The 115,343-nt window shown below is 67.4% G+C and carries 106 protein-coding genes and 2 pseudogenes (1 of these 108 running past the window's edge); 56 read left to right on the top strand and 52 right to left on the bottom strand.

The window, feature by feature from the left end:
* From ITJ56_RS13405 to ITJ56_RS13360, 10 genes are all read right to left on the bottom strand, one after another.
* Window positions 1-451, bottom strand: the 5' portion of a protein-coding gene (locus ITJ56_RS13405) for an amidohydrolase family protein (protein WP_323749813.1). Its footprint begins 827 nt before the window's first position; 451 of the gene's 1,278 nt are visible here — the first part of the coding sequence; the start codon lies at window positions 449-451; its stop codon lies beyond the left edge, outside the window.
* 20 nt (window positions 452-471) lie between these two features.
* Entirely contained in the window at window positions 472-1,296 is an 825-nt protein-coding gene (locus ITJ56_RS13400) for an ABC transporter ATP-binding protein (protein ID WP_228517825.1), read from the bottom strand.
* Window positions 1,293-3,035, bottom strand: a complete 1,743-nt coding sequence (locus ITJ56_RS13395) for a dipeptide/oligopeptide/nickel ABC transporter permease/ATP-binding protein (RefSeq protein WP_323749812.1) — start codon at window positions 3,033-3,035, stop codon at window positions 1,293-1,295. The genes ITJ56_RS13400 and ITJ56_RS13395 overlap by 4 nt, the downstream gene beginning before the upstream one ends.
* Window positions 3,028-4,089: an ABC transporter permease gene (locus tag ITJ56_RS13390; protein ID WP_194631107.1), complete on the bottom strand. Its 1,062-nt coding sequence runs from the start codon at window positions 4,087-4,089 to the stop codon at window positions 3,028-3,030. The genes ITJ56_RS13395 and ITJ56_RS13390 overlap by 8 nt, the downstream gene beginning before the upstream one ends.
* Before the next feature lie 106 nt (window positions 4,090-4,195).
* Complete coding sequence (locus tag ITJ56_RS13385) at window positions 4,196-5,776, bottom strand: ABC transporter substrate-binding protein (protein WP_194631106.1); 1,581 nt, start codon at window positions 5,774-5,776, stop codon at window positions 4,196-4,198.
* 110 nt (window positions 5,777-5,886) lie between these two features.
* Window positions 5,887-7,272 (bottom strand): amidohydrolase, encoded by a 1,386-nt coding sequence (locus ITJ56_RS13380; protein ID WP_194631105.1) that lies wholly within the window; start codon window positions 7,270-7,272, stop codon window positions 5,887-5,889.
* A complete protein-coding gene (locus ITJ56_RS13375) occupies window positions 7,265-7,870 on the bottom strand; it encodes a cysteine hydrolase family protein (protein WP_194631104.1) in 606 nt (201 codons plus the stop codon). Before ITJ56_RS13375 ends, ITJ56_RS13380 begins: the two co-directional genes overlap by 8 nt.
* A gap of 113 nt (window positions 7,871-7,983) precedes the next feature.
* A complete protein-coding gene (locus ITJ56_RS13370; protein ID WP_194631103.1) occupies window positions 7,984-8,508 on the bottom strand; it encodes a cytidine deaminase in 525 nt (174 codons plus the stop codon).
* Window positions 8,505-9,266, bottom strand: coding sequence for an amidohydrolase family protein (locus tag ITJ56_RS13365; protein WP_194631102.1), 762 nt, complete (start codon window positions 9,264-9,266; stop codon window positions 8,505-8,507). The genes ITJ56_RS13370 and ITJ56_RS13365 overlap by 4 nt, the downstream gene beginning before the upstream one ends.
* Before the next feature lie 198 nt (window positions 9,267-9,464).
* Window positions 9,465-9,959, bottom strand: a complete 495-nt coding sequence (locus tag ITJ56_RS13360) for a hypothetical protein (protein ID WP_194631101.1) — start codon at window positions 9,957-9,959, stop codon at window positions 9,465-9,467.
* A 110-nt stretch (window positions 9,960-10,069) separates the two neighbouring features.
* Here ITJ56_RS13360 and ITJ56_RS13355 point away from each other — a divergent pair, with 110 nt between their 5' ends.
* Window positions 10,070-10,765 (top strand): GntR family transcriptional regulator, encoded by a 696-nt coding sequence (locus ITJ56_RS13355; RefSeq protein WP_323749811.1) that lies wholly within the window; start codon window positions 10,070-10,072, stop codon window positions 10,763-10,765.
* Window positions 10,766-10,946: 181 nt separating this feature from the next.
* Here ITJ56_RS13355 and ITJ56_RS13350 read toward each other — a convergent pair whose 3' ends face one another.
* From ITJ56_RS13350 to ITJ56_RS13330, 5 genes are read right to left on the bottom strand one after another with little or no spacing between them, the layout of a single operon-like run.
* Window positions 10,947-12,407, bottom strand: a complete 1,461-nt coding sequence (locus tag ITJ56_RS13350; protein ID WP_194631100.1) for an amidase — start codon at window positions 12,405-12,407, stop codon at window positions 10,947-10,949.
* Complete coding sequence (locus tag ITJ56_RS13345) at window positions 12,407-14,401, bottom strand: primary-amine oxidase (protein ID WP_194631099.1); 1,995 nt, start codon at window positions 14,399-14,401, stop codon at window positions 12,407-12,409. The genes ITJ56_RS13350 and ITJ56_RS13345 overlap by 1 nt, the downstream gene beginning before the upstream one ends.
* Before the next feature lie 28 nt (window positions 14,402-14,429).
* On the bottom strand, window positions 14,430-15,959 hold the full coding sequence (locus ITJ56_RS13340; RefSeq protein WP_194631098.1) for a gamma-glutamyltransferase: 1,530 nt from the start codon (window positions 15,957-15,959) through the stop codon (window positions 14,430-14,432).
* On the bottom strand, window positions 15,956-17,050 hold the full coding sequence (locus ITJ56_RS13335; protein ID WP_194631097.1) for an FAD-dependent oxidoreductase: 1,095 nt from the start codon (window positions 17,048-17,050) through the stop codon (window positions 15,956-15,958). Before ITJ56_RS13335 ends, ITJ56_RS13340 begins: the two co-directional genes overlap by 4 nt.
* Complete coding sequence (locus ITJ56_RS13330) at window positions 17,047-18,288, bottom strand: aminotransferase class V-fold PLP-dependent enzyme (protein ID WP_194631096.1); 1,242 nt, start codon at window positions 18,286-18,288, stop codon at window positions 17,047-17,049. The genes ITJ56_RS13335 and ITJ56_RS13330 overlap by 4 nt, the downstream gene beginning before the upstream one ends.
* A 100-nt stretch (window positions 18,289-18,388) precedes the next feature.
* Here ITJ56_RS13330 and ITJ56_RS13325 point away from each other — a divergent pair, with 100 nt between their 5' ends.
* Window positions 18,389-18,883 carry a RidA family protein gene (locus ITJ56_RS13325; protein WP_194631095.1) on the top strand — a complete coding sequence of 165 codons (495 nt, stop codon included), beginning with the start codon at window positions 18,389-18,391 and terminating at the stop codon, window positions 18,881-18,883.
* 7 nt (window positions 18,884-18,890) lie between these two features.
* Here ITJ56_RS13325 and ITJ56_RS13320 read toward each other — a convergent pair whose 3' ends face one another.
* Window positions 18,891-20,345: an aldehyde dehydrogenase family protein gene (locus ITJ56_RS13320; protein ID WP_194631094.1), complete on the bottom strand. Its 1,455-nt coding sequence runs from the start codon at window positions 20,343-20,345 to the stop codon at window positions 18,891-18,893.
* A 68-nt stretch (window positions 20,346-20,413) separates the two neighbouring features.
* Window positions 20,414-21,433, bottom strand: coding sequence for a phosphotriesterase (locus tag ITJ56_RS13315; protein WP_194631093.1), 1,020 nt, complete (start codon window positions 21,431-21,433; stop codon window positions 20,414-20,416).
* Window positions 21,434-21,656: 223 nt separating this feature from the next.
* Between ITJ56_RS13315 and ITJ56_RS13310 the strand changes: the two genes are divergently transcribed.
* The 8 genes from ITJ56_RS13310 (at window position 21,657) to ITJ56_RS13275 (ending at window position 32,094) form a co-directional block, all read left to right on the top strand.
* Entirely contained in the window at window positions 21,657-23,249 is a 1,593-nt protein-coding gene (locus ITJ56_RS13310; RefSeq protein WP_194631092.1) for an APC family permease, read from the top strand.
* A 16-nt stretch (window positions 23,250-23,265) separates the two neighbouring features.
* A complete protein-coding gene (locus ITJ56_RS13305) occupies window positions 23,266-24,105 on the top strand; it encodes an urea amidolyase associated protein UAAP1 (RefSeq protein ID WP_194631091.1) in 840 nt (279 codons plus the stop codon).
* Window positions 24,105-24,809 carry an urea amidolyase associated protein UAAP2 gene (locus ITJ56_RS13300; RefSeq protein ID WP_194631090.1) on the top strand — a complete coding sequence of 235 codons (705 nt, stop codon included), beginning with the start codon at window positions 24,105-24,107 and terminating at the stop codon, window positions 24,807-24,809. The genes ITJ56_RS13305 and ITJ56_RS13300 overlap by 1 nt, the downstream gene beginning before the upstream one ends.
* Before the next feature lie 47 nt (window positions 24,810-24,856).
* On the top strand, window positions 24,857-28,528 hold the full coding sequence (gene uca / locus ITJ56_RS13295) for an urea carboxylase (protein ID WP_194631121.1): 3,672 nt from the start codon (window positions 24,857-24,859) through the stop codon (window positions 28,526-28,528).
* Complete coding sequence (gene atzF / locus ITJ56_RS13290) at window positions 28,525-30,267, top strand: allophanate hydrolase (RefSeq protein ID WP_194631089.1); 1,743 nt, start codon at window positions 28,525-28,527, stop codon at window positions 30,265-30,267. Before uca ends, atzF begins: the two co-directional genes overlap by 4 nt.
* Window positions 30,268-30,293: 26 nt before the next feature.
* Entirely contained in the window at window positions 30,294-30,986 is a 693-nt protein-coding gene (locus ITJ56_RS13285) for a TetR/AcrR family transcriptional regulator (protein ID WP_194631088.1), read from the top strand.
* A 42-nt stretch (window positions 30,987-31,028) separates the two neighbouring features.
* Window positions 31,029-31,622, top strand: a complete 594-nt coding sequence (locus ITJ56_RS13280; RefSeq protein WP_194631087.1) for a biotin transporter BioY — start codon at window positions 31,029-31,031, stop codon at window positions 31,620-31,622.
* Window positions 31,623-31,752: 130 nt separating this feature from the next.
* Window positions 31,753-32,094, top strand: coding sequence for a hypothetical protein (locus ITJ56_RS13275; protein ID WP_194631086.1), 342 nt, complete (start codon window positions 31,753-31,755; stop codon window positions 32,092-32,094).
* A gap of 70 nt (window positions 32,095-32,164) precedes the next feature.
* Here the strand turns inward: ITJ56_RS13275 and ITJ56_RS13270 are convergent, their stop codons facing one another.
* From ITJ56_RS13270 to ITJ56_RS13260, 3 genes are all read right to left on the bottom strand, one after another.
* A complete protein-coding gene (locus tag ITJ56_RS13270) occupies window positions 32,165-32,419 on the bottom strand; it encodes a CDGSH iron-sulfur domain-containing protein (protein WP_194631085.1) in 255 nt (84 codons plus the stop codon).
* Window positions 32,416-33,474 carry an iron-containing redox enzyme family protein gene (locus ITJ56_RS13265; protein WP_228517821.1) on the bottom strand — a complete coding sequence of 353 codons (1,059 nt, stop codon included), beginning with the start codon at window positions 33,472-33,474 and terminating at the stop codon, window positions 32,416-32,418. The genes ITJ56_RS13270 and ITJ56_RS13265 overlap by 4 nt, the downstream gene beginning before the upstream one ends.
* Window positions 33,475-33,651: 177 nt before the next feature.
* Entirely contained in the window at window positions 33,652-34,329 is a 678-nt protein-coding gene (locus ITJ56_RS13260) for a TetR/AcrR family transcriptional regulator (RefSeq protein ID WP_323749809.1), read from the bottom strand.
* 69 nt (window positions 34,330-34,398) lie between these two features.
* On the opposite strand from ITJ56_RS13260, the gene ITJ56_RS13255 reads away from it, so the two are divergent.
* Both ITJ56_RS13255 and ITJ56_RS13250 read left to right on the top strand, forming a co-directional pair.
* Window positions 34,399-35,256, top strand: a complete 858-nt coding sequence (locus ITJ56_RS13255; protein ID WP_194631084.1) for an alpha/beta fold hydrolase — start codon at window positions 34,399-34,401, stop codon at window positions 35,254-35,256.
* Window positions 35,257-35,382: 126 nt separating this feature from the next.
* Window positions 35,383-35,688, top strand: coding sequence for an EthD family reductase (locus tag ITJ56_RS13250; RefSeq protein ID WP_194631083.1), 306 nt, complete (start codon window positions 35,383-35,385; stop codon window positions 35,686-35,688).
* Window positions 35,689-35,927: 239 nt separating this feature from the next.
* Here the strand turns inward: ITJ56_RS13250 and ITJ56_RS13245 are convergent, their stop codons facing one another.
* The gene (locus tag ITJ56_RS13245; RefSeq protein WP_194631118.1) at window positions 35,928-36,725 is read right to left on the bottom strand and encodes an SDR family NAD(P)-dependent oxidoreductase; all 798 of its coding nucleotides are present in this window, start codon (window positions 36,723-36,725) and stop codon (window positions 35,928-35,930) included.
* A 288-nt stretch (window positions 36,726-37,013) separates the two neighbouring features.
* Here ITJ56_RS13245 and ITJ56_RS13240 point away from each other — a divergent pair, with 288 nt between their 5' ends.
* The 5 genes from ITJ56_RS13240 (at window position 37,014) to ITJ56_RS13220 (ending at window position 40,605) form a co-directional block, all read left to right on the top strand.
* Entirely contained in the window at window positions 37,014-37,574 is a 561-nt protein-coding gene (locus ITJ56_RS13240) for a hypothetical protein (RefSeq protein WP_194631082.1), read from the top strand.
* Window positions 37,571-39,010 carry a dihydrolipoyl dehydrogenase family protein gene (locus ITJ56_RS13235; protein WP_194631081.1) on the top strand — a complete coding sequence of 480 codons (1,440 nt, stop codon included), beginning with the start codon at window positions 37,571-37,573 and terminating at the stop codon, window positions 39,008-39,010. The genes ITJ56_RS13240 and ITJ56_RS13235 overlap by 4 nt, the downstream gene beginning before the upstream one ends.
* Window positions 39,011-39,053: 43 nt before the next feature.
* Window positions 39,054-39,359 (top strand): EthD family reductase, encoded by a 306-nt coding sequence (locus ITJ56_RS13230; RefSeq protein WP_194631080.1) that lies wholly within the window; start codon window positions 39,054-39,056, stop codon window positions 39,357-39,359.
* Between the two features lie 304 nt (window positions 39,360-39,663).
* A complete protein-coding gene (locus ITJ56_RS13225) occupies window positions 39,664-40,023 on the top strand; it encodes a YybH family protein (RefSeq protein WP_194631079.1) in 360 nt (119 codons plus the stop codon).
* A gap of 195 nt (window positions 40,024-40,218) precedes the next feature.
* Window positions 40,219-40,605, top strand: coding sequence for a nuclear transport factor 2 family protein (locus ITJ56_RS13220; RefSeq protein ID WP_194631078.1), 387 nt, complete (start codon window positions 40,219-40,221; stop codon window positions 40,603-40,605).
* Between the two features lie 94 nt (window positions 40,606-40,699).
* On the opposite strand, the pseudogene ITJ56_RS13215 reads toward ITJ56_RS13220, so the two are convergent.
* Window positions 40,700-41,323: pseudogene (locus ITJ56_RS13215) on the bottom strand (LysE family translocator).
* A 73-nt stretch (window positions 41,324-41,396) separates the two neighbouring features.
* Window positions 41,397-42,509: a DNA alkylation repair protein gene (locus tag ITJ56_RS13210; RefSeq protein ID WP_194631077.1), complete on the bottom strand. Its 1,113-nt coding sequence runs from the start codon at window positions 42,507-42,509 to the stop codon at window positions 41,397-41,399.
* A 165-nt stretch (window positions 42,510-42,674) separates the two neighbouring features.
* On the opposite strand from ITJ56_RS13210, the gene ITJ56_RS13205 reads away from it, so the two are divergent.
* Together ITJ56_RS13205 and ITJ56_RS13200 are read left to right on the top strand one after the other, a co-directional pair.
* Window positions 42,675-43,523: an enoyl-CoA hydratase/isomerase family protein gene (locus tag ITJ56_RS13205; protein ID WP_194631076.1), complete on the top strand. Its 849-nt coding sequence runs from the start codon at window positions 42,675-42,677 to the stop codon at window positions 43,521-43,523.
* Between the two features lie 67 nt (window positions 43,524-43,590).
* Entirely contained in the window at window positions 43,591-44,055 is a 465-nt protein-coding gene (locus ITJ56_RS13200; protein WP_194631075.1) for a winged helix-turn-helix transcriptional regulator, read from the top strand.
* An 82-nt stretch (window positions 44,056-44,137) separates the two neighbouring features.
* Here ITJ56_RS13200 and ITJ56_RS13195 read toward each other — a convergent pair whose 3' ends face one another.
* Together ITJ56_RS13195 and ITJ56_RS13190 are read right to left on the bottom strand one after the other, a co-directional pair.
* On the bottom strand, window positions 44,138-44,965 hold the full coding sequence (locus tag ITJ56_RS13195) for a helix-turn-helix transcriptional regulator (protein WP_194631074.1): 828 nt from the start codon (window positions 44,963-44,965) through the stop codon (window positions 44,138-44,140).
* A 242-nt stretch (window positions 44,966-45,207) separates the two neighbouring features.
* Window positions 45,208-46,266 (bottom strand): aldo/keto reductase, encoded by a 1,059-nt coding sequence (locus ITJ56_RS13190; protein ID WP_194631073.1) that lies wholly within the window; start codon window positions 46,264-46,266, stop codon window positions 45,208-45,210.
* A gap of 191 nt (window positions 46,267-46,457) precedes the next feature.
* On the opposite strand from ITJ56_RS13190, the gene ITJ56_RS13185 reads away from it, so the two are divergent.
* The 10 genes from ITJ56_RS13185 (at window position 46,458) to ITJ56_RS13140 (ending at window position 56,539) form a co-directional block, all read left to right on the top strand.
* On the top strand, window positions 46,458-47,099 hold the full coding sequence (locus ITJ56_RS13185) for a TetR/AcrR family transcriptional regulator (RefSeq protein WP_194631072.1): 642 nt from the start codon (window positions 46,458-46,460) through the stop codon (window positions 47,097-47,099).
* The gene (locus ITJ56_RS13180) at window positions 47,096-47,458 is read left to right on the top strand and encodes a hypothetical protein (protein ID WP_194631071.1); all 363 of its coding nucleotides are present in this window, start codon (window positions 47,096-47,098) and stop codon (window positions 47,456-47,458) included. The genes ITJ56_RS13185 and ITJ56_RS13180 overlap by 4 nt, the downstream gene beginning before the upstream one ends.
* A 20-nt stretch (window positions 47,459-47,478) precedes the next feature.
* A complete protein-coding gene (locus tag ITJ56_RS13175) occupies window positions 47,479-48,276 on the top strand; it encodes an SDR family NAD(P)-dependent oxidoreductase (RefSeq protein WP_194631070.1) in 798 nt (265 codons plus the stop codon).
* Window positions 48,277-48,306: 30 nt separating this feature from the next.
* A complete protein-coding gene (locus tag ITJ56_RS13170; protein WP_194631069.1) occupies window positions 48,307-49,284 on the top strand; it encodes a saccharopine dehydrogenase family protein in 978 nt (325 codons plus the stop codon).
* A 25-nt stretch (window positions 49,285-49,309) separates the two neighbouring features.
* Window positions 49,310-49,897 carry a GyrI-like domain-containing protein gene (locus ITJ56_RS13165; protein ID WP_194631068.1) on the top strand — a complete coding sequence of 196 codons (588 nt, stop codon included), beginning with the start codon at window positions 49,310-49,312 and terminating at the stop codon, window positions 49,895-49,897.
* A gap of 73 nt (window positions 49,898-49,970) precedes the next feature.
* Window positions 49,971-51,389, top strand: coding sequence for an MFS transporter (locus ITJ56_RS13160; RefSeq protein ID WP_194631067.1), 1,419 nt, complete (start codon window positions 49,971-49,973; stop codon window positions 51,387-51,389).
* A 325-nt stretch (window positions 51,390-51,714) separates the two neighbouring features.
* Window positions 51,715-52,131, top strand: coding sequence for a nuclear transport factor 2 family protein (locus ITJ56_RS13155; RefSeq protein ID WP_194631066.1), 417 nt, complete (start codon window positions 51,715-51,717; stop codon window positions 52,129-52,131).
* Between the two features lie 5 nt (window positions 52,132-52,136).
* On the top strand, window positions 52,137-53,048 hold the full coding sequence (locus ITJ56_RS13150) for an alcohol dehydrogenase catalytic domain-containing protein (RefSeq protein WP_194631065.1): 912 nt from the start codon (window positions 52,137-52,139) through the stop codon (window positions 53,046-53,048).
* A gap of 993 nt (window positions 53,049-54,041) precedes the next feature.
* The gene (locus ITJ56_RS13145) at window positions 54,042-55,277 is read left to right on the top strand and encodes an ATP-grasp domain-containing protein (RefSeq protein WP_194631064.1); all 1,236 of its coding nucleotides are present in this window, start codon (window positions 54,042-54,044) and stop codon (window positions 55,275-55,277) included.
* A gap of 29 nt (window positions 55,278-55,306) precedes the next feature.
* A complete protein-coding gene (locus ITJ56_RS13140) occupies window positions 55,307-56,539 on the top strand; it encodes an MFS transporter (RefSeq protein ID WP_194631063.1) in 1,233 nt (410 codons plus the stop codon).
* A gap of 20 nt (window positions 56,540-56,559) precedes the next feature.
* Here the strand turns inward: ITJ56_RS13140 and ITJ56_RS13135 are convergent, their stop codons facing one another.
* From ITJ56_RS13135 to ITJ56_RS13095, 9 genes are read right to left on the bottom strand one after another with little or no spacing between them, the layout of a single operon-like run.
* Window positions 56,560-57,330, bottom strand: coding sequence for a metallophosphoesterase family protein (locus ITJ56_RS13135; RefSeq protein WP_194631062.1), 771 nt, complete (start codon window positions 57,328-57,330; stop codon window positions 56,560-56,562).
* Window positions 57,320-58,540, bottom strand: a complete 1,221-nt coding sequence (locus tag ITJ56_RS13130; RefSeq protein ID WP_194631061.1) for an ATP-grasp domain-containing protein — start codon at window positions 58,538-58,540, stop codon at window positions 57,320-57,322. The genes ITJ56_RS13135 and ITJ56_RS13130 overlap by 11 nt, the downstream gene beginning before the upstream one ends.
* Window positions 58,537-59,070 (bottom strand): dCTP deaminase domain-containing protein, encoded by a 534-nt coding sequence (locus ITJ56_RS13125; RefSeq protein WP_194631060.1) that lies wholly within the window; start codon window positions 59,068-59,070, stop codon window positions 58,537-58,539. Before ITJ56_RS13125 ends, ITJ56_RS13130 begins: the two co-directional genes overlap by 4 nt.
* Window positions 59,067-59,603, bottom strand: a complete 537-nt coding sequence (locus ITJ56_RS13120; protein ID WP_194631059.1) for an AAA family ATPase — start codon at window positions 59,601-59,603, stop codon at window positions 59,067-59,069. Before ITJ56_RS13120 ends, ITJ56_RS13125 begins: the two co-directional genes overlap by 4 nt.
* The gene (locus ITJ56_RS13115) at window positions 59,588-61,216 is read right to left on the bottom strand and encodes an alkaline phosphatase family protein (protein WP_194631058.1); all 1,629 of its coding nucleotides are present in this window, start codon (window positions 61,214-61,216) and stop codon (window positions 59,588-59,590) included. The genes ITJ56_RS13120 and ITJ56_RS13115 overlap by 16 nt, the downstream gene beginning before the upstream one ends.
* Window positions 61,213-61,998, bottom strand: coding sequence for an HAD-IIA family hydrolase (locus ITJ56_RS13110; protein ID WP_194631057.1), 786 nt, complete (start codon window positions 61,996-61,998; stop codon window positions 61,213-61,215). The genes ITJ56_RS13115 and ITJ56_RS13110 overlap by 4 nt, the downstream gene beginning before the upstream one ends.
* On the bottom strand, window positions 61,991-63,199 hold the full coding sequence (locus tag ITJ56_RS13105) for a hypothetical protein (protein WP_194631056.1): 1,209 nt from the start codon (window positions 63,197-63,199) through the stop codon (window positions 61,991-61,993). Before ITJ56_RS13105 ends, ITJ56_RS13110 begins: the two co-directional genes overlap by 8 nt.
* Window positions 63,196-65,634 (bottom strand): dCTP deaminase domain-containing protein, encoded by a 2,439-nt coding sequence (locus ITJ56_RS13100; RefSeq protein ID WP_194631055.1) that lies wholly within the window; start codon window positions 65,632-65,634, stop codon window positions 63,196-63,198. Before ITJ56_RS13100 ends, ITJ56_RS13105 begins: the two co-directional genes overlap by 4 nt.
* Before the next feature lie 50 nt (window positions 65,635-65,684).
* The gene (locus ITJ56_RS13095) at window positions 65,685-67,076 is read right to left on the bottom strand and encodes a glutathionylspermidine synthase family protein (protein ID WP_194631054.1); all 1,392 of its coding nucleotides are present in this window, start codon (window positions 67,074-67,076) and stop codon (window positions 65,685-65,687) included.
* 168 nt (window positions 67,077-67,244) lie between these two features.
* Between ITJ56_RS13095 and ITJ56_RS13090 the strand changes: the two genes are divergently transcribed.
* The 4 genes and pseudogenes from ITJ56_RS13090 (at window position 67,245) to ITJ56_RS18740 (ending at window position 69,214) form a co-directional block, all read left to right on the top strand.
* Entirely contained in the window at window positions 67,245-67,463 is a 219-nt protein-coding gene (locus tag ITJ56_RS13090) for a hypothetical protein (RefSeq protein WP_194631053.1), read from the top strand.
* A gap of 397 nt (window positions 67,464-67,860) precedes the next feature.
* Window positions 67,861-68,259: a hypothetical protein gene (locus tag ITJ56_RS13085; RefSeq protein WP_194631052.1), complete on the top strand. Its 399-nt coding sequence runs from the start codon at window positions 67,861-67,863 to the stop codon at window positions 68,257-68,259.
* 130 nt (window positions 68,260-68,389) lie between these two features.
* Window positions 68,390-68,677, top strand: a pseudogene (locus tag ITJ56_RS19130) (FRG domain-containing protein); the annotation flags it as partial.
* 3 nt (window positions 68,678-68,680) lie between these two features.
* A complete protein-coding gene (locus ITJ56_RS18740) occupies window positions 68,681-69,214 on the top strand; it encodes a hypothetical protein (RefSeq protein ID WP_267239045.1) in 534 nt (177 codons plus the stop codon).
* An 834-nt stretch (window positions 69,215-70,048) separates the two neighbouring features.
* On the opposite strand, the gene ITJ56_RS13075 is transcribed toward ITJ56_RS18740, so the two are convergent.
* Window positions 70,049-70,309, bottom strand: coding sequence for a helix-turn-helix transcriptional regulator (locus tag ITJ56_RS13075; protein ID WP_323749808.1), 261 nt, complete (start codon window positions 70,307-70,309; stop codon window positions 70,049-70,051).
* On the bottom strand, window positions 70,306-71,118 hold the full coding sequence (locus ITJ56_RS13070) for a peptidoglycan-binding domain-containing protein (protein WP_194631050.1): 813 nt from the start codon (window positions 71,116-71,118) through the stop codon (window positions 70,306-70,308). The genes ITJ56_RS13075 and ITJ56_RS13070 overlap by 4 nt, the downstream gene beginning before the upstream one ends.
* A 699-nt stretch (window positions 71,119-71,817) precedes the next feature.
* Here ITJ56_RS13070 and ITJ56_RS13065 point away from each other — a divergent pair.
* Window positions 71,818-74,157 (top strand): glycoside hydrolase domain-containing protein, encoded by a 2,340-nt coding sequence (locus ITJ56_RS13065; protein ID WP_194631049.1) that lies wholly within the window; start codon window positions 71,818-71,820, stop codon window positions 74,155-74,157.
* Window positions 74,158-74,467: 310 nt separating this feature from the next.
* Here ITJ56_RS13065 and ITJ56_RS13060 read toward each other — a convergent pair whose 3' ends face one another.
* The 4 genes from ITJ56_RS13060 to ITJ56_RS13045 all read right to left on the bottom strand — a co-directional run bounded on the left by ITJ56_RS13060 (window position 74,468) and on the right by ITJ56_RS13045 (window position 77,974).
* Complete coding sequence (locus ITJ56_RS13060; RefSeq protein WP_194631048.1) at window positions 74,468-74,992, bottom strand: hypothetical protein; 525 nt, start codon at window positions 74,990-74,992, stop codon at window positions 74,468-74,470.
* A 361-nt stretch (window positions 74,993-75,353) separates the two neighbouring features.
* Window positions 75,354-75,671, bottom strand: coding sequence for a hypothetical protein (locus ITJ56_RS13055; protein WP_194631047.1), 318 nt, complete (start codon window positions 75,669-75,671; stop codon window positions 75,354-75,356).
* Between the two features lie 221 nt (window positions 75,672-75,892).
* Window positions 75,893-76,954 carry a PIN domain-containing protein gene (locus ITJ56_RS13050; protein ID WP_194631046.1) on the bottom strand — a complete coding sequence of 354 codons (1,062 nt, stop codon included), beginning with the start codon at window positions 76,952-76,954 and terminating at the stop codon, window positions 75,893-75,895.
* Window positions 76,955-77,092: 138 nt separating this feature from the next.
* The gene (locus ITJ56_RS13045; RefSeq protein ID WP_228517815.1) at window positions 77,093-77,974 is read right to left on the bottom strand and encodes an NYN domain-containing protein; all 882 of its coding nucleotides are present in this window, start codon (window positions 77,972-77,974) and stop codon (window positions 77,093-77,095) included.
* 580 nt (window positions 77,975-78,554) lie between these two features.
* On the opposite strand from ITJ56_RS13045, the gene ITJ56_RS13040 reads away from it, so the two are divergent.
* The 3 genes from ITJ56_RS13040 (at window position 78,555) to ITJ56_RS13030 (ending at window position 81,861) form a co-directional block, all read left to right on the top strand.
* A complete protein-coding gene (locus tag ITJ56_RS13040; protein WP_194631045.1) occupies window positions 78,555-78,971 on the top strand; it encodes a hypothetical protein in 417 nt (138 codons plus the stop codon).
* A 26-nt stretch (window positions 78,972-78,997) separates the two neighbouring features.
* A complete protein-coding gene (locus ITJ56_RS13035; RefSeq protein WP_194631044.1) occupies window positions 78,998-79,672 on the top strand; it encodes a hypothetical protein in 675 nt (224 codons plus the stop codon).
* A gap of 95 nt (window positions 79,673-79,767) precedes the next feature.
* Entirely contained in the window at window positions 79,768-81,861 is a 2,094-nt protein-coding gene (locus ITJ56_RS13030) for an ATP-binding protein (RefSeq protein WP_194631043.1), read from the top strand.
* Between the two features lie 108 nt (window positions 81,862-81,969).
* Here ITJ56_RS13030 and ITJ56_RS13025 read toward each other — a convergent pair whose 3' ends face one another.
* Complete coding sequence (locus tag ITJ56_RS13025) at window positions 81,970-83,262, bottom strand: glycosyltransferase 87 family protein (RefSeq protein ID WP_194631042.1); 1,293 nt, start codon at window positions 83,260-83,262, stop codon at window positions 81,970-81,972.
* A gap of 37 nt (window positions 83,263-83,299) precedes the next feature.
* Window positions 83,300-84,481 carry an MFS transporter gene (locus tag ITJ56_RS13020; protein ID WP_194631041.1) on the bottom strand — a complete coding sequence of 394 codons (1,182 nt, stop codon included), beginning with the start codon at window positions 84,479-84,481 and terminating at the stop codon, window positions 83,300-83,302.
* A gap of 222 nt (window positions 84,482-84,703) precedes the next feature.
* On the opposite strand from ITJ56_RS13020, the gene ITJ56_RS13015 reads away from it, so the two are divergent.
* From ITJ56_RS13015 to ITJ56_RS12990, 6 genes are all read left to right on the top strand, one after another.
* Window positions 84,704-86,047 carry a hypothetical protein gene (locus tag ITJ56_RS13015; RefSeq protein WP_194631040.1) on the top strand — a complete coding sequence of 448 codons (1,344 nt, stop codon included), beginning with the start codon at window positions 84,704-84,706 and terminating at the stop codon, window positions 86,045-86,047.
* Window positions 86,044-87,243 carry an acyl-CoA dehydrogenase family protein gene (locus tag ITJ56_RS13010; RefSeq protein ID WP_228517811.1) on the top strand — a complete coding sequence of 400 codons (1,200 nt, stop codon included), beginning with the start codon at window positions 86,044-86,046 and terminating at the stop codon, window positions 87,241-87,243. The genes ITJ56_RS13015 and ITJ56_RS13010 overlap by 4 nt, the downstream gene beginning before the upstream one ends.
* Complete coding sequence (locus ITJ56_RS13005) at window positions 87,240-88,481, top strand: ATP-grasp domain-containing protein (RefSeq protein WP_194631038.1); 1,242 nt, start codon at window positions 87,240-87,242, stop codon at window positions 88,479-88,481. Before ITJ56_RS13010 ends, ITJ56_RS13005 begins: the two co-directional genes overlap by 4 nt.
* Window positions 88,478-89,749, top strand: coding sequence for an aspartate aminotransferase family protein (locus ITJ56_RS13000; protein ID WP_194631037.1), 1,272 nt, complete (start codon window positions 88,478-88,480; stop codon window positions 89,747-89,749). Before ITJ56_RS13005 ends, ITJ56_RS13000 begins: the two co-directional genes overlap by 4 nt.
* 364 nt (window positions 89,750-90,113) lie before the next feature.
* Window positions 90,114-91,862 (top strand): GMC family oxidoreductase, encoded by a 1,749-nt coding sequence (locus tag ITJ56_RS12995; RefSeq protein WP_194631036.1) that lies wholly within the window; start codon window positions 90,114-90,116, stop codon window positions 91,860-91,862.
* A 36-nt stretch (window positions 91,863-91,898) separates the two neighbouring features.
* Window positions 91,899-93,068, top strand: a complete 1,170-nt coding sequence (locus ITJ56_RS12990; protein WP_194631035.1) for a glycine amidinotransferase — start codon at window positions 91,899-91,901, stop codon at window positions 93,066-93,068.
* A 39-nt stretch (window positions 93,069-93,107) separates the two neighbouring features.
* Here ITJ56_RS12990 and ITJ56_RS12985 read toward each other — a convergent pair whose 3' ends face one another.
* A complete protein-coding gene (locus ITJ56_RS12985) occupies window positions 93,108-94,301 on the bottom strand; it encodes an MFS transporter (protein WP_194631034.1) in 1,194 nt (397 codons plus the stop codon).
* A gap of 229 nt (window positions 94,302-94,530) precedes the next feature.
* Here ITJ56_RS12985 and ITJ56_RS12980 point away from each other — a divergent pair, with 229 nt between their 5' ends.
* A complete protein-coding gene (locus ITJ56_RS12980; RefSeq protein ID WP_194631033.1) occupies window positions 94,531-95,088 on the top strand; it encodes a TIGR00730 family Rossman fold protein in 558 nt (185 codons plus the stop codon).
* Window positions 95,085-96,320: a hypothetical protein gene (locus ITJ56_RS12975; protein ID WP_194631032.1), complete on the top strand. Its 1,236-nt coding sequence runs from the start codon at window positions 95,085-95,087 to the stop codon at window positions 96,318-96,320. Before ITJ56_RS12980 ends, ITJ56_RS12975 begins: the two co-directional genes overlap by 4 nt.
* Before the next feature lie 95 nt (window positions 96,321-96,415).
* Here ITJ56_RS12975 and ITJ56_RS12970 read toward each other — a convergent pair whose 3' ends face one another.
* The 5 genes from ITJ56_RS12970 to dcm form a co-directional block, all read right to left on the bottom strand.
* The gene (locus ITJ56_RS12970) at window positions 96,416-97,162 is read right to left on the bottom strand and encodes a hypothetical protein (RefSeq protein WP_194631031.1); all 747 of its coding nucleotides are present in this window, start codon (window positions 97,160-97,162) and stop codon (window positions 96,416-96,418) included.
* Window positions 97,162-98,361: a hypothetical protein gene (locus ITJ56_RS12965; RefSeq protein WP_194631030.1), complete on the bottom strand. Its 1,200-nt coding sequence runs from the start codon at window positions 98,359-98,361 to the stop codon at window positions 97,162-97,164. The genes ITJ56_RS12970 and ITJ56_RS12965 overlap by 1 nt, the downstream gene beginning before the upstream one ends.
* On the bottom strand, window positions 98,358-100,646 hold the full coding sequence (locus ITJ56_RS12960) for an ATP-binding protein (protein ID WP_194631029.1): 2,289 nt from the start codon (window positions 100,644-100,646) through the stop codon (window positions 98,358-98,360). The genes ITJ56_RS12965 and ITJ56_RS12960 overlap by 4 nt, the downstream gene beginning before the upstream one ends.
* 91 nt (window positions 100,647-100,737) lie before the next feature.
* A complete protein-coding gene (locus ITJ56_RS12955) occupies window positions 100,738-102,351 on the bottom strand; it encodes an Eco57I restriction-modification methylase domain-containing protein (protein ID WP_194631028.1) in 1,614 nt (537 codons plus the stop codon).
* A complete protein-coding gene (gene dcm, locus ITJ56_RS12950) occupies window positions 102,348-104,090 on the bottom strand; it encodes a DNA (cytosine-5-)-methyltransferase (protein WP_194631027.1) in 1,743 nt (580 codons plus the stop codon). Before dcm ends, ITJ56_RS12955 begins: the two co-directional genes overlap by 4 nt.
* A gap of 284 nt (window positions 104,091-104,374) precedes the next feature.
* On the opposite strand from dcm, the gene ITJ56_RS12945 reads away from it, so the two are divergent.
* Window positions 104,375-104,713: a histone-like nucleoid-structuring protein Lsr2 gene (locus ITJ56_RS12945; RefSeq protein WP_194631026.1), complete on the top strand. Its 339-nt coding sequence runs from the start codon at window positions 104,375-104,377 to the stop codon at window positions 104,711-104,713.
* 136 nt (window positions 104,714-104,849) lie between these two features.
* Here ITJ56_RS12945 and ITJ56_RS12940 read toward each other — a convergent pair whose 3' ends face one another.
* The gene (locus ITJ56_RS12940) at window positions 104,850-105,413 is read right to left on the bottom strand and encodes a hypothetical protein (RefSeq protein ID WP_228517807.1); all 564 of its coding nucleotides are present in this window, start codon (window positions 105,411-105,413) and stop codon (window positions 104,850-104,852) included.
* 28 nt (window positions 105,414-105,441) lie between these two features.
* Window positions 105,442-105,699 (bottom strand): hypothetical protein, encoded by a 258-nt coding sequence (locus ITJ56_RS12935; protein WP_194631024.1) that lies wholly within the window; start codon window positions 105,697-105,699, stop codon window positions 105,442-105,444.
* Between the two features lie 608 nt (window positions 105,700-106,307).
* On the opposite strand from ITJ56_RS12935, the gene ITJ56_RS12930 reads away from it, so the two are divergent.
* The 7 genes from ITJ56_RS12930 (at window position 106,308) to ITJ56_RS12900 (ending at window position 110,720) form a co-directional block, all read left to right on the top strand.
* Entirely contained in the window at window positions 106,308-106,523 is a 216-nt protein-coding gene (locus ITJ56_RS12930; protein ID WP_194631023.1) for a hypothetical protein, read from the top strand.
* Window positions 106,520-107,140, top strand: a complete 621-nt coding sequence (locus ITJ56_RS12925; protein ID WP_228517805.1) for a hypothetical protein — start codon at window positions 106,520-106,522, stop codon at window positions 107,138-107,140. The genes ITJ56_RS12930 and ITJ56_RS12925 overlap by 4 nt, the downstream gene beginning before the upstream one ends.
* A gap of 189 nt (window positions 107,141-107,329) precedes the next feature.
* Window positions 107,330-108,220, top strand: a complete 891-nt coding sequence (locus ITJ56_RS12920; protein WP_194631021.1) for a hypothetical protein — start codon at window positions 107,330-107,332, stop codon at window positions 108,218-108,220.
* Entirely contained in the window at window positions 108,217-108,525 is a 309-nt protein-coding gene (locus ITJ56_RS12915) for a hypothetical protein (RefSeq protein WP_194631020.1), read from the top strand. Before ITJ56_RS12920 ends, ITJ56_RS12915 begins: the two co-directional genes overlap by 4 nt.
* Before the next feature lie 49 nt (window positions 108,526-108,574).
* A complete protein-coding gene (locus ITJ56_RS12910) occupies window positions 108,575-109,438 on the top strand; it encodes a hypothetical protein (protein ID WP_194631019.1) in 864 nt (287 codons plus the stop codon).
* Entirely contained in the window at window positions 109,435-109,686 is a 252-nt protein-coding gene (locus ITJ56_RS12905; protein ID WP_194631018.1) for a hypothetical protein, read from the top strand. Before ITJ56_RS12910 ends, ITJ56_RS12905 begins: the two co-directional genes overlap by 4 nt.
* Window positions 109,686-110,720: a hypothetical protein gene (locus ITJ56_RS12900; protein ID WP_194631017.1), complete on the top strand. Its 1,035-nt coding sequence runs from the start codon at window positions 109,686-109,688 to the stop codon at window positions 110,718-110,720. Before ITJ56_RS12905 ends, ITJ56_RS12900 begins: the two co-directional genes overlap by 1 nt.
* A 486-nt stretch (window positions 110,721-111,206) precedes the next feature.
* Here the strand turns inward: ITJ56_RS12900 and ITJ56_RS12895 are convergent, their stop codons facing one another.
* A complete protein-coding gene (locus ITJ56_RS12895; protein ID WP_323749807.1) occupies window positions 111,207-111,734 on the bottom strand; it encodes a MarR family winged helix-turn-helix transcriptional regulator in 528 nt (175 codons plus the stop codon).
* Window position 111,735: 1 nt separating this feature from the next.
* Between ITJ56_RS12895 and ITJ56_RS12890 the strand changes: the two genes are divergently transcribed.
* Entirely contained in the window at window positions 111,736-112,638 is a 903-nt protein-coding gene (locus ITJ56_RS12890) for an alpha/beta hydrolase (RefSeq protein WP_194631015.1), read from the top strand.
* Between the two features lie 90 nt (window positions 112,639-112,728).
* Window positions 112,729-113,130: an NUDIX domain-containing protein gene (locus ITJ56_RS12885; RefSeq protein ID WP_194631014.1), complete on the top strand. Its 402-nt coding sequence runs from the start codon at window positions 112,729-112,731 to the stop codon at window positions 113,128-113,130.
* A gap of 8 nt (window positions 113,131-113,138) precedes the next feature.
* On the opposite strand, the gene ITJ56_RS12880 is transcribed toward ITJ56_RS12885, so the two are convergent.
* A complete protein-coding gene (locus tag ITJ56_RS12880) occupies window positions 113,139-114,308 on the bottom strand; it encodes an MFS transporter (RefSeq protein WP_194631013.1) in 1,170 nt (389 codons plus the stop codon).
* 243 nt (window positions 114,309-114,551) lie between these two features.
* On the opposite strand from ITJ56_RS12880, the gene ITJ56_RS12875 reads away from it, so the two are divergent.
* On the top strand, window positions 114,552-115,175 hold the full coding sequence (locus ITJ56_RS12875; RefSeq protein ID WP_194631012.1) for a flavin reductase family protein: 624 nt from the start codon (window positions 114,552-114,554) through the stop codon (window positions 115,173-115,175).
* The last annotated feature ends 168 nt before the right edge of the window (window positions 115,176-115,343 follow it).

Below are 115,343 nucleotides of genomic sequence, written 5' to 3'. Positions count from 1 at the left end.
GCCCACCCGTCGGCGAGAGCATGGCGATCGCCAGGTGCAGACGCGGGCCGATCACGGTGCCGCGGGCGATCGCGTTGCGGTAGCCGGGTGTCAGCCCGTCCAGGTCACGCGCGGTCGTGACGCCGGCGTGCAGGGTGGCGCGGAGCACCTGCGCGACCTCGAGCACGTCCTCTTCCGGGAACCGTGCGCGCTGCTCCTCGGGCGTCGTCGGCACCATGCTGAGGTGCACGTGCGCGTCGACGAAGCCGGGCAGCAACCACCGGCCGGTCAGGTCGAGGGTCGTGACGTCCGCGACCGGGGTACGTCGCGGACCGACGTAGGTGATGTCGCCGTCACACAGCTCGACCTCGGCGTCGGCGCGCGGTGGAGCCCCGGTCCCGTCCACCAGGGTCGCGCCGACCAGTCGGAGCATGCCGTCGGCGTGCGGGGTCGTTGGGAGTCGTTCCGCCACGGCGGGCCTTCCTGGATCGGTCAGCCGGCCAGGCTGAAGCGTGCGGAACCGGGGTCCGCGTCGAGCAGGCGACGCGTGTACCAGTGCCGGGGGTCGGCGTAGATCTGCTCGACCGGTCCGGACTCGACGACCTCGCCCTGGTAGAGCACCACGACCTCGTCGCTCACGCGCTGGACGACCGCCAGGTTGTGCGAGATGAACATCATCGTGAGCCCGAGGGACTCCTTGATGTCCGCGAGCAGCTCGAGGATCTGCGCCTGCACCGAGACGTCCAGGGCTGAGGTGATCTCGTCGGCGATCACCAGGTGGGGGTCGATGACCAGCCCGCGCGCGATGGCGATGCGCTGCCGCTGGCCGCCGGAGAACTCGTGGGGGTAGCGGTGCATCATGTCCCGCGACAGCCCGACGCGTTCGAGCCAGCCGCCGATGCGGTCCTCGTGGGTGGACACGCGGGGACGGACCGGGTCGATCGCCTCGGCCAGGGTCTGCGCGACGGTGCGCCGGGGTGAGAGCGACGAGTACGGGTCCTGCGGGATCATCTGGATCCGGCGTCGGTAGGTGCGCAGGGCGGCGCGGTCGGCCGTTGCCAGGTCGACGCCGTCCACGGTCGCGCTGCCCGAGGCGGGCTTCACGGTGCCGACCAGGACCTTGGCGAGCGTCGACTTGCCCGAGCCCGACTCCCCGACGACGCCGACCGTGCGACCCCGGGCCAGGGAGAGGTCGACGCCGTGCAGCACCGTCGTCGAGCCGAACGCGACGTCGAGGGATCGGACGTCGATCATCGGGGCGGTGTCGGTGTCGGTGTCGGTTGCGCGGCGTTCGCGCGTCGCCGTGGTGTCGGTCATGCGTGGGCCTCCGCCTGCTCGGTGCGCGTGGACTCGGTGGGCACCGTCACGACCGGTGTGGCCGCCAGGAGCTGCTTCGTGTACGGGTGCTCGACGGTGTCCGGTGACAGGCCGGCGACGTCGTCGATGCGCTCGACGATCTCGCCGTTCCGCATCACGAGGACCCGGTCGCACAGGGCACGGACGACGCCGAGGTCGTGTGAGATGAACAGCACGGCGGTGCCGGAGTCCTCGTTCATCCGCTTCAGCACGGTCAGGACCTCGCGCTGGACGGTGACGTCGAGGGCGGTGGTCGGCTCGTCCGCGATGAGCAGGTCGGGCTTCGTGCTCATCGCCGAGGCGATCATCGCGCGCTGCTTCATACCACCGGAGAGCTGGTGCGGGTACTGCCGCAGGCGGCCCTCGGGGTCGGTGAGCATCACGGCACGGAAACCCTGCGTCAGCAGGCGCATCGCGTCGCGTCGGCTGTGGCGGAGGCGCATGCGGAGCACGTCGGACAGCTGCGTCCCGAGCACCATGGCGGGGTTCAGCGCGGTGCCCGGGTCCTGGTAGACGAGGCCGACCCGGGATGCCAGGACCCGGTCCGGCACACGTCCGAGCAGGTCGACGCCCCCGAGTTCGAGCCGTCGCGCGGACCCCTCGAGCCCCTCGCCCAGGAGCTTCGCGACCAGCGAGGCCGTCAGGGACTTGCCGGACCCGGACTCCCCGACGATCCCGAGGACCTCGCCCCGCCGGATGGTGAACGAGACGTCCTGCACCAGCGGGCGTCCGCTCGCCGCGTGCTGCACCGAGATGCCGTCCGCGACGAGCACCGCGTCGTCCTCGACCGTGAGCGTCGAGACCCCGGTCGCGCGGGTGGTCCGGGACCGCGTGCTGTTCGAACGCGGGTTCGCGGCCGCGGCCAGCCCGTCGCCGACCAGCAGGGCGGCGAGCGATGCGAAGGTGAGCGCGACCGCCGGGCCGACGATGACGATCGGGTTCACGACGATGCGGTCGAGGCCGTCGTTGAGCAGGGTGCCCCAGTCGAACGCGGGGGTCTGGGCGCCGAGCCCGATGAACGACAGGCCGGAGATCTCGACGAGGGCGCCCGAGAAGGCGCCCGCGATCAGGATGAGCGTCGGCTCGGCCATGTTCGGCAGGACGTGCCGCAGGGCCACGCGGTGTGCGGGGACGCCCATCAGCCGTGCGGTGGTGACGTACTCGCTGGTGGAGATCTTGGCCGCCAGGTTCGCGGTCAGACGGGCGAACCCGGCGATGTTCGCGACCGCGATGGCGACGACGACCTGCACCATGCCCTGTCCGAGGATCGCGGCGACGATGATCGCGACCAGCATGGTGGGGTAGCTGACCGCGAACTCGATCCCGCGCAGCCCGAGCTCGCGCACCCGCCGGGGCGCGAGCCAGACGCCGATGCCGAGGGCGATGCCGACCACCGCGGACAGTGCCGTCGCGGCGAGGGCCATCAGGACCGTGGCCCGGGTGGCGACCAGGGTACGCGCGAGCATGTCGCGACCGAGGGTGTCGGTGCCGAGCGGGTGTGCCGCGGTGGAGCCGAGTCCGGCGGTGCCGCCGATGCCCGTGGCCTGCGCGCCGAACACGAACGGGGCGACGATCGCCACGACGAGGATCAGGCCGAACATCGCGAGCCCGACGATCAGTCCGCCGTTCCAGGCGAAGGTGCGGGGACGCGATGCCGGATTCGTGGTGGCGGCCCGGACGGCGGTGATGGTGTCAGCCACGCTTCTCCCCGAGGGTGCGCGGGTCGATGAGACCCAGGATGATGTCGATGACCAGGGTGATCACGAGCGAGATGAGCCCGATCACGAAGACCGCGGCGCGGATCACGGGGTAGTCCTTGTCCACCGCGATCGCCTGCACGATCACACCGCCGAGGCCGGGCCAGGCGAAGACGGCCTCGGTGATGAGCGCCGATCCGAGCAGCGCCGTCAGGATGATCCCGGACAGCGTCAGCGCGGTGGTGAGCAGGTTCGGCAGCATGTGCTTCGCGTAGATCGACAGCGCCGGCAGCCGCCACCCGCGGGCGGTGCGCATGTAGTCCTGCTCGAGGATGACGGCGGTCTCGCGGCGGACGATGCGGGCGACCGAACAGGTACCGCCGACGGTGAGCGAGGCGATCGGCAGGACCGCCGCTGCGCCGAAGTCGTAGGCCGGTGAGTACGCGGGCGGCAGGACGTGCAACAGGACCGCGAAGACGACCACGAACCCGGTGGCGAGCACGTAGGTCGGGATCGAGGAGATCAGGCCGGTGACCGCCGAGAACGAGACGTCGAGCCACCGGTGCCGGTCGCCCCGGGTGAGGACCCCGACCGTCATGCCGAGTGCGAGCCCGAGGACGAGCAGCAGCAGGACCGCCGCGATCGTGATGGTCAGCGTGTACGGGACCGCCGTCATGACGATGTCCATCGCCGGAGCCCGGTACTTGTACGAGTCCCCGAAGTCGCCCTGCACGACCCCGGCCACGTAGTGCCAGAGCTGGACGGGGATCGGCTGGTCCAGACCGAGCTGGTGACGGACGAGCTCGACCTGGGCGAGGGTCGCGGTGTCACCGGCGATGGCAGTCGCGGGGTCGCCGGGGATGAGCTGCACGATCAGGAAGGTCACGAGGACGAGCAGCGCCAGGTTGATGACGAGGCCGACGGCGCGGCGCAGCAGGAAGCGGCGCCAGGCGCCACCGAGGCCGGCCGCCCGGGGTGCGGCGGCGTCCAGGGGCCCGGGGCTGCCGGGGGTGCCCGGACCGGGCACGGGGGGATGGTCGACGGTGGTGGTGCTCATCGCGGGTCCTCCTGGTGCTCCGGTCCGGGCTGGGGTGGTGCTCGTTGCTTGGTGCTTGTTGCTTGGTGCTTGTTGCTTGGTGCTTGTTGCTTGTTCGATCAGGCGATCAGGAGACGATCCGCATCGCGGAGACGTCCCAGTAGCCCGAGAACACATGGGTCTCGAAGCCCTTGCGGGCGACGTACCGGTGCGTGTCCGTGATGAGCGGGGTCATGTCGACCCGCTCGAGGATCGACTTCTGCGCGGTGGCGAAGTCCTCGCACTGCTGGTCGGCGTCCGACGTGGCCATCGCCGCCTGGTAGGCCGCCAGCCCCTCGGGGTTGTCGCTCGAGGACACGTTCGTGCCGCCCTCGGAGTACGTCGGACCGAGGTAGCGCGCGATCGAGGTGTTGATCAGACCTGTCTGTGCGTCCTCGGCTGCGACGGCGACGTCCCAGGTCTCGGGCTCGGTGCGCATCTGCTTGGTCCAGTCGGCGGGGTCCGGCGCCGAGACCTTCACCGTCGCGCCGGCGCTCCGCAGCGACTCCGCCAGGAAGTCAGCAGCAGGGTCCCAGTTCGACATGATGAGCAGGCGGATGGTCTTGCCCTTGAGCTCCTTCGCCGCGGCCTTCGCGTCGTAGGACTGCACGACCGACGTGCCGTCGACCGCGCACCGGTAGCTGGCGGCGTTGACGGTGGTCTGCTTGACTCCGAGTCCGTCGAGACCGGCGTTGTTGAACCCCTTCGTGTCGATGGCCTGGGCGACCGCGGTGCGGAGCGGCTGGTCGCCGGCGAACACCGAACCGGAACCCTCGGCCTCGTTGAACACGAGGTTGTAGGCCGAGCTGGCGAACTTCACGGTGGAGTAGTCGTCGCCGCTGAAGCGCTCGGCGTTCGAGTCGTAGAAGCGTGCGACGTCGACACCGCCGGACTGCAGCAGGTTGGCGCTCGTGTTCGAGTCGCCCTGCACGGTCAGGTTGATGGTCTTCGCCGGCTCACCGGTGACGGTCTTCCACTCCGGCCACGCGTCGTAGTCGGACCGCAGCGCGTACGAGACGCTCTTGCCGGCCGACGACTTCGCGAGGGTGTACGGGCCGGACCAGGCGCCGTCGACGGTCCCTGCAGCGAGGCCCTTCGTGTCGGCGAGACCGGCCGGGCAGATGATGCCGGTACCGGGTCGGGTCAGGCCGCCGAGCAGCTGCGAGTATGGCTCACTGAGCGAGATCGTGAGGGTCCCCGCGGAGTCGTCGGCGGTGAACTTCGGGTCACCGGAGCCGAAGGCCTGGTTCTTCCAGGTCTGCGCGCCCGAGTCGTCGAGCCCGACCAGGTACTGGAAGGACTTCTCGACGACCGTCGGTGTGATCTCGGTGCCGTCCGAGCACGTCGCACCGTCGCGGATCGTGAACTCGTACTTCGACGCCGACTCGGCGTCCCACTTCGTCGCGAGACCGCCGATGTAGCCGCCGTCGTCACCCTCGCCCTGCCGGAGCAGGGTGTCGAAGCCGAGTCGTGCGACCTCGACGTCCGAGCTGGCCGACGCCTTCGCGGGGTCGAAGGTCGCCGGGGCGTACCAGAGCTCCGCGTTGATCGTGTCGGTGGTCGACGTGCTACCGCCACCGTCGGCGGAGCCGGACGCGGTGCACGCGCTCAGGGAGAGTCCGACGGCGGTCGCCAACGCGACGCCGACGAGGATGCGCTTCCTCACCATGGTGCTGTCCTCCATTGGGATTCGGGGTGATGCCAGGGAGTCAGTCCCAGAGCCGGGTCCAACTTGGATCCAATGTAAGACAATCCGCATCCAACTGTGTTTCGAGTGGATTACATCTGCCGAGGTTGCACGCCGACGCGGAAGACGGTCTCGCCACCGACCTCGGTGCGCAGGACACGTGCCGCGGCGAACTCGTCGACCGTGCACGCAGCCGGGTCCACGTCCAGCAGCACCCAGTCCGCCAGCGCACCGACCCGCAGCACCCCGCGCCGACCCTCGGCGAAGCAGGCGTGCGCGGCGCCGAGCGTGTAGGCCTCGACTGCTTCGAACACCGAGAGCGCCTGCGCCGCGCCGATCGGCTCGTCGAGACCGCGCATCCGACGGGCCGCGGCGACGGGGACCACCTCGCGCGGATCGAAGGGGAAGTACGGCGCGTCCGAGCCCATGGCGACCGTGACGCCGGCGTCGACCCAGGTCCGCATCGGGTTGACCTCGTCGAAACGGCTGCCGAGGCGACGCTGTAGGCCGACGGCGTTCTTCCACGCGATCGAGGGCTGCAGCGAGGCGACGACGCCGAGGCGTGCCGCACGGTCCGCGCTCGCGCCGCTCGGTTCGAGGTACGCGTGGATGAGCTGGCAGCGGAGCCCGGCGACCGATCGACCGGTGTCCCGTTCCGCCGCCTCGAGGCCGTCGAGCACCTCGGCGACCGCACGGCTGCCGACCGCGTGGACGCCGAGCCCCCACCCCGCAGCCACGCACGATGACGCCAGGCGCGCGAAGTCCGCCGCCGAGATCCGCTGCACCCCGTGGTCGTCGCCGGTCCAGGCGCGTTCGAGCAGTGCCTGCCCCTTCATGCCCTCGCCGTCGTAGTAGACCTTGATCGGGCCGAGCCGGAGCTGGTCGTCACCGTCGCCGGTCACGCCGTCGATCGAGTCGAGCACCGCCAGGGCCGCGTCGACGTCGGGGACCGCGGGGGTGCCCAGCTCGGGGTACGGCATCGCGACCACGCGCAGGGTCAGGAGCCCCTGCCGGTGCGCTTCGCGGTACCCCTCGAGCTCGGGCAGCGTGACGGCCGGGTCGACGACGCCGGTGAACCCCATCGCGTGCAGCAGGGGCTGGATGCGGCGGATCGCGGCGAGCCGGTCGTCGAGCGTCGGCGGTGCGTCACCGATCCAGTCCGGGGCGTCCGGGTCGGCGTCGCCGTCGGCGAGCATCGCCGCGGAGAAGGTCCGGGCGTCCGCGTCGGCGTCCACGAGCTGCAACGCCTTCAGGCCGGCGCGCTGCGCATGGGCGTGCGCGTCGATGAACCCCGGCAGGACGGTGCCGGCGACGCGCTCCTCGATCGTGCCCTCCGGACCGGCGGCCCGGACCTCGTCGAGCGACCCGACGGCGACGATCCGGTCCCCGACGACGAGCAACGCCTCGGCGGTCGGCACCTCCGGGTCCATCGTGCGGACGCGCCCCACGACGATCCGGGGGGCCACGGCCTCAGACACCCGCGGGCTCCCGCTCGTCGAGCCAGGTGCGCACGTCCGCCGCGGTCACCAGGGCATCCCGCTGCAGGTACCCGATGGCCTCGAGCGCCGCGTCGTGCGCTCGTTCGCTGGAGCCGGCGACGCAGTCGGTGAGGACCCGGACGGCGTAGTCGTGCTGGTGGGCATCGGCCGCCGTGTAGTGGATGCAGACGTCCGTGAGTCCGCCGACGAGCAGGACGGTGCCGGCCTTGTACGCCTTGAGCACGATCTCGAGCTCGGTGCCGAAGAACGCCGAGTAGCGGCGCTTCCGGATGACGAACTCCTCGGGCCGCGGGTCGATCCACGAGGCGAGCTCGGTCTGCTCCTCGCCCTCGATGCAGTGCGGCCCCTCGGCGCCGTCCAGCTCGCGACCGATGTCGACGAGATCCGGCTTGTGCACCTCCTGGATGAAGACGACCGGTACGCCCGACGCGCGGCAGTGCTCGATGAGGTCGCGGACGCGGGGAGCACGGTCCGCTCGCCCGGTCATCACGGGGATGCCGGGCGTCGGCATCGTCGAGGCGGCTCCGCCCTGGATGTCGACGACGATCAGGACCGGATTGCCGGAGACGGCGAGCATGCGGTGGTTCCTTCCATGACGGAGCGTGCACTCGAGTGGGGACCGGTGCGCGCCGTCGCCGTCATTCTGTGACGGGATCCGACACCGCACGGGTCGGGGGTGTTTCGGTGGCGTTAAACCTCAGGTGTCGCCGCACCGGACGGCACCGCCGCACCGGACGGCACCGCCGGACCGGACGCAGCCCGTGCACTCCGCCGTCGCCGGAACGGCAGCAGGTCCGCGACACCCACGGCGCTGAAGCCGTCCGCGACCGCGACCCACACCCGCGCGTGCGGGGCGTGGTCACCGAGCAGCTCGGCGCACACGCCGCACGGCTCGATCAGGTGCATGGTCCCGCCGGGACGCCGGAGCACTCCCACAACGGACACCACGGGCGACCCGGAGATGACGGCCGCACTCAGGGCCGCGGACTCAGCACAGACGGACGCCCGGCCGGCAGACGCCTCGACGTGCAGTCCGGTGACGACACTGCCGTCCGCGAGCCGGAGCGCCGCGGCGACCTCGTGCACGCCCGTGCGGTACCGCCGGTCGAGTACGTCCGTTGCCGCCAGGAGCAGCTCCCGGTCCCCGGCGTCCATGCCGGACGGCGAACCGTCGAGCACCGGCCGGTCGGACGGGTGCGAACCGCCGTCGCTCACGACCAGCCCAGGATGCGAGCCATGTTGCCGCCCTCGACCAGGGCGCGGTCGCCCTCGTCCGGGATCGCCTTCGCGATCTTCATCCGCTCGAGGTCGAAGTCGCTGCCCGGCCACTCCGACCCGAGCAGGATCTTCTCCGCACCGAGGCGCGCGTACGCCCGCTTGACGTCGGACATCAGGGTGGCGGAGGTCTCGAGGTACACGTGCGGGTTCCGCTCGGCGACGATGATCGCCTCCGGCACGTTCCACACCGCGCCCATGTGGGCGATGATCGTCGGCACCGTCGGGAAGTTCTTCGCGATCTCCTCGATGGCGAACGGCGCGCAGAACGCGTCGTCGAGCGCGTTGATGAGCACCGGCAGGCCGAGTTCCGCGCAGACCTCGAACAGCGGGTCGAGCAGACCGTGGTCCGCAACGTGGTACCCGTGCAGGCTGGGGTGCAGCTTCAGCCCGACCAGTCCGCCCTCGGCGAAACGGCGGATCTCGTCGGTCGCGTTCTCCCACTGCGGCATGACCTGGCCGAAGCCGAACAACCGGTCCGGGTGTGCCGCGACCAGGTCCATCAGGAAGTCGTTCTCGATCCCCTGCGCGAGCGAGCAGACCATCGCCCGGTCGACCCCGGCGGCGTCCATGCGGTCCAGGATCCGGTTCGCGTCGAACGGCGTGTACGCGGGCGGCTGCTCGCCGGGGCGCACGCCGCTCAGGTAGTCACTGCGGCCGCGCCGGTCCTGCGTGGTGTTGTAGGCGTCGATGATCATCGTGGGCGTCTCCTCGTCGGCGGCTCGTGGGCGGTGCTCCCCCACATGTGATCCGATACTGCCAGAATTGGATCCAATTTGGTAGCGCTGGGTTGCGTGACACCCGGCCTGGAGGCGCGGCGCACCCCCGCCACGCAGCAGGCGCCCGGCGAGACGCGCCTCCGCGGACACCACTCGCGTCGCGAGGGCGATGCCGGCTCAGTGCACGACGACCATCGCGCCCATGGCGAGCACGCTCGCCAGCGAGGCCGCCCGTCGCAGGGACTCCCACTTCGGCAGCCGACCACCGACGACCGTCGACAGCACAACGCCGGCGTGCACCGCGACCGCCACCCCGACCGGCAGCAGCACCGCGCTGTGGGAGTGCCCCGTGCCGGCACCGGCATGACCGCCCCCGAACAGCACGAACACCGCGCCGAGCAACATCCCGAGGGCGTGCAGGTGGTCACCACCGGGGCGCGTGTGACGCCGGAGCCGGTCCACCACGGCCGTGCCCATCGCACACCCGCCCAACAGCAGCGCCCAGAACGGTGCGGGCACCACCCCGAGCGCCGGAACGTGGACGTCGAGCATCGCGACGAGCATCACCACCTCGGCGACGAGCGCCACCGGCCCGACCCGGCGCCCACCCGCGACCCCGAGCACCAGGGCAACGAGGGACGCGGCCAGCATCACGATCAGCAGGAAGAGCATGATTGGATCCAATCATGCGCGGGTCGGATACGGCAACGGGATACAACGTCTGTCAGGATTGGATCCGCAGCGGGGGTTCGCTGTGACGACGTACCGAGGGAGACCACGACGTGACCACCAGCGACGGCAACGCACTCGTCGACGACCTCGCCGCCCGGATCCGCGCGAAGATCATGTCCGGCGAGATCCCGATCGGCGCACCGCTCCGCCAGGCCGACCTCGCCGCGCAGTTCGGCATCAGCCGCACCCCGGTCCGCGAAGCACTCCGACAGCTGCAGACCGGCGGGCTCATCGAGGTCGTGCCCAACCGCGGTGCCGTGGTGCGGGTGCCGGTCCCGTGGGAGGTCCGCGAGGCCTACGAGGTCCGCGCCGAACTCGAGTCGCTGGCCGCCCGCCGCGCCGTCGAGCGGCTCGACGACGCCACCATCGCCCAGCTCCGCTCGGTGAACCAGGCGATGTACGAGCGTTCCCAGGCCGCGGCCGAGGGCGAGCAGCCGAAGCAGCGCGAGGGCAGTGACAACGACCAGTTCCACGGGCTGATCTACCAGACCTCGGGCAACACCCGCTTGACCCGGATGCTCGTCGAGATCAACGACGCCTTCCCGCGCAACGTCTCGGCGCTGGTGCTCCGCGAGAACTCCCGGCACCGCGAGGAGAACTTCCGGGAGCACGAGGAGCTCCTCGAGGCGTTCGTCGCCGGGGACCGCGAGCGTGCCGCCGAGCTCATGCGCGACCACGTCCTGCGCGCCGGCGAGCACCTCGCGCACTGGTACGAGCGCCGCTCGTCCACCGTCTTCACCGGCTGACCCGGCTGGCCTGGGTCGCAAGACGCCGGCGTCATCGCGAGACGCCGCTTGCACGACGAGACGCAGCCGAATTCGGCGGCGTCTCGTGCACATGGAGGCGTCTCGCCAACACGACGGCGTCTCGCGAACCCGACCCGCGCCTCCAGGCCGACCGGCCCACCGACCCGACAGCTTCAGCCGTCTACAGCACCGGCGCCCGTCGGATCCAGCCGGTGGCCTCCTCGATCGCCCGCGTCACCGCGAGCAGCTGCGCCTCGTGCCCGTACCGCCCGACGACCTGGACGCCGACCGGCAACCCCTCCGGCGTGAACCCGGCCGAGGTCACCACGACCGGGTGTGCCGTGAGCGTGAGCCGGTTCGCGAGCATCTGCCACGTGAAGTAGCGGTCGAAGTGGTGACCGTCGACCTCGTCGACCCACTCGACCTCGGCCGGCGGTGCGACGACCGGCGTCGCCGGCAGCACGAGCACGTCGTGCCGCTCGAGCACGGCTGCGGTGTCCCGGTACATCCGGGTGCGGCGCTCGTACGCGTCGGCGAGCTGCGCTGCCGTGGTGGCACGCCCCTGCTCGACGTTGCGGACGTAGTCCGGGCGGAATCCGGTGGCGCCGGCGTCGACGGCGTGCCGGCCGCCCAGGAAGAACTCGAACGTCTCGATGGTCTCCCACGCCTCGTCGGCACCCGCGAAGTCGGGCTCGTCCGCCTCGACGACCGCACCGAGGCCGGCGAGCTGCTCGGCGAACGCCCGGTGCACGGCACGCACGGCCGGGTCGATCGGCAGGCCGCCGGCGTCGTCGCTCCACGCGACGCGCAGGCCGGCGAGCTCGACCGGGCGGACCGGGTGCTGCGTCATGGCGGACATCGGCCAGACGGACTTCTCGACGGCGAGCGCCGCCATGAAGCGTGCGGCGTCGGCGGAGTCGCGTGCCATCGGTCCGGTGACGCCGTGCGGTGTCCAGGCGTTGCCGGTCCGGCCGCTCGGCACGCGACCGGGGCTGGGCCGGACGCCGACCACGTTGCAGAACGCCGCCGGGTAGCGCAGGCTCCCGCCGCTGTCGGAGCCGTCGGCGATCGGCAGCATCCGCCCGGCCAGGGCCGCCGCGGCACCGCCGCTGGAGCCGCCCGCGTGCCGCGAGGTGTCCCACGGGTTGACGGTCGTGCCGAACACCGGGTTGAAGGTCAGGACGCCCTGACCCATCTCCGGGGTGTTCGTCTTGCCGATGATGATCGCACCGGCGTCGCGCAGCAGCGTCGCCAGGACGCTGTCGTGCTCGGCGGGGCGCGCGTCGGCGAACGCTGCCGACCCGTTCGTGGTCGGCAGCCCGGCGACGTCCATCAGGTCCTTCACCGCGGTGGGCAGGCCGTGCAGGGGCGGCAGCGGCTCGCCGGCGGTGCGGGCCGCGGCGGTGCGGCGGTCGGCTGCCTCTGCCGCGGCGAGCGAGACCGAGTCCGGTTGCTGGGAGACGACGGCCTGGAGGCGCGGGTTGCGTTCCTCGATCCGGTCCAGGTGGGCGCCCATCACCTCCACCGCCGACACCTCGCGGTTCGCGACGGCGTCGGCCAGGCGGACGGCCGACCAGTCGGCGAGGTGCTCGGGGGTGTGCTCGGTCGCGTGGTCGGCGGCGTGGTCGGCGGCGTGGGTCATCAGCGGCCGCCCTCGTGGTCGTGCTGCTGCTCGGCGTGGACGTGCCCGTCGTGCGCGGCGTGGGTGTCGTGGTCGTGCGCCGCGTGGTCGTGGCCGGCGCCCGGTGCGCAGTGGTCGGTCACGGACGGGGGGACGTCGAGCGAGGGGTTCCGGTCGAAGAAGCCGTCCGGCTCGAGCCGGAGACCGATGGTGTCGACGGGCATGATCGGCCACTGCTCGGGCCGCGGGAAGTGGTGCACGCCGAGGACCGGCCACAGCACGAGCCGCTCGTTCTCGAGGGACCGGTCCGCCCGCTGCCAGACGTGCACCCCGTCGTCGCCGAGCTCGCCCTGGTTCGGGTACTCGCCGGCGATGAAGCGCTCCTCGGGATCGAAGGCGCTCGCCCACAGGTGCTTGGCGACGAAGGGTGCCTTGCGCTCGACGATGCTGCCGGGGCGGACGTGCAGCTGCGCGGTGTTCTGCACCGCCAGGCGGTACGCGGTGCTCTCGCCGTACCGGTTCTGCTCGGACTCGCTCTCGATGCGCCAGTGCAGCGCGCGGGCGGGGTCGGTCATCCGGGCGCCGTCGGCCTCGGACGCGATCGGTGTCTCGACCGCGATGCAGGCGTTGCCGTACGGGTTCAGGGCCTCGTCGGGCTCGGGCTCGGCGTGCACCTCGACCAGCCGGTTCAGCGGCCCGTCGACGGCGGTGTCGAGCCGGACGGCGAAGTAGTGCTGGTGGGTGGGGGCCTGCACGTTCGGCGCCACCATGCGGCCGTACCGCGGGGTCTCGCCGTCGGCGATGCCGGAAACCGACATCAGACCGGTGAGCTTGACCTCGAGTTCGACGGAGCCGTCCTGGTACAGCGACCAGTAGAAGCCGTAGTCGTAGTTCGCCACGGTCGCGAAGCTGGAGATCACGAGTCGGCGGCTGCGACGGACCTCGGCGCTGCCGGTCCGGGTGTTGACGTGCTTCCAGAGGATCGAGTCGTCCTCTTCGTGCAGGCAGATGCCGTTCACGATGGTCTGCGGTTCGCCGTGGCCGTCCAGGTAGTCGACGTCGAAGTACCGGATCTCCCCCAGGCAGTCGCAGCCGAGCTCGAGGCTCGCGGTCAGGGGGCCGGCGCCGTACTCGCCCCAGTCGAAGAAGTTCTTGCGGTACGCGGTCGGGTCGCTGTCCAGGTACGGCACGTACATCTCGTTGACCGCGGCGCGGTGCAGCACCGGGCGCACGACGTCGCCGTCGCGGTAGGCCAAGTCGTGCAGTACCAGGCCCTCACGGTGCGAGAACCCGACGCGGAACGTCCAGTTCTGCCAGCGGACCTCGTGCCCGTCGATCTCGAATCCGGGGCCGTTCGGCTGCACGATGTCGAGCGCGGAGACCTCGCGGTCAGGACCCCAGGTACCGGACGTGTACACGCCGGTCTCGCTCGCCATCGGGATGACGCCGTGGTCCTCGATCCGGATCACCTCGAGGGTGTCCAGGTCGAGGATCGGGACGAGTCCGGCGACCGGTCGGGCGTAGCCGTTGTCCTCGGGGAACTCGCGGTACCAGACCGTGCCCCAGCTCAGGCGGCGGTCGGCGAGGTCCTCGGGCACGAAGCCGGTGATCGACTCCGGGTCGACCCAGACGAGCGAGGTGTCGGTGATGCCGCGCTTCGCGAGCGCCTCGATGATGAGCGGTGACTTCCGCGCGGCCTGCGCGATGAGCCGCGCCTCGTCGCTCGAGACGCCGGGGCGGCGGTGGTCCACGTCGGTCCACAGCTCGACGATCGCGGGTGAGTCCGGGCCGGCGGTCCAGCCGCGCACCTCCCACGCGGCGTGGGCGTCCGGGTCCATCACGACGAGCCGCACCGGCCGGGCACCGCCGGCGGTCGTGCCCCTGGCCTTCTCCTCGTCGAGCGCGATCCCCCAGAAGCGCGGCCGGGCACCGATGCGCCCGGAGGACCGGACGGCGGCGACGAAGGAGGCGATCTCGGCGGAGGTCAGCGGATCGAGGACGTGGGTGCTGCTCATGGGCTTCCTTCTCGGGTGGATCGTGCGGTCAGTGGGCGTCGAGGACGACGGCGCGGCCGTCCGCCCGGGGGTCGCTCGCGGCGTCGAGGTGCCCGTCGGCGTGCAGCCGGACCGCCTGCACGTGACCGGCCTCGTCGACGGGTCCGGTGGTGCGGGCCACCGGCAGCCCGAGGTCCTCGGCCGCGGCGATCGCGCCCTCGGAGCCGGGCTCGGCGACGAGCGTCATCACCTCGTGCCCGAGGTCACGGGCGCCGATCACGAACCGCGGTCGGCCGAGGACCTCGTCGGGGTCGCTGTCCGCGGCGATCAGGTCGCGGGCGAGCTGCGCGAGGATCCACGGCTGGGCGCTGCCGCCCTGGCAGCCGAGGCCGAGCACCAGGTCCTCCGTCTCGGCGATCACCGGCAACAGGGTGTGCGGCGGCCGCAGACCCGGTCCGACGTGGGCGGGGTGCGCGGGGTCGGTGCTGAACGCGGAGCCGCGGTTGTGCAGCACCACTCCCGTCCCCGGGTCGAGGATCCCGGAGCCGAAGAGCTGGTAGACGCTCTGGATGAGCGTGACGACGGTCCCGTCGGTGCCCGCCGCGGTCACCGCGACGGTGTCGCCGAGGGCGCGACCGGCCCGGGGCAGCTCGCCGACCCGACCGGTGTCGCGCGGGTCGAGCATCGCGGCCACGTCGATCGCGCCGCCGCGGGGGTCGCCGAGCTCCGCCTGGCGGACCAGCGCGGCGCGGTGCACTGCGTCGACGAGGTCCGGGGTGGCGTCGGCGAGCGCCTCCGGCAGGATCCCGAGCAGCACGACGCCCTGCGTGGGTGGCGGCGCGACCCACCAGCGGGCACCGCCGATCGTCGTGCCACAGGGCTCCACCAGCTCGGCCTGGTGGACGGCGAAGTCAGCCTCGGTGTGTGCACCGCCGAGCGCCCGCAGACGAGCCGTGATCGAGGCGGCGATCCGGCCCCGGTACATCGCGGCCGGGTCGGCGGCCAGCTCGGTCAGGGTCTCGGCGAGCGCCGGTTGCACGAGCGGACCCCCCTCGGCGAGCAGCGCCCCGGTGCCGTCCGTGAAGACCCCGCGCATCCCGGGGTCGGCGTGGAGCTCGTCGGTCCGGACGGCGATCGCGCGGGCGAGGCCGGCGGAGACGGGGATCCCGTCGGCCGCGAGTCGTGCCGCGCGGGTCAGCGGGTCGCCGAGCCCGAGCCGGCCGCCGAGCGCGGCGATCGCCTGCCACCCGGCGACCACGCCGGGGACGGTGACGGTCTGCGCGCCCTGCCGCGGCATCCGTTCCTGCTGCGCGAGCGCGGCGGCGTCGATGCCGGCGGGTGCGGCACCCGCGGACACCACGGCGACGACGGGGTGACCGGGGCGCCGGACGAGGGCGACGAGGTCCCCGCCGATGCTGCACTGGTGCGGGTAGACGACGGTCAGTGCTGTGGCTGCTGCGAGGGCGGCGTCGATCGCGTCCCCGCCAGCCGCCACGGCCTCGGCTGCGGCGTCCAGGGCGGCGGGGTGCGGAGCGGCGACGGCGACCCGGCGGGTGGGCGGTGCTGCTGTGGCGGTCATGCGGTGGTCACCATCCGTGCGGGGCTCAGGAAGTCGAGGTCGGGGCGGTCGATGCCCTGCACCAGGTCGGCGACGGCCTCGCCGATCGCCGGCCCGAACTTGAAGCCGTGGCCGGAGCAGGCCGCGGCGACGAGCACCTCCGGCTGGTCCGGCAGGGCGCCGACGACGAACCGCTTGTCCGGCGTCATCGTGTACAGGCACGCGACGGCCTCACCGCCGGTGGTGACGATGCCGGGCACGAACCGTTCGAGGAGCTCGGCCAGGTACGCGACCTCGGCGTCGTTCGGCGGGGCGACGGGCACGTCGGGGTCCCACACCGGGCCGGCGTCGATCCCGATCTTCGCGCCGGATCCCGCGGCCTCGGGCAGGCCGAAGACGAGTCCCTCCGGCAGGTCGACCGAGAAGCAGCCGAGTGCCGGCGGCTGCGCCACGACCTGCCCGGTCGGGGCGGTGAGGGTGACGATGCGCCAGACCTCGAAGAACGCGGCGGCCTCGGGCACCAGCTGCGACGCCCAGGCGCCTCCGGCCAGGACGAGCCGACGGGCGCGGATGCTGCCGGCGTCGGTCCGGACGGTGACGACGCCGTCGTCGCCCTGCCAGTCGAGCACGGTCTCGCCGTACCGCAGGTCGGCGCCGGCCGCCGCGGCGGCGGACTGCGCGAACCCGAGCGCACGCGCGGCCTCGAGCACACCGGCGTCGGGGTCGTGGACCGCGCCGTACGTCTCGGGCGGACGCAACGAGGGCGCGAGCGTCGGCCAGGCTGCGCGGTCGGCCGGGAGGCTCGCCCCGCCCTGCATCGTCGGCTCGCCCCGGTGCGCGTACAGTCCGCCCGTCCGGTGCAGGAAGTGCGCGCCGGCCGCGGTCCCCCAGCGGTCCCACCCACGGTAGGCACGGTCGACGAGGTCGTTCCAGACCGGGTGCGGGTAGGCGCGGCGGATCATCCGGGTGGCCCCGTGCGACGAGCCGCGCTCGTGCCCCGGGGCGAAGCGCTCGACCGCGACGACGTCCAGGCCGCGGCGCGCGAGCTCGTACGTGGTCGCGGAACCGTGGATGCCGAGTCCGAGGACGACGACGTCGTGCACGGCCGTCACGCGCGGACCTCGGCGACGACGTCCGCGACGCCGTCGAGCAGGACCCGGACGTCCTCGTCGTCGTTGTAGACGTGCGGCGAGACCCGGACGACGCTCGGCAGGCCACGGGCACCGAGGTCCCACTGCGCGTGGCTCGCGGGGACCGAGATCGAGTCGATGCTGCGCTGGCGGAGCCGGGCCGATACCTCCTTGCCGGCGACCCCCTCGACCGTGAACGTGACGATCGCGGACGGCGATGCGGGCGGGTCCGCCACGGTGACGCCGTCCATGGCGGCGAGCGCGGTGCGCAGGCGGGCACCGAGGCCGACCAGGTGCGTCTCGGTCGCCGCCGGACCGCGCTCGAGCGCCTCGCGCAGGGCCACCCCGAGGCCGAGCCGCGCGGCGACGGAGCACTCCCACGTCTCGAGCTGTCGCGCGGTGCCGTCCATCGTCCACTCATCTTCGCCGGTCCAGACGGCTCCGCGGACATCCGGGGCCCACGCGCCGACGCCGTCGAGCACCCCGCGGCGCAGGTAGGCGAGGCCGGTGCCGCGCGGTCCGCGCAGGAACTTCCGACCGGTGGTGACGAGGGCGTCGCAGTCGACGGCCCGCACGTCGACGTCGATCTGGCCGACGGACTGGGTGGCGTCGACGACCGTCAGGGCGCCGTGGCGTCGGGCGATCGCGCTGATCGCCGTGATCGGCTCGACGAGACCCGATGAGGTCGGCACGTGCACCGCGCTCACGACGACCCGCCCGGTGGCGCCGGAGACGGCGTCGTCGAGGGCGTCGAGGTCCATCGCGCCGGTGGGGTCGCTCGGCACGACGACGAGTCGTACGTCGTCGTGGCGTCGCATGGCGAGCAGCCGGAGTGCCTGGCTGACGTAGCTCGAACGGGGAGCGACGACGGTGTCCCCCGCTCCGAGCCGCAGCGCGTCGAAGACGCCGCGCAGGCCGCTGGTCGCACTGTCGAACAGCGCGATCTCGTCGGCCTCGGACCGGAGCAGGGCGGCAGCCGCGGCGTAGACGTCAGCGACCTGCTCGGTGACCTGGTTGGCGGCTTCGTACCCACCCACCCGCTGTTCCCGGCGCAGGTGGGTGACCACCGCCTCCAGGACGCCGTCGCTGACCAGGCCCGCGCCGGCCGCGTTGAAGTAGTGGCGTCCCGCGGTGCCGGCGGTGCGGGCGCGCTCGGCGGCCACGTCGATCACCGTCCCTGCCGCGACGGCCATCGTGCCGTCATCGAGACCGATCGTCATGTGGCGGGTCCTTCCTCGTGCGCGTCACCCCCGGACGCTGAATGGATCCCATCATAATCAGGTTGTATCCATTCACGCCAGCGCCGGATACTGTTGCCCCATGGACCACTCCGCTGAAGCCCGCGCGCAGGAACTCGGACTCGTCATCCCCGACTACGCGAACCCGCCGTACGGCGGCCGCTACGGCAGCTCGCTCCGAGCGTTCCACCGCACGGGAGACCTGCTGGAACTGAGCGGCATGACGCCGGAGTCGCGCGACGGCACGATGCTGCACCCCGGATCGGTCGGGATCGACGTCACGCTCGAGCAGGCGCAGGAGGCCGCCCGGTACACCGCCGTCAACGCCCTCGGCATGATCCGGTACGCCCTCGGCTCCCTCGACGAGGTCACCGCGCTGTCCCGCGGACTGTGCTTCGTGCTCTGCGCGCCCGGGTTCGAGCAGCTCAACCAGGTGTCGAACGCAGCGAGCGACCTGCTGTTCGACGTGTTCGGTCCGGACGTCGGCCGGATGGGCCGTGCGTCGATCGGCGCGACCGCCCTGTCGCGGAGCGCCTGCTTCGAACTCTGGTTGAGCCTGGAGTGCCGCCCGCGCTGATCGGGGGTCAGAGCGCGATGACGACGCTCTTCGACTCGCAGAACGCGCGGAGCGCCTCTTCGCCGAGGTCACGGCCGAGGCCGGACTCGCCGACGCCGCCGAATGACAGCGCGGGGTCGAACAGGTTGTAGGTGTTCACCCACACGGTGCCGGCGTGCAGCCGCTGGCCCATCCGGTGGGCACGGGACAGGTCGCGGGTCCAGACGCCGGCGGCGAGGCCGTACGTCTGGTCGTTCGCGATGGCGATGGCCTCGTCCTCGTCCTCGAACGGGATGACGCCGACGACCGGGCCGAAGATCTCCTCGCGGGCGATGGTCATCGTGTTCGACACCCCGGTGAAGAGGGTCGGCTCGACGTAGTAGCCCGGGCGCTCGGGCACGCCGCCGCCGACCGCGACCGTCGCCCCCTCGGCCTTGCCCTGCTCGATGTAGCCGAGCACCTGCTGCCGCTGTTCCTCGGAGACGAGCGGGCCGACGGTGATCCCGCCGTCGAGCCCGTCACCGACGGCGACCTTCCGGACGGCGGCGACCAGGCGCTCCGTCACCTCGTCGAGGACCGACCGCTGCACGAGCAGTCGGCTGCCGGCGGTGCACATCTGCCCGGAGTGCCCGAACGACGCTCGCATGGCGGTGACCACGACGGCGTCGAGGTCGGCGTCCTCGAACACGATGTTGGGGCTCTTGCCGCCGAGCTCCAGCGTCAGGCGCTTGAAGTCCGCGCTCGCAGCGGTCATCACCTTGCGACCGACCTCGGTGCTGCCGGTGAACGAGACCTTGTCCACGCCGGGGTGCGCGGTGAGCGCGGCACCGACCCGGCCGTCGCCGGTCAGGACGTTGACGACGCCGGCGGGCACACCGGCCTCCTCGCAGATCGCGGCGACGCGGAGCATCGTGAGCGGGGTCTGCTCGGCGGGCTTGACGACGACGGTGCACCCCGCGGCGAGCGCCGGGGCGAGCTTGAACGCTCCGGTCATGATCGGGAAGTTCCACGGCAGGATGAGCGCCGCGACGCCGACCGGTTCGAGGGTCGTGTACACGTGGTGCTGGCCGCCGTCGACGGGCACGACGGTGCCGGTCAGGCGGGACGGGGCACCTGCGTAGTAGCGGAACACCCGGGCCGAGGTCGCGGTGTCGGCGCGCGAGCGCTCGATCGGTTTGCCGTTGTCACGGGTCTCGAGCACGGCGAGGTCCTCGAGGCGCTCCTCGATGAGGTCCGCGACCCGGTTCAGGATCCGGCTGCGGTCGTGGGGGCTCATCCCGCTCCACCGGCGGTCCTCGTGCGCCCGGCGGGCGGCGGCCACGGCGGCGTCGACGTCGGCGGGACCGGCCTGCGGCACGCGGGTCAGCAGCACCTCGGTGGCGGGGTCGAGGACGTCCAGGAGCTCGGCGCCCTCGGGGGCGGTCCAGGTGCCGTCGACGAGGAACGGCTCGAGCGGGGCGAGGGGGGCGAGCGTGTCTCTCATGACGGTTCCTCCGTGGGGCGTGGGACGTGGGACGCGGTGCGTGACGTTGCGGGTGGGTTCAGGTGGGTTCAGGGACGGTCGAGCAGTCGTGCGGGCTCGTCGACCGTGATGCGGGTGAGGACGTCGTCCGGCACGCCGAGCGCCCGGAGGCCGGGGACGACGCGGGCGGTCAGGTGGTCGAGGCCGTGTCCGCCGTACCGACGGAGCTGCCCCTTCGTCCAGGTCGCGTGGCCGAAGACCCAGCGTGTTCCCGGTGCGGACTCGCGCAGCGCGAGGAAGGCATCGACTCGCTGGGGGTCACTGGCGTTCCGGATGCGGCCGACGTGTGAGCCCTCGTTGCCGAAGCAGAGTTCGAGCACGGCGCCGGCCTGTCCGAGGTCGCGCAGGTACGGCAGGTCGAGGAACTCGTCGACGGTCGAGAAGACGACGCGGCTCGGGTCGACACCCTCGGCCACGACGTGCGCGAGCACCTCGAGGCCGTTCCGGGCGTCGGCGGCGAGCCGGACGACGACGGTCGCACCGGTCGACGCCGCTGCCCAGGCTGCGGCGGTGAGGCTCCGGCGTTCCTCCAGGCCGTCAGCGGTCCCGAACGCAGCGGTCGTCCCCATCAGGCCGAGCAGTGCTGCGCGGTAGTCCGTGCCGGGGACGGCTTCGGTGAGCGCGCGCTCGAACAGCGCCTGCCGCGCGTCGGTGTTCAGCACCGTGTACCACTCGGGCACTAGGCGCGGCAGGTAGGCCCCGTAGCCGGCGGCGATCCCGACACCGCTCGCCCGCGAGAGCTCGGGGAGCCGGCCGTGGTCCGGGCCGAAGCCAAGGGAGCTCAGGTCGACCGCGAGCCCGAGGCCGCTGCCCCGGGCGATGCGGAGCTCGTCAGCGAGCAGATCGACGTCGTCGAGTCGCAGGTTGTCGGCCAGCGCGAGTTGGCTCCACCGCAGGGCCGCCGCGAGGTCCGCGGTGACGGCGAGGCTCGGTTCCAGCGCTTCGACTCCGGGCCGCTGCAGGGCGCTGGCGTCGGTGAGCAGGTGCTCGTGCATCGACGCCGCACCGATCGCCGTCGACTCGACGGGCCCGAGGACGGTCTGGATCACGACGTGCCTTTCGCGCTGCGGACTTGACGGATCCAATCTACATCGGTTTGGATCCCTATTGTCCACAGGTGTTGTCCTCCACCCGCTCCGACTCGGAACGTTTACACGCCGAGGCCCGCCGTCACGCACTCGAAACAGGCGGGCAACGGCGGCGACACAGGGCCGCACGACACTGGTCGCACTACCTGTCACCCGACAGGTACTCCGCGAAAGGTCTGCAGTCATGCGTTCTCCGCAAGCACCGCTCCACGCACCGCGCGCCACGTCCGACGTCGACACCCAGGGGCTCGCTCGCCTGGGCTACGAGCAGGAGCTCCACCGCGGGGTCGGCTCGTTCTCCTCCTTCGCGGCGGGCTTCTCCTTCGTCTCGATCCTCACCACGGTCTTCCAGCTGTTCGGACTCGGCTTCGGGCTGGGCGGCGCGGCGTTCTTCTGGGCGTGGCCGCTCGTCTTCGGTGGCCAGCTGCTCGTCGCGCTGAACTTCGCGCAGCTCGCGGCCCGCTGGCCGATCTCCGGCGCGATCTTCCAGTGGTCGAGCCGCCTGGCGGGTGCCCGGTTCGGGTGGTTCACCGGCTGGACGATGATCATCGGCCAGATCCTCACCGTCGCGGTGGCCGCCATCGCCGTGCAGGCCGTGCTGCCCGCGATCTGGGACGGGTTCCAGGTCGTCGGTGGCCCCGGTGCGGACCCCTCCGTCGCCTCCCCGACGGGTGCCGCGAACGCGGTGGTGCTCGGCCTCGTGATGCTCGTCGTCACGACGATCGTGAACATCACGAGCGTCCGGCTGATGGCCCGCGTGACGAGCTTCGGCGTGCTCATCGAGATCGTCGGCGTGATCGTGCTCATCGGTGCGCTGTTCCTCCTGCCGCACCGCAGCGCCTCCGTCGTCTTCACCACTGCCGGGTCGACGAGCACCGAGCCGTACATCTGGGCCTGGCTCGCGTCGTCCCTGATGGCCGCGTACGTCATGGTCGGCTTCGACTCCGCCGGTGAACTCGCCGAGGAGACGCACAACCCGCGCCGCACCACCCCGAAGACGATCGTCCGCGCACTCACCGTGTCGGGACTCGGCGGCGGGCTGCTCATCATCGGCGCCCTCGTCGCGGCGCCGAGCCTGACCGACGGCAACCTCGCCACGCAGGGCCTCGCCTGGGTGATCACCTCGACCCTCGGTGACGTCTTCGGCCGGCTGCTCCTGTGCACCGTCGCGGTCGCCGTCTTCGCCTGCACCCTCGCCGTGCAGACCGCGGGTGCACGGATGGTCTACTCGATGGCCCGCGAGAAGGCCCTGCCCTTCCACCGCACGCTCGCCCGGGTCTCGCCCCGCACGGGGACGCCCATCGCCGCGTCGATCGTCGTCGGGGTCGGCGCGGGCCTCGCGCTCGCCGTCAACATCGGGCAGTCGGCGATCTTCACCGCCCTGTCGAGCCTGTGCATCGCGATGCTGTACCTGGCCTACCTCGGTGTCACCGGACCACTGCTGGTCCAGCGCATCCGGCTCCGTCGCACGGGGCTGCCGACCGGGGTGGACGAGGACGGCAAGCCGCTGTTCACCCTCGGGCGCTGGGGCATCCCGGTGAACGCCCTGGCCGTGGCGTTCCAGATCGGCATGGCGATCAACCTCATCTGGCCGCGGCCGGAGATCTACGACCTCACCGGCAACTCGTGGTGGCTGCAGTACAGCGCCCTGCTGTTCATCGGCGGCGTGCTGCTCGTCGGCTGGGCCTGGTCGAGCTGGCGGCACCGCACGCACGGGCCGATCACCCTGGCCGAGGTCCCGACCACCGCCTCGGTCCCCGCCCCCGTCGAAGCCTGATCCGGAAGGACCCCCCATGCGCGAACTCCACCAGACCGACAGCGTGCTCGCCTCGCGCTCCGACGCCCGCGCGCAAGCCGGCGCACAGTCCGAGTACATGCCGTACCTGCCGGCATCGTCGTCGCCGTTCGCCCCGCCGGCAGTCGACCCCGCAGAACTCGTCTGGGCCGAGACGGTGGCCCCGGGTGGGTACACCCACAAGGTGCTGGCACGGGGTTCGCGGCTGCGGTTCGACGACCCGACGGGTCAGGCCTGCGCCAACGTCCTGGTGTTCAACGCCCTCGAACCGTGGGAGCGCCTCAACGTCGCCGACACCCAGAAGATCCCGTGGCAGGCCTACCTCGGCCAGGGCTCGCCGCTGCTGAGCGGGGACGGCCGAGCACTGGCGACGGTGCTCGAGGACACGTCCGGCCACCACGACGCGTTCTGCGGCACCTCGACCGACGCCTGGAACGAGCGGAAGTACGGCGACGCGGCACCCGAGGGACGCTCCCCGAGCGGCCGGTCGCTGTTCGCGAAGGCCGCCGCCAAGCACGGGCTGACGAAGCGGGACCTGCCGCCGAGCGTCTCGTTCTTCCAGGGCGTCCGGATCGACGACGAGGGGGCGATGACCTTCACCGGTTCGGCGGGCACCGACACCCACGTCACGCTCGTCGCCGAACTGCCGCTGCTCGTGCTGGTCGCGAACGTCGCGCACCCGATCGACCCGCGCCCGGACTACGCCGTCGGCCCGCTGCGGGTGCACGCCTGGCGTGGCGCTCCGACGACCGCGGCCGACGCGCGCTTCGGCGTGACGCCGGAGCTCACCCGCGCCTACCTGAACTCGATCGACTACGCGGAAGCGCGAGGCCTCTGATGACCGGAACGACGACCGACACGCTCACCTCCACCGTCCCCGTCGGGGCCGTCCACGCCCCCGACGTCGCCCTCGACTGGAGCGAGTCGCTGGTGCCCGGCGCCGTGGTCCGCGACGACCGAGTGGCACCGCTTGCCCCGTGGTCCGCCGTGGTCCGCGCCGGACAGGTGCTCACCATCGTCGACGTCGGCGGCAACCAGAGCGCCGATTGCCTGCTCTACGACGCCGACGATCCCGACGAGCGGTACAGCGTGCCGGACACCCTCGCCGCGCAGGGCAACGCCTACGTCCGGACCGGCACCGTGCTGATGTCGAACGAGGGCCGCCCACTGATGACCGTCGTCGCGAACGAGATCGACCGCCAGGACACCATCGGCGGCGCGTGCTCGAAGGAGTCGAACACGCTGCGCTACGGGCACCACACCCAGTACCAGCACGGCTGCCGCGAGAACTTCCTGGCCGAGGCCGGTCGCCACGGGCTCGGTGCGCGCGACATCGTGTCGAACCTCAACTGGTTCATGAACGTGCCGGTCGAGGCCGACGGCGCCCTGGGGATCGTCGACGGCATGAGTGCCCCGGGCAAGCGGGTCGCCGTCCGGGCCGAGCGCGACGTCCTCGTCGTCGTCTCGAACTGCCCGCAGATGAACAACCCCTGCAACGACTTCTCCTGCACCCCGCTGCGCATGATCGTGGTCCAGCCGTGACCGCCGCGCCCGACCCCACCGCCGACACCAGGAGCGCTGCCGACACCGTGACCCTCGATCCGAACACCCTGCTCGTCGCGAACCGCGGTGAGATCGCCCGCCGCATCATCCGCTCCGCCAAGGCCCTCGGCATGCGGACCGTGGCCGTCTACTCGGACGCCGACCGCGCGGCACCCCACGTCCGCGAGGCCGACACCGCCGTCCGCCTCGGACCGGCCCCCGCCCGCGACTCGTACCTGCGCATCGACGCCGTCGTGCAGGCGGCGAAGGACACCGGCGCCGGACTCGTCCACCCCGGCTACGGGTTCCTGTCCGAGAACACCGACTTCGCCCGCGCCTGCGACGACGCCGGCATCCGGTTCGTCGGGCCGACCGCCGACCAGATCGTCCGGTTCGGCGCGAAGCACACCGCCCGCGAACTCGCCGCCGCCGCCGGGGTCCCGATGCTCGCCGGCACCGGCCTGCTCGCCAGCGTCGACGACGCCGTGGCCGAGGCCGAGCGCATCGGCCTGCCCGTCATGCTCAAGGCCACCGGGGGCGGCGGCGGGATCGGCATGCAGGCGTGCTCGACCCTCGACGAGGTCCGCGACGCGTACACGAGCGTCGTCCGCCTGGCTGCGGCGAACTTCGGGTCAGCGGGGATCTTCCTCGAACGCCTGGTCCGGCCGGCTCGGCACGTCGAGGTCCAGCTCTTCGGCGACGGGAACGGCCGCGTCGCGGTGATCGGCGACCGCGACTGCTCACTGCAGCGCCGCAACCAGAAGGTCATCGAGGAAGCCCCGGCCCCGGCGCTCCCCGAGCACGTCCGCGCCGAACTCCACGCGTCCGCGCGCCGCCTGGCCGAGAGCGTCGCGTACCGCAGCGCCGGCACCGTCGAGTTCGTCTACGACCCGGTGCGCGAAGAGGCCTCGTTCCTCGAGGTGAACACCCGCCTGCAGGTCGAGCACCCCGTCACCGAAGAGGTGTTCGGTGTCGACCTCGTCGAACTCATGCTCCGCCTGGCCCGCGACGGCGCCACCGGCATCGACCCCGACGTCTTCGACCGCACCTGGACCCCGAACGGCCACGCCGTCGAGGCCCGCGTCTACGCCGAGGACCCGGCGAAGGGCTCGCTGCCCTCCAGCGGCCTCGTCACCCAGGCCGTGTTCCCGAGCGCGACCACCGCATCCGGCGAGCGCACCGGCATCCGCGTCGACGGCTGGGTCGAGACGGGCTCCGAGGTGTCCGCGTTCTACGACCCGATGCTCGCCAAGGTGATCGCCACCGGGGAGACCCGCGACGACGCCCTCGACCTGCTGCGCGACGGGCTCGCGGTCACCCGCATCGACGGCATCGTCACGAACGCCGGGCTCCTCCGTGCGCTGACCGACGACCTCGAGCTGCGCACCGCCACGCACTCCACCTCGACGCTCGACGCGACCGAGGACCCGGACCCGCGCATCGATGTCGTCGCCCCGGGCACCATGACGATGATCCAGGACCTGCCCGGCCGGGTCGGGTACTGGCAGGTGGGCGTCCCGCCGAGCGGCCCGTTCGACGCGGCGTCCTTCGCCGAGGCGAACCGCGCCGTGGGCAACCCGGACGGCGCCCCCGCGCTCGAGGTCACCGCCACCGGCCCGACGCTCCGGTTCTCGGCCGCCACTGTGGTCGCGGTCACCGGCGCCGCGGCACCCGTCACCCTCGACGGCGACCCCGTGGCCCTGTGGGAGCCGGTCGAGGTCGGTGCCGGCCAGACCCTGTCGATCGGCACCGCCCCCGGTCCGGGCCTCCGCACCTACCTGGCCGTCCGGGGCGGCTTCGACGTCCCCACGTACCTCGGCTCGACCGCGACCTTCACGCTCGGCGGCTTCGGCGGGCACGCGGGTCGGGCCCTGCTCGCCGGCGACGTCCTGCGCCCGGGCTCCCCGGACTCGGACGCCCCGCACCCCGCGTTCCCGGCGGGCGCCCGCCTGGGCCTCGTCGGCGGGCCGACCCCGGCGGACCGCCGCACCGCGCTCTCCGACGCGTGGGAGATCGGCGTCACCGAGGGCCCGCACGCAGCACCGGACTTCTTCACCCGCGCCGACCTCGACGTCTTCTACGCCACCGACTACGCCGTGCACCACAACTCGGCACGCACCGGCATCCGGCTGATCGGACCCCGGCCGGAGTGGGCACGGACCGACGGCGGCGAGGCCGGTCTGCACCCCTCGAACATCCATGACACCCCCTACGCGGTCGGTGCGATCGACTTCACCGGGGACACCCCGATCATCCTCGGACCGGACGGCCCCTCGCTCGGCGGGTTCGTCTGCCCCGCCGTGGTCGCCAGCGGCGACCTGTGGAAGCTGGGCCAGCTCCGACCCGGTGACACGGTCCGGTTCGTCCCCGTCCGCGAAGCCGACGCCGCCGCGCTCGACGCACACCGGGCCTCCAGGACGGTGCCGCGCACCGGGAGTGACGGCGCCACCGGAGGCGACGGCGACGACGGCGTGATCGCCCGCCTGGACGCGACCGACGTGCGACCGAGCGTCGCGTACCGACGCGACGGCGACGACAACGTGCTCGTCGAGTACGGCGACATGACCCTCGACATCGCGCTGCGGATGCGCGTGCACGCGCTCATGACGAAGCTGCGGGAGCACACGCCGAAGGGGATCCTCGACATCACGCCGGGCATCCGCTCGCTGCAGGTGCACACCGACGCCTCCGTGCTCAAGGCGCGCGACGTGGCGGGGCTGCTCCGCGAGCTCGAGGACGAGATCCCGCCGACCGACCAGCTCGTCGTGCCGTCGCGCACCGTCAAGCTGCCGCTGTCGTGGGACGACCCGGCCACCCGCCTGGCGATCGAGCGGTACATGAACGGCGTGCGGAACGACGCTCCGTGGACCCCGTGGAACATCGAGTTCATCCGTCGCATCAACGGGCTCGAGAGCGTCGACGACGTCTTCCGCACCGTGTTCGACGCGAGCTACCTGGTGCTCGGCCTCGGCGACGTGTACCTCGGCGCCCCGGTCGCGACCCCGCTCGACCCCCGGCACCGGCTCGTCACCACGAAGTACAACCCGGCCCGCACCTGGACCGCCGAGAACTCCGTCGGCATCGGCGGCGCCTACCTGTGCATCTACGGCATGGAGGGGCCCGGCGGCTACCAGTTCGTCGGCCGCACCGTGCAGATCTGGAACCGGTTCCGCCGCGGCGGGCTGTTCCAGGAGAACCCGTGGGCGCTGCGGTTCTTCGACCGGATCGAGTGGTACCCGGTCGGTGCCGACGAACTGCTCGAGCTGCGCGCCGAGACGGACGCCGGGCGGGGCTCGTTCGAGACCGTCGAGGGCGAGTTCTCGATCGCGTCGTACAACCGGTTCCTCGGCGAGAACGCGGGGTCGATCGCGGACTTCCGGGCGCAGCAGGCCCGGGCGTTCGGCGAGGAGAAGGAGCGGTGGCGGGCATCGGGTGAGTTCGACGTGCGCGACGAACCCGCCGCCGTGGTGGCGGACGCCGTCACGGTGCCGGAGGGGTCGACCGCCGTGTACGCCCCCTTCACCTCGACGGTGTGGCAGGTGGACGTGCGACCGGGCGACCGGGTGGACGAGGGACAGAAGTTGTTGGCCGTGGAGGCGATGAAGATGGAGTCGATGGTGCACGCACCGGTGCAGGGACACGTGTTGGAGGTCTACATCAAACCGGGCGACCAGGTCGCGCCGGGGCAGGTCCTCGCCGCGATCGGAGCGGCAGCATGAGCGGGACCACCGCGGCGAGCGCCGCCGTGGGCGCCGCCGCCAGCGCCGCCGCCCGCGTCCACGACGCCTTCGCCCGCCTCGACGCCGTCGACCGGCCCGAGGTCTGGATCACCCTGCGCGACCGCGCGTCCGTCCTGGCGGATGCCGAAGCCGTCGACCCGACGCTCCCCCTGGCCGGACTCCTGTTCGCCGTGAAGGACAACATCGACGTCGCCGGCCTGCCCACCACCGCAGCCGCCCGCTCCTACGCGTACACACCCACTGCCGACGCCACCGCCGTCGCCCGGCTCCGTGCCGCCGGCGCCGTCGTCGTCGGCAAGACGAACCTCGACCAGTTCGCCACCGGCCTGGTCGGCACCCGCTCGCCCTTCGGCGCGGTCCGCAACGCCTGGGACCCCACCCGCATCTCGGGTGGCTCGTCGAGCGGCTCCGCCACGGCGGTCGCCCTTGGCATCGTCGACTTCGCACTCGGCACCGACACCGCCGGGTCCGGCCGGGTGCCGGCCGCACTCGGCAACCTGGTCGGGGTCAAGCCGACGAAGGGGCTCGTGCCGAACACCGGGGTGGTCCCCGCCTGCCGCTCGCAGGACTGCGTCACGGTGTTCGCCCGGTCGCTCGACCTGGCCCGCACGGCGGCCGAGCTGATGGCCGGTCCGGACGACGTCGACCCGCTCGCGCGGCCCGACCTCGCCCTCGCCGACCTGCCCGCCGTCCCGCGCATCGCGGTGCCGCTGCCGTCACAGCTCGAGGGGCTCGCGCCCGGCTGGGCCGAGGCGTTCGCCGCGGCCGTCGACCGGTTCCGCGCGCTCGGACACCGGGTGGTCGAGGTGGACATCGCACCGCTCCTGGACGCCGCGACCCTGCTGTACGACGGCGCCTTCGTCGCCGAGCGGTACGCCGCCGTCGGCGCCCACATCGAGGCCCACCGCGACGAGATCGGCGCCGACCTCGACCCGTCGGTCGCCGCGATCGTGCTCGGTGGCGCGCGACCGACCGCCGCGGAGCTCTTCGCCGACCAGGAACGACTCGACGCGTTCGGCGCCGCGGGTCGCGCCGCGCTCGCGGGCATCACGGCGCTGCTCACCCCGACGACGACGTGGCACCCGACGCTCGACCAGGTCGCGGCGGACCCGATCGGCGCGAACAGCCGGATGGGTCGCTACACGAACTTCGCGAACCTGCTCGACATGGCCTCGCTCGCCGTGCCCGCCGGCTTCGTCGACGGGCTGCCGTTCGGCGTCATGCTCACCGGCCCGGCGTTCAGCGACCGCCGCCTCGCGGCGTTGGCGTCCGCCTTCGCCGCCCCGACCGTGGACCTGCTGGTCGTCGGCGCGCACCTGCGCGACCAGCCGCTGAACGGCCAGCTGGTCGCGTCCGGCGGATCGTTCGTCCGGGAGGCCCGCACCACCCCCGACTACCGGCTGTACGCCCTCGACACGGTGCCGCCCAAGCCCGGGCTGGTCCGCGTGGGACCGGTCGCGTCCGGCGCTGCTGCGCCGGGGTCGGGCTCGGGCTCGGGCTCGGGCTCGGGCTCGGGCATCGTCGGGGAGGTCTGGCGCCTGCCCGCCGCCGGCTTCGGCACCTTCGTCGCGGCCCTGCCGGCACCCATGGCGATCGGCACCGTGGCGCTCGACGACGGCACCGACGTCACCGGGTTCCTGGTCGAGCCCTTCGCGGTCGAGGGTGCCGAGGACATCACCCACCACGGCGGCTGGCGCGCCTACCGGGAGCAGTCGTGACGGACACCGGCTGTCAGGATGGGGGCATGACCCCCGACGACCGGCCCGTGCGCCCCGGCCGCCCGAGGGCCGTGCCGAACGCCGACTCCGCCCTGAGCCCCCGCGACCAGATCCTCGACGCCGCCGCCGCGCTGTTCGTCGAGAACGGCATCAGCGCGACCTCGACCCGGGCGATCGCCGAGCGGGTCGGGATCCGCCAGGCCTCGCTGTACTACCACTTCGCCGGCAAGGACGACATGCTCGTCGAGCTGCTCACGACCTCGGTGCGCCCGAGCCTCGAGCTGGTCCGCGGTCTCGAGCAGCTCGTGCCCGAGTCCGCCTCGGCGACCGCTGCCCTCGCCGCGCTGGTCGTCGCCGACGTCGACACCCTGGCCCGCACACCGCACAACATCGGCACGCTGTACCTGCTGCCCGAGGTGCAGGGTGAGCGCTACGACGGGTTCCGGGCCGAGCGGGTCGAACTGCAGGAGGCCTACGGGCGCCTCGGCTCGCGCGCTGCCGCCCCGGACGTCGCCGCCGGTGTCTCCCCGTCACGGCTCGGCGCCGTGCTGATCCAGATCGCCGAGACCGTCATCCAGCTCCGGCGATCCGGCCCCGTGCGGGCCGCCGACCGTGACGCCATCGTCGCGACCTGCCTGCGCGCCTGCGGCCTCGACACCGCCGCCGTGGCCGACGCCCGGCGCGACGCCGAGTCGCTGCTGGCCGCCGTCGCGGTCTGACCCCTTTCTCCCGCCGCTCCCTCTCACCAGCGAGGAACCACCATGACCACGATCACCCCCGCCGCACACCGTCCGCTCGCCGACGCCCTGCTCCCCCGCACCGCGGTCGTCAGCACTGCCCTGGTCCTCGGCGGCGCGCTGCTGACCGCCGGTGCCGCGCAGGTGTCCGTCCCACTCTGGCCCGTCCCGATCACCGGGCAGACCCTGGCCGTGCTGCTCGTCGGCAGTGCCCTCGGTGCCCGTCGCGGCGCCCTGTCGATGCTCGTCTACGCGCTGCTCGGCGTCGTCGGGCTGCCGGTCTTCGCGGACGGCTCGGCCGGCGTCGGCGTGCTCGTCGGCCCCTCCGGCGGCTACGTCGTCGGCTTCGTCGCCGCCGCGGCCCTGGTCGGCTGGGTCGCGGAGCGCTTCGGTGACCGGCCGCTGCGGAACGCGCTGCTGTCCTTCGCCCTCGGCACCGTCGTGACCTTCGTCGCCGGGATGGCCTGGCTCGCGGTGGCGCTCGGCCTCGACGTGCCGCAGACCCTGCAGTACGGGCTGTACCCGTTCGTCCTCGGTGGCGTGGTGAAGACCCTGATCGGTGCCGGCGTGATCTCCCTCGGGTGGACCGCCACGCTCGGTGCAGCCGCCCTCCGGTGAGCGCTCCGTCAGAAGTCCCGCTCCCTCCCGGCTCCGCTGCCCGCCGAGGAACCGGGCCACCGCGTGCAGCGGTCATCCTGAAACCGGTTCCCGAGCCGCAGGTTTCAATGGGTCGGGGAAGGAGCACGCGATGAAGCACATCCACTACGACGGCACCACGATCCTGGTCGGTGACGACGTCGCCGATGCCGTGATCGAGTACGCCGCAGCCCTCGCCGGAGGCGACCGGGCCGACACCGTCGACGTGCCCGCGGTTGCCGACGACGGGACGATGACCACCACGAAGATCCTCATCGGACCATCGAGCGAGATCGTCATCGAGGACGCGGAAGAGGACGAGCTCGAGATGGACGACCGGGAGTTCGTCGGGCGCCTGCGCGCGGCCGCGAAGACGTTCGGGCACAGCGAGCCGATCCACGCGAACACGCGGACGGACCTGGCGGACGCCGCGGAGGCCGACCAGCAGTCCTGACGCGCACGGTCCCGCGCACTGTGCGTACGCGGGACCGTGCGCCTCCCTGCGCCGCCCGGCCGATCCCTGATCAGTCGTGTTCCGGTCTCGGTTCCGGTTCGGTGACGAACCCGATCATCTTGTGGGTACCGTCGCAGAACGGTTTGCGCAGAGATTTTCCGCAGCGGCAGAGGGCCACCGTCCGACGCCCCGGCGGGAGCGCTTCGCCGTCGGGTGTCGTGAACCTGACCGGGCCCCTCACGAGGAACGGGCCGTTCGGGTAGGCAACGATCGACACCTCGTCGTCATGCTGGTCTTCGCCCGACAGGGGGTGCGCGTCGCTCATCCGGTGATCGCGGTGCGCAGCGAAGTCCGGTCGTCGGACCAGGCGGTGAGCATGTGCTCGCCGGCCCAGCCCTCCACGGTCAGGCACGCTGCCGCTCCGAAGAGGATGTCATCGAGCAGTTCGGGGTCGGATTCGGCGAGGCCGCCAGCCAGATCACTCCCCGCGATCTGTTCGTGCACCGCGTCTGCTTCGACGTGCTCGTCGAAGTACCACGTCGCATCCGAGTCGTATCCGAGCCGCCGGAACCCGTCCGCGTAGAACTTGCTCGGGATCGACGACGTCATCTCGAAGGCCGCGAGGTGCCCCACGACGGCGCCGCGAAGGCGTCGGTGCAGGCCGAACAGGGTCATCGTGTTGACGGCCGCGAGGGTGATCGCGGGGACCTGGTCGACGTACGCACCGTACGCGTCGTCGAGCCCGGCAGCGCGCACTGTGCGAGTGAAGATCGCACTGTGCATCCGGTGCGGGCGGCCGCCCCCGTACTCGTCGGACTGGATCTCCACCAGTGCCGCCTTCGCACGACCGGACAGACGCGGGATCGCCCAGCTGTGGGGGTCGGCCTCCTTGAGCGTGTAGACGGACCGCTGCACCAGGAACTCGCGAGCCTGCTCCTCGGTCGCTCGGCGCGCGAGGTACCGCGAGACGCTCGGACCTGCGTCGGCCGCTGTCAGTTCGAAGAGACACGCGCTCACTGCTGCGGAGGTCGCCTCCGGGCGCTCGGGCACGGGAACACGGTCCCGGAGCGCGGCTTCGAAGGCGTCCTCGAGAACGGTGCGCGCGGCGATGAGTGCCGGGTTCCACTCCCATCGATCGTCGACACCGCTGATCCCGCCGTAGTGGAGCTCGTACAGGACGAACAGGGCGAGCTGCAGATCATCGTCGCGGACGACGTCCGGGGAGTCGGCGACGACGGTGTGAGCAACGTCGAGCAGCGCTTCTGCGTCCGCATCGCCGGACAGGATGCGCTGAAGCTCCCGGCTGAGCGGGCCACGAGCGCTCGGCATCTGCATCGGGCGCTGCGTGATGATCCCGGAGTCCGGGAGGGCAATTGACATGCTTCGAACGTACCCGGCCAGGTACAGGGACGCCCTTGCGGGACTCAGCATGCGCGTGCTGCCTGCAGCCGGGATGCAGCGGCGACGGGGCTGTGGGAGCGGTGCGCAGGCTGAGCTGGGGCGAGGGACGCGGGGCGCTGGCGGACAGCGGATACTGCAGCGCTCCGGTCTCGGCCTCTAGACGGTCGCAGCCCCGAGGACAGCGCGGTAACCGGTCTCAAGGGTTGCGGCTACCCGTTCAGGGTCGCTGAGGTAGCCGCTGACCATGGCGCCGTCTCGAAGCATGACGAGCTGATCGGCGGCGACCGCGAGGTCGGGGACCCGAGCCTGCTCGACAATCTCGGCCATCGCTTGGTGGAACCAGCGTCGGTGAGCGTCGACCGTCACGCGAACGGGGTGCTCGGGGTCAGGGTACTCAGCGGCAGCGTTGATGAAGGGGCAGCCGCGGAAGCCCGGACGGCAACTCTCCCCGCCGATGCCCTGAGCCATGAGCCGGAGTGCCTCGAGCGCGCTCGTGCTGGAGGCCCGAGCATGGTCGACCGCGCTGCGCTCCCAAGCGGCGCGCCGCTCGAGATAGGCCACGACGAGGTCATCCTTCGTCCGGAAGTGACGGTAGAAGGTGACTTTCGTGATCCCCACTCGCTCGATCACCCGATCCGCGCTGGTGGCGCGGATCCCGTTCTCGTAGAAGAGCACCGTCGCCGCTTCGAGGATGCGATCCCGTGTGGAGCCCCGCTGCGGGACGTTCTGTGCTCCCGCTTCTTCACCTGCCTGTGTCATGTCGTCATCCTTCCTGCTGTCAAGAATTTTTTCTCGGCATAGCTTGCGCGAACCGAGGTCGAAGCCTACTGTCACTCTTGTAGACGTACTAGTAACTCTACAACACGGGAAGGTCCCGTGCTCGGCCAGGACAAGAAAGAGATCATGACCCACACCACCGTTTCAACCTGGAGCCCCAAGAAGCGCCTCATCACCATCGCCGCAAGCATCGCTGCGGTGGCGGGAGTGGCACTCGGAACGGGACTCACGTCCGGGGCGGCCTCTGCCGACTCCCCCAAGCACTCGGCGGCCAAGCCGACCGTGGTCCTCGTGCATGGCGCGTGGACTGACGCCAGCTCCTTCGACAAGGTGCAGAACATCCTGACGAAGGACGGGTACGACGTCCTCGACTTCGCCAACCCGCTTCGCTCCCTGAGCGGGGACTCGGACTACCTGGCGTCCTTCCTCAAGACCCGCACCAGTGGGCCGGTCATCCTCGTCGGGCACTCCTACGGCGGCGCCGTCGTGGGCCAGGCCGCATTGACCGACCCCGACGTGCGCGGTCTCGTGTACGTCGACGCGTTCGTTCCGGCCAAGGGTGAAAGCGTGCTCGGGCTGCTGAACAGCGCTGGACCGGTTGACCCGACCCAGCTCTTCGACACCGTCCCCTACCCGGGCGCCACGAACGGCGACGCAGACCTCTTCCTGAAGGAGGAAGCCTTCGGGCCCGGCTTCGCGAACGGTCTCCCGAAGGCGACGCAGGCCGAGTTCTACTCCAAGCAGCGCCCCATCACCTTCGGCGCCGTGAGCGAGACGGCCACCGGCGAGCAGGCGTGGACCAAGCTGCCCTCCTGGTACGTCGCGGGCACCAAGGACGCCAGCATCCCGCTGTCGCTCCAGCTCAAGATGGCCCACCGAGCTGACTCGTCGGTCACCAAGGTCGATGCAGGACACCTCGCCATGGTGAAGGAGCCGAACACGGTCGCCCACGTCATCGAGAAGGCCGCAAAGCACACGAAGTAACCGGGCAACGGGCCGCTCTGACGGGCCGCCCATTGTCACCACGAGGCGTCGATCGTTCGGAACCACAGCCCGACCCTCAGTCCATCCACCACAACTGATCAATTCACCACACTAGGAGGGCCTCTCATGGCCACCAAGATCACTTTCATCATCGACAACCCCGCTGATCCGTCGGCTTTCGAGCCCGCCTACAAGCGAGTCATCCAATACGCAGCGCAGCTCCCGGGCCTGCAGCGGATCGAGTCGGCGAAGGTCTGGCCAAAGGAAGACAAGACCCCCACGCCGGCGTACCGGACGCTCGATCTCTACTTCGAGAGCTACGAGAGCGCATCAGCAGCGGTGGAGGTGCCGGCCGCAGGTGGGCTCTTCCGTGAACTCATCGGCAGCGGAACGCCCTTCACGCCGCTCTTCTCCGACATCGAAGCGCGCTGAGCGCAGCAACATGAGGGCCCCGCGAAAGCGGGGCCCTCATTTGTCGTTCCGCCGAGCACGCGGGCAAGGATCGATGGCCCGCTGAGCGATCCGCTCACAGCGGCGTGAGCAAACCGGTTACGAGTGAGAACAGTCGAAGCAGCACCGGACAGACGCGCCGACGCCTCGGATTGCGCACCACGACGGCACCGTCTGATCGTGGATCACGTTTACGCCGGACGCCTCAAGCCGCTCCGGCGTCAGGGCAGGATCGAGTCGACGTATCCCCCGTCCGCCCGAAGAGCTCCGCCGGTCGTCGCCGAGGCGAGATCCGACGCGAGGTACGTCACCATGTGGGCCACTTCCTCGGGCTCGAGCAAGCGCTCGACGAGCGATTGCGGGCGGTGCTCCCGCATGAACGCACGTTGCGCCTCGTCCCACGGCAAGTCGGTGCCGACCAACTCGCCAACGAACTCCTCGACACCGCCGGTGTGCGTCGGACCGGCGATGACCGTGTTCACCGTGACCCCCGTGCCCTTGACCGCTTTCGCAAAGCCCCGCGAAACGGCAAGGAGCGCGGTCTTCGTCATGCCGTAGTGGATCATCTCCGCAGGGATCACCACGGCGGAGTCGCTGGCGATCGAGATGACGCGACCAAACCCCCGCTCGACCATGCCCGGCAGGAACGCTCGCATCAGGCGAACCGCGGCGAGGACGTTCACATCGAAGTACCGACGCCACTCCTCATCCGAGATCTCGAACGGGTCGCGGCTGCCGAAGATCCCGAGGTTGTTGACGAGGCAGTCAACCTGCGGGAAGCGAGCGAGAACCGCTGCTGCGCCGTCCTCAGTGGCGAGATCTGCGGCGACACCGTCAACCTCCGCCCCCGCAACTGCCTCCCGGACCGCCGTGACAGCGCGTCGCACGCCGTCATCAGAGCGTCCGTTGACGACAACTGATGCGCCGGCGCGAGCCAGGTCGGTAGCGATGGCGAGGCCGATCCCCTGGGTGGATCCAGTGACGAGCGCTGTTCGGCCGGAGAGATCAAGACGTGTCATGGGCTGCACGGTAGACGCCTCGCCCCGACCAGTCCGGCTGCTATGCCAGCTGTGCAGCCATCTGGCGGCACTGAGCGGTTCTCCTCCGGAGCCGCCACTGAAGAGCGCACGGCAGCCACATGACACCGATCTTGTGCGCCCGGGACCGCTCAGAGGTACCCCAGAATCCGTGACGACACCGGACGCGGACGATTTTCGTTCGAGGGGTTGCGCGGCCTGCCGGACAGTCCTACTCTCCTTGTAGACGTACTAGTAACTCTACATCCCGCATCAGAAAGACAGGACCCCATGACAACCATCGAGCAGAGCTCCACGGCAACCGCTTCGGCGCTTCGGAAGCTCTACTTCACTCGCTTCGCATTCGCGATCGTGTGGGCGGCGATCTTCGCAGTCGCCGCATCCACGCTGAATCCACTGAGCATCGCCCTGCTCGTGCTGTATCCGGTGGTCGACCTGGTTGCGGCCGTCGTCGACTTCCGAACGTCCGAGACGGCAAAGCCCACGCCGGCATTGTTCGTCAACATGGCCCTCAGCCTGCTGGCCGCGATCGGCCTCGGAATCGCCGTTGCTTCGGGATCCTCCGCCGCACTCATCGTCTGGGGCGCCTGGGCAATCACAACCGGGCTCGTCCAGCTCATCGTTGCCACCACGCGCCGCGCTCTTGGCGGCCAGTGGCCGATGATCATCAGTGGGGCAATCTCCACCCTCGCCGGAATCGCGTTCATCGCGATGGGAACGAACCCCGAAGCCTCCATCACGGGGCTCGCCGGCTACGCCGTCCTCGGCGGGGTCTTCTTCTTGATCTCTGCTCTTCGTCTCGGCCGCGCAGCCAAGGGGCAGACCCGATGACCGCAGCAACGTTCGACGTCCTCGTGATCGGCGCCGGCCCCGTTGGAGAGAACGTCGCTGACCGCGTCGTGCAAGGCGGACTCACCGTGGCAATCATCGAGTCCGAGCTCGTAGGCGGTGAATGCTCCTACTGGGCATGCATGCCCACGAAGGCGCTCCTGCGTGACGCTGCCGCCCTCCGCGCGGTCCGCCAGCTTCCCGGCGCCGCAGCCGCAGTCACCGGCACCCTCGACGTGAACGCCGTGCTGACTCGCCGCGACCAGTTCGCTTCGAACTGGTCCGACGACGGCCAGGTCGACTGGCTGAACAGCGCTGGCATCACGCTCGTCCGTGGCCACGGCCGTATCAGCGGCCCGAGAACCGTCACCGCGACCGCGGCCGACGGGACCGTCACCACGCTGACCGCGCGTCACGCAGTCGTCGTCGCAACCGGATCAAGCGCAGCACTGCCAGCGATCTCTGGACTGACGGATGTACAGCCGTGGACCAGCAGGGAAGCCGCATCCGCGCGGACCATCCCGGGCCGGCTCGCCATCATCGGCGGTGGCGTCGTCGGAACGGAGATGGCGACGGCCTACAGCGCACTGGGTTCGACGGTCACACTGATCGCCCGCAACGGCATCCTTCCCAACGTCGAACCGTATGCCGCCGGGTACGTCGTCGAGTCCCTCACCGACTCAGGCGTGCGGGTCTTGGCAGGCGCCTCGCCCACGTTGGTCGCCCGGGACGCCAACGGCAGCGTGCACGTCACTCTTGACGACGGCACGGTCATCGACGCGGACGAGCTCCTCGTTGCCACCGGCCGCAAGCCGAACACCGATGACCTGGGCCTCGATGAGATCGGCCTCCCTGCCGGTGCATGGCTGTCGGTCGATGACACGCTGCGTGTCACCGACGCAAGCGGCAACCCGGTGGGCGACGGCTGGCTCTACGCCCTCGGCGACGTCAACCGTCGCGCGCTCCTCACGCATCAGGGCAAGTACCAGGCCCGCGCGGCCGGCAGCGTCATCGTCGCGCGCGCCCTCGGCACCGCAGTGGACGACACCCCCTGGGGACAGCACACCGCGACCGCGGACGAGCGCGCTGTGCCCCAGGTCATCTTCACCGACCCGGAGATCGCGACCGTTGGTCACACGGTCGCCAGCGCGGCGAAGGCGGGTCTTCGAGTGCGGTCGGTCGAATACAACCTCGGTGCGGTCGCAGGGGCAGCGCTGCACGCGGACGGCTACGCCGGCCGCGCCAGCCTCCTCATCAACGAGGAGACCAACACGGTGGTCGGCTTCACCGCCGTCGGCCCCGACGTCGCCGAACTCACTCACGCCGCCACCATCGCCATCGCTGGCGAAGTCCCCCTCGACCGGCTCTGGCACGCCGTCCCGGCCTATCCCACGATCAGCGAGATATGGCTCCGCCTCCTCGAGACCGCCGCACGCTGATCACCCCAACCCACCGACAACACCAACTCAAGGAGTAACCCTCATGGCTACAAAGATCACCTTCATCATCAACAACCCCGCTGACCCCTCAGCGTTCGAGCCCACCTACGAGCGTGCAGTCGAACTGGCAGCACAGCTCCCGGGCCTGCAGCGACTGGAATCCGCAAAGGTCTGGCCGAAGGAGGACCAGACCCCCACGCCGGCCTACCGCACGCTCGACCTGTACTTCGAGACGTACGAGAACGCATCAGCAGCAGTGACGGTGCCCGCGGCGGGTGAGCTCTTCCACGAGCTCGTCAGCAGCGGAACGCCGTTCATGCCGCTCTTCTCGGACATCGAAGAGCGCTGACCGTCGATGACGGTACGAGGTGCGGTGCGGGTGTTTCACCCTTGCCGCATCTCGCCGCCTCGGACGTTCAGCTCTCCACGACCGCGGTCGGCATCGCAGGCAAGCGACGGCGCGAAGATGTCGAACCTGCCCGGGTGAAGGGGCCCGCGGGGCGCTCCTGCGGGGCGATCCGGCATGCACCGGGACCGTTCCGCCTAGGAGCACTGCACCCTGGGTCGACGCTCGCAGCACGGGCAGTCTCGATGGTGCACACACGATCACCGCTCGGAGCAGTACTGCACCGGGCTCGGACAAGGAGACCGCAATGCCCAGTACCACGCAGGACCTCACCCTCGAGCGCGACACGATCAACAAGTGGATCGCAGCCACCAACACGCATGACACCGCTGCCTACCTCGACTTCTTCAGCAGCGACGGAGTCCTCGACGACCCGTCCGTCGGACACATCTACAACGGCCCGTCGGAGATCGCCGACTACTTCGAGTCGTACTTCATCGGCTACAACACGCGAACACGGCTCGTCAGCATCGAACCGCACGCGGGCTACCTGCACGTCGAGGTCGACTTCACCGGGGACTTCCCCGGTGGCCAGACCGGCGGGATCTTCGACATCACGCTCGACGAGGACCAGAAATTCCAGCGCGTCCGGGCCGACCTCACCTGACGCCTGACGCCACCCCGGGATGCTCTCACCCTCGAGACTGCTGCGTCACACCGCCGTCAACACCCACTCTTCCGCCGCTGAATCAAACCGCGGCGGAAGGGTGGGCTCGCGCTTGTGGTTCTCACCATCGCGACATGAGTACGACGCCGCGCTGTCCAACCTCAAGACGACCGAAGTGCTGCACAAGGAGCTGCCATGACCGACGCCGCTGTAACCCGTTCGACGTTGCCGTGGGCCGTCGACTGGTCCCTCAACCGCACCAACGCAGGTGATGTCCAAAGCGTGCTCGAGACCTTCGCCCCTGGCGCGACCGTCACCCACGACGGTGTCGAACTCCGCAACGAGATCATCGGCGAGTTCGTGCAGAGCCCCTGGTTCATCGCCGGCTACATCCATGTGCCGATCCGACACTGGCTGCGCGAGAACGACCGGTGGCAGGTGATCGTGGACATGAGCGGCCGGCACGAAGACCTCCGCGCGGAAGCGGGACCCTTCCTGTTCGACTTTCGCCTTGGCCCCAGCGGCCGCATCACGGACCTGATCATCACCGCCAGGTCCGACAGCGCGGCCCAAACGACGTGAACACGTCCCGCGGTTGACCACCCGCCCGGGTAGAAAGCGAGCCCCGGCAGCACCCCCCTGCTGCCGGGGCTCTTCCGCGTTCCCGAAGGGGCGTTCAGCGGTGCTGCAGAGCGAGCTTCGCGCCGAATCCAACGAGCACTGTTCCAGCGACGGCATCGACCAGGCGCAGGGTGCGTGGTCGAGTCAGCCAGCGACGCGCGGCACCTGCAGCGATGATGATCAACGCGAACCAGGCCAAGCCGAGCACGGTGGCAAGGAGAAGTCCCATCGCAAGGTTCGGCACTCCCTCAGGGATGAACTGGGGGATCGTTGCGATGTAGAACACGCCGATCTTCGGGTTCAGCAGATTCGTCCACAGCCCCGTTGCGAAAGATCGCTACGGGGAGGCGGGCGTGGTCGGCGCATGGTCGACCGAGATCTGGTGCCGGCGTGCGCTCTTCACGATCATGCTCACGCCGAGGTGGACCATGTACGCGGCGCCCGCAAGAGTCACAACCCGGTAAGCGAGTTCAGATGCGGCAAGCAGCGCGGCCGCACCGACCGCTGCCGCTGCACCCCAGACCAGCGCCCCTGCGCCGACGCCGAATGCTGTCGCGAAGGCCAACCTTCGACCGCGGACGAGCACTGCGCGGAGCACCAGGGTCGTATCGAGACCGGGGATGACGGTGAGGACGGCAACGACTGCTGCGAGGCCGAGGACTGCTTGACCGATCGTCACACCGCAACCGTGTGCCGCCTCCTCAACGCTGCGAGGCTGACGGCGGAAGTGTCGCGAATTGCCGTCGCCCGGGCTAGGTCGGCGGGAGGAGCTCGAACGTCGCCGGCGAGGTCGCGACGCCGTTGATCTGGAGGGCGATGGCGTGCTCGCCGGGGTAGTAGCGGCGGGTGGTGATGGGGCGGAAGGAGTGCGATCGGCGGACTTCGACGCTTTGTCCTGGCTTCAGGGTCGCGGTGGTGAGCTTGAAGGTCTTGGTGGTCTGCCCGCCGTTGGCGCGTCGATGATGGACGATGTAGTCGATGGCGAGCCGAGCGTCGGCGTCCCCGACGTTGCGGATGGTGGCGTGTAGCTCGACTGCCTCGCCAGCGGGAACACGGGTACGGTCGAGGCGTGGTCCGTCAACCTCGATCGAGGCGTTGTCGGCGGAGAAGCCGAGGACGGACAGCGCTCCGGCGTCACCTCGTTTGACGAGTGTTCGTAGGCCGTGACGGATGACGGAGGCCGTGTTGGCGTCGGGCCTCTCAGACCACCGTCTCGCCGTGTCGACGACAAGAGACGCGTGGTCGCGGCTGAGGTCGTTGAGGTGGTTCGCAACCGATCGACGCACGTACTCGCTGGGGTCCTGGTACAGCGCGTCCAAGACGGAGACCGTCACGCCGGGACGAGCAATGAGCTCGGGGACGCGCACGGACCAAGGCAGGTAGGAGCGGGTGCCCTCCGAGGCGAGCCGTCGGATGTCAACATCATCCGACTGCGTCCACCCGGTCACGATGTCGAGTGCCCGGTCGAGGTTGTGTCGGAGGAGGGTGCGGATCGCGAACTCGGCGGTGAGCCGTCCGGTCAGCTCCGCCATCAGTGACATCGCGTCATCGAAGGCTGTGTCGCTGCCGTCGGTCACGGCTTTCGTCGCTGCGGCGCTGGTGACCGGCCAGATGAGCCATCCGGAGAAGGACGGCGCGGTGTCCCGAGCCGAGCGAAGGACGCGCGCGAACTGCGCGTAGTCACCCGGGAGGTCCTCGAGCAGCGCGTCGCGAAGGACATCGGCCCGCTCACGAAGTGCCAGCCCCTCAAGTCGCGTCCCTGCGGCACGAAGCGCGGTCAAGGGCGCGTCGGGGGCCGCCGTCCGGATCGCACGGGTGAGGCTCTCGGCGGTCCAGCCGTTGATGAGTTCGTCGGCGAATGGCACGGGGTTCCTTACGTCATGTGGTCGGCAGCCGTTCCGCGGCCGCTGACTCCCAGTGTCGGACGTTCGTCGCCGGCACCGAAGGGCGCCGCCGCCTAGGAGTGGCACATCCACGCCAGCCTGGACGCCTGAATAGGATTTTCCAACTGAGGTTGCTATGGTGCTCACATGTCCTTCCTTGACACCTACAACCCGGAGCACCTGACGCTCACCGTCGAATCGCCGACCTTCTGGCGGGTGACGTTCAACAACCCGCCGATCAACGTCATCGGGCTCGAGATGATGCGTGACCTGAAGGAGCTCCTGACAGAGCTGGAATCGAACGACACCGTCAACGTGGTGCTGTTCGACAGTGCCGACCCGGAGTTCTTCATCGCGCACTACGACGTGGAGGTGGACAACGCCGCCGCGGAGGCGCTGCCGAGCCCGACCGGCTACACCGCATGGGTCGACATCACCGTCCGGATGAGCAAGTTGAACGCCGTCACCATCGCTGCGATCAAGGGCATCACTCGCGGTGCAGGGAGCGAGCTGGTGCTGGCGATGGACATGCGGTTCGCCAGTCTCGAGAAGACGCGGCTCGGGCAGGTCGAGATCGCCCTTTCCGCCGTCACCGGTGGAGGCGCCAGCGGTCGGTTGCCGTCGTTGGTGGGCCGTGGCCGGACGATGGAAATCCTGCTCGGCGGAGACGACTTCGACGGCGCACTCGCCGAACGCTACGGCTACGTCAACCGGGCGCTCCCCGAGGCCGAGTTCGATCAGTTCGTGACCGACTTCGCCCGCCGCGTCGCTGGGTGGGACCACCAGGCGATCGTCGAGGTCAAGGACCTCATCAACAAGTACACACGCCTGCCCGACGAAGAGTTCCCCCTGCACTCCGATGCGTACTGGGCCGCCGTGTCCCAGCCGAAGGTCGGCGAGCGGGTCGAGCGGCTCCTCGCGAACGGCATGCAGAAGCGCGAGCCGTTGGAGTTCAACCTCGGCCGAGACATCGCCGCCCTGACGCAGGACGGCTGACGGGTGCAAGTACGCTGCTGGAGGGTCCGCCCGGCGCGATCTCACCACGACGAAAGAGGGATGAGCGATGCCCATCGCGAAACTGCAGGACAGCACCTGCTCCGTCGCGCGGAGCTTGTCAGTGCTGGGCGAGCGGTGGACGCTCCTGATCGTCCGAGAAGCAATCTCCGGCACGAGCCGGTTTGAGGTCTTCCGGGAACACCTCGGCCTCACAGCCGACGTGCTGAGCGAGCGTCTGACAACCCTCGTCGACGCAGGCATCCTCCGCCGCGAGTCGTACCAAGAGCCGGGCCAACGGCCGCGGCAGGAGTACTTCTTGACCAGCGCCGGACGAGGCCTGCACGTCGTGATTGCGGCACTGCAGCAGTGGGGGGACGAGTACCTGCCCCACCCGGACGGTCCAAGTGTCAGCCGGCAGAAGCAGGATCCGGCAGGGCTGGTTCACGTGGGGTTCGTCGACGTCGATGGCCGCGCAGTCGACGAGGGGGCAGTAGTGATCGTCGACACAACCCAAGAACGAGCAACGGTCTAGCCGCACGCTCTCCGTGCACTTCGGAACTTCCTGTGAGCGTGGGCACCGCGCGAACAGCCGGGGGCTGGACGAACGCCCTGCGCTATCGCGCCGGGGTCAGCGACGAAAGGTAGACCAGCGCTTCTTCGCTGCGGGAGCCGACGCGCGGAGTCCCGACGAGGAGCTGCTGACCGGGTGCATCGTGCACATCGAAGGTCTGGTAGGTCAGTTCAATCCGTCCTGCGTCGGGGTGGACGAACACCTTGATCGTACGGGCGAGACCGCTGACGTCGTTGTCGTCCCAGATCTCGGTGAACTGCGCCGAACATTCTGTGAGCTCTGCGACCAGGGCCTGGATGGTGGTGTCTGCGGGGAAGCGACCAGCGTTCAGCCGGAGTGCCTGCACGGTGGCACGGACCAGCGGGTCCCACTCCGCGAACACCGTCTTTGCCTCTGGGTGCGTGAACAGGATCCGAGGCATGTTCCGCTCGTCGCCGAAGGGCGCGAGCAGTGCCGCCGCAATCGGGTTTGTCGCCAGGACATCGAACGCCGGACCGAGCACGTAGGCCGCCGACGAGGGGAACGCGTCGAGCAGCTCGAGCAGCGACGGGTGAACGAGGTCTCGTGGAGTGTCCGGTCCCAGTCGCGGATTCAAGCCAGCGAGCCGGAAGAGGTGTTCCCGGCCGTCGGCGGACAGGCGGACGGCGCGACCGATCGCGTCGATGACCTGCGGTGAGGGGTTCCGTTCTCGACCCTGCTCGAGGCGGGCGTAGTAGTCGGCGCTGACTCCCGCCAGCACGGCTACTTCCTCACGCCGGAGACCACGAACTCTGCGCCCGCCAACTCCTCCGGCGAGTCCGGCATCGCGGGGCATCAGACGGGATCGGCTGGCGCGGAGGAAGTCGCCGAGCTGGTTGTCCTGCACGCTCATAGGGCTCAGCGTAATTGGGGCGGCGCCCGCTGGCGAGGCCTGCCGATTCGGCACCGTCAAGTGCGTGAGAACTGACATCGGTCGGTCCTTCCGGTTGCGTGAGGTTGTGGGAGGGCTTCCGCGCTGATTTGAGCCATCACGGTCGCCGTCGCCGTCGCCGTCGCCGTCGCCGTCGCCGTCGCTGCCGTCTCCGGCACCGGTGCGTGGAGCGGGCCTGCGGTGGTGCCGGCCCGCTCTGACGGTCAGCGCTGGAATGCCCGCCCTGTGACGCCGTTGATAGTGGTCGGCCCGTACTGGAACGGCAGCGCGATGGTGTCCATCACCGTCATTGGGTAATCGAGCTCCGGGGCTGTGGTGCCGGACAGCTCGGTGAGCTGATCCGGGGTGAGCTCGATGTCGATCGACGAAAGATTCGCTTCGAGCTGCTCCACTGTCCGGGCTCCGATGAGCGTGGAGGTGACCTGCTCCTGCTGCCGCACCCAGGCGAGGGCGACGCCGGCGACAGTACCGCCGACCTCGTCCGCGATGCGCTGCAGGATGTCGATGAGGCTGAAGAGCTCATCTCCGACGTGCGGGGCAACGTATGCGCCTCGGCGGGTGTCACCTGCGGTCGGGGTTGCACGCGTGTACTTGCCCGAGAGCGCACCGCTTGCCAAGGGGCTCCAGGGAACGATTCCGAGCCCGAGCGCGCGGGCGACGCCGAACTGCTCACCCTCCGGGGTGCGCGCCAGCAGCGAGTACTCATCCTGCATGGCAGCGATCGGCGTGCGGTCGCGCCACTCGGCGAGCGTCACTGCGCGGGAGACCCACCATGCCGGGGTGTTGGAGACGCCGATGGCGCGCACCTTCCCGGAGCGCACGAGGTCATCGAGCGTGGAGAGGGTCTCCTCCATCGGGGTGTGCCGGTCCCACTGGTGCATCCAGTACATGTCCACGTAGTCCGTGCGCAGCCGTCGCAGTGATGCATCGATCTCCTCCCGGATGGCCTTCCGGCTCGCACCGCCCGCGTTCGGGTCGTCAGGGCGCATGCTGCCACCGAACTTCGTCGCGAGGACCGCACGCTGACGCCGCTCGGGGCGAGCAGAGAAGTACTGTCCGAGGACCTCCTCGGACTGGCCCCCGTTGTACGCGTTCGCCGTGTCGACGAAGTTCCCGCCGAGGTCGAAGTACCGGTCCAGGATGCGGAACGCGTCTTCCGGCGCTGTACCCCAGCTGCCGTCATCGAAGTTCATCGCGCCCAGCGCGAGGGGGCTGACCCGGAGGGCGCTTCGGCCAAGTGTGCGGTAGTGATCGAGAGGCATCCTGATCTGCTCTTTCCAGTCTGTGTGACGGCATCTCCGTCCTGGGATCGATGCTCCCCCGGACGGCGAGTTACGAGCAGGTCGGCCCTGCCTGGGAGTGGCACTCCCAGGCTCCCACTGCCCCCAAACAGGTTGCGCACCCCGCCGATCCATGATTGTCTACCGATCAGTAGCGAAATGGAGGTGGGGACATGGCGTCTCCTGGACGACCACGATCATTCGACGTTGACACCGCCCTCGATGCAGCAGTCGACGTGTTCTGGCGACACGGGTATGAAGGTGCGGGCCTGACCGAACTCACCGAGGCGATGGGCATCGGCCGACCGAGCCTCTACAAGGCGTTCGGTGACAAGGGTCAGCTCTTCCAACGGGCCCTTGCGAGGTACGTCGACCGAAACATGGGGTACGTCGAGGACGCGCTCGCGCAGCCAACGGCCTCCGCAGTTGCCGAAGCGCTCCTCACCGGAAACGCGCTCGCAGTAACGGACTCACTGACCCCGCCCGGGTGCTTGTCCGTCCAGGCCATGGTGACCGACGAAGGGGATGCCTTCGAACTCCTTCGCCAGAACCGCACCGTCATCGAGCAGCGCTTGGCCGACCGGTTCCGCCAAGCCGTCACCGACGGTGACCTCGGGGCGGATGAGAGCCCAGACGAACTTGCCAGCTACCTCATCACGCTCACCACCGGTTTCGCCATCCGCGCCGCGGATGGCGCCACACAGCAGACATTGCTCACCCTCGTGCGCCGCGCCCTCGCTGGCTTTCCACGCACCCCCGGTGCTCACCGTTCCGTAGCGGCCCAGGCCGCACCAGCACGAAAGGCATCATCATGACCGAAAGCCCGTCACTCGTCGCTGCACGCGACACCGCACGTGACGTCCGGAAGCTCTACGAGGTCCTCGAGGAGCGCTTCAACGGCAAGACCTGGTCACTGCACGAACTCATGCTCGGGTTCTCCAACGACGTCGGGTACATCGGCCGGCTCATCCTCGCCGACGACGGCACCTGGGACATCGACGGAAACCCCCGCGCCGAGCTGGAGCACAAGCTCGCTGAGTCCGTGTGGTGGGCCTTCGTGCTCGCCGACAGGCTCGACATCGACCTCGACCAGGCGTACGCCGACACGATGGCGAAAATCCGCAGCGGACTGGAGACCACGGTCGCCCGAACCGCCCCGACCTCTTCCAACTAACGACCCACGGGAGCATCAGCATGCAGGCCGACCCGACCACCACTCCAAACAACCACCCCAACGCAGCGCCCACCGCGCCGCGCCGCCACGCCGGCAAGGTGGCGCTGGTCACCGGCGGCGCCCGCGGAATCGGCGCCGGCATCGTCCGTCGTCTCGCTGAAGAAGGCGCCCACGTCGTCTTCACCTACGCCTCCGCCGCGACGAACGCCGACGCGCTCGTCTCCGAGATCGAAACCGCGGGCGGCAGCGCAAGCGCCATCGCCGCGGACAGCAGCAGCCGAGACCAGGTCCGGCGCACCGTCGAGACCGTCCTCGAGCGCCATGGGCGCCTCGACATCGTGGTCAGCAACGCCGGCGGTGGCACCACCAAGCTGGTCGATGCCCTCACCGACGACGAGATCGATCAAATGGTCGACGTCAACATCCGTGGAACGCTCGACCTCATCCGGTTCAGCACCCCGCACATGGCTGCTGGCGGCCGAATCATCACGATCGGCAGCGTCCTCGCCCACTTCGTGCCCGGCCAAGGCTCTTCCGTCTACGCAATGACCAAAGGCGCCGTCGCAAGCCTCGTCCAGGGCCTGAGCCGCGAGCTCGGTCCGCGCGGCATCACCATCAACAACGTCCAGCCCGGTCCCGTCCACACAGACGGCAACCCCGAAGACGGCCCTGTGGGCCAGACCCTGCGCGACCTCATCCCGATCGGTCGATTCGGCGCTGTCGAGGAGATCGCTTCCTTCGTCTCCTACGTCGCCAGCGACGAGTCCGCCTACCTCAACGGCGCGAACCTCGACGTCGACGGTGGCTTCAGTGCCTGACCGCCGAGCCCGAACCGTGGAGGCTTCAGCATGACCGGACGCATCCTGATCTACGGCGCCACCGGGTACACCGGCACCTTGATCGCCGAGCACGCTCGGGAACGTGGCCTCGACATCGTTCTTGGTGGACGGAACCGCGAGAAGGTGCACGCTCTCGCCGACCGGCTCGGCGCGCCGAGCGCGGTCTTCGAAGCGACCGACGTCGCCGCGGCAACCACCGCACTGGAGTCGATCGATGTGCTGTTGAACGTGGCTGGCCCGTTCCGCATCACCGCGGAACCGCTGATGAGCGCGGCGCTACAGGCATCCACGCACTACCTGGACACCACCGCTGAGTTCGGGACGTACACCCTCGCCGCGTCGATGGACGAGTCTGCGAAACGAGCTGGCGTGATGATCATGTCCGGCGTGGGCTGGGACGTCGTCCCCACCGATTCCCTCGCAGTGCACACCGCTCGTCGGGTAGACGACCCGCAGCACCTCACGATCGCCATTCGCGTCACCGGCGGTTTTTCCCGCGGCTCACTGGCAAGCGCAGCGAGCATCGAAGCAACCTGCCCGCTGTCCCGACGGGCCGGCGTGCTCGCCGAAGCCGATGCAGCGTTGACGCGCTCCTTCGATGCAGGCGAGGGCATGGAGGAGTACACACTCGCGTCGATGGGTGACCTCGTGACCGCGCAGCACTCCACCGGAATCCACGACATCGACGTGTACCTGCGGACCGACAGCGGTTTCCCTGACCTCGATGATGCTGCCGCCGGCCCCAGCGCCGAAGAACGCGACGCAGGCCGTTACCGAGCAGTTGCCGAGGTCCGGGGCGGGGACGGGCAGATCGCGCGCTCCCGCATCGACACCCCCAGCGGTTACAGCTTCACGCAGCTCAGCAGCGTCGAAATCGCCGCGCGAACAGCCGCCGGAACGTTTTCGCCCGGCTTTCAGTCCCCCGCGTCGGTCCACGGGCCGACCCTCGCGACCGCGATCGCGAACACCACCATCACCGACATCTGAACCAACCGACCGCAAAGGACACACCATGCAAACCGCAACCTCGACCCAACACCTGCACGCCAGCGACGAGCCCGAGCTCGTTCACACCCCGACGGTGCACTACGTGGCAGTGCTCGGCTCCGGTGCTCCCGGAACCGACCAGTTCTACCGGAAGAAGCTCTTGATCGGCGACGTCGCCCGCGCCCTCAACGGTGATGGTGCTGAACCCGTCATCGAGATCCAGTACTGGTACCCCGAGGGATCCCTTCCGACAGAGATCGCGGACTTCTACAGCGTCAACCCCATCCCGACACTGCAGTACCGCGTCATGGCAACGATCCCCGAAGGCATCACCGCCGACGAACTCAACGCCGCGCGCACTCGGGCCGCAAGCGCACTGACGTCCGCAGCGGACAGCGTGGAGCTGTTCACGATCCCCGAGCAGGACGTGGTGCAGGTCATGCACCACGGCCCGTTCTCCGAGGAGTTCAGCACGCTCGACCGGCTTGGCCAGTTCGCCGCCGCGCAGAACCTGCACCGCAGCGGCCCGCACCACGAAGTGCACCTCGACGCCTTCACCCGGCAGACGCCGCAGGACACGCTCCGCACGATCCTGCGCGACCCCGTCGCCTAACACATCCGAGTAGCGCGCGAGGTGGGGCCACACCCCGCCTCGTGCCGATCGACCGATACGGAGCAGCAGCATCATGACCCTTCTGACAAGTCGCCCCCGAGCGGCCGGCCTCGCGCTCTCGGCGGTGCTGGCGTTGCAACTGATGCTGCAGATCGATGCGCAGGTGATGACGGTCGCGCTGCCAGCCGTGCAGGCGGAGCTCGGCTTCACCGCAGCCACCCTGTCATGGGTTCCGAACGCGTACGCGCTCGCGTTCGGTGGCCTGATACTGCTGGGTGGCCGGCTCGGTGACGCGCTCGGGCGGGTGCGGGTGTTCTCGATCGGTACAGCCGTCTTCGTGGCTGGCTCGCTCGTCGGCGGCTTCGCGATCGACCCGACGATGCTCGTCGCTGCCCGGATCCTGCAGGGAGTAGGGGCGGCGGTGGCGGCGCCGAGCGTTCTGGCATTGATCGCGACAATGGCCGAGGACGCCGCCGCGCGAGCGAGAGGGCTGGCATGGTTCACCTCGATCTCCGCGATCGGTTCCTCCGTCGGGCTGGTCCTCGGCGGACTCCTCACGGACTTGTTCTCCTGGCGCTGGGGCCTCCTCATCAACGTCCCCGTCGGCATCGTCGTCGTGCTGCTCGTCAATCGGCTCGTCCGCGAAACTGACCGGCACCGAGCGCGCGGGTTCGACGTCCCTGGCGCTGTCCTCGCCAGCCTGGCATCCGCCGGCATCGTCTGGGCGTTCATCTCCGCAGGCGAGAACGGCTGGGTGAACACCGGCACCATCGCGTTCTTCGTCGTGTCGTTCGCGCTCGTCACCGCATTGGTGATCGTCGAGCGGCGTGCCGCGAATCCTCTGGTCGCGGTCCACCTCCTGAAGGACGGACCGCGGGCCGGTGCTCTGGTGAACATGGGTCTGATCGTGGGGGCGAACGGCACGATGCTGTTCTTCATCGTGCAGTACCTGCAGCGAGTGCTCGACTTCGGGCCGCTGCTCGCAGGCATCGCGTTCCTTCCGCTCACGGCGACCGTGTTCATCGTCACCCGTTGGGTGCCCGGACTCGTCGCACGGTTCGGTGCCCGGATCCCGCTGGTCATCGGCGGCGTTCTCGTCACAGCGGGCTTCTTGCTCTGGGTCCCGCTCACCGATGACGCTTCCTACATCGCCGTCCTCGTCCCGCTGATCATTCAAGCGCTGGGCTTTGCGCTGATCTTCACCGCAGGCACGCTGACCGTGATGAACGCAGTGCCCGAGACTGACACTGGTTCCGCGTCAGGGATGCTGCAGATGGTGCAGCAGGTCGGCGGGTCCATCGGCATCGCGGTTGCTGTCTCCGTGTACGCGAGTGGTGCTGTTGAGGGCGAGTTCCTGCCGGGCTTCGCTGGCGCGATGCTCGCAGGCGCCGGACTCTCCATCGTCGCGACCATCGTCGCGGTCAGCACCGTCCGCAGGAGCACGCTCAGCACGACTGCCCTCAGCTCGACACCGACCGGTACTCACGTCTGAAGGCACCTCCGCAGACGGCGATGGTCTCTGATGCCGCATGACGGGGCCAGGCACCCGCAACGTCACTGAAAGGAGATCGGGCGATGAAACGCGCACCGAGTGTTGAAACGTCCACTCGACCTCGTCGCCTCTGGGACCCGAGCATCGTTGTCCCCGAGACACGCCGGATCCCCCCGCATCGAACGCATGGCCCACTGGAAAGATCGACGGATGGTCAAGAGCCTGACTGCCTACGCTCAGGCGTCAAGCTGATTGCTTCCGGGGTGCGGCACACCCAGGTTCCACCGCCCTCCCGCCCGACGCCGCGAACGGCGAAGGTCGATCCATGACACCGACGATGACGCTCGACAGCAGGGCCACGACTCTGACACAGTCCGCCGTTCACGGGTGGGTCGAGCGCTATCTCCTCGCCTGGCGAAGCAACGAGCGCTCACATGTCCGTGCTGTGTTCTCCGCTGAAGCGGAATACCACGACGACTTCCACAACGCGCACTGGGTTGGACGGGAACGCATCATCGCTGGTTGGTTGGGGCGCCGAGACTGGCAACAAGGCGGCTGGACATTCACCTGGGACGTTCTCTCGGTCTCCGACGACTACGCCGTGATCGCTGGAGTGGCGAACTACCGGGAGCGCGGCTCCTTCGGAAACATCTGGACCGTGCACTTCGACCGCTCGGGACGATGTCATCGACTGCACATCGCAAGCGAGCCAGTCGGCACCCATCCCAGGTCGGAGAGTTGAACAGCGTGCACGCTGCCCGATACCACTCATACGGAACCGCTGATGTCCTCGTCGTCGAGGACGCGCCGGAACCCCACGCCGGCCCGGGCTCGATCCGCATCGGCGTCCGCGCTGCGAGCGTCAACCAGATCGACGTGATGCTGCGCGCCGGCAACCTCGCGCAGGTTCTGCCACTGGACCTCCCCGCTGTGCCCGGTATGGATGCGGCCGGCGTCGTCGACGAAGTCGGGCCAGGCGTGACCGACACTCAGGTCGGTGACGTCGTCTTCGGACTCAACGGCGGGATCAGTGGCACAACGGCAGAGTTTGCCGTTCTGACTGCATGGAGCGCCGTGCCCGAACAGTGGACGACGGCGCAGGCCGCAGCAGCAGGTCTCGCGGGTGCTACCGCCGCCACAGCCGTCGGAACGCTCGGCGACCTGGAGGGCGCGACGGTGCTCATCGAGGGCGCTTCCGGGGCCGTGGGCAGCGCAGCTGCAGCATTCGCCCGCGCCGCGGGGGCCATCGTCATCGGCACGGGCACCCGGAGCAACTTCCCCCACCTCGAGGCCATGGGCGTCGTCCCGACCACCTACGGCCGGGGGCTGCCGGAACGAGTTGCCGCCCTCGCACCGAGCGGCGTCGACGCCGCAGTGCACGCTGCCCCCGCCCCGTCCGACTCGCTGCCCGATATCGTGACCATCGTCGGGAAAGCCGACCGAGTCGTCACTGTCCTCGGCGCTCAAGAGGCTGCCCGATTGGGCGCAAGGAGTGTCGTCGCGCGCCATGACTCAGCACTCCTCCGGGCCGCGGCCGCACTCGGACAGGCCGGTCTGTGGACGCCCCGAGTCGACCACGAGTTCCCGCTGGCCGAGGTGATCGAGGCGCACGTCACCGCTGAGAGCCGCAGTGGCAAGGTCATCGTCAGACAGCCCTGACCCAGCAAGCCGCCGCGGTCATGGTACGGGGAGTGGTCCAGCGGTGTAGGCCTCCGGGTGAGCGCTTCAGCGCTGTGACCTTTCCCAGGGCGCGTCTGTTCCAGGTCGAGCGCCCGTTCGAGCCAGTTCCGATCGCCGATGGGCTGAACGAGGCTGTACCGACGCCGGCGGCACTCTCGCCCGCCTCCCGCCTCATGGACACGCCGCAGCGCCGACGTGGCCACCTGCGTGCGATGGCCCCTACTTCCTCGCCCGTCCTCGCGGAGCGGTGTGCGCGGCGAACGAAGGTGTTGGTTCACAGCCTGCGGCGGATCAGTACCAGGAACAGGCAAGTACACCTGCGGGCGCCAGCCCTGGAGGAGCAGCCCGAGCCGGAGAGGAGGCAGCCGCGAGAGCCGCGGTGCAGAGCGGTGCCTTCCGAGAGTGCGGCGCATCGGCACCAGAGCCGATCCGTGAAAGAAGAAAACCCCCGCGTGAACGGGGGTTTTCTGTGGCGGGTCATTTGCAGGTCTCGACGGCCCGCACGGTTGAGCGGATGCACGGCTACTGCGCTGGCCCCGTCCGCTGGGTTTCCCCTGGGCCTGCTCCGATTTTCCCCTTTTTCAAGTAAGCCCTGGTCAGGCGGGGTTGCGGCTAGGCGTCGAATAGCTCCTCGGCGGCGGCCTGTAGCGTTGCGAGGCGCTTGCAGACCGCGCTGCGGTTTGCGAGATCCAGAAGTCGAGTCCTCAGAGAAGAGACGGATCGGTTCGTCCATGAAGAGGGATCCGAGTCGTGAGCCGGAGGAGAGATACGGCAAGACCGTTGCCGCCCAGGCGCGGGTCAACCGGGCCGTTACTGGGGAGGCACACTGCGATGCCGCGCGCGGGACGGCTCGCGTAACGCAGCGCGCCGCAAGTTGCAGAACCAACCGGGAGTCTGGGAGTGTCGTAGCAACGTTGGGGGACGATCGCGACTCCCTTCGACGAACACTTCTGGTAGGAACTGGGGCGACTCATGCAGCAGAGCAAGTCCGACCTCAACGCGCGGCATGCTGATTCTCGGCCTCGCATCGCAGTCGTCGGTGGAACGGGCCACCTGATCAGAACGGCTGTCGGGCGAGGCGTGGATGTTGTCTACCTGCACGACGCAGAGACGGCGCCCTTGGCGGAAGCCGCACAAGCCGAGCTGGTCCTTGAGGCTTCTTTCGCCGACCTCGACGCAGTGCGCGCCGTCCTGCTACCCCTTCACGCAGCACGCCCATTCTCGGCCGTGATGTCGCTTACCGAACGTGGGCTGATCCCGGCCGCGGCTGCCCGGGAGTATCTCGGGGTTCAAGGCAACTCGTTGGAGACAGTACAGCTGCTGAAGGACAAGCCTGCGATGCGAAAGCGGCTCGCCGAGTCAGGACTCAGCCCAGTCCTCTCGTCAACCCCGGAGAGCCTCGCAGACCTCATTCGCTTCTGCGAGCAAGCGGGTGGACCAGTGATTCTGAAGCCGCGCGACGGTGTTGGCAGTCGGGGAATCTTCCGGATCGATTCACCGGACGAGGCTGCTGCAGCGTGGCGAGACTTCACAGCGTCAGGCTCTGGTTTGGCCCTAGCCGAGGAGTTTCTCACGGGGCCTGAGGTCAGCGTCGAGTCAGTCACGATCGGTGGTGTCCATCATGTCCTCGCCGTGACCGACAAGCAGGTCAACTCCAACTTTGTCGAGACGGGCCACACCATGCCGTCCCAGCTATCGATGGCCGAGACGTCAGCGATTCGAGCGCTCGTGACCCTCTTTCTCGACGCGGTCGGCGTTGTCGACGGGCCAGCCCATACCGAGGTGAAAGTCACCGAGCGAGGTCCGCTGATCCTCGAGTCGCATGATCGGATCGGCGGGGACAAGATCCGTGTCCTTCTGCGGGTCACCACGGGCATCGATCTTCCCGCGCTGCTCATCGATGCGGCCGCCGGACGAACCTCGAGTCTGCCTGCGACCGTGGGAGATCGAGGCGCAGCTATCCGATTCCTTGCACCCGAGCCTGGAATCGTAAGGACCGTCTCCGCACCGACCCTCTCTGCTCCGAAGGAGGTCCACGTAGGAGTTAGCGCGGGAGACACCGTGAACCCCGTGCGACGGTCCGGAGATCGACCGGGTTACGTCATCGCGGATGGCAGGGACGCAGCGGAAGCGGCCGAAGTAGCAGAGGCACTCCGTGCCGCTGTCCGCATCGTGACCTCGGACGACGAGTCGAGCGACCAGGGTTGAGGTTCCTCACATTTATACCGACCGAGCCGGTGGCACGATGGCTCGCGCTCGGGCTACTGTTCAATTCGTTGGGCACGGGCCTCTACGGCGCGGTACTCATCCTCTACTTCGTCGGCGGCGTCCACCTGCCGGCAGCGCAGGTCGGCGTGGTCGCGACCGTAGCTGCCGTTGGGGGTCTGTTGTTTCTCCCCGCAGCGGGTGGCGTCCTCGACCGGCACCGAGCCGTCCGGGTAGGAACCGCTTTTCTGGTCGTTGAGGCCGCGGCGATGGTCTGGCTCGCCTTCGCCGACTCCATCGTGACGTTCGGTATCGGCGCACTTGTCGCCGCCTTCGCCGCGCAGGGCTCAAAGGTTGTACGCGGCGTCCTCAACGCGCACATTTCCCCGAAGGAGCAACGAGGTAAGGTCCGGGCGCAGCTGCGCTCATGCGCGAACCTCGGGATCGCGTCAGGTGCCGCGATCGCCGCGATCGCCGTCACCGTCCTGCCCGGGTCCGAGCTGCGTTGGCTACTGATCGGCAACGCCTTGACCTTCTTGGTCCTCGCCGCCGTCTATCTCACCAAGCTGCGAGACGTGCAGCAAACCCCGGAGAGGCGCACCGGAGCATCTTCGCGTCGCTCCGGCACGATAGCCGCTTGGTCGGACAGGACTTACGTCGTCGTGATGAGCATGAACGGCGTCCTCGGTGTCCAGTACGCCGCGCTGACGGTCGGTGTGCCGCTCCTCGTGGCGACGAGACCAGGCTTGCCGGAATGGCTCGCGCCGACCGCTCTGCTGGTCAACACCGCCATCGTCGTCCTCTGCCAGGCACCGATGTCAGCGCGCGTCGACGGCGTGCCAGCGGCTGGGCGCTCGCTGCTCTTCGCAGGGCTGATGCTTGGAATTTCGTCCGCGGGCTTCGTGCTTGCTCTCCTCCTGAGCGGCAGCGGGGCTGGGGTGGCGCTTGTCCTCGCGCTCGTCGTCATCCATTCACTTGGCGAGCTCCTGCAGGTCGCCGGAGCATTCGACCTGTCCTACGACCTGGCCGACTCGCGCTACATGGGCTCTTACCAGGGTGTGTACGCCTGGACGGCCGGAGTCGGATCGGCGCTCGGCCCCGCGGTGTGGTCGGTCGCGCTTGCAGGTGGCACGCTCTGGGGCGCTCCGGTCATCGCCGCGGGGTTCATCGCAGCGGGTGTGACCGCATGGGTGGCCGCCGGCCGACGACGAGTAGATCTCGACGCACGGGTGGAGGCGACGATCCGAACTGGGTCAGGCAACTGAAGCCACGGCCTCCGGCGATGTCAGGGCACCCGGCCGGTGCGAAGCGCGAACGCCACCTCGGGGCGACCGACCATCTCAGCTCGCCGCGCCGCGGCTTCGTGATCATACGAGATACGGCGGTGTTGCACGCCGACGATGCGAGTGCCGGTCGGTGAACTCTCGAGGTCGAGGAGCACGTAGCTCGCGTCCGGTGTCCCGTTCTCGACGACATGAGGCCGGGCATGATCATCGTCCTCGTATGCCTGCAGCCCCACGCTGCCCGCACCGACGACGGCGGTCCCATCGGCGGACTGCGCAGAGGCGGGCAAATGCGAGTGTCCACAGAGGACAGCCACAGCCTGGGTTCCATTGAGCCGAAAAGCCAGCTCCGCTGGCAGCGCCGGTTGCAGCATGCCGTCTTGCACCGAATGCGTCAGGTATTCGTCATCTGCGCGCGGCGAACCGTGGACGGCGACGATGTCGGCCTCGACGTCGATCCGTTCAGGTAGAGCAGCCATCCAGGCGATCTGTTCGTGTCGCAGCGACGAGCGTGCATGAGCGTCGGACAGGCCGAGTCGTCCGCCGGCGACGACTATTCGGTCGTGGTTCCCGCGAACACTCCGCCAACCCTTGCGCATGAGGAGCTCGACTGTCTCGGCCGGCCAGAGCGCCCCCGAAGCGACGTCGCCGAGGTTGAGTACCTCGTGCACCCCGGTGCTGGCGATGTCACCGACGACAGCTTCAAGGGCGGCGACGTTGCCGTGGATGTCAGAGACAACTGCGAGCCGGCGAACGGCAGATTTATTCGGCATCGTCGACCTCGATTTTGAATTCCCGCTCGACGGCGGATCGGACGGCGGCGTGACCGGCGGCACTGGTGGAGCGGGTCAGACAGTAGCCAGCGACGGTGTACGCCCCTCCGGTTGTGCGCACATGCTCTCCGACCTGTACCGTGTACTGCACCCGTTCGACTCCGTCGATGGCGAGGAGTTCATCAGGTGAACTCATCTGCAGCACGCGTCCGGGCCGGGTCGACAGTGCTACCCATCCGTACCCGGGCCGCTTTTCGTACTCGTCGATGTTGGTCACACCCGTCCGTTCCAGCGCCGCTACCTCCGCCCAGAAAGACCGGCCGAGCGTCGCGTCGAGTGCGAGCCCGATGCCTCCGCCTCCGGGGCGGCATGCGATCTCATTACAAACGAGGCGATCCCCGACCCGCAGCACCTCGACGTGAACGACTCCTTGCAGGAGCCCGAGTGCCCGCACTGCCGCGGCACCGAGATGCTCGACTACGGTCGCCTCGTCATTGTCAGCGTTGATCGTCTCCGATCCATGGAACGAGCCCTCGTCCCAGGTGAGGCACGGTGCGGAGTAACGTGACGCGATCGGAGCGACCAGACGCCCCTCGGTGACGAGCGAGTCGAGATGGTACTCCGCATCGGCCCGGAGGCGTTGCTGCACCAACCACCGCGCCCCAGGGACGTACGCCTCAGCAAACCGTGACGCGGCGTCTACGTCCTCGACCACACGTACGCCGGAGTTTCCACTCCCGGTTGTCGGTTTGACTACGGCTGGGTAGCCAATTCTCTGAAAGGCGTCCATAGCGTCCTCTGCGCTCGACACGGTGACAGTGGCGGCCATCGGCACCCCAGCTTCGAGAAGTCGATCCGCCATTACGCCCTTGTCGACGAATCCGACGGCGATCTCTGGGGATGTGCCTTCCACGCCCAGCCTTGCACGGAGGCGCGCTGCCGGCCGGACGGTGCGCTCCGACGTCGCCAGGATCCGTATTCGCTCGTCTTCTTCTGGTCGGACAGAACTCGCGGAACATGTGTCCTGCAACGCAACCACGGTGGCTTCCGTGTCGGCTATGTCGGCGACGACCACGACCGTTCCGGCGCCGTGCGCACGGAAGTCCTCCGCGTACCACGGCTCCGTCACGACCACCGTGTCACGTTCCCGGACAGCTTCCGCCGCAGCATGAGCCTTGTTCGTGCCGAGAACGACAAGCGTTGGTTTCACCGCGTAGCCTCCGGAGCACGTTCAGTCCAGATCTTTGAGGCGACGACGTCAGTGGAGCCGGTGTACTTCCCTCGGTACGAAAGCGCCGCGCCGTACATCGACCAGAAGGCGAGCTTACCGATGAGCATGCCGGAGAAGAGCCTCACCGGGTGAGCCACCTTGATCTCGAGTGTCCACGGGATGACTGCCCCGGAGTGCCCCAAGGGAGCCGAGTACTGGATCCAGACACCGAGAAGCGCCGTCGAGAGTCGAGCGTGCAAGGTCGCCGCGTAGTTGTCGCTGCCCATCCGTTCCACAGTCGACGCGAGGTAGATCCGACCGGGCAAGAAGAGGTACCCGTCTTCCCCGATGAGCTCCTCGACGACATTGGGAGCCCGATTCGGGTCGAGCGTCTGCTCCTCGTACGTCAGGACACGGTCACCCAACGTGAATCCGTAGCTGTTCGGTTCGACACGCGCCGGATCGAACGGTTCGATCACGAGCCTCCCGTCACGACGTTCGGATGCGATTTGCGCACCGGTGAGGATCACAGGAGCACCTCCAGTAGGTCTGTAATCTGCGAGCGGAGGGCGTCGACGCTTCCGCTGTTGGTGAGGGTCGCGTCGACGGGGATGCGGTGGATTCCCTGCGAAGACGCGTCTGACGTTGAGATGTCGCCGCGTGCCTTGAGTCGCCGGAGACGTACCTCTTCGGGCGCTTGCACACGGACGATCCGGAACCCGTTGTCGCGGAGCACCGCAGCGTCCACGTCAGGGTCGCGCAGGTCGTCGTTGATGATGACATCGGCGGCCGAGGCGTTGACCCGTCGCAGGAAGCCGTCGGCGAGCGCGCGCTCGTTGAGACGCCGCAGCTGGACGGCGATGTCTTCCAAAAGCACCTGATCCTGAACATCTGGCGGAAGCTCGACGCCGGCGGCGGAACGGAATCGCTGCTGGAGTTCGTACAGCGGGGTCGCGAGCTTGACGATCTCGCTGCGCAGTCCTCGGGAGGCGAGGCCGTCGATGAGGAAGGCGACTGTGGTCGATTTCCCAGCGCCGGAATGTCCGATCAATGCGATCCGCATACCGTGGTCCCCTCCTTGAGCATCGCGTTCACGAGGTCGGCGATCTCTGCGTTGTCACGGTCGAGACGACGTGCCGTGCAACCGGGCGATGCGATCACGTAGGTGGCAGAAAGACGCGGGTCGCCGTCGTTAGTCACATGTGCGGCGGATCGGCGAGGCGCCTGCCAGGGGTTGTCGTCAGCGGGGAGGTCCGCCACGGGTAAGACATCGGAGCGGAACACCAACGTGGCTTCGGAGCCCGATACTGCCGCCGGTTCCACGGCGTTGCCATCGGCATCAAGAACCGCGACAACCGCTGACCTGCCTTCCCCGTCCGTCGCGGAACAGATGGCTTCGACTGCGGTGCGGAGCGACTCTGTGGCAGCGGCGGTGTCCAGGTACCCGCTCTCGAGATGCCGTGCGTTGACGAGCACCAGCCCCGTGCCGGCCTCGTGATACCACACATCGGAGGATCCGGTGTCGGCCTCCCCGTGCGGGTCAGCGACCGCCAATCCGGCAGAGCGCAGGACGACGTTGGGCAGGAAGGTGCTGCGGATCGGAGCCATGCCATGATCAGCCGACACGACGACACCGTCGGGTCGCTGCGCGGCGATCATCTTTCCGAGGCAGGAGTCGACGAGTTCGTAGGTGCGGACCACGACCGCCCATGCCGCGTCCGCGATCTCTGGGTCGTCCGAGTCGAGCAGACCGACGACCTCGTGGCTGATGTCGTCGACCACGGGCACGTACCAGAGGCCGAGGTCCGCGTCGGGATGGTCGAGGAAGGGGGCCGTCATGGTGCGGACCACGATCTCGGCTGCCTCCAACAGGATGTCTTCAGCTGCGCCGTCGCCGCCGTCGGCGAGGCGTCGTCCGAACGTTCCGTTCCGGTAGAGACTGCCCATCGAATCGCCGAGGAACGGTCCGACCGTTCGCTCCCTCCGCCGTGCGTGTCGCACTGTGTCCGGAGCGCCGACGATGCGCGTGCGCCATGCGCCTGAGCGCGCGACGGTGATGACGCCGGTATCGGGGTCGAGCATCGCCCGATACCAGCGCCCGAGTCCCGGCTCGCGCCATACGGGGGTCCAGGCCTGCCCGAGTTGGACGGTCTCCGAGCTCTCGGCGAGTTCGACGACGTCTCCGATGCGACGGATCACCGCGTCCGGGCTGGCCGTGTCGGGGAAAGGTGTCTCGGACTGCACCTTGGGAATCTCGAGCGCGCCTTCACGCTCGACTCGCGCGTTGAGTCCGTCCATGGCGAACACTGTCCCTGAGGGGAGGTCACCATCGGCGGTGAGCGTCCAGGGGGCATGTACGGACACAGCGCTCTTGGTCCGGCCGATCCATGCTGGCCGTATCTGCAGTACGCCGTCGTCGAACCCGCGGAGCATCTGCTTGCGTTGTCGCCCGGAGCCGGCGACCCAGAAGCCGTGCACGCCGTGTCGTCTCGGCGTGGTGCCGGTGAGGAGCGTCGCAAGGCCTGCCGGCGTCTGGCAGTTCGGGAACGGGGCTGAGGCCGCGCCCCACTCTCCTCGTGAGCGGAGCACCCGGATGGTCGGCAGGTGCCCGCGTTCCACTAACTCGTCGACGATCCATGCTGCTGCTCCGTCCCAGATGTGCCAGAGGACCTTCACCGTCCTGCCCCGACGACGAGTTGAGCAGCTTCGACGATGCTCACGGCGGTGCTGTCCGCTTCAGGCATGTCGGTACGGCCAGCTTGATCGGCAGCCTTGCCCGTCAACACATGGATCGAATCGAGGCCGCTCTGCTGCGCCATGAGGATATCGGTGGAGCGGTCATCGCCGATAACGACGATCCGATCGTACGCGTCGCGTCCCCCCGCCGAGTCGACTGCAAGCTGGGCGAACGCCTTGGTCGGCTTGCCCAGGGTCTCCGCGGCTACCTCCGCCGCATATTCGAGCGCGGCCACTACCGCTCCCGTGTCGATGTGCTCGCCGTCCGCTGCACGGAAGTACTTTCCGCGCTGCAGGGCGATGAGGATCGCACCGCTGCGCAGCGCATGGAACGCAACATCGAGCGCGGCGTAGTCGAGGACGTCCCGAGCGTCCCCGACGATGACTGCGTCGGCCGCGCGACGGGACGTCACGGTTTCGAAGTCTGCGGCGAGCTCTTCACGGACTGCCTCGTTTGCGAGTACTACGGCGCTGCGACACGAACGCAGACGAGACCTGGCGGCCACGACGGGGGTGAAGACTTCGTCTTCCGAGACGGTCAGACCGAGCTGTTGCAGTCGATCTGCCAACGCGGCGGTCGCAGTCGAGTCAGTGTTCGTCAGGAAACGCACGGTCGCCCGTTCCCGTAAGGCCGTGATCGCAGCTGCAGCGCCGGGAACGAGGACACCGCGCTCGTAGAGCGTCCCGTCGAGATCACAGAGGACGAGGATCCGCTCAGGCATAGACAGCTCCCAGCGCTGCGTCGTCCCGTACGGCTTGCTTGAGGAACGAGAGTTTCGAGTAGGTGCCGCGCTGCGTCTTGAACCCGCTCGCGCCGAGGACGCTCTCGAGCCACTCCGCAATGGATTCCATCTCGCGGAGGACGTCCTCGTCGTTCTGCGGGAGGACAGACCGGGTCCTGAGGTACTCGAGCTCGCACTGCATCATGCGGTGGTGAGGGGCACCATCGATGGTGCTCTGATCGAAGAAGATGCCGTAGACGTGGCCGGTCGCGAGCGATTCGAAGTTGACGTCATACCTGACGCGGCGGAAGGGCGGGAGCGGCCGTGCGATGACCCCCATCCGGTCGGCTACGTACCCGACGAAGTCGTCGATCGTCTCGTTCTCCCGGCTCATGCGTTCCCCGCGGCGGAAGGCATCCGCGCCGAACCATTTCCGCTTCACGGTGTAACCACCGCCGACGAGAGGGATGAATGACACGTAGCCCTGCTCGTCGCCGGGCCCCTCGATTTCATGCAGGTGATTCTCGTAGTCCCAGGTTTGGAACTCGTCGTGGTACTCGGGAACGAATCCGGTGAGAAGACCGCTGCGAATAGCGTTGTACACGTCGAGGGTGGCCGTCCAGATGTCGCCGCCGTCGAGGAGGTATTTGTGCTCGAGTTCCTCGCCGGGGAATCGGCGGGTGTAGTAGCACTGGTGATTGTTCAAGAACAGGTGTCGGGTCTCGTTCAGACTGCGCACTATCGCGATGAACGCCGGATCAGCGGTACCGCTGAACGGAACCGGGTGCGTCGTGACGCGGATGAAGACGGCGTCGTCGTCGCTGTACCGGAGGCGGGTCCACACGTGTGCCCGGCCATGATCTGCAGGGACAACCACGCTCTGCGGCACCAGCGGCCCGTGGTAGCCGGCAGAACCCGCTGCATCCCGGACGGCGGCACCGGGCAGCATCCGCTCGAAGAGTCGTCCGAACGGCAGCCGTACCTCGCTGTCGGCAGAGCGGAGAAGCACCTCCTCGTCGGCCTCAGTTCGCCAGTCCAGCATCAGGGTGTTCGGAGCCCCGTGATCGAGGCCGTGAACCGCTGCTGTCGGCAGCCCTACAGTCAGAACACTTGCGACAAGTTGCTCGTTGGTGGTCAGGAGGCCGTCGACGAGGCCGGGCGCAGCAATGATCAGCAATGGCGCCTGTTCGACGTTGTTCACAGGGCCGCCACCGTTCCGTTCGCGATGAGGTATTCGTCGGCGGTCTCCTCGTGCGCTCCGACGACGGCGGGGACGCCACTCTCCCGAAGCAGGATGCCGAGATGGGACAGACTCGAGCCTCCTTCGAAGAGGAACCCGGCGACGTCATCGAGGAACACCGAGAGGACGGCGTACGGCGAACGGGCGATCACGATGGGCTTCCGAGGTGCGTTGCGGATGAGATCGGACACCGCTTCGAGCCCTGCATGTCCAGAGAGATCAGCGCTCTGGTCGATGCTGACCGCTGGTCCCACGGACAGACGCGACAGAACTGCATCATGGGGGCGAAGGTCTACGACGGGCCCCTGGGCAGTTCCGGGCGCAATGACGTTGCGCTGCGCACTGATCGCGCCGTGGGAGACGTCGGTGCGAGAGTAGTCCGTGAAGTACAAACGGCCACCGCGGATGACCCACTCCAGCGTCGTCGGACCGTACTTCTCTTCCATCGCCCGGCTGAACGCAATGAGCGAACGCGCTTCGGACTCTACGGTCTTCGCGAAAGCGTCCGGCACGTCCTCGTATTCCAGCACACTTCCGTCATCGCTGACGCTCAGCTGCGACGCGTGCGCGGTGCCTCGGTTCATCGCTAGCAGGCCCTCCGTTGAGACTTCCACGTGTAGGCCGCCGGGCTGCAGACGGGTGATGACGCCGGCATCGCCGCGGATGAATTCCCGGACGACGGCGTAGCCGAAGCCGCCGTCTGCACGGCCGTGGAGTGCCTGTGCGAGGACCGCTTCGAGCTGGTCCACCGGTTCGATGATCTGGCGGACAGTGTCCCCGAGGTCGGCGACGAACTCGGACGATTCCGTGGCTAGCAGCGTCGCTGTCCGCCCGGTTTCGACCGCCTCGGCGAGTCCGGCCTTGTTGAATCGGAGTACGACACCAGCGCCGGTCTGGAGTCCGTGCGCTCGAGCCATCGCGTGCGCCGGACCTCGTTTGGCGACATAGCCGGCGTAGATCGATGCGACGTCACCGAGCGGCACGGCAGGGGCGTCCTCGCCGTAGAGCGAGGACGCTTCGAAGGTCGGGTTGTCGCTCCGGTCCGCAGACGTCAGCGCGGCGGTAACCGGACGGACCTGAACGATCCAGCAGCCCGTGTCGTCCTCAGCCCATTCGACATCGACGTCGTGCCCCTCGACCCGCGCGATCCCTCGGACGAACGCGGTAACCGCGTCGAGCCCGTCGGGCGCATCCGCTCCTTCGACGGTGATGGTCGTTCCGGTTGCGGTGCCTGCCATGAGGGCATCTCCTAGACCGTCGACATAAGAGATCTCGACCCGCTGACCCAGTTCCGAGGAGAAAGCGACACCGGCGCGGGCAGGCGTGATCATGCGCTGGACGAATACGCCGATGCGCGGACGAGCCGAGAAATCTCCGGCGCGCACTCGCGCTGCCACTGCCGGGGCTGCGTACCAGGACCTCCAGACCGTTTCCACTGCCGAGACGACCTCATCATCGGGGCCGATGTCGAGCACCGAGGAGAACACCCCTGCGTTGCTCGCCGTCGAGGTGTCCTCGTCGACGGCGGAGGACCGGACAGCGAAGCGCGTCGTGGCGTCACCCCGCAAGTCGTCGATCGCTGCGGTCAGCACCGCGCGCGAACGGGCGTCCAGCCGGAATCCTGCCGCGATCCGTTCGATCCGAGTGAGCCCCTCAAAGTAGTACGAGCCGACAGTCGTACGAAGATCTGTCATCGCGTCCTCGAGTTCGACGACCATCGACGCCTTGAGGCTGCGGTCGGTGAACTCGACGGGAACCGAGAAGGCGGGCGGCACGGGCACGTGCTCGGACCACTTTGCGAGCGCTGCGAACTTCGGCCCGCTCTGTTGGGCATCGATCGCTGTCCCGAACCGAGGGAGCGCCCAGCGGCTCTCCTTCAAGTCCATGTCGAGGTGGATGTCACTGCTCCGCGGGCCCGCAGCCCCCTGGTACTTGCCGTCGTACAAGTCCACTGCTCCTTCTGCTCGCCACCACATCATCTGACCGATCGCCATCCCCGGGTACACGCGTAACCGCTGCGACGCGTAGAGCTGAAGAGTCCACTGACCGACGAACCCGATGTCCCCGAGCGATGCTGAAAGGTTGATGAACAGGCCCAGCCTGGCCACGGAAGACCTCGCGGCGAAGGTCGGGGCGTACACCTGACCACCGAGTTGCTCCCGCGTGTGTGCCAAGTACAACCGTCCCGGCTCGAGGACCAGACCATCGATCGGGATCTCCATCTCGTGGAAACCGTTGGGTGCCCTCGGATCGAGCACTTCGTCGTCGTATACGCGGAGTGTGGAACCAAGCGTGAAGTTGTAACTGTTCGGATTGACGTTCGCCTCGTGGAACGGCTCAATGACGATGTCCCCTGCGTCTACTGCCTTCACGATCTGCGGCCCTGTCAAAATCATGCTTCCCCTTAGCCTTCGCTACCCGGAGTGCTGATCGCACTCCACACTCGTTACGGCCTCCGGACTCCCTGTAGACGGCTGTCATCTCCTGCAATGAAGATGCAGCCGCGGGAGGCGCCGGCACTCTCGCCGATCACCGCCCCTTCCGAAGCGGGAAGCCCGCGGACGTAGGCGCCAGCGAACCCCCCTGCCAAGTCGAAGAAGCCGTAGTTCAGCCGCCAACCTCGGTGACCGTTCATCTCCTCAGTCGGGAACTGCTCGGTCACGGGGCGCACAGCCTCCTGAACGACGTACGCAGATCCTCCGATGTCAGTGATCGCGTTGATCCAGTCGTCCCGGTTCGTCTCCCATCCGATGACGACACCGTTTCCACTGGCGCCGAACGCCGGTTTCAGCACGAGCCGCGTCTGCTGCTCGACGCAGCGTTCGACGAAAGCGGCGCGGACGGCGGCCGAGTCCGATTCGGAAGGAACCGGCGTTGACCATGGAACGAGCCGCTCGACTGCTGCCTCCTCCGCAGGGCTGAGCACGCTCCTCGTGTCTGATTCCCAGAGCGCCGCCAAGCTGCGCTTGCTCCCGAAGAAGGACGCAGACAGCGGAGATACGATCGGCACTGCGGTGTTCTCCAGTTGCCTCAGCACCCCGCCGGCCCACCGTACGGTGGGAGCGTCGGCAACCAGCTCGCTGAGCGTGAAGAAGCGGTGCACCGTGTGGATGCGCCGTCCTCGGATTGTGACGGCCGAGCCAATTTCAAGCTCTCCGAGATGGGTTGGTACCGCTTCGACTCCGTGCTGGGCCAAGATTTCGGCGAGCAACTCGAGATGCGCGCGGGACTTCGGGAAACCCGTCGGAGTGTCTACCAGCGCGACGGTGCCCGGCGCACCGTCGGTCGCGTCCTTGATGTGAGCAACAAGTTGCCTCACCGGGTCTACGTATCCGAGTTTGCCGACACCGACGTAACGAGACACGTCTTCGTCGGCAAGAAAGGCCCTGTTGAGGGCGGCGATGTCGAGCCCGCCGAGCGCTGAACTCAGATTGAACTCGACCATGCGGAAGCCATTCTCGGTCCGGAGGACGTCCGCGCGTCCGACGTGCCGAGAAGTGCGCGCCTTCCCGATGGAAGCCAGTTCTATCCGATCCTCGGTGACGCCCAGTCGCCGCGCAAATCGCGATTCGTCACCATCGACGAGGCGGCCGGGCAGCGACAGCAGCACTTCGGCCACGACAGCGATGTCGCTACTCAGGTCCGCAACAACTTGCGCATCGAGGTAGACCGGCCGCGGGAGGAGGGAGTTCTCATAGGCGCGGAGCAGCCGCTCACGGTCAGCAACCGCGAGACGTGCCGCTAAACCGGGATAGTTGGACGGACCAACGCGTTCAGGTGTCTCGCCGGTGGCGGCGTCCCAGACGCTTGATCCCGGACCCCCCGGATAGTTCCCCATGCGAACGACCCTACCTGTTCACCTTCTGTTCACCACCTTTGTTACATGGCCTGCGGCCCGACGGCGACGGTGACGGTGACGGTGTTGTCGCCTAGTGCGGCCGCGACGCGTCTCGGTGAGTGGCCGCAACGGTTGCGTCGTCCTCGAAGAGGCGCTGATGTTGTCTGCATGAGCATCCGTTATGCCGATATCTTCGACAGAGCTGCGATCGACGTGGCCACCCCGACTCTCTACTTGGACCAGTCGGCTTGGGTACGCCTTGCGCAGGCTGCACGTGGGAAGAACGTCGAGTTCGAGGAACTCCTGACGGTTCTGGCGTCACGCATCGAGGGCGGCGAGCTCCGGGTCGTCCTCTCCGCGACCACTCGAGCTGTGGCACCGCTTTGACGGTGAGAGCAGACGCAGTGTCGCGGATGTCATGGCCCGGCTGAGTGGCTACGTGACGGTCGCTCCGATTGAGAAGCTCATCGGTCGAGATCTCCGTCGAACGCTCGGTATCCCCGAAGTGACCTGCCCGGTCTTCGATGTAGGAGTCGATCATGCGTTCGCGAGCCCGCTCGGCCGTCTTCGGGTTGTCGCGCATCTAGCGGACGAAGACGGAGTCGAGGGTCCGGAGCTGTCTCCGCCAGAAGGTTTGGTAGGCGTCCTGGCGCGCGCGGATCCGAGGGCAAGGGAATGGAACCATCTTGCGGGCCCCGATCGGGTGCTCGAGATGGACGGCATCGAGATGAGGCCCGAGCATCGTTTAGGCAGGTAGTTCGCAGTCCTGCAGCACGAACTCCGGATGAGATCGGCTGGCGGCGCTGACCCGTCCCTGCTCTACCGGTCGCTCGTTTCCCAGACCTTCCAGATGATCTCGAACGATCTCAGTGAAGACGTCGCGGCGGGAGTCCGTGACAGAGTCCGTTCGGCCGTCGACGGCGTCGCTTTGGTGAACCAAACACCGGCGCTCTCCGTCTTTACCGAGCTCCTGTACCGGGCGCACCGAAACTCCGATTACACATTCCGGCAACATGATCGGGCGGACGTGATGAGCCTGGCGCAGACGCTCCCTGACTGCGACGCGGTCTGGGCGGACAAGCACTGGGCGTCTATTGCACGCAGCGCCCGCTTAGACGCCGCATACGACACGGTCGTCGTCGGCAGCCCGCTCGCGCTGGCTTCCTGGCTCCAGCGCCTTTGACTCGTGGAGTCTTCCTGGAAGTCGCGCTCGCACGCTAGCTCCAACATTGACTAGTATTGCTAACATCTTGACATGGCGTCCGACGAAGCCGTCTCCGGAACAGGCGGCTCGAGAGCTCGTTTCGGTCGCCATGCATCTTCACACCACCTATCAAGACGTGTTCCTGTGGCGAGGGCAGACGAATACCGCTTGGGGCCTCACTCCTGGGATGCATTCCCGGGTCACAGGATCGACACAGCCCCGCACGGAGGCCACCGCATCGCGGGCGACCGCGCATCTGTTGAGGACGGCTCGAGCAGTCGGAGTCCACGAGTACAACGGCGCAAAGCTGCCAGACCTGGCTCTGCTCGCACACCTCCAGCACTGCGGCGCTGCGACTCCGTTGCTCGACGTTTCCACGGACCCGCTGATCGCACTATGGATGGCCGCTTTCAAGAGCCCGGAACGCCCCGGTGACGGAGACGACGTGTCCGGCGCTCTATTCGGCATCGTCAAACCGGACGACAGCCACTGGATCAAGCCTCTCGACTCAAGGCAGTGGGATGACTCCTCGCTGTCCATCAGCAGTAATCTGAACGGCGATGTCTGGTGGTACCAGGCGCCCGACGTGACCGAGCGTCTGCGCATCCAGCGTGGTTCCTTCCTCCTCGGCCCGCTGCAGCCTGGTCGCTCCGACGGCACCACGCTCCCGCTCGTGACCGAGCCGGCGGGTGAGAAGAACTGGGTGGAAGAACGCATCACCAGCCGCGGTAAACCCGGTGCGCCGGCAAGACGCACGACGGACGTGTTCAAACTGGAGATCACCGCCGCAGCGAAACAGTTCATACGCAAGCTGCTCATCGAACGATCCGGCCTGACGGTCGCGGCGATCTACCCCGTTCCGTGGCATCGCCCCTACATTGAAGAGTTCTCCCGCAGCTACGACCGAACCCGGCCGCTAGGACTGGATCTGTAGGCACTTCCCGCCGCGCGAGGAGATGAGCCGCTTCACCACGATCCGTTTCGCGACCCCTGGACCGTAGACACACCGCCGCCGTGCACCTCATAGGAGAGGAAGCCGGGCCGGCTCACGTGGCCTGGATCAGTGCCGTCCGCCAGGGGTCCAGTACCAGTTCATGGGAGCGTCGTTGAGGCAGTGGAACCCGTCGCGTTCCAATGCTGTGCCGAGGTCGGCGATCCTCGCTGTCGCGGCGTCGCTCCAGTTCGCTCCGGTCGCTTCACGTAGGACGTGGAGGAGGCTTGTCGGCCGGTGGCCGTGCTTCTTGCGCCAGATGGGAGCCGGCTGTTCGGCGCCGTCCGGCATCGAGATCGTCCATCCCTAACCCGCCGGGACGTCACGCAGACTTGTTGCGTCTGCACGTTCGAGCTGGTCAGCGAGTTCCGACAGCCACTGCTGCGTGAGGCCCGTGGCAGCAGCAGCAGCGTCGCTGCGGAGGTCCTCGACGGATCGGGTTCCGTACCGGGCGCGGTGGGCTCAGGTGATTGCGAAGAAATGATCGAACATAGTTGGTGCCCCACAAGTGATAGGTGATAGCTGACGGATGGCGGCACCGGGTCTATGCGCGGACAATCACATGAGTCGGGTGTCACTCGTTCTGGAGCGAACCAACGGACGTGAGCAGTCCCTATCGACGGCTCAGGGGTTGCAACTCGCACCTCGCCGCGGATCTTCCGCCATGACAGACACATACTCCCGCTATGCGCGGAAGATGACGGACAGTTGCGTCAGCGCCAGGATCCTCGATCTGACGGGGGTCAGGCTACGAGGCTCAAGACGACTTCATGAGTCTCACACGAGATGCAGCTCAGCGCTGCGTCGCACTGCGTCGAGTCGAGACACCGCGTCGAGTTTGGCGAACAGGTTCGCCGCATGCCGGCGCACTGTGTTCGACGAAATCCCGAGTCGGTTCGCGATCTGCTGGTTCGTCAATGCTTCCGCCATGAGTTCCACGACCTCAAGTTCACGGTTCGTCAGGCGGGGGCAGTGCGGTGGTTCGTTTGCGCTCTGGGGCACCGTGGCTTCTCGCGGCCGATCTTGTGTGACGGTCACAGGGAGCCTCCGTTCAGTCGCGCCTGGAGAGCCTTCACCGCGCTCGAGGTCGGCAGGTCGAGGACGCCGTCGGCGGGTGTACCGAGCCAGGCCTGCAGCGCTGCGATCGTGGCGCTGGGCCTCCCGGTCTGCCACAGTCCTTCTCCATCGACGACGAGGTGCGCTCCGTGTGCGTTCAGGTACGTCTGTAGTGCGGCGACGGTGTCGGAATGAGTGACGTCGATGCGGCCGTCTAGGGGACCGTCGTACAGCCCCTTTTCCCGCAACCGCTGCTGGAGGCAGCTGATGGTCTTGTGCCCGAGACGTCCGTCTACGGCCAATGGTGAGTTGTCTGTGGCGATTGCGTGCAAGGTCGCTTCGATGAGTGCACCTGGACACTCGGTAGTGTTCAGGTCGCGGTGACCCAGGACCTGCAGGGGGTGTCCGGCAGCGAGTGTCAGCTGGGAGATGAGTTCGGTAGCGGCTCGCTGAGCAGCTGCCGGATAGGCCTTGCTCCCGTCGCCGATGTAGCAGATCCCCCAGTACGCGGTGTTGTGTCCCGCGGTGTGCGTGCCGATGCCGTCGCGCCCACTCATTTCGTAGACGCGCCCCGCGTAGTCGATGGCGAAGTTGTAGGTGCCGGGCCAGTGGTTGGTGTCGCGATCGAGCCGCTCGATCATCCGGAGCAGGTCCTCGACGGCAGGGCGTGATCCACCTTCCCCTGTGACGGAGTGATGCACGACGACCCCGACCCGTTGTGCCGGCGTGACGGTGCCAGCGTTGAAAACCTGCTGCGTGCTTCCCCACTGCGTTCTCGTGACGATGTCCATTGCTCCCCCTCGGAGTCTGAATCGGTTGGCGGTGATGAAGGTAGACGAGCCCTCTGACACTCGAACGTACGTTCGAACGATGGTGGGGGCAATCGGGTTCCAGTGGTCCCTTCGAGCCATCGACAGACCCCGTGTCGGCGGAGAAACCTCCTGAGCGCAGCCCAACGGCAGCACCCGGCCGGACGACGGCTATATCGGGTGCTGGGCGCGCAACATCACGAATCGGAAGGGAATCGATGAACACAGACGGACAACCCACCGTTCCGAGCAGCACACGACGAAGAGGACCCGTCGGCATGGTCGCGCGAGCCGCCGCATGGCTTCATGGGGTGAGTTGGCGGCGACTGATCAGGACCATGGTGACGGCGATACCGACGTGTAACGCGATCGCACTACTCGTTCAAGATTCACTCTCCGACGACTCACTCTCGAGCGTCTTCCCAGTGTGGCTTTACGTCGGCGCGAACGCCGTGGCGGTGCTGAGCACTCTTGCGTCGAAGATCTGCGCGCAACTTCTGGTGAACCGAGATTTCGCACACTGGTTTGCGGACGAGCCCTGAGATCGCCGGACAGCAACCTCATGAGCCGTTTGGACCATTGGCGGCAGCCCCAAATCGAACATACCTTCGAAACCAATTCGATCAGAAGTCCCTCTGGTCGATAGGTATCGGATTCGATCCATAGCGAAAGGCAAGTCACATGGCAGATCAGTGGGTACTCGCGTCACAGCGGTGGCTCAACAAGACCTTCGGCTCAGTCTCCGGCTGGACGAAGGTGGCCGAGGACGGCAACACGGGACAAGGCACCGTCAACGGTCTGATCGAGGGGCTCCAGGCCCTCCTCGGCATCAGCCCGGTCGTACCATCGTTCGGGCCGACCACCTGGACCAAGCTGCAGGCACACGGCAATGTCGACGGCGACGACAGCACAAAGTGGGTCACTTTGGTGCAGGCCGCGTTGTACTGCAAGGGCTACTCAGGTGCCAGCCTTGACGGGAAGTGGGCCGACACGCTGCCTTCCGTCAAGCAGCTGTCCGCGGATCTCGGCCTTGGCAGCAGCGTCACGGGCCTCACCCCGAAGACGTTCCGAGCTCTACTGACTACCGACCCCGCGGTGAAGATCGCCGGCGGCACGGACGCCGCCAGAGCCGCGCAGCAGTACCTGAACGCTACCTACGGCAGCCACACGGGCTTCTACTACAACGCCACCGGCGGTGTCTTCGACCGGTCCACACAGCAGAACCTGGTTCGCGGCATCCAGTATGAACTCGGCCAGACCGACTCCGCTGCCGACGGCGCCTTCGGACCGGGAACTGGCGGGCAGCTGAAGGCGAACAGCACTTCTGTTGTCCGTGTCGGTTCCACCGGCCGATGGGTCGCGCTGTTCAAGGCGGCGCTCATTTTCAACGGCTACCCGGTCACCTTCAACAGTACGTTCACCGCCACGGACAGCGCCGCAGCGAAGCGCTTCCAGCAGTTCGAAGGGTTCACCTCGGCGAACCAGTCGGGCATCGGCGACTACGCCACGTGGGCAGAGCTCATCGTCAGCACCGGCGACCCGAACCGGCCAGGCACTGGTGCAGATATGGCCTCTACCATCACCGCAGCGCGCGCACAGTCGTTGAAGGCAGCCGGTTACACCATCGTCGGCCGCTACCTCACGAACGAACAAGCGACCAACCCGCTCGACAAGAAGATCAAGCCGGGCGAGCTGCAGACCATCTTCGACGCTGGTCTTCGCCTCTTCCCGATCTTCGAAGAAGGCGGCTACCAGACGTCATGGTTCAGCGCAGCACAAGGCGCGAAAGACGCTCAGCGCGCGTATGACGCTGCGAAGGCCTACGGCATTCCGGGCGGCACGATCATCTACTTTGCGGTGGACGTCGATGTCATCGAAGCAGAGGTTCGCGCCGACGTCGTTCCCTACTTCGCCGCTCTGAACACGAAGATGAACCAGCTCGGCGGCACCTACGGCATCGGCATCTACGGAGCCCGCAACACCTGCGCCATCATCAGTGATGCGGGTCTCGCCCGCACCTCATACATCTCGGGCCTCTCCACCGGCTTCAGCGGCAACCTCGGTTACCCGCTGCCCACCAACTGGGCGTTCAACCAAATTCAGACACTCACAATCGGCTCCGGAACCGGCGCCGTTGAGATCGACAAGAACATCGTGTCGGGACGCGATAGCGGTATTAGCAGTGTCAGCACCCCCGACAGCGCGTTCGCCGGGTTCTTCTCATGGCTCGACACCGTGCAGGCATACGCGCAGCAGTGGTACTCGTCCGGAAACGCGACCACAACTCCCAACCGTCTGGTCCTGCAGTACATGCGATACCCGTCGTACGGATCCGGGGAAGGAGGCGACTCGAGCGGCGCAATTCAGTGGTCCGTCGTGGCCGGACAGCTCGACCTCGGCTTCATCCAGTACATGGAGGACAACAACGTGGGGCGAGTGGACTCGTTCGTCGAGCCGAGCCCGTTCCAGGTGAAAATGGGGCCTCAGCACCTCGCTGCTGCGATTGACTCGCTCCTGCAGCACCCGATCAGCAGCAACGGTGCCGTGACCGTCGGCGAGGGCGGCGGCTGGGCCGGAGACCTCGTACAGTTCGTCGGCACCTGGGTGCCAGCCGGACGGCCGGAAATCGGCCAGTACACGCAGGACAACCTCGCCTCGAACGATGCCAGCGGGTTCGGTATCGGCGACCTGTTCGAGGACATCGATGGTTGGCTCATCGCGACCGTGATGAGGGGCAGCGGGGTGCCGACGAATGTCGCCATCAGGAACCATTACAGCGCTGGTGGCGGGTGCTCCTCCCGCTTCCCCGACTTCTACGACGCTCGACTCGGGGGTACCTACGAGTCGGCGGCGCAGAAGGCGTACGAAGCGCTGGAGTCGACTGAGGACTCGCTCTACACGGCGTTCCGCATCGCTCTGTACGAGAACTACGCGAAGAGCACATACACGTACACGTCGGAGGAAGCGAGCAAGTTCGCTGAAGGGTTCGTCCTGCGCTACAACGCGTTCCTCAGCATCTGAGTCCACCCTGCTTGGTGCCCCGCTCGTCGGGGCGCCAAGCAGGGGCAGCCGTCCGATGGATCGGGTCGGACTCCGCCGCGGTGTGCGAGGGTAGTTCTCCTGGACGTCGAGGGGAAGCATGCAGAAACAGCATCGGACAATTGCAATCACTGCGGCACTCACCGCCGCGGTGCTTTTCGGGGCATTCGGGATCAAGCAGGCGTTCGCTCACGAGGGCTTCTACGGTACCTGCAATGCGTTCACAGACCGGTGCCATGACGTTCCGGCAGCGAGTCTCGAACTAGTTGCCGGATACCACTGGGATGCTTCGTCAGCTCGAGTCCTCGAATCTTCCGCGACTTTGCCGCATGGCTTGCTTGGCAGCGCCGAGACCGTCACCGGCGTGATCGAGTTCCACAACGTCGGGCAAGGTATCAGCCTCGGCGACGGTACCTCGTACCCAGCGCAGGCTGGAACCGCCGTGAGTACCGAAAAGGGCGAAAGCGTTCTCCGGAGGCTTGGCGTGACAGAGGTGAAGACGCTCAGGAACCGAGACCAACTCGTCGTGCTCCGCGGAGAGACTGACGATGCCACTCTTGTTTACGTGTCCAGCCTGCTGGGCAGGTAACGGCGCGCACTTGCCGTCATAGGTGGCGAGAAGGGTCTTGCACTCCTTGACGATGGTCGTGATGTACCGCGGCGCATCGAGGAACGCCTCGATCTCGTGACGGCCGCGCAGAGCAGCATGCACGAACCGGAGTGCCGCATCGAACCTCGTCGTCTCAGAGGTCACCCGGCCGAGCAAGAACACCCGCTGGTCAGATGACGGCAGCGAACGCAGCAAGTCGAGTTCCATGTGACCACATTGCCATGCGACGGACAGCAGAGGGGATTGGAGCCCTTTGGGCTGGTGAGAGGACCTTGGCTGGCCCCTCCGACCGAGGCAACACCCTGCTAGCCGTTGCCGTGATCCTGGCCGGATCGCTTGCACTGACCCCGTCGGGGGTCTGACGTACCCTCGTCTCCACTGCTTCGAGCGATGGCCGCTCGAAGCGGCGGCCGACGAGTACGACCGCTCTGTTGTCCTTGCATACGCTCGAGAGCACCGCGCCGAGTAGGCATCGATCGGCTGGTGCGGATCCTTGACGCGTTCGATGCCCAGCCGGGTCACTGACCCGACGGAGAGCGGAGACTCATGCCGAATGCCGTTAGAGCGGTCACAGGCCGAACGCAGAAGCCGGTCGGGACGTCAGCACGACGAAATCGCGCGGCGGCCGGATCGTCGTGAGCAGCACCGTGCGGAACCCGCGGGCCCGTTCGTATGCCGAGACCAGGAGGGCGTCGGCGGCGCCGGTCGTGTAGACCATCGCTCCCGATGCGAAGGCCGGGTCGTCGGGCGAGGCCCCTTCGTCGGACTCCACCGTCTCGTAGACGCCAATGCGGTCGTCGAATTGGTTGCGGCCCACTGAGGAGACGAGCACGCTGGCGAGGGCGTCGTTGAGCACAACAGTCACTTCGATACTGCCGTCATCCATCCGTGCACTCCTCGTCTCGTGGGTTCCGTCGCCCCCTCGGCCGCGGCTGCCGACTATCCCCTATGCCGGCCGCAGAGCAAACGGAAAGTATCTGAGCGTATCCGTTGGGGGCCAGCCGTCGGGGCTGCCGCGTCAACTCTGCCAACGCGCGGCGTCTCAGCACCGATGCCCCGGCGGTCCACAGCGGGATGCGGAACCGAAATGCGCCCGAGGTGGAGGTGTCAAAAGTCGAAGAGGGGCGTCTGCGGTTCGTCCGGCTCGACTCCGGGGCCCGGTATGCCCGCGTCGTAGCGTCGCCAGTCGACGTTCTCCACTTCCATAGCCATGTTGTGGCCGAATAAGACGATCACGCCCGCGGTCATGGAGGTGGTCCCGCGGACATGAAGACGGTCACCGACGTGCTGGAGTTCCCAGCCGGTCTCGACGTAGGTTCCGTTCGGTAGCACCGCTTCGAAGGTGACGTCTCCGGTGATGTCGTACTCGACGACGTCGGCGCCAACTGTCGAGCGTGGCGATCCCGTCCGCTCGATCCCGACCGTCCATTGGATGTCGTCGACGCGGAACGCGTACGGCGCGCGGTCAAAGCCGACGTGTTCCGCTTCGGGTTGCATCTCGTCTTGGAAGTCGGAAGCGTCGAAGTACTGTGCGAACTCTTCGTCTTGTGCAATTGCGACCGCGTCGGCGACCGTCGTCGAGCGCCACGGCAGGTTCTCGAGCAGCCAGGGGGTGAGTTCGGTGACGACCTGGACGCGTCCCTGCAGCGAGTCGACCTCAAGCCGGAGGGGAGCTGCGAGTTCGCCGTTGTCGGCTCGGAAGATACGGTCTGCGGTGACGAGAACGACGTCGGCACCAGCCCCGGCCAGCTCGAGGACGTTCGCCCAGACCAGCGAATCCCGGTATCCCGAACCCTTGTCATCGAACGGGGGAATCCGCCCCACGGCTCGACGAACCAGATCGGCGTGGTCGGCGTGCGGAATCGGCAGCACCGCGAACCCGAGGTGTTCGTCGAGCCGCTCTTCGACATAGCGTCGATAGTCTCCGACGAACGGCGCCTCTGGGGCGGCGACGCCGAGCCGGCGATAAGTGCGGGCGACACTGTTGAACTGTTCGTCCGCTTTCATGACCTCCCGCCGATGATGCGAGATAAGTTCTTCGACGCATACCGCGGGAATCCGCACATCGACAAAGGTCTGCCACGACGCGTGGCCGAGGAGCCGCAGCGTTAGACCTGTCAGGGTCCAATCTCGGCGAAGCTCCGTGGTGTCGAGAACGATCGTCTTCAAGCGGCACCTCTCAGGTGGTTATACCGTCGGTGATATCGAACGATTGTTCGGCGCGAAGGGCAGGCTCACCCTCGTCGACGGTCCGCCAGAACTCGGTGCGCAGTTGCACACGAGTGCGGTCGTCGAGCGAGTATGTCTTCAACGCTTCAGAAACATCGACGAGCAATGCACGGTCGAGATCACGCGGAATCGACGGGCGTCCCGCGTGGAGTTCCTCTTTCGCGTCGTCGCTGGCCGTCGCGGCCCAGGCGTCGTACGTCCGCCGTGCCGCCGTGCTGATGGCGACGCGCACCGACTGCGAGTCGAGTGCCGGTGTGCTGACGGAGACAGCCCCGCTCCCACCACTGATTCGGTGTGCCAGTTCGCCGGGGTCGGGACGCCGCCTGTCGTCGGCGCAACGTCGAGCACCGGTTGCGGAACGACTTCGGCCTTCCCCGTTGTCGAACCATCGATCTTTCTCGCTGCGGTGACGGTGCCGTCGAGGATGCGCCACGTCAGCACCTCGATGTCGTCGGCGGCAAGCCGAAGGTGCCGGCTGACCCCCTGCGGAGTGCCGGACGCGGTCGGTACGGCGAGGATCACCACCTGGACGCCTTGCGCTTGCGCCTCTTCGACCGCTTCGGTGAGGTCGTCATCGCCGGAGATGAGATACATCGTGTCAACGGCGCCGTTTCTGGCATGACCGACCATGTCGAGGCCGATCCGGAGGTCGACCCCTTTCTGTTCACCGTCGACGCCGATCCGGCCGAGACGCAACTTCACCTTGGGGAGTATCGCAATCTGTTCCTGCGACGGTGACGCCTTCCCATCTCGGGCCGCGTCGTACCAGTACACACGGAGGATCGGCAGCGCCGTCTGCTCCTCGAGGAGCTCGACCAGTTGGCTCACGAGCTTGCCGTATTCGATGTCAACACCGGCGCGGAGTGACGACCCGGTCGCACGGGTCGCGGCCGCTGCGACGAGGTAGCCGGCATCGACGTAGAGAGCGGAATGTGAGCGCACATCACGATACTTGCTCAATGCCCGACATGAATCAAGGCGCCGAGCCGGGAACGCGAAGCCATCTCAGCAAGCGGCACGACAGCCAGCGGGACGACAGGTGAACTGTCGGACCGGCAGACCTTCGAGCGCTACCAGACCGGGCACCCTTGGCGGCATGGGCCTCATCAGTCTGCTGCGTCTGGGACTCGGGCACCGGCATTGGATGGTGCACGGAGTGGGATGGATGGGTAGCGAAGCCGAGACGCTTCGGGTACCGGCAAGTAGGCAGACTCGAGAGTCGTGGTCGCGCTCGGCGACCAAACGCTGCGGCGTACCCCGACCGCTCGAGTGCGGAGAGGTTCGTGAACTCGGCGGGCTCGCAGACACGCTCCTACCCGCGCCCGCCCATCCCCGACGGACACCTTGACCGGTCGACGCAGGTCGAGGTTGCCGCTCTCGGTCACGTGTGGAGCCCGCGGAAGCGAGCATGGCCACTTGAGCCCACCGCGGCCGACCGCACTGTCATTCACCCCTCATCCTGGGGGTGCTTCCGCTCATCGATGCGAGCGCCGTCGCTAATACGCTTGGTCATTCACGCCATAGATGACGGGGGACCACTGTGACCGGTTACGACCACGACAAGATCGCTGAACGCATTTCGGAGGCACGTTTTAGGTCGTACCTCGCTGAATCGGACAACACCGCAGATGCGCTGGAGCTCTACCGGTGGAACGCTGCGATGGCTTCGGCGATGTTCGAGCTCGTCGGGCATGTGGAGGTGGTGCTGCGGAATACCGTGGACTCGGCGCTGCGCGTCTCGACGTCTGAGGACGAACGGGGGATCCCGTGGTTCATGCTGCGGATCCCGAAGGTCACGACAAAGCTGGACACGCCTGAGTGGGACGACCTCGACGGGGATCGGGATTCCGCGCTGGCGAACCTGCATTGGGTTTCTGGTCGAAGCTCATCGGAGTCGCGAAGATGTGGGACGACCTCAAGGCTGGGTTTGTCCCAGGATGCGATCACGCAGAATTGACCCAACGGACCACCAAGGCATGGGCGTTGCGTAACACGCTCGCCCACCACGGCTCGATGCTCGACGTCGACGTCACCGCGGAGTTCGAGAACCTCCTTGCACTGGCGGATCTGATCGGGCCCGACATCCGGCCATGGCTGGTCAACCTCGAGCGTGTGACCGATGTGAACCGGCGGCGCCCTAACACGGTTCCCGATACCGTTCTCATCCCGGCGAGCGTCGCCTGGCCCACCTACCAAGCGGTCGCCGCATACGTGTGCCAGCCGGGCCGTTCCTTCCGGACGGTGAAGCGCCTTGCGTTCTACTACCAGGGGCAGATCATGCCGCAGGTGCCGCAGATCCTCTCGCGGCGCGACGACGTCCCGTGGACCGAAGCCGAAGCGAGACGGCTCGGCAGCAGTGGTTCAACGGGGGAGGTTCATCTCGCCCGCGTGATCGAACACACACTGCAGCACGGCTGGACCGGCCCGACCCAGCAGGTGTTCCTCCTGACCCGTCCGGACCAGACAGCGGACGGGCACCGCACCATCTCCCGGCCGGTCGTCCACGAGGGGTCGGGGCGTGGTTCGGCGTTCGTCCACAAACAGCGGTACTTCCACCTCTCCGACCTCGCGTCGGCGTTGACGACGGCGGATTTGCCCAAGTCGTACCTGCTCTCCGATCCGCTCCCCGAAGCGGAAGCCGAATCCGTCGACGACTGACCCCAGCCGGACAGCACCCACCGGTACCGGGCGGAACATCCGGTACCGGTGGGTGCGCTTAGGCTGGCGAGAGAGCGAAGACGGAGGGACCGACATTGACGAACGAGGCGGGAACGGCGCCGGCGCCGCTCAATGAGGACGGGGGCAGCCCCTACGAGATGAGTATCAGCCTCAACGTGCTGCAGCATCTCGGGCTGAATCTCTACAGCAACGTGCCCGCCGTGTTGAGCGAGGTCGTCGCCAACTCCTACGACGCCGACGCGTCGCGAGTAAACGTGGACATCGACGTCGACAATGGAGTGGTCGTCATCTCCGACGACGGCCACGGCATGACGCTTGAGCAGATCAACGCCCGGTTCCTCAACGTCGGGTTCACCCGCCGGACGAATGGCTTGGCGACCAGCCCGAACGGCCGCAAGGTGATGGGGCGAAAAGGTATCGGCAAGCTCTCACTGTTCTCCATCGCCGACGTCGTCGAAGTACACACCGCGCGCGCCGGGGAACGGAACAGCCTCCGGATGTCGACGGAAGGCATCCGATCGCAACTGAAGAAAAACGGTAGCGAGCCCTATCGGCCAACGCCGATCAGCACCGACACCATCGACTTCGAGCACGGCACCCGCATCGTCCTGAGGTCGCTGAAGAAGCGCTTGAGCAGAACGAGCGACGCGCTCCGCACCCGGTTGGCACGGCGATTCTCAGTCCTCGGGGAGGACGCGGGGTTCCACCTCTTCGTCGGCGGGTCGGAGGTGACCGTCACCGACCGTGACTACTTCCACAAGCTGGAATTTCTGTGGACCTTCGGTTCTGGTCCTGCGACCGTCGACGTCGCCGGGCGCGCAGGCGACGCCCGGGTGTTTCAGGAGGACGCCGTCCTGCTTGTCCCCGTCGACGAGGACGGCACCCCGGTCATCGGGGGCGAACCTTTCGAAGTGACCGGCTGGATCGGGACCGCGAAGTCCACGTCGGCGTTGAAGGATCAACGCACCGGCGACAACATCAACAAGATCAGCCTCGTCCTCCGCGGAAAACTCGCCCACGAAGACCTGATGGAGGAGTTCAACGAGAACGGCATGTACGCCTCTTACCTCATCGGCGAGATCCATGCGGACTTCCTCGACGATGACGAGGAAGATGACATCGCCACGAGCAGTCGGCAGCGCATCGTCGAGGACGACCCCCGTTATCGGGCGCTCGTCGCCTGGCTGAAGAAGACGACCACGGCGATCGGCCGCGCCTGGCTGGCTGAGCGAGACCAAGGCGGACGGGATCGAGCTCTTCACAACGAACTCATTGCCGAGTGGTTCAAGTCACTCCAGCGGGACCAGCGCAAGAAAGCGGAGCGCCTGTTCGGGAAGATCAACCAGCTCACGGTGAACCGGGAAGAAGAGCGGAACGCTTTGTTCGCGCAAGCGGTCATCGGGTTCGAGACACTCCGCTACCGCGACAACCTCGACGCGATCGACCAGTTCGAACCCGAGGATCTGCGTCGGTTGTCGGTGCTGTTCGGCGACATCGCCGACATCCAAGCTGCCCTGTACCGCAAAATCGTCCGTCAACGCCTCGAAGTCATCGAGAAGCTCCGCGAACACGTAGATGCCAACGACCTGGAACGCGTCCTCCAGGAACACCTTTACAAGAACCTGTGGCTCCTCGACCCCGCATGGGAGCGAGCCGCGGATCACAGCATGGAAGAACGGGTCTCCACAGCGTTCAAGGCGATCGACGCGCAGCTCACACCGGAGGAGGCGGCGTCCCGCATCGACATCCGATACAAGCGGACCGGCGGTACAAACGTCATCGTCGAGTTGAAACGTGCCTCCGTGCACACCGACGCGTTGACGTTGCTACAGCAAATTGACAAGTACCAGAACGCGCTCCGCAAGTACCTCCGGGACACTCAACGACCCGAGCTGATCGAAGTGGTGTGCGTCCTCGGCCGATACCCGCAAGCATGGACGGATAGAGAGGTTTACAACCAGGAGGTGAAGATGCTCGCCGCGAAGGGGGCGAGGGTCGTCCTTTACGAGACGCTGCTCGCCGACGCCGAGAGCAGCTACCGGGAGTACCTGCAAGCCGATACCGAAGCCGGCAGGATCGCGACGCTCATCGAAGGGCTTGCCACGCACGCCGACGACGAGTCCTTCAGCGACGACGCCTTGGACGTCGCGCCGGCCGGCATCCGGTGACCAGCCGGTGCCCCGGCGTTGCAGGGTCCGCAGGGCGGAAGTCCACGGCGGTGCCCCCAGACGATCCGGTGTCCGGCATCTCTCCCCACACGGGTTAAAGGCTGCGTCTCATCGCGCCGGCCAAGCCACACGAAGCCCTCGCAGAATCGTCTTCAGGCCCGTCAGGGCGGTCTCCCCTTCGTCTCGTTCTCGGGCTTCTGCGGAGGTCGGCATACCGATGCCACCGGATGCGGCCGACCAGACAAGGAAGATCAGGGCGGCGACGGGATAGCCCGCGGCCTGCGCGTACTGCAACGGAGCGAGACCCACTCCTTCGATAGCCCAATCTGGCAGCCCGATGTTGAAGACAGGTACGAACCACGCGACGCCGAGGACGGCGAGCACTACCCAGTCGACGACGCGGCGGCGACGTACTGCTGCCACGCCTGCGAACACGGCCGCCAACGCGAGCCACATGTAGTGCATCTCCCAGGAGATGGGGGAGGCGAGAACGCCCGTCAGCGCCCCCGAGACCAGGGCCGGCATAACGAGTCCCCGTCGCAGCTGTGACACCGACAGCGTCACTCCGAGCCCGAGGATCGCCAGTGAGACCAGGACCCACCACCCGGGGACGTGTTCCGAGCCGAGCGCCCGGGCGATGACAGAACGGACGCTTTGGTTGAACACCGGGAGCGTGGGTCCGACCCGCTCCGAGTCGTAGAAGAGCCGGAACCAGTAGTCCGCGGACTCTCGCGGCAGCGCCGCGAAACCGATGACGACCGTCACCAAGAACGTGCCACCGGCCCAGATCGCGGCGCGTATGCGGCGTCCGAGGAGGAGCACCAACACCAGCAGCAGCGGCGTGAGTTTCAGACTCGCAGCGAAACCGAGCAACACCGCCAGGTACGGACGCCTCGAGGCCTGGTGGAAGGCGACGACCGCGCAGAGCATGATCAGGGAGTTGGTCTGCCCGAAGCGCATCTCGACGCTCAACGGGACGAAGAACAGGCCTGCGAGAACTAGCAGGGAAGTGACGAGCGCCCGACGGACAGGCGTCGCCGCAGGCCACACATGCCCGAGGGCGATGAAGGTCGACAACGCGAAGCTGACGACGCTGAGGACGATGGCAAGGGCACCCTGCACCGGTAGCGCCAGAAGCGACAGTGGGGCGAACAGCAGCGCAGCGAACGGGGTGTAGGTGAATTGCAGCCCGATCGAGGTGGATGCGTTGTACAACTTCCCGTCACCGGCGAGTACCGCTGCGCCGCCCATGCGGTACACGCCGAGATCCATCATCCAGTCGCTGTCATGTCGATGCAGTAGCCACGTTCCCGAGGAGACGATCACGACCGCGAGCACCAACGGCCCCACCACTGCCAAGATCTGCCCGAGCCTGCTCCTGACTCCACTCACGTTCTGCATGGAAGACCCCCTCCGGTCGATGTTCGTTGCGCCGCGATCATTCGCCAGCGGTCAGCAGCGCGGCGGGCGGTAGGCGTCGACGTAGGCGAATCAGCAGCGGCACGGCCGCGAGCGTCGTCAACGCGAGAACAATCCACAGTGCCTGATTTCCAATCGTGAGCAGCGCGGTGAAGACCACCGGCGCGATAGCGTCCGCACTCCCCCACGCCGTCTGGAACAGCGCGCTGTACCGGCCGCGAAGGTGCGCGGGCGCTGCGCTGTTCGCGGCAGCCGTCATCAGGGTGTTCGCCAGCACCTCGGCGACCGCCCCCAGCAAGGATGCTCCGAGGACGAGGACGACGACCGCAGCAGTGGCCCAACCCGGGCCGCCCGTCGCAAGCACGATGAAAGCGACGACGTAGAACGGCACTGCGATGAGGAGTGCGGATCCTCGAGACCAACGGGATGCGAATGCGATCACGGGGCGCTGCAGCGCGACGATTGCGACGTTGCCGAGCACGATTGCCGCGCTTGGCAGCCATTGTGGCCCTCTGAAGACGTCGAGCGCGACGAGCGGGAGGATGATGACGAACGAGGAACCTGCGAGGGTGAGCAGCACCTGCGTCAGGCTGAGCTGGAGGAAGGGCCGATCCCGCCAGACATGCCCACGCAGTACTTCAGCTTCGGGGATCTCCACTCCCGTGCGCCCCACTTTCAGCCCAACGACCACTACCGCTGCGAGCGCGAACGAGATCGCGTTCGCCCATGCGATCCAGTGCAGGCCGGTGACACTCCCGGCCAGCAGCGAAGCTGCTGCCGCACCGATGCCGAGACCAGCCGTCTGCAGCATCGTGGCGGTTCCCAGCAGCTTGTCGACGGTCCGGCCATTCAGGAAGGCACTGAGGAGCGGGACGTTCGCGGACCAGAAGACTCGGTCGGCGGCGAAGATGAGGAAGGTCCCGACGGCCATGTGCCAGAACGAGTCGACGAAGGGATAGGTCGCGAAGACGCAGGCTCGCACCACGTTGCCCCCGACGATGAGACGAAGAGGTCCGATGCGATCGATGATTCCGCCGCTGAGCAGACCCACCGCCAACGCGAGGACGGAGCCGACGGTCATCGCGAGCCCCGCGCTCTGCAGGGTCTGACCTTGGGCACGGGTGAAGAAGATCAGAGCGAACGGGAACCAGAGTCCGCTCCCGAGCGAGTCGATGGAGTAGGCAGCGAGCAGCCGTCGCACCCTAGGGTCTCGTCCCGTACTCATGGCCCCCTCGCCTGATCGCCGTCCGACCCGAGGAGGCGTCCAGATCGGACTAGATCCAACGAGTCGACTAAATCGCCCCAAGCATGGTCCGTTCGGTTGCGGAACGCAACCCTCCCCGCAAAGCGCCGGGATCCCGGACGGTCGGAGCCGTCGCGTCGCCCCTTGACGGTGAACGAGCCTCGACTTACGCTCCCCACCATGCTTTCGCTCCAGAAGCGGCAGTCGACGTCGACGAAGCAGCTCGACAGCGTTGCCGAAACCGTCCGAGGGGGATGGACGGGTGAGTACCTGGTACTCGCCGAGCGTCTTGGCGGCGCCACGGACACCCTTCTCGCAGAGATCGCGTCGGCTGGCGGCACGACGATCGGCGTGATTGCGGCCAACCCCGATCCAGGGGCGGCCGAGACGCGGGTTCCGACCATCGTTCTCGCTGAGCGGACCCCGATGAGCCGTGCCGGATTCGCTGCGGCGTTGCGAGAACCACCGGGACGCCTGAGGGGTTGGATCGACGGGATCGATCCGTCAGCGGAGGCCCCGGTGGTGGCGACCAACTTCGTCGAGTTGGACTCGGTGTGCGGCAGGCGCGTACTGGGACGGCGACCCGTCCGCTGGTCCGCCTACGAAGACAAGACCGTTATCGACGAGCTCTTCGCCCGAGCGGACGTGCCGACTCCCGCTTATGAGGTCGTCGACGTGGCTCCGCAGCCGATAGCAGACGCGTACCGTCGAGTCTGCGGGCGAGACGGCGCCGTCCTGGCGTTGGATTCCTCGACGGACTTCCGAGGGGACGCGAATGGTCTCCGCTGGCTCGGGAGAGATCTGGGCGCTGACGGATTGATAGGAGCGTCTGCCTGGGCGGAAGGCCTCGCGGCGCGTGTGCGGGTGTCGGAGTTCGTCGAGGGCGTCCCATGCAGCGTCCTAGCTGTCGTCGGTCCCGACGGGGTGTCTGCTTTCGATCCGATCGAGATCGTGACGCTCCGCGATTCGGTATCGCGAGAACTGGTGTTCATCGGCTCGTCGACGTTCTGGCGACCAGCCGGTCCTCTCAACGCCGAGATCCGGGACGCCGCGCTGCGTGTGGGGGCTCTGCTGCAGACGGACGCGGGCTACCGCGGCTTCTTCAGCATCGACGGTGTCGTCACCGCGGCCGGTTTCGTCGCGACCGAGTTGAACCCTCGTCTCGCGTCCGGTCTCGGCCTTCGCGAAGCCCGACCGGACTTTCCGATATATCTGCTCTCTCGGTCGCTCGGCGACGGAACAATGCCTTTCGGGATGCTCGACATCGAGCGCTTCGCCAGTGAGGCCCGGTCTGCGATCCGCGCATCACCATCAGCCTCGCTGACCATCCCCGCGGACAAGTTGCGGGGGCGATCATCTCCGGATGCGCTCCGAGGAGCCGACCGTTTCGTTTCCAGTATCCACGGGGTACACCCTTCAGGCGAAGCGCTTCGAGGCGTCGACGGCCTGGTGGGTCGTAGAGTGGCCGCTCTCGCCGTCGAGCTCGGCTGGCCGACCGCGCAGTCGTTCCGGACGCCGGAATGATCCCCACGCGTTCCGAGGAAGGTCGCGAGGCCGTCCGATGGGTCGAAGCACATCGGTCGTATCTCCAGGAACAAGCGGCTGTGAACGATCGGCTGGGACAGACGGCGATCGCAAGTGTCGAACGGCTGCGGTGCGCAGGCCTTCTCGGTGTGAGCGCTCCGAAGCCATCCGGTGGTCTCGGTCTCACATCGCTGCACGACGTGTCGCTGCTCGTCAAGGAGATCGCTGCCGCCGACGGCTCGGTCGGAGTCGCCCTTTCGATGCACTTCGCTCTCGCGGTGTACTTCGCCCGAACCGCCGCGGCTTCCAACGACGCGGATCTCGTGCAGCGGCAATGGTTGCGCGAGCTCGGTTCAGGTGCAATGGTGCTCGCCTCCGCCGTCGCCGAACCGGGTCTCGAGGCGTGGCGCCCGGCGACAGAAGCCCGAAAGGACGCGGACGGCTGGACGGTGTCCGGTCGGAAGATCTTGGTGTCCAACTCCCCCTCGGCCACCCACCTGTACACACGGGTGCGATGCGTCGGGCCCGACGGAACCCGCATGGGTTCGGCGATGATTCCGGTGGCGGCGCGTGGGGTCGAGGTCCTCGACGACTGGGATGGATTGGGCTTGCGGGGGTCCGGCAGCGGCACCGTGATCCTGGACGAAGTGCGCCTTCCCGACCGTTCGATGCGCCCGGGAGGACCATGGGGTCGGCCGGACCCGAACGATCTCGAAGGCCGCGCCGCGGCGTCGATCCCGATCGTCGCTGCATATCTGGGTATCGCTCAAGCCGCGTCCGACATCGCCTTGGCGGATTTTGCACGGGATAGCCCAGGCGTCCGCAGGCGCTCCGAAGCCACTGCCATCCGCTGGTACGTCGCCGACATGACCGTCGCTTACGCCGAGGCGGAGGCGGTTTTCCAGCGCTCGCTCGAGCGCATCGACGAGGTCTTCGGGAGCACAGCTCCTCGGAGCGCCGATTCGGAAGTCGGGCGCCGGATCATGCGGGACTGCCTCATCGCTTCGCTCACGGTCGAGCGCGAGACGACCCGCGTGATCGACGCGGCGATGCAGATCTGCGGTGGCCGTGCGTTCACGGCGGATCATCCCCTCGCCCGGTGCTACCGCGACGCGAAGGCAGCGGCGTTCATGCGCCCGTTTTCGCCCCCGGAACGCTTCGTCGAATTCCTCCTCCCCGGATCTACAGAGGCATGACTGCGGTCTTGGTCAGCCGTCGCGCGATCCTGCCGGAGCTGGCCGGCTGGGTGGCAGGTGCGCCGCGAGCGGTACACCTGATCACTTCTGCCTCCTCGGTCACGGACGCTGGCATGTGCGCACTCGCTGCGGCCGGTGTCGAGACCGTCGTCGTCGAGGACTACGACTCGGACCAGACGACACGACTGATCGAGGCCACGTGTCGGCGTGTCGGCGCGTCCCGCCTGCTCTCGACTACAGAGATAGACGTCCAGAGGTGCGCAGCCATCCGTCAGCGCATCGGCTTACCCGGGCAAAGCGTCGCGAGTGCGAACGCGTATCGCGACAAGTACGACATGAAGTCTCGTGTCTCCGCGGCTGGTATCGCGACCGCACGGATGGCGTTGGCCGACGACGCGGCCGCGGTCGACGATCTCATGCACCGAGCAGATCGGTTCGTTCTCAAACCCGTGAGGGGCGTTGCTTCCAAACGAACTTTCATGCTCGACACCGCCGAAGAGCTGCAACGCATGCTCTCCCGCACCGCGTCGCGAAGCGATTACCTCGTCGAGGAACGGCTCGACGGTGAGCTCTTCCACGTCGACGGGCTGATGTTGGACGGAACCGTACTGCAGGCGTGGCCGTCCCGGTACCTCCACCAGCAATGGCGGACCATGTACGAGGCCAAACCCAACCTGAGCGTGATGCTGGCCGATGGCGCCGAAGCCGAGAGGCTCGTCGCGACGGTCCGCGAGGTCGTCGACGCCTTGCCCGCAGCCGAAGGTCTGCATGCGTTCCATGCCGAATTCTTCGTAGAGGCCGATGGACCCGTCTATCTCGGCGAGATCGCAGCGCGAGCCGGGGGTGCGGGAATCGTGGAAGCGTACGAACACAGCTTCGGCGTGAACCTCTACGCGGAACCGATCCGCGCGGGGCTCGGTTTCGTATCGAGTGAACGGGTGGCCCGTCGAGCACCCGACACGCTCCACGGCTGGGGGTGGTTCCCGCCGCACGAAGGCACCTTGCTTCGCGCGCCTTCGTCCGCCCCGACGGCGCAGACGCTGCGCTACGACCTCCTCGTCGAGCACCTACCCCGACACTTCGACGGCCCGCACGCAGTCACGGACGCCGTCGCGACGATCCTGTTCCGCCGACGCGTCACCGACGGGTCGGAGCCGGAGGACGAGATGACCCAGCTGCTCGAGATCGAACGCTGGTGGAACACGAACACCGAATGGACGAAAGGCGAGAACAGATGACCCTTTGGCATCCTTGGAATCCCACGACCGGCGAGACGAATCGCCCCCTCTACGACCGCGGCGCCGGCTACCGCCTCTACGACGCCTCGGGCAAGGGGTATCTCGATGCCACCTCAGGCGCGCTGAACGCGATCTGCGGTCACGGCAGGGAACAGATGGCAGCAGTGGCAGCAGATCAGATGCGGCGCTTGGAACACGTCGATCTCGGCGGCGCAGACCATCGGCCTGCCCTCGACCTCGCGGACGCGCTGGACGCCGTACTCCCGGGGACGAGCCCGTGGCACACCAGCTTCGTCAACAGCGGCTCCGAAGCAACCGAGCTCGCCATCAAGATCGCCCACGACTACTGGCGCAACATCGATGAACCGCGAACGGCACTGGTCAGCTTCGCCGACGGCTACCACGGGACCACGCTGCTCGCGAAGTCGATGACCGAACTCCCCGGCAACACCGCCGACCAGAAAATCGATACCCACATCACGCGGGTTCCGTTCCCGACCACCGGCGCGGCCCTCCGGGAAACCGGCGGCTTCGAGCTGCTCCAGAGCTTCCGATCGGCGTTGGAGACCACACCGACCGCAGCAGTGCTGGTGGAAGCCGTCCTGAACGTCGGCGGCGGCGTCGTACTTCCTCAAGGCTTCCTCCGCGACCTCCGGGCCCTCTGCGAAGAGACGGGAACTCTCCTCATCCTCGACGAGGTCTTCTGTGGGCTCGGCAGGACGGGACGTATGTTCGGATTCGAACACGACGAGGTGACGCCCGACATCGTCACCATCAGTAAAGGACTCGGCGCGGGCTTCATCCCCATCGCGGCCGTCAGCGCCGGGGGACGTGTGTACGACAGTTACGCATCGGCGACCCCGCCGGCGACGTTGCAGTACGGGCACACCACAGGCGGACATGCGGTCGCGAGCGCGGTCGCGCTCGAAGTCCTCCGCACGATCACCGCCGAGCACCTCGTCGAAAACGCAGCCGAACGCGGACGTCAACTCCTCGCGCAACTCGCCCCCCTGGCCGACCTAGACGGCGTACACGATGTACGTGGTCTGGGATTGGTCGTCACCGTGGAGTTGGACACGGAGACTCTCGCGGAAGACGTCGAGCGCCGCGCTTGGGAACGGGGCCTCATCGTCCGACGTCAACGCCAACACGTGATGGCGATCCCCCCGCTCACGATCGACCGCGCTGGCATCGACGAGCTGACGGACACTCTCGTCCGTGCGGTCCAAGACACGATTTTGTCGGGCAGCGCGCCGACGGACGGCTGAGCGGGGTGTACACGAAGACCGCCTCGCAGTTCGAGCACGGACACCAACGGATCGCAATAGCCGGGGCGAGCGGCGCGGGTAAGACCGCCTTGGCGACACGGCTCGCCGTCCACCTCGAATACCCCAGAGTCGAACTGGATGAGCTGTACTACGGACCCGGATGGACCGTCCGTCAGGATTTCTCCGAGAACGCTTCGAGAGCGCTGGCGAGCCCGACGTGGGTGACCGAATGGCAGTATCTCGACGACGTTCCGTTCCTGGCCGAGCGCGTCGATCTGATCATCTGGCTCGACTATCCGCGATGGCTCACATTCCTCAGCGTCCTTCTCCGCTCCACGCTCCGCCGCCTCCACCACGAGATTCTGTGGTCGGGAAATCGGGAGAGCAGTCCAATCGCCGCCATCTGGGACCGCCACCACGCTCTTCGGTACGCCGTATCGACCGGCGGACGTCGGCTTGGGCGAGAGTTCCGGGGAGCGCGCCACCGTCCGAACCCACCCGACATCTGGCGATTCCGATCACCGGCGCAACTCTCCGCCTGGGTCTCACAGCACCTCGACGTCCGACTACGGGAAGGCCATCACCGTTGAACCATTACACGCACATCGTCGTCGGAGCCGGATCAGCAGGCTGCGCTGTGGCCGCCGCGCTGAGCAGGGCACCGGGCTGCCATGTCCTCCTGCTCGAAGCGGGTCCCGACTACCGGGACGCCGACCTCCCCGCCGAGTTGCGGGACGGAACGACACCGGCCATCGGCTCCCACGACTGGGGCTTGGTTGCAGAGTCGAAGAACGGCGCCCAGCGCCCGATACCCCGCGGCAAGGTCGTCGGCGGTACATCGCAGGTGAACAGCTGCATAGCCCTCCGACCCGATCCCGACGACTTCGGTGGAGGCACCGGGCCGGGATCCTGGTCGGAGATGCTCAAGGCGTTCCTTGCTGTCGAAACTGATCACGACTTCACCGGAGACTGGCACGGAAGCCGCGGTCCGCTGCCGATCCGACGCGAGGCGCTCGACGACTTCACACCAGTGTCACGACGCTTTCTCGACGCCGCTCTGTCGCGAGGATTCACAGAGGTCGAGGATCACAACGCACCGTCCTCGACCGGTGTCGGGCCCGCACCGCTCAATCTCGCCGCAGATGGGACACGGGTCTCTTCGCGGCGTGCCTTCCTCGAACCGGCTCGCGACAACGCCGATCTCGAGGTGCTCGACCGGGCCTCAGTCCGAGGACTCGTCTTCGACGGGACCAGGGCGACGGGCGTCCGATACACACGTCCACCCACCACCGAGATCCACGTCGCCACCGCCCCGACGATCATCTTGGTGGCCGGGGCGTACGGGACACCGGAGATCCTGCTCCGCTCCGGCGTCGGACCGCAGGATCAACTCGACGCCGCCGGAATCGAAGTGGTCGCGAACCGGCCAGGAGTCGGTATGAACCTGAGTGACCATTCGCAGGTTCCCGTCACCTTCCGACTCGACGAAGGCGTCGTCCGTGAGGGCGTCCCCTGCGTTCAAGCACTGCTCCGCTACACCTCAAGCCTGCCCCACGCCGCACGCAACGACATGCAGCTGTGCATGATCAATCACGTCGACCTCCCCGGATACCGGTCTGACCTCGCCGCAGCATGGCGGCAGCCCACCGCTTCGGCCCTCACCTCGAATCTGATGCTTCCGAACGCGCGCGGCACCGTGACCCTCGGTCCGGACCGGCACCTGCACATCGACTACGACTTCGTCGACGTCGACGAGGACCTGGCCCGACACCGCGAAGGAGTCCGTCTGGCATCTGAACTGCTCGCCTCCGCACCGTTCGCCGGGCGTATCTCGCACATCGACCAGCCGGACCCGGACGTGCTCGCAGACGACGAGGCGCTCGACGAATGGCTACTCGAACGCCTCCAGCCCGGGCACCACCCCGTCGGAACGGCGCGTCGCGGTCCGGCGAGCGACGCGACAGCAGTCGTATCCGAGTCGTTCGCTGTGCACGGCACGGAGGGCCTATTCGTCGCCGACGCGTCGATCCTCGCAGAACCGTTGCGAGCCAACACCAACCTGACCGTCACCGCCCTCGCCCTGACAGCGGCACCGACGCTGTCCAACGCCTGACGTCCAGGCTCGAAAAACTCCAGAAAGGACCATCACATGGTTGACACCGAGACCGTCGCGGCGACTGCCACCGACACGAGCACCACGATCGTCAATTCGTGGAACGAGTGGGACCCGCTCGAAGAAATTGTGGTCGGACGAGCTGACAACGCGAGTTTCGATCCGCGAGAGCCAGGATATCGCCCCCAGATCCGTGGCGCCGCGGGCTCGACGGAAGAATTCCCATCCGGGCCGAAAGACGCCGAAACCATCCGGAAAGCCAATCGCGAACTCGACGACCTGTCGAGCCTCCTCCGCGAACGTGGGGTGACGGTACGCCGTCCCACACCGACAGATTTTCGCGTGGGCGCGCGCACACCCGACTTCGAAGTGGCGACGCAGTATTGCTCGGTCTGCCCCCGCGATGTCATGATCACGCTCGGCAACCAGGTACTCGAAGCCACGATGTCGCGCCGTGCTCGTTTCTTCGAGTACCTGCCCTACCGCGAACTCGTCCGGCAGTACTGGACCGAGGACCGCAGAATGGTGTGGACTGCGGCGCCAAAACCGTCGATGGCGGACTCGATGTACCGTGAAGAATTCTGGGAGCATTCACGCGAGGAGCGATTCGAGCGGATGCACGAATTCGAGTTCTGCGTGGGCCAGGATGAGCCAGTCTTCGACGCCGCCGATATGACCCGCATGGGTCGGGACATCTTCGTCCAAGAATCGATGACGACCAACCGACCCGGTATCGACTGGCTTCAGCGCGAACTCGAACCACGGGGATTCCGTGTCCACCCGGTCCATTTCCCGCTTGACCTGTTCCCCTCTCACATCGATTGCACTTTCGTCCCCCTTCGACCAGGTCTCGTGCTGACGAACCCGGACCGGCCCATCAGGGAAGACGAACGAGCGTTCTTCGCCGACAACGGATGGCGATTCATCGACGCCCCCGAAGCGTCCTCGACCAACGACGAGATGCCTCGCTACTGCCAATCCTCCCGATGGCTCTCGATGAATCTCCTGAGCGTGAGCCCGGAAACCGTGATCTGCGAGGAGTCGGAAACCGCCCTCCACGATCTGCTCCGCTCGGAAGGTTTCGAAGTCCTGACCATTCCCTTCCGGAACGTCTACGAGTTTGGTGGATCCCTGCACTGTGCGACGTGGGACGTGCGACGTGCGGGAAACCGAGAAGACTACTTCACGGGTACGAAGCACGTCTGATCGAAGCTGAGCGGGGTGGCCACCAATAGGCCATCCCGCTCAACTGGCATGTCCTGCCCGGAGAGTGCGCCTCAGGAAGAACGGGAGCGCCGCTGCCGCGAGTACCACCGACGCCAAAACCGCCAAGACCACGGGTGTGCCGGACTGCCCATTCGCCCCACCGGCGAATGCGCTGCCGGCGGCCGAGGCGAGTAGGGACACACTGATGCGCGCGCCGGAAGCGGCCCCGATCGCGCGACCGGCCGCGGCCAACTCTGTCGCCGAGGCCAGCAAGACCGCCACCGGTCCCGAGGCGGCCCCGATGCCGAACAGCAACACACCGAACGCCCACGGCCGGTCGGTGGTGAACGTACATGCCGCCACGAGCACCCCTGTTCCCGCCAACACCAGTACCAACTGCGTGACCGGCCCGAAGGGCCACCGCATCGCCCCGTACGCCACTGCACCGACGACCTCTCCGACCGCCAGCGTCGCGAAGAGCAGGCCCGACGACTCGACGGACCCTGCAGCCTCGAGAACGCGGGGGATCACGAGCGTCGCGACACCGCCCACAGCTCCAGAGGCCGCAGCGATCCCGAAGATGGCGAGCATCGGACCATATGACGACCGTGCCACCATCCGCGGTTCCTCGCCGGCCGCGACCACCGGAAGGCTTTCGGCCCGGCCACGCCGCACGTTGCTGAGGAACCAGGCCGAGGCCGCAGCGGACACCGCTCCGACGACGAGGAGTGCTCCAGCGGGGCTCACCCACACGACGGCGACCGTGACGAGGAGCGGCCCGAACACGAGGCCAGTCTGGAAACAAGCGCCAAGCAGCGAATAGCTCGCGACGCGTTGGGGGGATGACAGTTCCGAACGGGCGAGCCACACCCGCACCGCCGTCGTGACCTCCGGCAACGACGCGCCCGCGACTGCGGCGAGCACGACCACCACCGGCGCCCACCTCGCCGGCCCGCCGCCAACCGACACCAGCGCGACGACCGCGACCACGAAGGCGCCTCCTGCCACTCCGATCGTCCTATCTGGCCCGAACCGGTCGATGAGATGGCCTTGCACTGTCAATCCAACCGCGCTCCCACCGGTGAAAGCCGCACTCACCCAGCCGGCCATCGCGAACGAACCAGTCCACGCGTGGACGGCGAGAACGACTGCTACCGGAAACATCCCGAGCGGCACGGTTGCGAACAACACCGACAACAGCTGACCCGATACACGACGATCGCGCAGCAACATCCGGTAACCGACGGCGCTCCGTGCCCCATCGCTATCTCTCATGAACGAGAGGACAACACCGGGCGGACTCGCTCCACCACACCAACGACGACACTCATCACTCCAGTTCGCCATCCGGAATCAAGCCAGACCATGTGCCCTCCTTCGTCGTACTTCGCCACCGCGACGGAAGCCTTGCCAATAGATCGAGTCGAGTGTAGCGTTCGAAACGACGTAACGAGGGGGTTTCGTGAGCGACGTATCGACGCCGTATTCAGTGGCGGTATTCTGCGGATCATCGATGGGGTCGGATCCGATATTCGAGAGAACTGCCGAGGAGGTCGGTCGCGAATGCGCCGCGCGCGGCCTACGGGTAGTGTTCGGAGGTTCGAATGTCGGGCTAATGGGCATACTGTCGCAAGCCGTACTCGAGTCACGCGGGAGCCTAATCGGTGTCTCCCCGACACTTCTGGTAGACATGGAACCGCCCGCCGACGGTATCGATCTGGAGATCGTGGAAACCCTCGGTGAACGAAAGAGGCGCTTCACCGAACTGAGTGACGCCGTCCTGGTGCTGCCAGGGGGTATCGGAAGCCTTGATGAGGCTTTCGAGGCGATGACCGCTCGGCAACTCGGGCTGACAACCGCCAAGGTCGTCTTCCTCAGCATCGGCGGGTTCTGGGAGCCGCTGAAGGTACTCCTGGATCATCTCCGGCATAGTGGTTTCGTCGCGGAGGATCGGCAGTTCGAATTCCCAGAGGACGTGGCTACGGCCCTGGACCTCGTCGAGGCTGGGATCGGATCGTGACAGCGCCGCTACTCCTGTCGTACTTGAACGTCAGCAACGCGTCGAACCTCGAAGCCGACAGCGGTTTCGTCTTCCAGGAGACCCTGTTGGCGGGCCTACGGAAACTCGGTTGGGAGACCGTCCTCGTCGGTCCGCCAGGGGTCGCGTCCTCGTCGTCTTCCTCGACCATCGAGGTGGGATATCCCGAATCGAAATACGGCGCTCGGTTCGGTTTCGGCTGGGACGCCCTCTGCAACGAACTGCAGCGATTCGCTTCGGTCGACGCGCTTCTCGTCAATCAACCCGAGCTGACTGTCCAGCTGCAGGCGCTGGTCGCCTCCACCTTCGGGAGGAAGCCCCGGACCGGCGTGTACTTCCACTACATACCCGTGGAGAACGTCACCGAAGACGGTATCGAGTGGGATCCGAGCCTCAACCAGCACGGTCTCGCTAGCTCGATCTGGGCCCGTCAGGTCGAGGCTGCGGAGTTGGCCGATTTCGCGATGATCGGCAGCAGCTGGGGCGCCGAATGGTTCCAACGTGCCGCGCGAAGAAGCGGAGCGGGGCAAGTCTCCTTGGAGGTCGTGCCTCCTCCAGCCTCCATCGCGGAACGACCCCACGCCGAATCCAACCTGGTGTCGATCCTGTACAACCACCGCCTCTACGGCCATTACGGCACCCCGCAGATGTTGGACTGGCTCCAAGCGCTCCATTCGAGGCGACCCGGTGCGTTCGAAGTGGTATTCACGAACCCGACCGGCCAGCGCTCAGCCGAACGGCGACGACTCGATCCGAGCGTCGACGAAGCGATCCAGCGGATCGGTACGCTCCCGTTCGCGCGAGTGCAGCAAGCTCGCTCGCGGGAGGAGTACGCCCGGCTCCTCACGCAGTCGGACATCGGACTGGGACCGCTCCGTAACAACGCACTGTGGAATATGTCCATCGCCGACCTGATGGGTGCGGGGCGACCCGTCGCAGCGCCGGCGAAGGGTGCGTTCTCCGAGATCGTCGGAGACCCCGATCTTCTGTTCGACGACCGGGAGTCCTTCCTCGACGTGATGGGAGAGCTCATCGATGCTCGAGAGTATCGGCTGGCCAAAGGGCGAGCAGCCCTCGACCGCGCCGTAAGGTGGGCGCCCGGCGAAGTCGTACGGCGGGTGGATGACCTTTTCGACCTTCGAGCCGCCGACACCCCACGGACCGCCCTCTGGTCCGACACCACCGGTCGTGGCGGGACGTACGCGACCCATTGACTGGCACTTCCATGGACGACCGCCAACCGGCCACCGGAATCGCGATCTACTTCCGCGTCGAGGCAGTTCGCGGTAGCCCTCCGGTGGGAGGCGTCTCACACGTAGATCAGTCCCAGTACCGAGAGGTCCTTCCGCACGGCCTCTCCCGCCATTCGCAGCTTCGGATCGTGCTCGACGATCGGTCGACTTTCATTCCGACCGTATAGCGACACCACCGTGCCGAGCGCCAGGCCTGTGAGGGTCACTGTCGGTAGCGGGAACGCCGGATGGCTGACATGCGTCACCGCTTGCCGACGCCGCCTCTCGTCATCGACCGTTCCGGCTTGAGGGTCCACTCCATCACACGGGTCACCGACTCCATGTGGCGGATGGATCAGGCACTTCTGCGCAGACGCGGACCAACCATTGATCGCCTGCGCATGCGCATACGGATGGGCCTCGGCACCTTCGTCGTAACGCTCCGCTTGTTCGAAGCGCCAGCCCTCTGCCTCTACCCGCTCGTCGCTCCGCCGAGTGAGCAAAGACACGCGGATGGCCGTGGCTTTGTACCCTTCGTCATCTTGCGCGCCGTAGGTCACACTGATGACCGGAGTCGCTTTTTCACGCTTGGTAGCGCGTGCGACAATCCATCCGGACGTGTTCGAGTAAGACTCTCCCGTCGGATGGATGAATTGATCCCGAATCGCGTGCGGTTTCAGTACGGGGTCGAAGTTCGTCCTCACCCAGGCAGCAACGCCTCGATCCGCATGACCTTCGTACTCCAGAAGTTGTGACCATCGCGCGATGACGTGCCACATCAGACGGAGGTCCTCTTTGGAGCTGGGCGTGATGTTATGAGCCATCAGAACAGTCGCCGGCGCGGGATGTAGGCGGCATCTTGCACTCGTTCGACCCAGCGTGAATCGAATACTCCTGGGAGGTCGCTGTCGAAGTTGCTAGCGTCGGCGGGTGATGCGAAGCGAGAGGTGTCTTCGCAGAAGACCGGGTCGTTGGCGGTCGGTCCCTCCCCTCGCTCGACGCGCGGGAGGGCCGAGACGTTCCAGAGCGGGCGTGCAAGAAGTTGTGACGCGAGAGAGTTCTGAGCCTCCGGGAGGAGGGCGGACTCAGTTCCGTTCCACCAATCGAGCGCCGCCCGATTGAGGGAAGTCAAGTCGCCACGTGCAGTCATGAGAGAGGGACGCTCCTGCAGGAGGTGCGGCAGGTCGATGATGACGTCCTGAGGCGCGACGACGACCCGTTCGAACCAGCGTCGGACGCCCCAAAATGCCGTGCGGAGCTGTTGCGTCAGCTCCTCGTCTTCCTTGGGCTGTCTGCCCAATCCATACGTGCGGGAGTGGACCACGTCTGCGAAGGTGATCTCGTTGACGTCGTCGACATCGTCGACCAAACTCTCGATCTGCTGGCCGGACAGCCGGGCGACGTCCTCTTCCGGCAACCCGAGCGCTTCGAACACTCGCGTCTTGAGGGTCCAACCGTGGGTGACCGATGGGAGGGATCGGCTCAGATTCTTCAGGGCTGGCCAGGACCACGGGCGATATCCGTCAGCGGGTTGACCGAAACCCCAGAGTCCTGGGTTGCCGACATCGCTCTCGGTGATGTAAACGTCGGCCGGCCCATCCGACCAACGACGAAGTGTCAGATCGAACGTTCGCAGCTTGACCGCCTCGTTGACCATGACGATCGCTCCGACTCTGGAGTGGGCACGCGCAAGCCTCACCACAGTGTCCCCGACCTCGCCGACGAGGACGTCCTCGACCGAAGCGTCATCGAGCTCCTCGTCCGGGTCGGGAGTGAGGTCGGAGTCGATCACCAAGACGTCGGCTTCATCGAATCGGATCGCGTCGTCGCCGCCGAACGATTCGCCCCGCTTCGCTCCAAGGACGCGTTGATTGAGCGCTGTGAGCGCGCGAGCGAATTCGGCCGGAGGGAGGGCTTCGACGCTCATCGCTTCGGGCGCGAGTTCGGCGATGCTCTCGCACCATCCGCGGGCTCGATCCTCGTCGTTGTCGCAGACGACGACACGGAGTCTTGCGTCGTTCATGAGTCGTTCCAATCGATGCGTAGGGCTGTCGACCATCCTGGGTCGGGTTCGACGAACCCGATATTCGATTGTGCCGCGTCGGTGATCATCTTGACGATGGTGAGGCCGAGCCCACTCCCACCGAGCCCGAGAATCTTCGCCCGAGGAGAAACTTCACCTTGGCGTTCGAACGGTCGGAAGAGACGCGCCGCGTGAGTCAGGTCCACACCGCCGACGCCGTTGTCCTGGACGCGCACCCACGCCTTGCCGCCGTTCCGTCCCCCGTCGACCCGGACGAGAGCCGGTGTTCGCTCGAGCGTCGCACGGAAGGCGTTGACGAAGATGTTCTGGAAGACGGAGGTCCATCCCGTGAAGGTTCCGAGCGGAAGTCGTAGGTCCGCGGGGATATCGGAGGAGTCGATCTCGGTGGCGCGAGCCATCACGCGGAGCGCGTCTGCCGCGTCCTCGATGACGCCACGCGCGTTCAGCCGCGAAATACGGGTCCGGTCCTCCTCGTCCAACAGCGAGGCGAACAGTCGTCTGATGCGCTCCGACCGTGTCGCCCAGGCGTCCAGTCGGCTGAGCACGCCCACGATCTGCTCGCCAGTCCCTTTCGGTGCGTCCTCGCCGATCCGACGCAACTTACGCCGGATCGCCTCGATTTCACCGATCTGGTGGGAGACCTCGTGTTCGTAGGCAAGTGACGTCATGCCTGCCGTTGCGAGCGATCCGAGTAGCGATGCATACGCCCGTGTCTCGGATTGTTGCGCCTTGACCTCTTTCGCGAGGTTGTCCGCCACATCGTGGAGGGTCTCGTAGGCGGTCGTCGGCAATTCCTCGCGGAGCGCTTCGACGGTTTCATCCAACTGCCGGACGAGCACGTCGGGATTCGCGGTTCGACCGCGGCCAGCCTGGAGGGATCTGACGGCTTTCGTCTGGCTCTGCGCGAGCGCGTAGGCGTCGATCCCGACCCGGACGGCTCGGCGTAGTTGTTCGAATGCGAGGTTGTCGCTGAGTCGGTCACGGGTGATCTGGATCGAGAGAGCTTGTGTTCGCGGCAGTGCAGCCAGCTCAGCCGCTCGACCCTCGATGGACGTCGAGATATTCACCGCCCCGAACACGCGCTTGTTGGATGGCAAGTCCTGCATCGCGTTCGACACGTGCAGTTCCTCGGGCAGCAGCTGACTTCGTGACAAGCGGCGAGCGTGATCGAGTTCAAGGCGCAACCAGTCCGTTTCGCTGCCATAGTAGGGCAACCGGAACCCGTTGTCGTAAATGTGCACGCCGCCGAATCGGTTGAAGTAATTGCGGGCGTCACCCACGGATATACGGCCGGGCTGGCGGTACTGCAGGTTGAACACTCTGATTTCGAAATCGAAAGCGTCGATGCGGCAGTCGGGGATGTCGACGACGTAGCGGGATGAGATACCAGCTTCGAGTCGCACGTCGATCAGCGCCTGACGGGTGGAGGCCAGACCCATCGCTTCCGGTTCGGCTTCGGCTTCGTGTGGGATCTCCCCTTCTTCGTCAATTTCGACGTTTCGCGCCGGAAGGACGAAGCGGTCGGCGTTGTCCGGTGGCTCCTCGTCTGCGTCGAGTAGTCGGCCAGTGATCGTGGCGCGTGCTGCGTCCATGATCTTCACCATCTGGTCGTCGAAGCGCTCTTGGATCGATGGGAAAGGCGTCGAGAGAGTCACGCTGAACGCGGACGAGTCGTCCTCGCTGACGGCGAAGGGGGGCTGTAGCGCCCAAATCTCTCGGGCAAGGTCAGCGAAGTGCTCCTCGTCCCACGTCGCCAGCAGTCCGCCCAAGACGATGGAGGTTCCGTGGCCCGACTCCGCCGCGAACTGCGTAATCGGTGTCGTCTCCTCGAACTCCACCCGGACGTCCGTCAGGTTCTCCCGGCGGAGTTCTCGGGGCCAGTCAATTTCGGCGTGTATTTCCTTCGCCCCGGCGGTATCCGCGGTGGAGTTGAATTGCAAGGTCGATGCGAGGAGTTGAGCGGATAGCCGCCCGACACCCTTCGAGCCCGTCAAGGCGCGTCCGAGCTTCGGACTGGTTCCACGCTGATCTTTTTCGGTGGTTCCGATGCGCATCCATCGACGTTCGAAGTCTTCGGTGGTCATTCCGTGACCGTCGTCAGCGATGGTGATGCGGTCGCCTGTGAAGGCGATTTCAACGTTGCGCGCGTCTGCATCGTAGGAGTTCTTGATCAGTTCCGCTAGTGCGATATGCGGGCGTCCGACGAGACGCTCCCCGAGCTCACGAAGGAGCTTCGCGTCAACCTTGAAATTGATGGTTCGCATGACCGTCCTGACCTCGAACGACAGTCAAGCAGAACTTCCCACTTATGACGACCTCGAACCAGGTGTCGACACGACGCGCAGTGGCGTTTTCTCAAGTCGACGCCGCGCGGGCGATCGTCGCGACGAGGACGCTTGCAGCCTCTCGGTCACGTGAGCGGAACGCAGAACGCAACTCTCCCGCGAATGGAGTCGCCTGTGCGACGGAGGGTATACGGAGGCGCCTCAGGTACTGGGCGCTGACACGCATCCGCCCGCTCGCCATCGAGACCGACATCGATCGCATCTGGGTGTGTACGAGCTCGGACAGGAGGACGCCGCCGAGGACGTCGAGATCCCATCCGTCCGCAGTGAGCCGATACAGGCTGTGCATCGGGACGTGAGCGCCTTCGTCGAGGACCGGCTCGACCCGCTCTCGAATGTCCGGGACGAGCAGCGCCTTTCCCGAGTATCCGCCGACGGGCTCTCGATCGATGGTGCGCCACCATCCGTCCTCGTTTTGGCGGCTCCGAATGACATGGCGTTCCCGAAGGCGCTGCTCGTGGCGGTGCAGATAGATAGCGAGGCGCGGGTACTTGTCGAGAGCGATCAGTTCGCGGCTTTCTGTCCACGGGTAGATCAGATAACGACCCGCCCATTGTAGCTGACCCTCGATGAGGTCCTTCGGTCCCACGACAGGCCGAAGCAGTGCAGCTTCGACATCGACTCTACCGTCGACGATGAAGACCTCGTCCGCTCCCGTCGCTATACCACCACGGACGACGACACCCGTCTCGGGTAACGTCGGGAGCGCAGCCAACAGGCGCGGGTCGCTCGCATCGGGGCCCCCGAGCATCCATCCTGTCTCCGACAGGCTCGACTGCTCGACGGTCCACAGACGCCACTTGTCGCGTTCCTTGTAGTCGCCTCTCACGAGTTCGTCTGTGAGGGCTGCGGCGTCCGTCGGGCGGAAGCTTCGCGCGAGTTTCCCGACGCTCAGCTGATTTTCGGTCGTCGACTCGGCTCGAATCACTGTGATCGCCGCATAGGCGTCGACTCGCCGTTCGAACGCGTCGACGTCGTGCAGGTCGAGGATGGACTCGATGGTGTAGTCGGTGGTGACGATGTGCCGCAGTGTCCTACCGTACTGATTCCGCATCCAACGGTCAGCGCAGACGAACCCGATTCGACCGTGGGGCTTGAGCAGTTCCAGGCCGGCTTGCCAGAATCCGACGAAAACATCGGCACGTCCTCGCATGCTCGACCAGAGTGCCCGATACTCGCGGCGTCGCTCACCGGGTACGTCTTCCAATCGGATGTACGGCGGATTCCCCACGACCCAGTCGGCCTGCGGGAATCCGTCGTTCGAGCTGAGAAAATCGGTGACCCGGAACCAGTTGTCGACGAGTTTGTCGACTGTTCCACGTGGCACCCCGCGCTGGCGCAGTGTGGCTGTGACCGCTAACCGGCTCGCTTCCACCGCTGAAGGGTCGATGTCCGCGAGGACGAGCGCGGATCCGAGGCGCGCCGGGTCGACGCCGTGCAGGGCCGCCGATTGAAGCAGACGGTCCACGATCGGGATCGCAAAGGCGCCACCACCGCAGCAGGGCTCGACGAGGACACCCTCGGTGAGGTCACGGTCTGCGGAATAGCCCACCTGGTCAAGGAGCATTTCTGTCACCCAGGGCTGCGTGTAGACGGCGCCGAGGTTGACCTCGGACGGGGTCATGACGCTACTGCCTGGGTGCGTCGTGCGCTGACGATGGAGAACACACGTTCGGCGGCGGCATCGGGATCTTCGTGTTCCCAGACGACCTCGACGTGCCAGCCGTGACGGGTGAGATCGTCCACCATGCGGTCGTCGCGGGCGCGGTTGTCGGCCAGCTTCGTCGCCCACCTGCCGGCGTTCGACTTCGGCTGGGTGCCGTGCTCCGGGCATGCGTGCCAGAAGCACCCGCGGACGTCGACGACCACCCGGGCACGAGCGAAGACGATGTCCGACCGCCAGCGCGCTCCCGGCACGACGCCGACTTGCAGGCGGTACCGCGCTCCTCGCGCAGTCAACGATCGCCGAAGCGCCACCTCGGCGGAGCCGTCCTTCGAACCGGTGCGCTGCATCCGTTTGCGAACCGCCGGGCTCGACGCCCATGACTTCGAAGCGTCGTCCATCGCGGTTTCATGCTGCTCCAGGTCAAGGAGCAATGTCGGGTTCAACTTGATTCCGGACTCACGCACCCGAGAAAGGAATCCTGCAGTGGCACGACGGGACAGGGGACTCGTCGCGCCGTCGGCGACGATGTCGGCGAGTGCCGTCATCGGGTGCTGCCGCGGACGGTCCGTGGCGTCGAAGCGCCATTCGGTCGTCCCTTGCCCGAAGGCGGCGTCGGGCCACGGCCGATCACGATTCAACGGGGCCGACTGCTCCGGCAGGCCTGATCGCGTCGTTTCGGAGCTCAGAGCATGTCCGATCCACTCGCCGACCCCTACCGTCACAGCGTTACCGACGAGTTTCCACCGTCGATCCGGCTCTCCATCCTCGCGCGCTGGTGCCGTCCAGTCGTCCGGGAATCCCTGCAAGCGCTCGGCGTGGACGATGCTTGGCAGCACGATCTTCCGTCCGACCGGCGCCGTGGGCTGCCAGATGGCTGGCGCCGACGGCAAACCGAGCGTCGATCCGCCCTTCAGCGTCGGAATGGCACCTTCGACCAGCCCGACACCACGCCGTCCCTCGGTCCAGTAGAAGCCCGAAGCTGAGGCGTCCTGAACAGTCGCCTCGTCCAACTTGGGTGGCTCCTCCTCGTCGCCGAGGAGTACAGAAGCAGGATCTCCGTCAAGCGAAGCCAGGATGAATACACGTCGCCGGCGCTGCGGAACGCCTGTGAAGCGGGAGTCGAGAACTCTGTAGGCCCACGAATATCCGAGCTCGCGGAGCGAGTCGAGGATGTACGAAATGCCTGCCCCGCGGCCAAGCCTGAGCAGATTCGTCACGTTCTCGATGAGGATCCACCGCGGCCTCGTCTGCGCCGCGATACGGAAGACTTCCTTTACCAGACCGGAGTTCGGCCCGAAAATCCCCCGCTGCTTGCCTGCATGGGACAGGTCCACACACGGAAACCCTGCCGCCAGGAGGTCGTAATCGCTAGTCGGGTTCAACGTGCGGACATCGTCCGCGAGTGGGACCTTCGGGAAGCGTTCCCTCAACACCCGCTTGGCTGGTTCCCAGTTTTCGCACAACTGGACCACGCGGTGCCCCGCTCGTTCGAGACCCAAGTCGAGACCGCCTGCACCGGAGAACAGGGACACGACCCGGAGGGAGACCCGGCTCGACGTTTCAGCCGCGTTCTCTCTCTGCACCACGTCACCATACTCGAGGCCGCGGACGTCTACGCACGACGGCATCGTCGGCTGGGTCACGTCGGTGTCGTCGGCTGAGTTCTCTTGAGCGAGTGGCTGGGTTTCGATTGGCATGGCAGTCTCTCTCGTCCGGCGGGGCTTCGGTGGTCGGGTCTTCCTCCTATGCGCGGTGCCAGCGGGTTGGTGTGAGATCGAGGACCCAAGTCGGCGCGCCCGGCGGCGCCGTCCGATACCAGGCCGGGCGCGGCTGCGGCTCCATCCCTGGACGGCGGACACCGGCGGTGCGCGGCGCGCGCTCGCTGCGGAGTCCCATTGTGAGGCCAGTCGGGATGTTACGGCCGCACGCCAGCGACTCTCATGCCAATCTGGTCCGAACTAGACCTCGATTGGAGCAGCACATGGCACAGAAGGTCACCACCCACGTCGTCGACGATCTAACCGGTGACGTCATCGAAACCGACAGGGGAAGCACCGTCCAGTTCGCCTTCGACGGCAGCAACTACGAGATAGACCTGACCGACGACAACGCCGATAACCTCCGTGAGGCGTTCTCCGACTACGTTGCCGCGGCGCGCAAGGTCTCCGGCCGGAGCAGCCGCTCGACGACAGCGAAGGGGCGCAGCAACCCAGATGAGCTGGCGAAGATCCGCGAATGGGCAGCCGCGAACGGTCACGAGGTTGCCGCCCGCGGCCGCATCAGCCAGCAGGTCCGCGACGCATACGCCGCGGCGAACTGACTGACGCCGCTACGCTTTCCCCGGGGCTTGCCACACACTTGCCTCAGACCGGGTCGCCGTCCCCCCACGGCGACCCGGTCCTTCATTTGCTGGCGAGCATCTCTCCGTCGTGGCGGCCCGCTGGGTCGGCCGCGGGTCATGCTGCCCTTTTGAACTCCCCCGTGTCGATGTTCCGCTTCGGTTCCGGCCTGTTCATCCATGCGGTCTTGAGGCTGACCGGTCGGGTGTCGTTCGCGCAGTCGGGGCAGTTGCTCGGCGTGTGGCTGGATAGATGGTTCATCGGCCGCTGCGGGAACGGGCCGTGGAGCTCGCACACGATGGTGACCGGCGTGTGCTGGTCCACGTATCGGACCTGCGAGTAGTCGTATCGGTCGCCGTGAACCTCTCGCGCACCGGCGATGAACAGGTCTCGGCGGACGGACGGGCGGGAGTTCCGACGGCCTGAGCAGTCCGGGCACCGCTGACCGCGTCGGTGCTCGTTCGGCTCCTGCGTGAACTGCCCGTGGTCGGGACAGCCGATGGTGACTTTCGTGTGAGCGTTGACGTACTCGGCGAGCACCTGGGAGTAGTCGTAGCGCCCGCCGTGTTTCTCGGTCGCAGCAGCAACGAACGCGTTCGCTCGAGCAGTGAGGGTGTCAGTCGACATGGGGGTCCTTTCGGTCACCTCCCCTATGCGCGGAAATGCCGCCGTGTCGTGCAATCCGTCGCTGCCACCGTGATCGTGATCGTCAGCTGGTGTGTTCGTCGAGCCAGGCGAGGACGTCTGGCCGTTCTCTGAGGCCTCGGGCGCGCAGGATCTCGACCGCTTCGGTCAGTGCGGCGACGAGGACCACCGCGTCGTCGAAATCGATGGTCATCGAGATCCCGATCGGTCCTTCAACGTCAATCAACCCGCAGGGTTGGAGGATCACGGTGAGGTCATCCATCACGGTTGCGATCGCGGTCCCGTCGGTGCGGTCACTGCTGAACCAGTTGCGATGCTGCATGGTGCTCCTTCCGCGCCGCCCGGTGCGACGCTGTCACCCGTATGCGCGGGCACCAGACGATCTGAGCGATCCCGGTGGAAGAAGGCCGTCACCGAGGCCGAGAAGCTGCGTCGCATGTCGAGTGCGGATGCGCCCGCCGGATCACGCGCCGACTTGCGATCTCACGCTCAGGCGGGTGGAGGACGACTATAGGGATAGACGCGTATATAGACGCACTGTCTATCTATACCTACTTACCTATATATAAGTAGTAGTAAAGGTAAGTAAGTAAGGAGAGGGCCCTAGCACCCCACTACTTCCCCGAAACTGCGGGGTTGCGGTCGACTTAACCTTCGACAGGCGAAGGCAAGCAACCGGCAAGCAGAAGCCGCGCCTCGACTCGCTCCTACACCGAAAGCGACGGCGTTATGCGATCTGACGACAGGTCCAGCCCCGCTGACGACCACCCTCGCGGCGGTTCAGCGCATAGCTGCGACCCCGGCGGCGCAGCGACCGGGCCCGCGCGGAGTCGCGCACCGCGGGATGCAAGCCCGGATGCGTGGCAGGAGACAACGATCTCGTCGCCGTGACGTGTCGACAGCGGACCACTCGTTCCTTACTATGAACGCATGGTGAGCGAAGCGCAGGACCTGTGGGTCTCCGTTGACGAGTTCGTCGCGGAGCCCGTCCGATGGTTCCTCGATGTGATGGATGGCCGGGACGTGGTCGTCACACGAGGCGGTATCCCGTTCGCGCTGTTCCGCCCATCACTCGAAACGCTGCGCCGTCACGACGACACCGGCCAGGGCAACGACGGCGCACCTGCGGAGAGAGGCACACCATGACCAACGGGAAAGACCGCCAGGACGACGCAGCCGCTGCTGGCGTGAGCAACGAGCATGCCGGTGCGGGCGGGCAGCCGCCAGCCGCACATCGCCTGGCGCGGATCCCGTTCACCACCCTTCGCAAGGAGGTGCCCCCTGACCTTCATGCGTTGTACGTGCAAGTTGACGCCGACCAGGCCGTCATTCCCGGCTTGCAGATGGGCGTCGGTGCGCTCGTCGTCCAACAGTGGGACCCCAGCTACGCGGCCGCCGGGTGGACGCTCTACGGTGCCGACCTCACCCTCGACATGGGACATCCGTTCGGCGCGCTGTTCTACAGCAACGACGCCGACGAACGGGTGCTCCGAATCGGCGTGCAGTGGCACCCGCCGGTACAGCGACTTGAGTTCCCTGCCCTGCATCCGTCGAAACCGGAAGTCAGCAGCGACTGCACCGAAGCAGAGGTCGACGCGGTCGTCCTCGACGCTCGCAGCCGCATCGGCGCGCTCGTCGCCATCAACGCACAGATCGGGTCATGGGTGGCCACCGACGAGAGCGAGGACGCGATCCTCGCCGCAGCCGGACTCGGCCTGGAACGGCTGTCAGAGGACGACCCACGGTTGGCCAACGATGCCTGACCGGCAGAGGCCGCCGCTGGAACCGATGCCGGCGCAGCTGGCCGAGTCGTCGCCTACGAGGTATGCATGATGACAGGTCGGCAGTGGGTTCAGGACATCCGGCAGGGGCAGTCGATTCTGTCGTTGCCGTTTGGGCTTGGGTGGACGATCGACATCACTCAGACGCTGACCGCACTAGCCGCGGCCGGCATGCCCGCCAAGGTTGAGGCGTTCGACCGGCTCCGGTTCGAGGACGGCCGAACCGGGTTCCTGTCGACACCGGACCCGACGACCACCATCACTGACGGCACACCGGACAGTCGCGACGCGGACCTGATCGTCCTGCCTGGCGGCTCGGAAGGAGGGGTGCTGTCGCTGGCTCGGCGGTACCCGGACCTGGTCGTGGTGAATGGGAAACGGCAACGCGTGTGGGCGGACGGCAGGCAGGTGACTGGGTCGTCGATGCAACGGGACGCGACGCCGGGATGGCGGAACGTGTTCGCCATCGCCCGCACCATCACCGTCGACGGCGGTGGTACCAACGAGGTCGCAGCGCGCACCGGGCAGCCGGTCGAGCATGTTCGCGCCGCCCTGCTGACGCTCGGCGAGCACGTGGTCCACACGCCTCTCGGGTGGGAAGCCCGAAACCGGTCCGCTCTCATCGACTGGATCCTCGCCGCGTACCCGGGCCCTGGCGGGATCCGCACCTGCTGGAAGCGCACCGCGACGCTCGACGAGCAGGCGGATGAGCTGATCGCGCTGGGCGGGGTGATGTCGGACCGGTGGGCGGCGCACCAGACGTGGTCGGAGGTACCACCGGACCGGTTGACGGCGTTCTTCGCGGTCCATCCCGACATGGGAGCGCTCGGATACGAGCCCGCTAGTGTGGACGAGGCGACGGTGAAGGTGCTCATCCCGCAGGACACGACGGTCCTGTCGCCGCCGAACCTGGGCTGCTGCACCGATGAGTTCATTACCGCGTCCCTGATCTGGCAGGACGGGTACACGGACGCGCACACGGATGCGGTGAACGGGTTGCGGCTGCTGCTGCACTTCCGCGCCGACGCCGCCTACGACCTTCGCTGGATGCACGTCCGATGACCGACGAAGCGAACGCGTGCTGTCCCGTGGTGTTGCAGTTGGTGTCTCTGACGTTGGCGTTCGACGATGCCCGGTTCTTTGGCGCCGCCATCTTCGCGCAGGCGAACAATCTCGATGGACCGTGGGCGACGGTTCTGGTCGATCACGCGGACGAGGTGCCTTGGTTCCGTCTCACCACCACCGACCCGACTGGGAGCGAGGTGTCGGATGCGGCGATGGCGGAAACGGACCGCCTGATGCGGTTCGTCCTCACCCACCATCCGGAACGCATCGGCCGAACCCGACCCACCCCACCGGCGAGCTGACCCGCCCCGGTGCCGCTCGCCTATTGACAACTTCCTGGAGGTACCGCTGATGATGCGTCTGGTTTCCCTGCACCTCTCGAACGACCGGATCCTGTGGGGGCATGTCCTCCTCGAGGACACCGAGAATCCGGAAGCGTCGATGGCGCGGATCATGATCGAACACAGTGAGAAGGAGCCCGGGTACGAGCTCTACGACAAGCACAACACGGTCCTATCGGACCTGACCGTCCCCGCAACACGGGAGGCGAACCGCATCGTCGAGACCCTGCTCATCCCAGCGTCCGAGATCGCGAAGCGGGAGAAAGCGGTCCGGGAGGTCATCCACTCCGGCTACCTCGAAGGGTTCCCGGATGACATGCCCTGGCAAGGGCAGTTGTGGATGTACGCCCGGGGTGAGATCAGCATCGACCAGCTCCAGGCGTACACCGACAAAGGCCGCCAGATACCACACGCACCCGGTGCCGCTCCTGCTGATGGCGCTGACGTGCCCGAGGAGTGGTGGCAGGCCACACAGGCCCGCATCCGCCGGCACCTGCTGGACACGACCCTCACCGAAGCGGAAGCCGCGGCAGCGCTGCAGATCAGCATCGACGACGTCGGGGAACTGTTCGGGTCGAACCGGCTGACGAGCTTCGACCTCAACGGCGAAGAACGCATCCCCGACTGGCAACTCCTCCAGCCCGCCCTCCCGGAGTTCGGTGACCCGGCGGTACTCCTGCCCGGCCTTGATGTGCTGTTCGCGGCTGCCCCGCAGCCGTTCCTCGACGCGGCAGCGATGACCGAGTTCATGACCACAGCCCGGCAGTTCCTCAGCGTCGACGAGGCGCCGCTCACGCCGCTGGCCTGGATGCAGCAAGGCCGGCCACTCGCGACCGTCATCGCCCTGTTCCGCGGACGGCGGTGGCGACGGTGACCACCCGACCCGAGCTGTTCCTGCTCACCGTCGCGTTCGACATGGCCGGCACCCACGGACACATGTACTTCCGCGACCCGACCAGCACAGAGCACCGGCAGGTCCTCGTCAGTAGCACCGACAGCGACGCCAGGTACCGCTGGGAACCAGCACACGGTGACACCCGCGACGGGTGGGAGCCGTTTCTCGGCGAAGCCCGGTGGATCATCGCCCTCATCCGACCCGACACCCCGGACGAGCGCAGCTGATGGGTCCCGCACTGCAGTGGGTCGCCGACGCATACGCGGGCCGCCCGCACATCACCCTCCCCTACGGGCTAGGCGAGACGGCCGACCTCACCGATGCCCTCGCCGTCCTCAAACTCGCCGGCCTGCGCGCAGTCGTCGAGTCCCACGACACGATCCGCCTCGCCGACGGACGCCGCGCACGCCTCCCGACATCGACCCGGAACCCGCGCGGCGAACCAGACACACCCGCAGAGCTGCTCCTGCTCGCCCCTCACACGGTGATGCAAATGCAGATCGCACTGGCGGAACAGACCGAGACGGTCCTGCTCGTCAACGTCGACCGCCGACGCGTCTGGGTCCACGGGAAGCAGGTCCTCGGCGTCCACGACCGGTGGAAGGACGCCGCACCGATCTACATCACCTTCGCCGTCGCCCGCATGCTCGCCGTCAACGGCGCCACCTTCGACCAACTCGTCCACCGCGGCAAACTCAGCCCCGGCCAGGTGGACGACGCCCTCGCCCGGCTCGGGAAACGCGTGCACCGCACCAGCATCGGATGGGAGTCCCGGAAGGTCGGCGGCCTCGTCGACTGGAGCATCGCCTGCTATCCAGGACCGGGCGGCATCAGAACGAGATGGCGGTCCGACCTGCCGCTGCCGGAGCAGGCGGAGCGGCTCATCAGCGCCGGCTGTCTCATCTCCGGGCGAGGGATCTCGAGTCGCCCCGGTTACCCGGCAATCACTGTCGGCAAGACGACGCCATACCGGCTCGTCGCCTTCACCGCGAACGAAATCGACATGCCGAGCCTCGGATTCGAACCCGAGAACGAGGAGCGTGCCGGGACCGAACTCGTCCTCCCGGCCGACCCAACCATCTTCGCCACCGCGACAGCCGCCGGCTACCGGGACCGCACCGACGACATCATCACCGCCAACACACTCCTCCGCGCCGACACCCGCACCGACGACGACAACAAAGCGCTGAACGAAGTCCGCAACCAGCTCTGGTTCCTCGCCGACACCGGATACGACCTCCGCTGGAACCTACCGAGTTGAGGACACTCGCGCTCATTTCAGAACTCGGTGCCGCACCGAGCTCCGTCCCACCCGAGCCGCAGGCTTCCCCGTCTCGCCACGGCCCGCTTCCACCCAGACCGCGTCACGAGTCATGTTTTGCGAGTAACCGCGTCATTGCGGCGAATCAGCCGAACTGGGAGCTGAAACCAGACATACACGGGCGATGGCTTCTCGAGCTCGCGTACGTCCGCGCCTCGCGACGCATCCTCCAGCGAGGACGGTTCCGGCGGCATCCAACGATTTGAACGACGACCCGCGGGGGTGGGTCGTGCGAGGACCGAGCTGGCGGTCCGTCCGTATGGCGCACCTGAAGTGAGATTGGCTGCGGACCACCTATGTGCGACGGAACTCCTCCGTGCTTCCCAGGACGGAACGGCTGACATCCCCTAGACAGCGAAGTGCCCGGCCAACGACCAGCTACCGGACACCACCCGAGACGGTGCGGCGCAGGGCTGGTGACTGGCGTCATCCGACGGGCAGGCCGAGCCGGTCACGCTCCAGACTGGCTCGGAGTGTGTGGAGGACCGCGCCGGCGGCCTCCATCTGATCGTCGTCGACAGTCCGGGCGGCGAGTTCGGCAAGGCGGCGACGGAACGTCACCTCTGCCGCAGCGACGAGCGCGGCACCCGTGTAGGTCAAGGACACAAGAGTCGATCGTCCATCTGCGGGATTCGGTCGGCGATCGACCCAGCCGCGCGCAGCAAGTCGATCCACCCCCTTGCTAATCGCTCCGACCCCGGCAGCGAAGTTCGTGGCGACGTCTGCGATCCGCGACTCCGGGTGGTCGCGGAAGTAGCAGAGGAACTCGTACTGCGTCGCCACGATGCCGTGCTCGCGACGCAGGGTGTCACTCAGTGCGTTGTAGAGCCGCGTCTCGGCTCGAACCAGGTCGTCGAAGAACTGAACGAGATCATCGCTTGCCGTTTTGGTTGCCACGGCATACAGTCTACATTTGCATGCCGCGGCAACCAAACGGCCCGGCGGGAGGAGCACCGTGAGCGGAGAACAACGACAGGCACTCGACGACATGCTCCGGGCAGCGCCGCAGGCCAGCGGTCCGGTACCGGTCGAGCAGATGCGGCAGGGATTCGCGCACTTCATGAGCCAGTTCCCCGTCCCCGACGGCGTCACGCGGACGTCGATCGAACTCGGCGGCCGAGGCGCTGTCCGCATCGAACCGAGCGCTGACGCGCGTCCCGGCACCATCTTGTACCTGCACGGTGGATCGTTCTCGCTCGGGTCGCCCGAGACCGCGATGGCGCTGACCGCGCACCTCGTGGAACGCACAGGTGTGCCAGCGGTCTCGGTCGACTACCGGCTCGCTCCGGAGCACCCGTTCCCAGCGGCCATCGACGACTGCCTCTCCGCCTACCGAGACCTGCTCGATCACGACGTCGACGCAGCGAGCATCGTGCTCGCGGGCGATTCCGCAGGAGGCGGTCTCGCAGTCACGACGACGATCGCCGCTCGCGACGCCGGGCTCCCCGTCCCCGCAGGGATCGTCGCGTTCTCACCCGGACTCGACCACACGCGTACCGGTGCATCGATGACGTCGAAGGAGGGCACCGACCCGCTCTTCACCCGCGCCGGGATGGAGCGCACGGGTGCCCTGTACCTCGATGGTCAGGACCCGGAGCAGCCGCTGCTCGCTCCAGCGGTGCACGCCGACCTCCGGGGGTTCCCACCGATGCTCCTGCAGGTCGGGACGAACGAACTCCTGCTCGACGACGCCGTCCGGCTTGCCGACCGAGCACGCGCTGCCGAGGTGGACGTGATCCTCGACGTCGTTGCCGGCGTACCGCACGTGTTCCCCGCGTTCGTCGGACTCCTCGACGAAGCCGACGAAGCAATCGACCGGGCAGCCCTGTTCATCAAGCAGCGCCTTCGGCTCAGGTAGGCAGCACACGCCCGGTGACCGATCGTCAATCGAGGCACCTAGATGCCGGGCTGTGGCACATGGCCAGGCGTTTCGTGGTGAGCTAGCTGGATGCGGATCAGGTCAGCGGCCGTCGTCGTCCGAGACGAGAGCCTGCTCGTCATCGATCGGTTGAAGAACGGTCGTCACTACTGTGTGCTTCCTGGTGGTGGGGTCGAGGAAGGAGAGAGCCTCCGCGAAGCGTGTCAGCGCGAGTTGCGTGAGGAGACGGGCCTTGATGCGAGCATCGGCGACCTGCTCGACGTACCAGTGGATAGCGCCGTTCCCGCGGCTTACTTCGTGGCGCAAGTGTGTCCTGGTCCGTTGGAACTCGGGGGTCCAGAGATCGACCGTGCCTCGGAACTGAACCAGTACGAGCCGAGGTGGGTGGAACTGGGCTTGCTCGCGCACATCCCCTTGGTGCCGGAAGCGGCGAGGGAAGCGGTCAAGCTAGTCCTCGAGGCGCGCCGCTGAGGGATGGTTTACTGCGACTTCGTTCGCGACTTGAAGCGAGGAACGGCAAGCGCCGCCGCGACTGCGACTCCTATGGTGGCCACGATCGCTGCGCCGGCAGCGCCGGCCGAGCTCCCGACGATGAGGCCTGCCCAACTCGTTCCGAGAGCAGCGCCACCGACAGCAGCCACGACGATCAGGCCGTACGCGCTGGCGATCATCCGCTGTGGTACGACGTCATCGAGCGCTGCGGATAGGAGGATCGTCACCGGGCTCGACAGCGCCCCGGCGATGAACACCAAGACAGCGACAAGAGCGAGCTGGTCAGTAACGAGCGACAATGCCGCGTATCCGATCGCGGTCAGCGCCAGAGCAGTGATGAGTTGCGCCCGCCGACTGCCCAGCACGGGTCGCGCGCCGAAGACAAGTGCACCGACTGCTTCTCCAAGCGCCAGGGCCGCCAGCACCGGTCCCGCCAATCCTTGCCTCCCGACCGCGTATGCGACCGCCGGCACGATCACGGTCAGCGATCCCGTCGCCATGCTCACCAGCCCGCCGATAGCGAGGAGCCGGCCGAAGGTCGCTACCCCGGCCAGCGGAAGCGAGGAACGGGATCGGGAGCGGATCAAGGGCCCGGTCCTGTCCGTCGAGAACGCCAGCAGAAATCCCGCGGCCGCGATCACCGCCGCGACGATCACGAAGCTCAGACGTCGAGTCGCCGAGGTTGCGAGGAGGCTCGCCGCCACTGGTCCGACCGCGAGTCCTGCCTGGAACGCGACCGAGAGTAGCGCGTAGGCACCGGAGCGTTCCTCGGGCTCCGAGAACAAGCGCGGGATCGATGCTCGAAGCGCTGCAGCCAGAGCCGGGAACGACACCCCGGCTCCAGCAAGGAAGACCGGCTGCGCCACCGACCCCGGCGCCGCTGCGACCACGAGCATGAAAACGCAGCTGACACCCGTGCTGGTGCCCACGACCCAACGCGCAGGAATCCGAGCCATCAGCGCCCCCTGGATCGGGACGCCCACCGCATTCGCCAGCCCGAAAACGCCCGCGGCAAAGGCCCCGGCAACCAGGGACTCGCCGGAGGACAGGATCAGCGACAGGGGGATCATCCCGAGCGCGACGGCCGAGAGGGCGACCGATCCGACGCCGGCCGCGAAGGGACGGTCCGCCAGGAGACGCCGATAGACGACAGCCATGTGAGCTCCACAAACGGAGCCCACCCACCCGGGAGACACACTCCCCATGCGCCGACGGAAGCGCCGGCTGCGCCGATCGTACGCATACGAAGCCGGTCGTGTCGACGTCCCGATGGCGGATCCTCCACCGGGCGCAGTTGCTCGCACGCTGCGATGTCGGAAATCCGCCAGCGACCACGACCGCCGATCACGAAGCTGACTTGGAGCTCGCGACCGCTGCGACGCCCTGACAGAAAGCGCCCCATGGAGCACAGCCTCATCGACCCTGCCATCCTCTACTTCGGCACTCCCGTCGTACTACTGAGCACCATCGCCGACGACGGCACAACGAACACCGCCCCCATGTCCTCGATCTTCTGGCTCGGACAGACCGCCGTACTCGGGATGGGAAGCCGGTCTCAGACTGCCCAGAACTTGCTCGCCACCGGCGAATGCGTCATCAACCTTCCGTCCGTCGACCTCGTGACCGCGGTGGACACGCTCGCCCTCACCACGGGCCGATCCCCCGTTCCCGCCGGTAAAGCCGATGTCGGGTATCGCCACGAAGCGGACAAGCTCCGTCACGCGGGCCTTCACGGCCGACCCGGGGACACTGTCCGTGCGGAACGGATCGACGAGTGCCCAGTGAATCTCGAGGCCCACATCGTGCACTCACGATCGCTCACTCACGACGACGGGACCTTCGTGTTCGAAGCCGCGATCAGCCGTGTCCACGTGCACGACTCGATCCGCATGCGTGGAACGGCCCACCGGGTCGATCCAGACCGGTGGCGTCCACTGATCATGAACTTCCAGCGTTTCTACGGCCTCGGTGACGCGCTCCACCCGTCACGGCTCATCAGCATCGACGAGGAGTGGTACCGGTAACGACTGACCGCGCCAGCTTGAGCACAGACCTCGTCGGTAGAACCCATTGCGACGAAGCCCCTGTACCCGTCTCGATAGCCGATGGGCGGTCTCAAGGGGTCGTTGCAACGGGTGGTTGTTTCGGGTCCGAGAGTAGCTGCTCGAATGCTTCTGCCGGGGTGCGGTAGC

The organism is Curtobacterium sp. VKM Ac-1376 (assembly GCF_015351025.1).
Lineage (GTDB): Bacteria > Actinomycetota > Actinomycetes > Actinomycetales > Microbacteriaceae > Curtobacterium.
This window is presented reverse-complemented; position numbering and strand designations above follow the sequence as displayed.

Coding starts and splice junctions, on each gene's coding strand:
- atzF (WP_194631089.1), top strand. CDS start 28,525: ATGAGCGGGACCACCGCGGCGAGCGCCGCCGTGGGCGCCGCCGCCAGC.
- ITJ56_RS13350 (WP_194631100.1), bottom strand. CDS start 12,407: ATGACCCACGCCGCCGACCACGCCGCCGACCACGCGACCGAGCACACC.
- ITJ56_RS12920 (WP_194631021.1), top strand. CDS start 107,330: ATGCCCGCCAAGGTTGAGGCGTTCGACCGGCTCCGGTTCGAGGACGGC.
- ITJ56_RS13320 (WP_194631094.1), bottom strand. CDS start 20,345: ATGAGAGACACGCTCGCCCCCCTCGCCCCGCTCGAGCCGTTCCTCGTC.
- dcm (WP_194631027.1), bottom strand. CDS start 104,090: ATGCCAATCGAAACCCAGCCACTCGCTCAAGAGAACTCAGCCGACGAC.
- ITJ56_RS13390 (WP_194631107.1), bottom strand. CDS start 4,089: ATGAGCACCACCACCGTCGACCATCCCCCCGTGCCCGGTCCGGGCACC.
- ITJ56_RS13205 (WP_194631076.1), top strand. CDS start 42,675: ATGTCCTTCCTTGACACCTACAACCCGGAGCACCTGACGCTCACCGTC.
- ITJ56_RS13025 (WP_194631042.1), bottom strand. CDS start 83,262: ATGCAGAACGTGAGTGGAGTCAGGAGCAGGCTCGGGCAGATCTTGGCA.
- ITJ56_RS13375 (WP_194631104.1), bottom strand. CDS start 7,870: ATGCTCGCCGTCTCCGGCAATCCGGTCCTGATCGTCGTCGACATCCAG.
- ITJ56_RS13310 (WP_194631092.1), top strand. CDS start 21,657: ATGCGTTCTCCGCAAGCACCGCTCCACGCACCGCGCGCCACGTCCGAC.
- ITJ56_RS13000 (WP_194631037.1), top strand. CDS start 88,478: ATGACCCTTTGGCATCCTTGGAATCCCACGACCGGCGAGACGAATCGC.
- ITJ56_RS13255 (WP_194631084.1), top strand. CDS start 34,399: ATGACCCACACCACCGTTTCAACCTGGAGCCCCAAGAAGCGCCTCATC.
- ITJ56_RS13100 (WP_194631055.1), bottom strand. CDS start 65,634: ATGATTTTGACAGGGCCGCAGATCGTGAAGGCAGTAGACGCAGGGGAC.
- ITJ56_RS13185 (WP_194631072.1), top strand. CDS start 46,458: ATGGCGTCTCCTGGACGACCACGATCATTCGACGTTGACACCGCCCTC.
- ITJ56_RS12935 (WP_194631024.1), bottom strand. CDS start 105,699: ATGCAGCATCGCAACTGGTTCAGCAGTGACCGCACCGACGGGACCGCG.
- ITJ56_RS13165 (WP_194631068.1), top strand. CDS start 49,310: ATGCAAACCGCAACCTCGACCCAACACCTGCACGCCAGCGACGAGCCC.
- ITJ56_RS12885 (WP_194631014.1), top strand. CDS start 112,729: ATGCGGATCAGGTCAGCGGCCGTCGTCGTCCGAGACGAGAGCCTGCTC.
- ITJ56_RS12945 (WP_194631026.1), top strand. CDS start 104,375: ATGGCACAGAAGGTCACCACCCACGTCGTCGACGATCTAACCGGTGAC.
- ITJ56_RS13300 (WP_194631090.1), top strand. CDS start 24,105: ATGACCGGAACGACGACCGACACGCTCACCTCCACCGTCCCCGTCGGG.
- ITJ56_RS12985 (WP_194631034.1), bottom strand. CDS start 94,301: ATGTTGCTGCGCGATCGTCGTGTATCGGGTCAGCTGTTGTCGGTGTTG.
- ITJ56_RS13220 (WP_194631078.1), top strand. CDS start 40,219: ATGACCGACGCCGCTGTAACCCGTTCGACGTTGCCGTGGGCCGTCGAC.
- ITJ56_RS13385 (WP_194631106.1), bottom strand. CDS start 5,776: ATGGTGAGGAAGCGCATCCTCGTCGGCGTCGCGTTGGCGACCGCCGTC.
- ITJ56_RS13180 (WP_194631071.1), top strand. CDS start 47,096: ATGACCGAAAGCCCGTCACTCGTCGCTGCACGCGACACCGCACGTGAC.
- ITJ56_RS13200 (WP_194631075.1), top strand. CDS start 43,591: ATGCCCATCGCGAAACTGCAGGACAGCACCTGCTCCGTCGCGCGGAGC.
- ITJ56_RS13085 (WP_194631052.1), top strand. CDS start 67,861: ATGAGATCGGCTGGCGGCGCTGACCCGTCCCTGCTCTACCGGTCGCTC.
- ITJ56_RS13325 (WP_194631095.1), top strand. CDS start 18,389: ATGGACCACTCCGCTGAAGCCCGCGCGCAGGAACTCGGACTCGTCATC.
- ITJ56_RS12910 (WP_194631019.1), top strand. CDS start 108,575: ATGATGCGTCTGGTTTCCCTGCACCTCTCGAACGACCGGATCCTGTGG.
- ITJ56_RS13095 (WP_194631054.1), bottom strand. CDS start 67,076: ATGGGGAACTATCCGGGGGGTCCGGGATCAAGCGTCTGGGACGCCGCC.
- ITJ56_RS13275 (WP_194631086.1), top strand. CDS start 31,753: ATGAAGCACATCCACTACGACGGCACCACGATCCTGGTCGGTGACGAC.
- ITJ56_RS13190 (WP_194631073.1), bottom strand. CDS start 46,266: ATGCCTCTCGATCACTACCGCACACTTGGCCGAAGCGCCCTCCGGGTC.
- ITJ56_RS13270 (WP_194631085.1), bottom strand. CDS start 32,419: ATGAGCGACGCGCACCCCCTGTCGGGCGAAGACCAGCATGACGACGAG.
- ITJ56_RS13160 (WP_194631067.1), top strand. CDS start 49,971: ATGACCCTTCTGACAAGTCGCCCCCGAGCGGCCGGCCTCGCGCTCTCG.
- ITJ56_RS12930 (WP_194631023.1), top strand. CDS start 106,308: ATGGTGAGCGAAGCGCAGGACCTGTGGGTCTCCGTTGACGAGTTCGTC.
- ITJ56_RS13120 (WP_194631059.1), bottom strand. CDS start 59,603: ATGCGGATCGCATTGATCGGACATTCCGGCGCTGGGAAATCGACCACA.
- ITJ56_RS13345 (WP_194631099.1), bottom strand. CDS start 14,401: ATGAGCAGCACCCACGTCCTCGATCCGCTGACCTCCGCCGAGATCGCC.
- ITJ56_RS13170 (WP_194631069.1), top strand. CDS start 48,307: ATGACCGGACGCATCCTGATCTACGGCGCCACCGGGTACACCGGCACC.
- ITJ56_RS13360 (WP_194631101.1), bottom strand. CDS start 9,959: ATGCTCTTCCTGCTGATCGTGATGCTGGCCGCGTCCCTCGTTGCCCTG.
- ITJ56_RS13145 (WP_194631064.1), top strand. CDS start 54,042: ATGCAGCAGAGCAAGTCCGACCTCAACGCGCGGCATGCTGATTCTCGG.
- ITJ56_RS13090 (WP_194631053.1), top strand. CDS start 67,245: ATGAGCATCCGTTATGCCGATATCTTCGACAGAGCTGCGATCGACGTG.
- ITJ56_RS13400 (WP_228517825.1), bottom strand. CDS start 1,296: ATGACCGACACCACGGCGACGCGCGAACGCCGCGCAACCGACACCGAC.
- ITJ56_RS12925 (WP_228517805.1), top strand. CDS start 106,520: ATGACCAACGGGAAAGACCGCCAGGACGACGCAGCCGCTGCTGGCGTG.
- ITJ56_RS13065 (WP_194631049.1), top strand. CDS start 71,818: ATGGCAGATCAGTGGGTACTCGCGTCACAGCGGTGGCTCAACAAGACC.
- ITJ56_RS18740 (WP_267239045.1), top strand. CDS start 68,681: ATGGCCGCTTTCAAGAGCCCGGAACGCCCCGGTGACGGAGACGACGTG.
- ITJ56_RS12880 (WP_194631013.1), bottom strand. CDS start 114,308: ATGGCTGTCGTCTATCGGCGTCTCCTGGCGGACCGTCCCTTCGCGGCC.
- ITJ56_RS12990 (WP_194631035.1), top strand. CDS start 91,899: ATGGTTGACACCGAGACCGTCGCGGCGACTGCCACCGACACGAGCACC.
- ITJ56_RS13110 (WP_194631057.1), bottom strand. CDS start 61,998: ATGCCTGAGCGGATCCTCGTCCTCTGTGATCTCGACGGGACGCTCTAC.
- ITJ56_RS13010 (WP_228517811.1), top strand. CDS start 86,044: ATGATCCCCACGCGTTCCGAGGAAGGTCGCGAGGCCGTCCGATGGGTC.
- ITJ56_RS13060 (WP_194631048.1), bottom strand. CDS start 74,992: ATGGAACTCGACTTGCTGCGTTCGCTGCCGTCATCTGACCAGCGGGTG.
- ITJ56_RS13330 (WP_194631096.1), bottom strand. CDS start 18,288: ATGACGATCGGTCTCGATGACGGCACGATGGCCGTCGCGGCAGGGACG.
- ITJ56_RS12965 (WP_194631030.1), bottom strand. CDS start 98,361: ATGAACGACGCAAGACTCCGTGTCGTCGTCTGCGACAACGACGAGGAT.
- ITJ56_RS13280 (WP_194631087.1), top strand. CDS start 31,029: ATGACCACGATCACCCCCGCCGCACACCGTCCGCTCGCCGACGCCCTG.
- ITJ56_RS13340 (WP_194631098.1), bottom strand. CDS start 15,959: ATGACCGCCACAGCAGCACCGCCCACCCGCCGGGTCGCCGTCGCCGCT.
- ITJ56_RS13245 (WP_194631118.1), bottom strand. CDS start 36,725: ATGACACGTCTTGATCTCTCCGGCCGAACAGCGCTCGTCACTGGATCC.
- ITJ56_RS13365 (WP_194631102.1), bottom strand. CDS start 9,266: ATGATCATCGACGCCTACAACACCACGCAGGACCGGCGCGGCCGCAGT.
- ITJ56_RS13230 (WP_194631080.1), top strand. CDS start 39,054: ATGGCTACAAAGATCACCTTCATCATCAACAACCCCGCTGACCCCTCA.
- ITJ56_RS13265 (WP_228517821.1), bottom strand. CDS start 33,474: ATGTCAATTGCCCTCCCGGACTCCGGGATCATCACGCAGCGCCCGATG.
- ITJ56_RS13305 (WP_194631091.1), top strand. CDS start 23,266: ATGCGCGAACTCCACCAGACCGACAGCGTGCTCGCCTCGCGCTCCGAC.
- ITJ56_RS13240 (WP_194631082.1), top strand. CDS start 37,014: ATGACAACCATCGAGCAGAGCTCCACGGCAACCGCTTCGGCGCTTCGG.
- ITJ56_RS12900 (WP_194631017.1), top strand. CDS start 109,686: ATGGGTCCCGCACTGCAGTGGGTCGCCGACGCATACGCGGGCCGCCCG.
- ITJ56_RS13005 (WP_194631038.1), top strand. CDS start 87,240: ATGACTGCGGTCTTGGTCAGCCGTCGCGCGATCCTGCCGGAGCTGGCC.
- ITJ56_RS12960 (WP_194631029.1), bottom strand. CDS start 100,646: ATGCGAACCATCAATTTCAAGGTTGACGCGAAGCTCCTTCGTGAGCTC.
- ITJ56_RS13055 (WP_194631047.1), bottom strand. CDS start 75,671: ATGGATGACGGCAGTATCGAAGTGACTGTTGTGCTCAACGACGCCCTC.
- ITJ56_RS13235 (WP_194631081.1), top strand. CDS start 37,571: ATGACCGCAGCAACGTTCGACGTCCTCGTGATCGGCGCCGGCCCCGTT.
- ITJ56_RS13135 (WP_194631062.1), bottom strand. CDS start 57,330: ATGCCGAATAAATCTGCCGTTCGCCGGCTCGCAGTTGTCTCTGACATC.
- ITJ56_RS13015 (WP_194631040.1), top strand. CDS start 84,704: ATGCTTTCGCTCCAGAAGCGGCAGTCGACGTCGACGAAGCAGCTCGAC.
- ITJ56_RS13175 (WP_194631070.1), top strand. CDS start 47,479: ATGCAGGCCGACCCGACCACCACTCCAAACAACCACCCCAACGCAGCG.
- ITJ56_RS13195 (WP_194631074.1), bottom strand. CDS start 44,965: ATGAGCGTGCAGGACAACCAGCTCGGCGACTTCCTCCGCGCCAGCCGA.
- ITJ56_RS13225 (WP_194631079.1), top strand. CDS start 39,664: ATGCCCAGTACCACGCAGGACCTCACCCTCGAGCGCGACACGATCAAC.
- ITJ56_RS12970 (WP_194631031.1), bottom strand. CDS start 97,162: ATGGCTCATAACATCACGCCCAGCTCCAAAGAGGACCTCCGTCTGATG.
- ITJ56_RS13070 (WP_194631050.1), bottom strand. CDS start 71,118: ATGGACATCGTCACGAGAACGCAGTGGGGAAGCACGCAGCAGGTTTTC.
- ITJ56_RS12955 (WP_194631028.1), bottom strand. CDS start 102,351: ATGACCCCGTCCGAGGTCAACCTCGGCGCCGTCTACACGCAGCCCTGG.
- ITJ56_RS13155 (WP_194631066.1), top strand. CDS start 51,715: ATGACACCGACGATGACGCTCGACAGCAGGGCCACGACTCTGACACAG.
- ITJ56_RS13285 (WP_194631088.1), top strand. CDS start 30,294: ATGACCCCCGACGACCGGCCCGTGCGCCCCGGCCGCCCGAGGGCCGTG.
- ITJ56_RS12915 (WP_194631020.1), top strand. CDS start 108,217: ATGACCGACGAAGCGAACGCGTGCTGTCCCGTGGTGTTGCAGTTGGTG.
- ITJ56_RS12875 (WP_194631012.1), top strand. CDS start 114,552: ATGGAGCACAGCCTCATCGACCCTGCCATCCTCTACTTCGGCACTCCC.
- ITJ56_RS13250 (WP_194631083.1), top strand. CDS start 35,383: ATGGCCACCAAGATCACTTTCATCATCGACAACCCCGCTGATCCGTCG.